Source organism: Pseudoalteromonas sp. 2CM28B (genome assembly GCF_023161935.1).
This window is the reverse complement of sequence record NZ_JALNTH010000016.1, coordinates 1-115,343: the sequence shown is the minus strand read 5'-3', so window position 1 is coordinate 115,343 and position 115,343 is coordinate 1. Positions and strand designations below refer to the sequence as shown.

The window sequence follows — 115,343 nt, the reverse complement described above, 5'->3', positions numbered from 1 at the left end:
CAAAACTTTCCTCGCGGGTTTAGCCGCAGCGGAAACTTCACCTTATTAGAAGCCAGCATATTAGAGCAACACGGCGTTGTACTAAAAGGGCTTTATAATAAAACTTTAGCACCTCAAAATACGCTACAAGAGCAATTTGTTGACGTAGTTTGTGGCAGTAAAGAACCTACAAACCCAATTGAAAAAGCCTGGGTTAAATATTTAAAACTAACAACCTGTAAAACCAAGTTTCATACACTTTTTGGCCGTTCAAAAATGTCAGGGCCGGTACCAATAAGCCAAGACGATTATAGCGAATCAGATAGCGTATAAGCCCCTAAGATATTTGCTTTTTTGCGTTTTAACAGTTACAACTTGTATAAGCAAATACTTTTGCAAAATATCAAACAAGGTTGTTACGTGACGCGAAAAATACTCATAGTTGAAGATACGCCTACTATAGCGCGTGTGCAAAAGCATATCGCGCTTAAAGCAGGTTACGAAGTAGATATAGCCGAGTCTTTAGCGGCAACAAAAGAGCTAATAAAACACAATAGCTACTTTTGCGCTGTTGTTGATTTTATCCTTCCCGATGCTCCTGCCGGTGAGGCGATTCCGTATACTATTAATGCCGACATTCCCACCATAGTAATGACAGGCAACATAGATAAACAAACTCGCGACACGGTAGAAAAATACCCAATAATTGATTACATAATCAAAGAAAACAAACAAGCTTACCAATACCTAGAAAAACAACTAAGCCGTTTACCACGTAACGAGAACGTAAAAGTGTTGGTCGTCGACGACTCAACCTCTACCCGTAGATACATTTGCAGTTTACTAAAGCGCCATAAGTATCAAATACTCGAAGCAAAGGACGGCAAAGATGCGCTAGAGGTACTTGAAAGCCAAAAAGATGTGTCTGTTATTATTACCGATAACGAAATGCCAAACATGAATGGTGATGAGCTATGCGCCGAAATTCGCCGGCTTTACAGTAATGATGAAAAAGCCATTATCGGTATTTCGGGTGCTGACTCGTCAGCATTATCGAGCCTATTTTTAAAAAATGGTGCCAACGACTACCTCCATAAACCCTTTAACAGCGAAGAGTTTTACTGCCGACTAAGTCAAAACGTCGACATGCTTGAGCAAATAGCAACAATCAAACGCCAAGCAAATACTGACTACTTAACTAACCTGCCTAATCGTCGCTACTTTTTTGAAGAGTCGAGCAAATCACTCAAGTATTTAAAAAAATCGAATCAAGATGGTGCACTCGCCATGCTTGATATAGACCATTTTAAATCGATTAACGATACATACGGTCACGATTCAGGCGATGAGGTTCTCAAAGGGTTGGCGGTGTGTTTTAAAAAGTACTTTGAAAAGCAGCTAGTCGCTCGCTTAGGCGGTGAAGAATTTGCCGTTTACTTTACTGATGCAACCACAGCGCAAGCGCTAAAACGCCTTGAAGGATTTAGGCAATTTATAGAGCTTAATAGCCAAGAGTTTAGCCAAGAAAAAATTAAATTTACAATTTCTATTGGTTTTGCAAGCGGCCCTATTTACCAAATAGATGAGTTACTTAAACAGGCCGATTTAAAGCTGTATGATGCAAAAGAAACCGGCCGTAATAAAGTAATAAGCTAAACCTTAACGCTGCTTTATAGCAACTTGTTTAAACTATTATTGCGCATAGGTATTAAACTTCGGCGGCGGTAACAGCCGCTTTTTTACGCTTACGCGATTGATGATAAGAGTCCCAAGTAAATATAGCCAGTGCACTCCAAATACAGGCAAACGTAATCACCCGCTCTGCATCAAATACTTCATCGTAAAACACCACAGCAAGCATAAACATTAAACTTGGCCCTATGTACTGAAAAAAGCCTAATGTTGTGTACTGCAAACGCTTGGCCGCTCCGGTAAAGCAAAGCAGCGGCAACGTAGTAATAATACCGGCACTAATTAACAGCGCATTGGTATGCCAATCGTTTAGGGCTAAGTCGGAAGTAGGCGTTGGTGCCATTACCCACCAGTAAATTAATGCAACCGGCAGTAAAATTAGGGCTTCGAGTAAAATGCCTGGCAGCGCTTCAACAGGTAACTTTTTACGCAGTAAGCCATAAATAGCAAAAGACGTGGCAAGCGAAAACGCCACCACCGGAAACGAGCCAAAACTGACCAATTGCAATACTACGCCCGCAAAGGCTAAAAACACTGCAAACCCTTGTAACTTTCGCAGCCGCTCGCCTAAAAATAGCATGCCCAACAGCACATTAAGTAATGGGTTTATGTAATACCCTAAACTGGCATCGAGCATATGGTTATTATTAACCGCCCAAATAAATAACCCCCAGTTAAAGCCCAATATAGAAGAGGTAAGTACTAACATTAAAATAATTTTTGGCTGGGCAACTATGCGCTTAACCTTATCCCAGTATTTAAGCACACTGACCACAAGCACTAAAAAAACCACAGACCAGACAACACGGTGAGTTAAAATTTCAAAAGCAGAAACATGCTGTATTTGTTTGAAATAAATAGGCGCTAAGCCCCACATTAAAAAAGCTAAACAGGCAAAAATACCGCCTTTACGCTGCTCGTTTGCAATCGACATACATACTACTTATTCATACTAAAAGGCCGACAGTTTATACCAATTCGCGCTATTAAGTGATTTATTTTGCGGTAACTAAAGCTCAGCGCAAGGCAAAGCTTTTTATTTTAGCCGTACGTAATTAGCAGCTTTAACCTACTAAATACGTACCTGTACCAAAGGCGATTTGGATTGCCTTTTCATTGTGTAGCTCCATTCTACATACACACACTTTATTACCAGAGCGGATCAAAGTAGCACTGGCTGTAAATGTCTCCCCTTTGCCAGGGCGCAAATAATCTGTGCGCAAATCAATAGTGCCTAAGGTAGCCAGCTTTTGCTGTACGCTAGGGATATCGAGCTCGGTTAATTTATCAATAACACTGGCTGCTGCAAGCATGCCGCCCACATTATCGAGCACCGCCGATATAATACCGCCGTGAAGAATTTTTTGCGCAGGATTGCCTATAAATACATCCTGCCAGGGAAAGGTAATTTTAGCTTGCTCAGGGCTGAGCGACTCTACCGAGATATTTAAAAACTGATTAAATGGCATGCCATTTACAAACAGTGCGCCAACTTGTTCAATTAACATTTCTTTATTCATTATTATTCTCTATGTTTAAATTAACACTGGTACGATGAGTTAAGCATACCTGAAGCAAAACCACGAGGCACTAATTAAATCATTTACCTCTAAGCTAAAGACATCCTATAAAAAAACCACTAAAATAGCCGCCGATGAATACTCTAACCCCTACACCTAGCACATTGGTCCGCAAGCCCGACACGGTTCTTAAACAAGTGTTTGGCTACAGCGAGTTTCGTGATGGCCAAAAAGCGGTGATCGACGCGGCCATTAATGGCCAAGACTCTTTGGTACTACTGCCTACAGGCGGCGGTAAATCAGTGTGTTACCAAGTACCAGCGTTAGTGCTCGAAGGGGTTACTGTGGTAATTTCACCGCTTATCTCGCTCATGCAAGACCAAGTAACGCAACTGCAAGCATTAGGTGTTAAAGCCGCTTACATTAATAATAGCCTGACTCGCGAAGAGCAACAATTAGTGTACCAACAATTGCACCTAGGGCTAATAAAATTACTGTATGTTGCCCCTGAAAAAGTGCTTCAGCACGAATTTACCGAGCGACTCAGCCACTTAAATATCAGCTTATTTGCAATTGACGAAGCACATTGTGTATCACATTGGGGGCATGACTTTAGACCTCATTACTTTAGATTAAATGAGCTTAAACAGCGCTTTTCCCATGTACCTATGATGGCACTGACCGCCACGGCCGATAAAGCGACCCGCTTTGATATAGTTGAGCAATTAAAATTACAACAGCCCTATATACATACCGGCAGCTTCGACAGACCGAATATTCGTTACACCATCGAAGAAAAGTTCAAGCCAATGGCGCAACTACTGCGCTATTTAAAAGAGCAAAAAAATCAAAGTGGCATTATTTACTGCACTAGCCGTAAGCGTGTTGATGACATTGCCGAAAAACTCGCTGATGCAGGTTTAAATGCCGCCGCGTACCATGCTGGCATGAGCAACGAGCAGCGCCAATTTGTGCAAACCGGGTTTGCCCGCGATGATATTCAAATAGTCGTTGCAACCGTTGCCTTTGGTATGGGCATAAATAAACCAAATGTGCGTTTTGTTCTGCATTATGATATTCCAAAAAGTATTGAAGCCTACTATCAAGAAACCGGCCGCGCTGGGCGTGATGGCTTAGCCGCAGAAGCCATTATGTATTTTGATCCCGCCGACATAGGCCGCGTTAGGCGCTTTTTTGAAGACATAGACGATGAACAACGCCGCCGCGTAGAAGAGCAGCGTTTTAATGCCATGGCCAGCTTTGCCGAGGCGCAAACATGCCGCCGGCAAATACTATTAAACTACTTTAGCGAGTATAAACGCGAGCAATGTGGCAACTGTGATATTTGCATTAACCCACCAAAAAGCTTTGATGGCACATTAGTAGCGCAACAAGCACTTTCGTGTGTGTATCGAGCTGGGCAGCGTTTTGGCTTAGGCTATATTGTAGAATTATTACGCGGGGCTAATACCAGCCGCATACGCGACAACAACCACCACGAACTCAGCACCTATGGCATAGGCAAAGACAAAAGCAGTGAATTTTGGCTCAGTATATTACGCCAACTTATACACCAAGGCTTGTTAAGCCAAGATATTACCCAAGGTGCCTCGCTGCGCTTAACCGAAGCAGCACGCGCTGTACTTAAAAGTGAATACGCTCTACAGCTTGCCGAGCCGCGCTTGCAAGCTAAGCACGTATACCAAGATAAACTGGCGCAGTTTAACTACGATAAAAAACTATTTGCCCGCTTACGGGCTCTGCGTAAAGAACTCGCTGATGCCGACGATGTACCGCCGTACGTTGTATTTAACGATAAAACCTTAGCCGAAATGGCTCAATTAATGCCCACCAACGACAGCGAATTTTTAAAGGTGTCGGGCGTTGGCTTTACCAAACTCAATAAATATGGCGGCGAATTTTTAACGGCCATTCGTAATTACCTTGCTAGCAATTAAGTAAACTATGACCCAAATTGAATACAATCACGCCCATAAATGCATTGTTATAAGCCCGGTAGAAGCCCCACACGATGAAGACTTTGAGCTGTGGAGCACGCTGTTTTTACACGCCGATGAAATAACAATTATTGACTACGCAGGGGGTGCTGACCGTCATCAATTGCGCTTTAGCTATCAACAGCAAACCTTTAATTTAAATTTTGAACACTACAGCGAAAGTATTTGGATTAATGGCGAAGGCCAAGAAGCCGAGCATTTATTAGCAGCCCTTGCTTTTTACTTAAGCTAAAACGCCTCGCATATGCACTAATTAACAAAGGTGCATAACGGTAACAATTAATTAGTTTCAAAATACATACCTTTTACTTACATTGTAATAACAATGATGTAAGCTTATATTACGACTCATATTTGCAGTAGTATTGAAGAGGTTGAATGGTGAATAGAAAATGGATTGCACACTGTTGTATAAGCTTAGCCCTTGTAAGCTTTAGTGCGCCTAAGGCCTTTGCACAACAACCACCCAATAAAACTAACGCCTGCCCCGCTGTGCAAACTCACTCAGACAAAAGCAATAATTTACGCCGTGAGGTTGAAGATAAAACCACACTGATTAATAGTCGCAGCGACGCCCAAATAACTTCAATTACCCTTAAACAACTTAACGTTTTTAATACCGAGCTGGAAGAGGAAAATAACGCGCTTTTTCGTTTTGCCAACCGCGCGCATATTCAAACCGAGCCAGACGTTATTAGTAATATTTTGTTATTTAAACAAGGCGATAATTACAATGCCAGAAAGCTCGCTGAGTCAGAGCGTTTATTACGCCAACAAAACTATTTATATGATGCGCAAATAAGCGCGGTTGAAAACTGCGACGGCAACGTAGATGTAACGGTGGTAACTCGCGATTTATGGACCTTACTACCCGAAATAAGCTTTAGTCGCAGCGGTGGCGAAAATAAATCGAGTATTGGTTTTCGTGAGTCCAATTTACTGGGTTGGGGCAAGCGTTTATCGTTTTCACGCACCACCGACAGCGATCGTAATGGTTATTTATTTGTTTATGACGATCCTAATATATTATCTAGCCGGTATCGCGGGCGCTTAGAGTATGCCGACAACAGTGACGGAAAACGCCACTTATTAGAGCTAACCTATCCGTTTTACGCCATAGATACACCTTATAGCTATGGTATTAAAAGCTTTTCTGAACAGCGAGAAGAGTCGTTGTATCGCCGTGGTGATGAATACAGTGAGTTTGATCAAACAACCGATTTTTTTAGCGCTTTTTTAGGCCACTCTAAAGCATTATCTGATAGCTGGACACAGCGCTTAACGCTTGGCTATGTAAACCAAGAAGACAGCTTTGCAGAAATAGAAACAACCTTTGCTCCCTTGGCCAAAAACAGACAACTAAGTTACCCCTATGTGAGTGGTCATTGGTTTGAAGACAGTTATATAAAAGTGCGTAATTTTGACAGTATTTCGCGCACCGAAGATTTAAATTTAGGGTGGAATATTAAAGCCCTATTAGGCTACTCAGATGAGTCACTAAGTAATGATGACAGCAGAGCCGTGTATTCGTTAAAAGCTAAAAAAGCACACTTTACTACCGACAGAACGCTGTGGCGTTTTAGTGCTCAAGTGGATGGTTATTGGAATAAAGAGCAAAAACAACTAGAAAACTTTTTAGCCACCAGCGAAGTGCAGTACTACTTAAATACCAGCGAAAACCAATCTTGGTTTGTTAAAGCCCGTGCCCAGTATGCTAAAAACCTAACCGCCGATAAGCAGCTAACACTCGGCGGCGAAACGGGCCTTCGTGGCTATCCTATGGATTACCAGCACGGCGACCGAAGCTTTTTAGTCAGCCTAGAAAAACGCTATTACTGGGAGTACGATTTACTGCAGCTATTTAAAGTAGGTGCAGCGGGCTTTGTTGATGTTGGCCGCGCTTGGTTTAACGATGAAGACAACGGCGAGAACGATCATGTTTTAAAAAATGTTGGGGTGGGTTTGCGTTTAGCACCTAGCAGAGCAAACTCTGGCACCATGATCCACCTTGATATTGCCGCCCCGCTTGATAGCTACGACGATGTTGATTCGGTGCAGTGGCTCGTAAGTGTTAAAAACACCTTTTAAATAGCGAGCAATAAACGAAAGAGTTACACTAGCGCTTTAATTTTCCTAAAAAAGTACGGGATCACACTTTGGAATTGTTTGCACTTTTAGAGCTAATGGGTACGCAATATAAATTGATTGTTACCCTTATGGCCATTTTACTTTTTCCTCTTTTATTAAAAGTCACTAAAAAGTTGCTCGAAAAAGCCATAAAAGGAAAAGTAGATGTTCATCGTAAATTTAGAGCTGAGCTGTTATTAAAAATAATACTCGCGTTTGTAGTACTGTGCTTAGTGCTTATATTTTGGGGTATAGAGCTGCGCGGGCTATTAGTTTTGGGCTCATCATTATTTGCTATGCTCGGGGTCGCTTTATTTGCCGCTTGGTCGCTGCTTAGTAACCTTACCGCTTTTTTACTCATGTTTATTCAAAATGGTTTTCATGTGGGGAATTGGGTGCGTATTGTTGATGGCGCAAACCATATAGAAGGGCGCATTGTCGAATTAGGTTTAATGAACGTGCTACTTGAGCATGTGGATGGGCACCGAGTTGTTTACCCTAATAACCTGTTTGTGACACGCCCGGTTATGGTATTAAATAAAGAACCTAAGCCTACAAAGGCACCGGTAATAAAACGGATTATTGGCCCTAAAAAGACATAGTTTAAAAAGTCATATCCGCAAAAAAGCCGCAGTAAGGCAAACCTCACTGCGGCTTTTTACTAGCTAACACAATGCTAATTATTTAGCTCAGCTGTTTTAAGCTCTTCATCTAAATCATTTATTTCGTCAATAAAATGCTCTAATTGCTGCTCTACTAAGCTGTTATCATTTGCAAAGTAAGCAAGGTGGAATACCGCATCCCCTTCGTTTACTAATGGCATAGTTTGCTGGCCTATCACAATACCGCCTTTAGGCGCTAAAAGCTCAAGTTCAGCATCACCTAATGGGCTACTTATGTACGCCAGCACTTGACCTTTTTCTACGTGTTCACCTAGCGATACTTGCGCACGTACAATGCCATCTACCTCAGCGCGTATCCAACTTGTAGACCCTGCAATAATAGGATCGGGCAGTTTTTTAGGACGCTTGCCGCGGATCATTTTTAAATGCCGCATCACATAATCCACACCCTGCACACCTGCTGCAATAGCAATAGGGTCAAAGCGTAAGGCTTCACCAGCTTCGTAAGTAATAACCGGTATACCTAAATTAGCGGCTTCACTACGTAATGAGCCATTACGTAGTGAAGCATTTATGACCGCTGGTGTGCCGAATGCTTTGGCCATATCAGCGGTTGCTTCATCATCTAAGTTAGCGCGTATTTGCGGTAAGTTAGTTCGGTGAATAGCCCCCGTATGTAAATCAATAATGTGGGTACAATGTACCGCCACCTGATTAAAAAACATATGTGCCATACGCCCCGCTAGCGATCCACGCTCAGAGCCCGGAAAGCTGCGGTTCATATCACGTCTATCGGGTAAATAACGTGATTTATGAATAAAGCCAAACACATTAACAATTGGCACAGCAATTATGGTTCCGCGCAGTTGGCTTGCATCTATTTTAGAGAGCAGCTGGCGTACAACTTCTACACCATTTAGCTCATCACCATGAATAGCGGCACACACCATCAGCACTGGGCCTTCCATTACACCATTAACCACCTCAATAGGAATATTGAGCGGTGAATGGGTGTAAAGTTTAGCAGCCTCTAAGGCAAGGGTTTTACGCTCGCCCACGCCAACACTTTCACCTAATAAGGTAAAAGGACGATTAATTTTAACCTTTGCCACGGGTTGCGGTTCCTTTAATAGCAGCATTTTTTTCGATGAAATCAATCACCATACCGGCAATATCTTTACCTGTTGCCACTTCAATCCCTTCAAGGCCTGGAGAAGAGTTTACTTCCATTACCAACGGCCCTCGAGATGAGCGAAGTAAATCAACGCCCGCTACATTTAAGCCCATTGCTTTTGCTGCAGCAACGGCGGTTTTACGCTCTTCTGGGGTAATGCGTACTAATGTAGCGCTACCACCACGGTGAAGGTTTGAGCGAAACTCGCCTTCTTGCGCTTGGCGCTTCATGGCCGCTATTACTTTATCACCTAATACAAAACAACGAATGTCGGCTCCGCCAGCTTCTTTAATGTATTCTTGAACCATAATATTGGCTTTTAAACCCATAAACGCTTCAATAACACTTTCAGCCGCTTTACGTGTTTCAGCAAGTACAACACCAATGCCTTGTGTGCCTTCAAGTAATTTAATAACAACCGGAGCACCGCCTACCATTTCTAGTAAGTCTTTAACGTCATCTGGTTTGCTGGCAAAACCGGTTACCGGCATGCCTACGCCTTTACGTGATAACAACTGAAGTGAGCGTAATTTATCGCGCGAACGAGAAATAGCCACCGATTCGTTAACAGGATACACCCCCATCATTTCGAACTGACGTAAAACAGAGCAACCATAAAATGTCACCGATGCACCAATACGCGGAACAATGGCGTCAAAATCTTTTAAATTTTCACCACGGTAGTGAATTTCTGGCTGTTCTGAGTTTATATTCATATAGCAACGAAGCGCATCAATCACCTTTACCTCATGACCGCGTGCCTCTGCCGCTTCAATTAAGCGACGCGTTGAATATAAATTTCTGTTGCGAGATAAAATACCAATTTTCATAGTTAAAACCTTAACTATCTAATAAATGAGATAAAGCCGGATCAACGACTATACGATTTTCCATGGCTGTACGCCCTAGTAACATTCTAAACTTCATTGTTGCTCTACTCGTTAAAGTAACTTCTATTGGCCAGCTGTGCTGCCCTGCATGCAATGTTGTTTCTATAAAGTAGCGTAACTCTTTTTGCCCACTTGAGCTGGTTACCGCCTTAATTTTTTTAACCTTTGCTTTGCAAGTAATGCGTGTTTGCTCATCGTCTTGCAAAGGCTGGGCTATAAATTTTACCCACTTTTCACCGCCCTCTTCGTACTCTTCAATGTTAATTGCATGAATACATGAAGTACGGGCGCCAGTATCAACTTTTGCTTTTATCTTTTCGATGCCAAGCTCGGGTAAACTTAACCACTCACGCCAACCAACAGTTAACTTTGCTGTCATAAATGTGCCCTTAATAAAAAAGTGACTTATACGCTACGGCGCAAAAAACACCAGCGAAATAAATTTATCTAGTCGATGAGTAAATTAAATTGATCTTTTATAGGAACTAATCACACAATGCGCGCCTTGCTGTTTAGTGCCTTATTTAGCGATTCAAGCCTGCATATAGGTTTTACCTTAACGCTAACTAATTAAAAGTTAAGGTAAGTTTGTAAAGCACTATGCAGATACACTATAGTTAACTGTATTAAAAATACACTATTATATGAGTTTAAAATATGATTAATGGTTTACTGCATGCACTGGTGCTTGATGAAAAAGGCGGCGCGCACGCCATAGAAAACACCCGCGATTTAAATAACTGGCACCCTAGCCTAGGTAAACTGTGGATACATATGGACTACAGCCAAAGCGAGGCAGTAACGTGGCTTAAAAGCCAGGCTCACCTTACCGACTTTGAGCTTGATTCGCTTATTGCTGATGAAACTCGCCCTCGCTTAACACCTAGTACCAATGGCCATATGCTGTTTTTGCGTGGTGTAAATTTAAACCCAGCGCAAAGCCCTGAGGACATGGTGTCAATTCGTTTATTTATTAGCGAATCTGTGGTTATCACAACGCGCAAACGTCGCTTACTTTCGATTCAAGATATATTAGCAGAGCTTAATGCTGGCCACGGCCCATGCTCAATATCAGAATTGGTCGGCTCTATTACGCAAAAACTGACATCACGCATGCAAAGTGTCATTGATACGCTTGATGAAACCCTGGATGAATTTGAAGAAGAAATAGACGAGCCAAGTAAAAAGTTTGATAACCAAGGTTTATCTCAACTGCGCCGTCAAACTATTGCCTTAAAGCGTTACTTAAAACCGCAAAAGGAAGCGTTAAGTTTAATGGTAAATAACCATTACCCTTGGCTTTTAGATGAAGATAAAGCAAAGCTAAACGAAACCACTAACTTACTTATTCGTTATTTAGAAGAGCTAGATAGCGCCATAGAGCGTGCGCAAATTATTCAGCAAACCATTACTAACCAGGTGTCTGAGCAATTAAATCAACGCATGTATGTAATGTCAGTTGTGGCTGCGCTTTTTTTACCACTGGGCTTTTTAACGGGCCTTTTAGGGGTAAATGTAGGTGGCATACCTGGTACCGAAAACCCTTATGCATTTAGTGCATTTGTGATTTTTTTAATTGTGCTTACTGGCGGTATTGGCGTGTACTTTAAAAATAAAAAATGGTTATAAGATAAAGTTTTTTTATTATGGCCACTCAATTGAGTGGCCATAATAAGTCACTAATTAATTAGTTTCGCGCGTATAACTCACATTGGTCATCGTCACTTTTGACTCTGTAATGCCTAAATCCTCAAAACAGTTTTTAAACGAGTTAGAGTTTCCGGCCTCACCACATTTGTCTAATGTGTATGGGTCTTGCGATTGCAGGTAGTTACCAAACTTAAAGTATGACTGCGAATCATCCTCTACTGGTATACCGAACGAGTTACCGAATGCCGTAACCTCTACATCGCCGTAGTTATTAACTACCCGCAAGTTAAATGTCTCACCGCTGGTCATTGTACCCAAAGCAAATTTTTCTTCATTACCGCTGGTATTACGTAAACGTACGTACACATCAAAAATTCCGTTGTTCGCTACGCTATCATTAAAGCCCGATTCATCAGTATCCGACACATACACTTTAGATATAGTGCCGGTATCACTAGCATGGTGCTGCGATATAATTGTTTTTCCGCCATCAGACATCTCAACTTTTACCGTAGCTTCGAACACTTCATAGGTTTGAGTCATCGCAACGCGTAAACTTTCTTTAACTTTATACTCATGACGCCAGCCATTACCATTAGGCGTAATATGTTGTGCTTCTAACGGCACAAACACTAAGGTGCTATCGTCAACGAGAGGATTTGGGTTATCACCTTCTAAATCAAAAATGCTACCACTGGTTATGCTGCTAGGAATAGTTGAACCATTTGAGTTATCGCTGCCGCCATCTGAGCCACCATCATTACTGCCGCTGCCCTCAACCAAGGCAAAATTATCAAACCTTACATTGCTGGTGTTGTTGTAATGTTTAGCAAAAACCTGAAGTGAATTGGTGTTTGCTGAGGTAAATGTTTTTGTTACTTTAGTCCACGAAGAAACATTAAAGGTTTGGTTTTTAAATAAACCATTTAAATCGTTTACACCAATTTGCCCTTTACCCAGCACATAAGCACTTAGGGTGTATTCAGTGTTAGGCTGTATATCTACCACTTGATAAACCCGTGCTGGACTGCCCTGAATTTTTAACGATTTTGAGCCACTGTAAGCATCTGAAGAAATAGCGGCTGGGTCGGTTTCGCTCCAGTTACTAAAGCCACTTTCAAAGCCTGCATTATTAATTGTTGCAGCATGAGATAGCGCTGAACTTGTCGCAATTGCGCTGTAAAAAAACAGTTTTTTATGGTTAATCATTATCTTTATTCCTTTAAACCTGAATATAAAAATAACCTAACTACCTAGTTTTGTGTCAGTCACTAAAACTTAGATCACCCTGTGTAAACAGGTTTCTATTTTTGTGTACGAATAGATTTGGCAAGAAAACCCAGGTTACAAAAATCAATCTAAAACCCTTAAATTGGCCTTACCAATATTAATGCCATATGGCGAGCTAAAGGCTATATTTTTTGTTACCAATATGTCAACAGAGGATGCAATAGCAAATAAGTATTAGTTTTATTAAATATTGCATTTACAACTTGTAAATAGTTATAACTATTCAAGAGGTTATATATTAGGGACAGGTTAGCAATAAATAAAAAAATTTTTTCAATTTAATGAATAAGTAGTACGTCGAAATAAGCCCTATTACCAATAGGAATATGAACAAGCTTAACTTTTAATGAACAAGTTAAGGAGAATTAAGTTTTTTATATGAAAGATAATAATTGGTTATAACAAAAATAAAATTGGTAACACGAAAAGTATTAAATTTTTGCCGTTAAATAAGGCAAAATAAAGGGGGGTATTAATGCGCCATTACACTAAAAATGAATTAATATCTGAAAATAGGCTGCGGTTTAAAGAGTCATGTTTACTCTGTGCACAAAAAAAGCGAGCATATATAAATGCTCGCCTTTATCAACTAGCTAACGCCTTACTCTTGAAAGTAAGTGCCCCAACCGTCGTATTCAACGTCACACTCAACAGCTAGCGCTGCAAGTTTATCAACGTCTTCCATTATAACTTCAACGTCTAGCTCAGCTTCGACTACAATATCAAAGCTCCAAATTTTGCTGCCATCTTCTAGCTCAAGCTCTGCCGGTTCTTCAACATCGTAGCCTAATTTAAAGGCAGCCAGTGCCGCTTGCTCTAATTTGCTAAAATCTTCGCATACAAAATGATGCTCAACTTCATAAAGTATTTCAGGATCAGAGCCATCTTCAAGTAGTGAACTTACGATGTCTTCACTTATTTCACGCCAGTTTTCCATTATTTATCTCTCGCTTGAGCATCTAATTCAGTTATTTTAGCAGCCATAATACTATGCACTTGGGTGGCCTGTTCACGGGCACTCACTTTTTTATCAAGTGATATAGGCGCTAACATTTCAATGTAAATTGTACCATTATCCCAGCGGTTTAGCTTAATAGTTTTATCAGTTGTGCTCATACATACCGGCACTATGGGTACATCTGCGCTTAAAGCGGTGTGAAATGCACCGGTTTTAAATGGCAGTAAACCGCGGCCATAGCTTCTTGTGCCTTCGGGAAATACCCAAATAGATAGGCCTTTTTGTTTAATTTTTTCAGCGGCTTTTGAAATTGTACCTGCCGCTTTTGAGCGATTAGCTCTATCAATCAATATGTTGCCCGACAACCAGTAAAGTTGTCCAAAAAATGGGATCCACTTTAAGCTTTTTTTGCCTAAGCTAACGCAGTTTTCAGGCACCATAGCCGATACAGTAAATAAATCGTAATTGTTTTGATGGTTTGATAGGTAAACCGCAGGGCCAATATTGAGCGCATCAGGGTGGCGTTTAAGGACAAGTTTAACCCCTAACATTTTAGCCATTGAGCCAAACCAGCCGGCTATCACATGCACATTATTAGGGTGAAACGGTCTCACAATCGACAGTAACAACCCAAACACGCAGCTGAAAAATATAAACAGCACCATAATTAAAATACGTATAACAGCTAACAAACTTCTCTCCAAAATGTGTGTGCAATGCGCTATAAGCCACGCATATTTCACTATTATAACGTGATTTTATGACGATCACGAGACAATAGCGAACAGCTGTAAGCTGAAAAATACAGGATAAACAAAAACGGCCTGCAAAAGCAGGCCGTTAGAGGTATATATTACGGGTTTATTCTTCGGCTAATGTGTCATCACTTTGCTCATCTGCCGGCGTAAACTCCACCACTGCTTCATCAACACGCTGTAAGCCTCGCGGTAACTTATTACCTCTACGCCCGCGCTCACCATGATAATGCTCCAAGTCGCTCGGTTTAAGCGTTAGCTTTCGTTTACCAGCATGAAGGGTAACGCTACTGCCTTGTGGTACCACCGCCAGCACTTTGACAAACTCTTCACGTGCTTGCACTTTAGCCCCTGGTATAGAGATAATTTTATTGCCTTTACCTTTACCTAGTTTTGGTAAGTCGCGCAGTGCGAACAACAGCATGCGTCCTTCGTTCGAAATGGCCATGCAGTAATCGGTTGCTACATCGTTTACTCTGATTGGTGAGAGTAAAATTCCGCCCTTAGGCACGCTCACTAAGGCTTTACCGTTTTTATTTTTACTTACTAGGTCTTTAAAGTCAGTAATAAAACCATAACCCGCGTCAGAGGCCATAAGTAGCACTTGATTATCTTCACCCATTACCACGTGCTCAAAATTAGCCCCTGTGGTGAGGTTAAAGCGCCCAGTCATTGGCTCGCCTTGGCTACGTGCTGATGGCAAGCTGTGCGCATCGGTTGCAAATGCACGCCCTGCTGAGTCTAAAAATACCGCAGGCTGATTACTCTTACCCTTAGCGGAGGCTTTGTATTCATCGCCAGCACGGTAATTAAGTCCTTCTACGTCAATGTCATGGCCTTTACCCACACGTGCCCAGCCTTTATCAGAAAGCACGACTGTTACCGACTCTGAAGGAATTAAATCTTTTTCACTCAGTGCTTTAGCTTCTACGCGCTCAATAACAGGTGAGCGGCGATCGTCGCCATACATGTCGGCCGCTTCTTGAATTTCTTTTTTAAGAAGCGTTGACATACGACGGTCTGAGCCAAGCGTTAGCTCTAACTTGTCACGTTCTTTGGCCAGCTCATCTTGCTCGCCACGTATTTTAAATTCTTCTAGTTTTGCTAAATGACGAAGTTTTAATTCTAAAATGGCTTCGGCTTGAGTATCGGTTAAATCAAAGCGCTCCATCAACACAGGTTTTGGTTTATCTTCTGTGCGAATAATTTCAATCACTTCATCAATATTTAAAAAGGCAGCAAGTAAACCTTCTAAAATATGCAATCGTGCCAGTACTTTATCTAAACGGTGCTGTAAGCGCCTACGTACTGTTTCGCGTCTAAACGTTAGCCACTCAGATAAAATACTGCGTAGGTCTTTTACTTGCGGGCGGCCGTCAAGGCCTAGCATGTTTAAGTTTACACGGTAGTTTTTTTCAAGGTCGGTGGTGGCAAATAAGTGCGCCATTAACGGCTCAGCTTTAATGCGGTTTGAACGCGGTACAATCACAATACGGGTTGGATTTTCGTGATCAGACTCATCTCGTAAATCAGCGACCATTGGCAGCTTTTTAGCATTCATTTGCGCTGCTATTTGCTCAAGCACTTTAGCCCCTGAACACTGATGCGGTAGCGCAGTAATAACAATATCGCCATGTTCTTCAGTATACACCGCGCGCATTTTAATTGAGCCTCGGCCGGTTTTGTATATTTTATGAATATCGGCTTTTGGGGTAATTATTTCAGCGTCGGTTGGATAATCAGGTGCGTGTACAAGCTCAAGTAACTCATCAAGCTCGGTTTTAGGCTTATCAAGTAATAAACAACAGGCACTGGCTACTTCACGCACATTATGTGGTGGAATATCGGTTGCCATACCTACTGCAATACCCGTTACGCCATTTAACAAAATATGCGGTAAGCGCGCCGGTAACACTAATGGCTCGTCCATAGTGCCGTCAAAGTTTGGCGTCCAATCAACGGTGCCTTGCCCTAGCTCTTTAAGCAATACCTCAGAGAACTTTGATAAGCGTGCTTCGGTATAACGCATTGCTGCAAACGATTTAGGGTCATCTGCTGCCCCCCAGTTACCTTGCCCATCGACTAATGGGTAACGGTAAGAAAACGGCTGCGCCATTAATACCATAGCCTCGTAACAGGCACTGTCGCCATGCGGGTGGTATTTACCTAATACATCACCTACCGTACGAGCCGATTTTTTATATTTAGCAGCGGCCGATAAACCCAGCTCGCTCATAGCATAAATAATACGACGTTGAACCGGTTTTAAACCATCACCAACATGCGGTAATGCACGGTCCATAATTACGTACATAGAGTAATTTAAGTAGGCGTCTTCGGTAAAACGCCCCATTGTTTGTTGTTCAATTCCTTGCATTAGCAAGGTATCTGTATCACTCATTAAAGCTTACCTAGTTTTTCTTATAGCTTACGCGGTAGATCACGTTTGCGTAATCGTCGCTTATTAGCAGACTGCCGTCATTTAATTGTGCAAATGCAACTGGGCGTCCAAAGGTTGTTTCGTTATGCATAAAGCCGGTAATAAATGGCGTGTATTTAGTAATACGCCCTTGCTCTACATTGGCTACAGCCACTTTATAACCTGATTTTTTAGTACGATTCCACGAGCCATGTTCAGCAACAAATAGCTGCTCTTTGTAAGAGCCCGGGAACTGTTTACCGGTATAAAAATGAATACCAAGGGGCGCAACGTGAGCACCTAGCGCAAGCGCTGGCGGGCTGTAGTCACTAATGTTTTTACCTTTACCAAACTCAGGATCTGCAATGGCACCGGCGTGAACGTAAGGAAAACCAAAGTGCTCGTTTTCTTTACTTACGCGGTTAATTTCATCAGGTGGAATATCATCACCCATCATGTCGCGGCCATTATCACTAAACCATAATGCTTGCGTGCTTGGATGAAAGTCAAACCCCACTGAGTTGCGTACCCCTTGGGCTATTGTTTTAATTTGTTTGGTTTCTACATCAAGTGCAAAAATACGCCCGTAACGCTCATCTTCGGCGCATATATTACACGGAACACCAACCGGAATAATAAGCTCTCCGGTGGGTGCAAAGCGTAAAAACTTCCACCCGTGGTGACGATCCGATGGCAACGCGTTGTAAACCACGTCAAATTTAGGGTCTTTTAACTGCGTGTCTACGTTTTTAAAGCGAATAATACGGTGTACTTCACCTACGTATAAATCGCCATCTTTAATTGCTAATCCCGAGGGCATATTTAACCCCTCAGCAATCACCATTTTTTTATCTGCTACGCCATCACTGTTATGATCGATTAACGCATACACATTTCCTGCTTTGCGCGAACCTGCGTAAACAATGCCTTTTTTTGATACTGCTATTTGGCGTGCATTTTCAACATCATCAGCAAATAAGCTTACCTCAAACCCAGGTGCTACGGTGAGTTTGTCTAGTATGTCTTTTGCCATTGCTGGGGCTGTTGTTAAGCCAAGCAATAATAAACTTCCTAGTATTTTATTCATTTGCCTCTCCAAGTGTTAAACACAAGCTTATTATACCTGTGCTTTATTACCGTGATCTTCTAGCCACTGGCGTCTGTCTGACGAGCGCTTTTTAGCAAGTAGCATATCCATCATTTCTAATGTTTGCTCCTCTTCGTCTAGCGTAAGTTGCACTAAGCGGCGAGTGTTTGGGTCCATTGTCGTTTCGCGCAGCTGCAGCGGGTTCATTTCGCCCAGCCCTTTAAATCGTTGCACGTTTACTTTACCGCGTTTTTTCTCTGCTTCTATACGGGCCAAAATACCTGTTTTTTCATCTTCATCGAGGGCGTAATGCACCTCTTTACCAATGTCGATTCTAAACAGTGGTGGCATAGCCACGTATACATGTCCTGTTTTAACCAGTTGCGGAAAATGACGCACAAACAAAGCACACAATAAGGTGGCAATGTGTAGTCCATCCGAGTCAGCATCGGCCAATATACAAATTTTATTATAACGCAGGCCGGTTAAATCAGTTGAGTCTGGGTCAATACCCAGCGCCACCGAAATATCATGCACCTCTTGCGAGGCTAATATTTGCCCTGATTCAACTTCCCACGTATTCAAAATTTTACCGCGCAGTGGCATTATTGCCTGAAACTCACGATCGCGTGCCTGCTTAGCCGAGCCACCTGCTGAGTCACCCTCTACCAAAAATAGTTCTGTACGGTCGTTATCGGCGGCACTACAGTCGGTTAGTTTACCGGGTAACGCAGGGCCTGAGGTAACGCGTTTACGCACTACTTTTTTAGCCGCTCGCAATCGGCGCTGTGCATTTGAAATACACAGTTCAGCAAGCAATTCTGCAGTATCAGTGTGCTCGTTTAACCATAAGCTAAATGAGTCTTTAACCACACCCGATACAAACGCTGCACATGAGCGAGAAGAAAGCTTTTCTTTCGTTTGACCAGCAAATTGTGGGTCTTGCATTTTTACCGATAACACATAGCTACAGCGCTCCCAAATATCATCTGGGGTAAGCTTTACGCCACGCGGTAATAAGTTTCTAAATTCACAAAATTCGCGCATTGCTTCAAGTAAGCCTTGGCGCAAACCATTTACGTGAGTACCACCTTGTGCGGTAGGAATAAGGTTTACATAGCTCTCCGCAATCGACTCGCCGCCTTCAGGTTGCCATACAACAGCCCAATCAGCCCCTTCAATCGAGCTTGAAAACTCGCCTACAAATGGGTCTTTTGGCAGTACTTCAAAGCCTTTAACAGCTTCAATTAAGTAATCCTTTAAGCCTGTTTCGTAAAACCATTCTTGAGTTTCTTTAGTTTGCTTATTAACAAACTTAATGCGCAAGCCTGGGCATAAAACCGCTTTAGCTTTTAATAGGTGGTTTAATTTAGTAATTGAAAAGTTAGCTGAGTCAAAGTAACTCGCATCGGGCCAAAATCGAACGGTTGTACCGGTGTTGCGCTTACCAACAGTGCCAATGACATTTAAGTCTTCAACTTTATCGCCGTTTTCAAAGGCCATTCTAAATTGTTGAGCGTCGCGCCTTACCGTTACTTCAACACGGTGCGATAACGCATTTACAACCGAAATACCTACCCCGTGCAAACCGCCCGAAAACTGATAGTTTTTGTTAGAGAATTTACCACCTGCATGCAGCTTGGTAAAAATCAGCTCCACCCCAGGAATACCTTCCTCAGGGTGAATATCTATAGGCATACCACGGCCATCGTCTATAACTTCAAGAGAGTTATCTTCGTGTAAGATCACATCAATTTTAGTGGCATGGCCCGCCATGGCTTCATCGACACTGTTATCGATAACCTCTTGGCCTAAATGATTTGGACGTACCGTGTCGGTATACATACCAGGGCGGCGTTTTACCGGCTCTAATCCATTGAGAACCTCAATGGCTTCGGCGTTATAATTTTGCTGACTCATAATTTTTATCTTTATATGCGCTTAGGCTAATTTGTTTTAGGTAATTTAAGAAACTCTACAATACTATCTAAGGTGCGTTCAAAACCAACAAAGCTGTGATCGCCACCAAACTCAACTAACTGTTTGCATTGTGAAAAATAATTTACTGCGTGTTGATAATTTAACACTTCATCTCCCGTTTGCTGCAACAAATAGAGCAATTCGGGGGATGTTAATTTAGGCACATACAATGCTTTTAAAGCATCCATGTGGCTGGTATTTAACTCATAATGATAATCTTGGTACGGATTATAATTGTGGCCAATAAGCGGCGCTAATAAGTTAAACGGTGCTACTGCTGGGTTTATTAATGCTGCTCGCAGGTTATAACGCTGCGACAAATAGGTGGCATAAAATCCACCTAGTGAGCTCCCAAGTAACGCGGTATCTGGCGTTAATAAATGCTCAAGCTGTAAAATAGCTTGTAAGGGCTCGTGATTTAAACGCGGTACGCAATAGTCAACGTCATAGTTTGCCATAAGCTCGCCAAAGCGCACAGCTTTATATGATTTTTCAGAACTATTAAAGCCATGAATATAAATTACGCGTTTAACCATACAACATCCGTTTTAACTGTTAAAGCATTGTCCTGTGTAGTTAAATGCAACATTCGATAAGCGGGGCCGTGGTTTTCTTGCTGCCATTGCGGGCAATTTTTTGTAAATTGCACCGAACTGGCGGGCGTTGCATAAATACTCAGCTCTCTAAAAGTTTGCGTATAGTGATTATGCACATGACCGTGCAGCAACGCCGCTACATTAGCGCTATTAACTAACACGTTTAATAACTGCGGGCCGTTTTCAAGCATGTGTTTATCAAGATAGCCATTAATAGCAAGCGGGTTGTGATGACAAAACACCACATGCTGCGATTGCGAACTTGCTAAACAATCCGCGATTTCATTTAAGTGCTCACTAGACACCCACCCTGCAGGTGTAGGGCCTTTTGAATTTATAAGTAGCAGCTCAAATCCTTGTGCGATTATGCGTTTAGCTGACACTATTTGCCCACCACTGATGCGATTAAGCATGGCAATCTCATCATGATTGCCTGGTACCCAAAATACTGGGCAGGTCAAATCAGCGTTATTAATAAGCTCAGCAAATAATAAATAAGAGTCAAAACTATGATCTTGTGTTAAATCACCACCAAATATAACCGCATCTAATGACTGCGTGGCCATGTGCGCTAATGCGTGTGCAAAATGCGCGGCGGTGTTTACGTTAAAGTACTCTGCGTTAGGGTCGGCAAATAAATGGCTATCGGTTATATGCGCAACACGCAGCGATGAGCGGTTAAAGTGATAATGCTCATCAAACCAAGCCATTGTTTATATCCCAGTTTAGTACTGCTCGGCCATGCTCTACACAGGCTACTAACCAGTCATATAAAAATGCATTAAGTTGATACTTTTCATCTTTTTGGTGCATTTTAGGATTTGGATAACCATAAGATGGCTTTATCCGTTGATGGTAATCGTGGTGAATAATTTCAGCCACTTTTGCATCTTGATAAAGCCTTACTGTTAAATACAAAGGAGAAACGCCTTTAACCATCCCTGTTAGCTGTTTGATAGAAATATCCAGTGTGTACTTAGCACTATCGTCAATGATAATGGCAAATTCACTATGACCTAATTTAACTTTACGCACACTATTAGCACTGCGCTCTTTAGGTAATAGTTTTGAAAGACGTACGTAATTATGCTCGCAAAGCGTCATGTACTTTGGGAGGCTCTGAATATATCGTTGGGTTGCTAAAAGTGCTGTCAAAGTACCGCCGTATTAAAAAGTTAAAATTATGTCCACTTACTGCTTATTTTTTCACGATTTAACGCCAACCACTGTAAACAGATTACCGTTGCCGCGTTATCTATTTCACCGTTATTGAGGCGCGAAAGCGCATCATCAAGGCTTAAAATATGAGTTTTAATGTCTTCACCTTCGCTTTCAAGGCCATATACACCACTTTGTATTTGGCTTAAATCTGCCCGTGCTAGGTATAAATGTAAGCGCTCAGTGGTACCGCCCGGACTTGAAAGGTAAGAGAGCATAAATTCAAGGTCAGTAAGCTCAAGCCCAGCCTCTTCATAGGCTTCTTTTTTTACCACCCCTTCGTAATCGGTACTGCCATCGGTCATACCGGCAATACATTCTAGCAGCCAGGGCGAGTGTTTGCTGTTAATAGCGCCAATACGTATTTGCTCTATTAATAGTACACTTTGCGTAGTTACATCATAAGGTAGAACAGCGATTGCATCGCCCCGCTCTAGTATTTCGCGCTTTATAAGTTGCGATGTACCACCATTAAACAGGCTATGCTCAAACTCATACATATCCACTTTAAAAAAGCCATTATACAGACTTTTAACTGCTTTTAAGCTCACATCTTTATGTGTAAATTGAACCAAGCTTTTATCTGCCATATTATACATCCCGCTTATTTAAACGATTAAAGTTTGTTAATATATTCTGTTACATTTGAACATACAGTTTTACTAATTTCTTTTTTAGTTATTAAGCAAAACACGTTACCATGCTTTTAGTACAAAATTTGTCTAAGGACTGAACCTAACATGAAAAAGAACATCCTTGCAGCGCTCGTTAGTTTGTCGTGCGCATTAGGCACAACCACAGCAAGTGCTGAAGATTTAATGCAAGTTTTTGAAATTGCTACTGCTAACGATCCCACTGTTTTAAAAGCAAAAGCCCAAGCAGATGCGCAATCTTACGAGAGCGATTTAGCAATGAGTGCATTACTGCCGCAAATTGGCGTAAGCATGGGCTATGAAAAAAGCGATTCTACCTCTTTTCAAAGCGTCGGTAATTTAGCTGACCAAGTTAAAATAAACAGCGATACCGACCAATTCACGCGTGGTGTTAGTTTAAGCCAAACCTTATTCGACTTAGGCGCATGGAATACACTCGATATTGCCGAAAAACAAGCGCTGCAAGCCAATGCGCAATACGATAACGCAAAACAAAACTTAATTGTGCGCGTTGCTGAAGGCTATTTTAACGTATTAAGCGCCATTGATAACCTTGAATTTGTGCAAGCCGAAAAGCGTGCCATTGAACGCCAGTTAGAGCAAACCAAACAGCGCTACGCAGTTGGCCTTACAGCAATTACAGATGTTCACGAAGCGCAAGCACAATACGATAACTCAGTAGCACAAGAAATTATTGCCAGTAATGCCGTTGAAACCGCACGCGAGCAACTGCGTGAAATAACCGGTAAGTACCACGCAAAACTTGATTTTTTAAACACCGAAACATTTTCAACAGTAAAACCGGTTAAAAAATCGACTGACTTTGTAAAAGTAGCTGAGAACAATAATATCAGCTTACAAGTGGCTAAAGTCACGGTTGATATTGCTAAAGATCAGATCACGCTTGCTAAAGCTGGCCACTACCCAAAGCTAACACTTGATGCCAGCTACGGTGATTCTTTAACTGACCAAAATATAAATGGTTTAAGCTTTAACGACCAACCACGTGCCGACTCAACATCGGTTGCCGTTAATTTAAGTGTTCCTCTGTACACAGGCGGCGCAACCGTAGCTGCAACTAAACAAGCCCGTGCGTTTTATGTTTCAGCCAGCCAAGATTACGAAACAAATTACCGCGCAGTAACGCGTACCGTTATTACCTCATACAACCAGGTTGTATCAGACATCGCGACTTACAAAGCTCTAGAGCAAGCTGTGGTATCAGCCCAAAGTGCGCTTAAAGCAACAGAAGCTGGCTTTGAAGTAGGCACGCGTACTATTGTTGATGTGCTTGTAAGCACGCAAAACTTGTATGATGCAAAACGTAACCTAGCTGATGTACGCTATCGTTACGTGTTATCTACGCTTCGCTTAAAGCAAGCTGCAGGTACACTAACAAGTGCCGATTTACTGGGTATTAACCAAGGCTTAAAAAAAGCCTAATAAGTTAAAAAGTAACGTTTAAAGCCAGCCATTGCTGGCTTTTTGTATTTTATAACACTAAGCGTTAAACTAGCGTTTTTATTTTAGAGAGTATTTTGTGGTCACCTCATCTCCTTTTAAAGCCTCGTTTTTAGGCCCTCGTTATTGGCTAACTTGGATTGGCGTTTTCTTTTTGTATTTGATTTCGTGGTTGCCACAAAAAATTCAGCTTAGCTTAGGTAAGTTATTAGGGCGCTTAGTACATAAATTTATGAAACGTCGTCGCCATATTGCCGAGGTTAATATAAAGCTGTGTTTTCCTGATATGAGCGAAGCCGAGCAACAACAGCTTGTGCTAAAAAACATGGAAAACACCGGTATTGCCATGGTTGAAACTGGCATGGCTTGGTGGTGGCCGCAGTGGCGCGTTAAAAAAGCGTATGGCTCTATTAAAGGATTAGAGCACTTTGAGCGCGTGCAGGCTCAAGGTAAAGGCGTATTGCTATTGGTGCCGCATATTTTGCATTTAGAAATGGCGAGTCGTGTTATGGGCACCAAATGCCAAGGGCTGGGATTTTACCGCCCACACAACAATGCACTCATGGAATACTTTACAACCAATGGCCGCCTTCGTTCTAACGAGTATTTAATTGGACGAAAAGACGTAAAAGGCTTGTTAAAGTCACTAAAAAATAAAAAGGTGTGTTATTACCTACCCGACCAAGACTACGGCCGTAACCGCTGTGAATTTGTGCCTTTTTACGCAGTGCCAGATACAGCCACAACCACAGGTACATTACTTTTTGCAGCAAGTAAACACTGCGAAACCATGAGCCTAATTAGTCGTCGTGATGAGCACGGTAAATACCATTTAGAAATTGTACCTGAGCTAGAAAATTTCCCAAGCGGCGATGATAAAGCAGATGTAACACGTGTAAATCAGCGCGTTGAGCAATCAATTAACGCTGCGCCTGAGCAATACATGTGGCTGCACCGCCGTTTTAAAACACGCCCTGATAAAAATACCCCTTCTTTTTATAAAAAGTAGTGGTATAAATAAATAATGATAATAAATGAGCATGAGTTATGTGGTTTTGGGTTAAGCATTTAATACTAGCAGTTGCATTAATCTTACTAGCTACCTATGTGTTAGTTGGTACGGGTCCATTGTTTGACATAAAAGAGAGTAAAAACGCAGCCGCCGAGGGGCTTTCACGCTTTTATTCGTCTATCCGTAACCAAGTTAAATCCGATAAGGAGCGCGATAAGTTTGTACTACAACTTAAAAAGCCAGAGCAAACACTTGATCGTGTTTTAGCAGAGCGCGGCAGAGCCGTTGACCCTATGCCTGCTAGCTGGACAGGAACAAGTTCACCAAGACGCTTTGAAAACGGCTCAACGTTAAAAGACGTACTTAACCAATACGCAAAAAGCGAAGGTATTCAATTATATTGGTATTTGAGTAAAGACTACGTTGTAAAAGATCATTTTAGGGTTGATAGCAGTTTTACCTCAGCGCTTTATCAAGTTGGCCGCGCAATTAATGATGACTTTGAATACGAAGTGTATACCTACCTTTGCCACAAACAGCGCGCAGCGGTGATCACTGAGCTGCCCTCTGAATTTGTGCGCAGCAATTGTTTAAAGCTTAATACTTAGCAGCGTAAATAAACCCCATACATAATAAAAACCCAAGCCTGTGCTTGGGTTTTTAGTGTTTATGTTTCTAGTTCAAATATTGCATTCCAGCATGCCGTTACACTTTCTATATCGGTTTGATACTCCTTACGCGACACCAAGCGACCTTGCTGATTTAGGCTTAAAACGTGGTAACGTGAGCGATAATCAATATACGCCTGAATTAACTGCTGCTTTTGGGTTTTAGTGATACAACCAATCGCGGCAGCGTCTGTGAGTATTCTTACATTATCGGAAAACACCGTTAGCTGGCTAAACTGATTTGCGTTTTTGAGCACTAGGTATTGAGTTATAAATTCAATGTCGGTCATGGCGCCTACATCTTGTTTTAAATCAAATTGCTCAGAGTTTCCCTTAGCTAAGTGCGTGCGCATTTTTTCGCGCATTTTAAGCACATCCTGTGTGAGTGTATCTACATCCCGTGGGGCACATAATATCTGTTTACGAATTTGTGCAAAACGCGCTCTTAGCTCATCTTGGCCTAATATAACGCGGGCGCGCACAAGCGCTTGGTGCTCCCAAGTCCATGCTTGAGTTTGCTGATAATGATTAAAGCTCTCTAAGTTAATAGCCAATAAACCAGAGGCGCCTTCAGGGCGCAGGCGTGTATCAAGCTCATACAATATGCCCGAGGCGGTACGGGTATTAAATAAATGCATTAAGCGCTGTGCAAGTTTTAAATAAAACTGTCGTGAGGTAATCGATTTATCGCCATTGGTACTGCTATTACCGTCGTGATTATGCACAAACACAAGGTCTAGGTCAGAGTCGTAGCCTACTTCAAAGCCGCCCGTTTTACCGTACGCAATAACGGCAAAGCCTTTATGCTCATCATCTGTATTTGGTGGCATGCCAAAGCGCTTAACCGTGTTATACCACGCTATATTAACGGCTTGGTCTACCACAGCCTCGGCAAGAGCCGTTAAGTGATCGCTTACTTTCATAACATCAATCACACCAGTTGCATCGGCAGCCGCAATACGTAATTGATGTGTTTGCTTAAACTGCCTAAGCGCTTCCATTTGTAGCTCTAGGTCGTCGTGTTCTATACGTAAAAAATATTGCCGTATTTCATCTTTATAGGCGCTCAACGGCGTAGGTTTGTAAAGGGCAGCAGGGTCTATTAGCTCATCAAGCAAAATAGGATAACGGGAAATATGCTCCCCTATCCATTTACTATGGCAACATAATAAAACAAGCTGCTTTAGCGCACCTTGGTTTTCGTAAAGCAATTCAAGGTAAGCAGTACGCGATACAATTTTATTTAAAATTTGGCATACCAAGGTAAATGTCTCACCACTGGCATTAAAGTCACTGAGCTGTTTGAGCAATAAAGGCATTAGTTTGTCGAGAATATCTCGCCCACGATTACCTATATTTACCTTACTCAAACGTTGTTTAAAATCATGAAGTGGCACTTGCCACTGATCTTTTATATCGTTTAAAAAGCTAACATCACCATGATCCCAAGCACTTATAAACGCACCTTCGCAGGTATCAAGGGGAACAGTTTCCTCCCCTATCACCAATAAAAATTCATCGTGAATTTTAGCCATCACCTGCTCAATCTCGCTCATGGTATGGTCAAAGCTTTCAGACTCGAGTAAGTAATTTAAGCGCTCTTGATTAAGCTCATCATCGGGCAGAGTTTGTGTTTGTTGATCGTCAAACATTTGCAAGTATTGCTCTACTTTACGCAAGTGTAAGTAGTTACGCTTTAGCTCATTCGCTTCTTGCTCATCCATCGCTTGGTTTAACGTTAACTGCTCTAAGGCGTACAGTAACGATTGGGTTTGTAAGTTAGCCTCTCGCCCACCACGGACCATTTGCAAAGCTTGTACAATAAATTCAACCTCGCGAATGCCACCAGCACCTAGTTTTATATTGTTGGTCAGGCGTTTTCGGCGAACCTCTTGGGCTATCATAAGCTTCATTTTTCTGAGCGATTCAATCACCGAAAAATCAATATATCGACGATAAACAAAGGGCTTTAAAAGCTGTATAAATTCATCCCAATATTGATTGGGTGTGCCAATTAGCCGCCCTTTTAGCATGGCGTAACGTTCCCAATCGCGCCCTTGCTCTTGGTAGTAATCTTCTATGGCGTGAAAGCTCATCACTAAAGGCCCACTTTCACCAAATGGGCGCAAGCGCATATCAACCCTAAATACTTGGCCATCACCGGTTACTTGATTAAGTGCATTAATCAGTTTTTGTGCTACTTTGGTGTAAAACACTTGGGCTTCAATACGTTTACGCCCACCTTGGGTCAGTACATTGCGCGGATAAGCAAAAATCAAATCTATATCTGATGAATAATTAAGCTCGTGGCCGCCCAATTTACCCATGCCTAAAACCATTAAAGGCAAAGAGTTACCTTGCTCATCTGATGGCTCCCCTGCTGTTTTTGCCGTTTGCGCATGGGCCCATCTATTTGCGCTATTAATTAGCATATCAGCTAATAGGCTTATGTATTTTATACTGTCACTGATTGGGTTATCGCAACACAAATCGAGGTACGCTACTTTTAACCAGTATTTTTCTCGGTACTGTCTTAAAATCTTATTGCACTGGTTTTCATCTACCTGCTGCAAGTCAAGGCCGTCGAATGGCGCGGGGACATCTCGGCTAAATTGCTCATCGGGGTTTATTAACCAGTCTTTTAATTGAGGTTGCGACTCTAAACTGCGAAAAGCAAAGTCGCTCAAAGCACATAATTTTACAACTTCTTCTTGTATAGGTTGCTGCGGATACAGCTGTGCAAAGCGTGTTGAGCCAAGTTTTTGTAATTGAATAGGAAGTTGCATTTTGTTACTCATCAATCCTCTCTTTTATATATGCGCTAACCATACTAGAATAACTAAAACCAAGAAAGGTTATCTCTACTTAGGATCAGCATGTCATATTTATCATTATCTAACACTAGTTTAGTTGCGATTGCCATTAGTTTTGCGGTTATATGCATTACTATTTTTAGTCTTAGAATTGTCGCTCAAATAAAAGCAAAACAGGCACTTAAAGACGAACTAGCGCAGCATGATAATTTTGCAATGGGGATTAGTTTCGCCTCAGAAATTACCGTGGTTATTGCCACTATGGCGTTTTTATTTGATGAAATAAGTATGAGTACGGCACAACATAATCCATTAAAAGTGGTTATTTTAATTGTTCTATTATTTACATTTATAAAAGCCGGACATTTAATTCATAGAAAGTGGATATTACATAGATTTAATGAAGAAGCTGCTATATTAAAGCAAAATGTATGCGCTGCATTGGTTGATTCTGGTATGTTATTAGCCAACTGTATTATTGCACTTGGCTTGTATACCTGGACTCATGCACAAGGGTTTAGTAACTTACTTATTGCTTTTGTTAGCTTTTTTACGCTACAAGGGATGTTTGCGCTAGATAGCAAAATCCGTGAATACCGCTTCGCTAAAGCAAACCAAGGTGCGTCACTGCAAAGTAACTTTAACCTTGAAAACACCTCTATTGGCATTAGATACGCAGGAAAATCAATAGGTTTAGCCCTAGCCGTGTATGCAGGATTATCTAGTGCGGCCTTTCAAAATGGAAAAATGGTCGAAAATATATTTACACTGGTAATGCATTGCGGTGTAATGTGGGTGTTATTATATTGTTTAAGTTTTGTAATAAAAGCAATTTCATTACCCAATATTGATGCCGCTTTAGAGGTCGACCATCAGGACAATATAGGCATAGCATGCATTGAGTTTGCTGTTTTTTGTGCTATAGGCTATTTACTTATTAGCATGTTTTCACTTTAACGCCACGCTATTAAATAAGTCGCCAAGCGTCCCGTATTTAGTTAACTGGCATAACACATTTGCATAAAGCAACGGGGCCCTATGTCATTTGAAGTAACTAACTATTTGTTAATTGATATAGATAACGAATTTAGTCGTACATTTGCCGAGTATTATTTTAAGCACGCGGCACCCAATACACCCAGCACCTTAATAGTTGCAGGCAGTAACACCCGTAAGCTGGTAAAAATGATGTTTGACGAACTCATTAAAGACTATTGCTATTGCGACCTAGAAAACGAAATTAGCGTATCTGAACTAGCCACTTACCTGCACGAGCACCACGATATTCAGGGCGTGCTATTTAATAATACCGACTATCTACTTGCCGACGACAAACAACGCTTTATATATAACTCCCTGCATGAAAAACGCTACGTAGTTAGCTTTGACGACAACGGCTATACATTTAATCGTATTACTGACGAAGGCTTTAAAAATCACTTATCGTGCGATACCGATATTGCCGAAACACCTAAAGATTTAATCGCACTTGCCAAGTCACTTAAACAAAAATAAATAATTGCGTACAACGCCCTGCTTACTTACCATAGCGCTATACACCTTTACGCTATAAAATAAGTGACCCCCATGCGAGTACCTCATATTTATCAGGCATCGAGTATTGCCTTAAACACCCCGGTTTCTTTAAACGACGATGCAGCGGGCCATATTGGCCGCGTATTGCGCATGAAAGTAGGCGAACATGTGTCTATTTTTAATGGCGAAGGCGGTGAATACTTCAGTGAAATTATTGAGGTAACTAAAAAATCAGTTGTTGTTATGCCACAACGTTTTGATGAGCATGATGTCGAATCGCCGCTTAAAATTCATTTAGGGCAATGCGTATCGCGTGGCGACAAAATGGACTTTACCATCCAAAAATCTGTTGAGCTTGGCATTAGCGAAATCACCCCTATTTTTAGTCAGCGCTGTGGCGTTAAACTCAGTGGCGACCGGTTAGAAAAAAAACACCAACAATGGCAAAAAATTGCAATTTCAGCCGCCGAACAATCGGGGCGTAACTTTGTGCCAGTTGTTCACACACCGGTTGATTTAAAGCAATGGCTTGAACAACAAACAGACGCCATTAAGCTCACTTTGCACCCTCGTGCCGAGCACAGCATTAAAACAATAACCGTTCCAAGCGCTGGTGTACGCTTTTTAGTAGGCCCTGAAGGCGGCTTTACCGATGAAGAAATGCTGCAAACTAAAGATCAGCACTTTGTTGATATTCGCTTAGGGCCGCGCGTTTTACGAACAGAAACGGCCGCTTTAACGGTCTTAAGTGCATTACAATTACAATTTGGCGATTTAGCTAATTGAAATAGCTCAATGGCACCCTCATATTAAAACTATTAACACTCTAGTAGTCATTATAATTAGATTAAGGCACAGCGCATGGCGATAAAGTTAGGTATTATTTCTGATCCTATTAGTGGATTTAACATCAAAAAAGACACCGGTTTTGCAATGATGATGCAAGCGCAAAAACGTGGCTACGAAATTTACTACATGGAGATGGATGACTTATCGCTTCGCCAAGGTAAATCGTATGCAACCGCAGCAAAAGCGCAGGTATTTAACAACACCGAAAAGTGGTACGAACTTGAAGAAAAAACCACAATCGCGCTTGCCGACCTAGACGTTATTTTAATGCGAAAAGATCCACCGTTCGATACGGAGTACATCTACGCAACTTATATCTTAGAGCGTGCAGAGCAAGAAGGTACGTTAATTATTAATAAACCACAAAGCCTGCGCGATGCTAACGAAAAGCTATTTACAGCGTGGTTTAGCGAGCATACGCCAGATACGCTAGTAACACGCAGCCAAGCTCAAATACGCGCGTTTTTAGCTGAGCATAAAGACATTATTTTAAAACCACTTGATGGCATGGGCGGCGCATCTATTTTTCGTATTAAAGAAGATGATGCAAACATTGGCGTTATTTGCGAAACCTTAACTGAGCATGGTAGTCGCTTTGCCATGGTGCAAAATTACATTCCAGAGATCAAACAAGGTGATAAACGCGTATTGGTTGTTGATGGTGAAGTTATTCCGTATTGTTTAGCGCGTATTCCACAAAATGGTGAAACCCGCGGTAACTTAGCTGCAGGTGGCCGTGGTGAAGCCCGCCCCCTTAGCGAGTCAGACCTTAAAATAGCTCAAGCAGTTGCCCCTACGCTTAAAGAAAAAGGGTTAGTGTTTGTAGGGTTAGATATTATTGGCGACAAGCTCACCGAAATTAACGTAACAGCACCAACCTGCGTACGTGAAATTGAAGCCGCTTACGATATATCTATTACCGGTATTTTGTTTGACGCAATTGAGCGTAAGCTCGCTAAATAAACACCATTTAAAAGTCCATTAATTTAAGTATTTCATACAATTAATGGACTTTTTATACGCTACGTATATATCTATGCCATACTCAAAGTTCAATAAGTATTCATAAACTAAAAGGGTGAAATCTATGCAATCATTAGAAAATCATTTTTTAATCGCTATGCCGTCGATGCAAGACCCTTTTTTTAAACGTGCCGTTACCTATATTTGTGAGCACAATGAAGATGGGGCTATGGGATTGGTGATCAACCAGCCTATTGATGTGACCGTTGGTGAGCTTTTAGATAAAATAGAAATAGACAACGACAAAACCCAACAAGCCGCGCAAGTCTCTGTGTTTGCAGGTGGTCCGGTTAAAACCGACCGAGGTTTTGTACTTCATTCACCTCAGCCAGGCTACTCTGCAAGCCAAAAGCTTAGCAGTGATATAATGATCACCACATCAAAAGACGTACTTGCCAACCTGACCACCGCCCACGCACCTGAGCAATTTATTATTACGCTTGGTTATTCGGGCTGGGAGCAAGGACAACTTGAGAAAGAGCTTTTAGATAACAGTTGGTTGATCATTAAAGCCGATCCGAAGATCATTTTTGATACGCCGGTAGAAAAACGCTGGGAAAAAGCAGTTTCAATGCTAGGCTTTGATGTTAGCCAACTTTGCAGCGAAGCTGGACACGCTTAAAGAACGATAATGACGAAAAAAAACCTTAAGCCGCAAGGCCAGCGCACCGTAATGGGCTTTGACTTTGGCACCAAAAGCATTGGTATTGCCATAGGACAAGAACTAACAGGCAGTGCGTCTAGCCTAAAAGCGGTAAAAGCCCAAGATGGTATTCCTAATTGGGATCATATTGCGGTTCAAGTTAAAGAGTGGCAACCCGACTTAATGGTTGTCGGGTTACCCCTTAATATGGATGGTACTTCGCAAGAGGTAACCTTTAAGGCTAAAAAGTTTGCTAACCGCTTGCACAATCATTACGGCATACCGGTGCAAACACAAGATGAGCGACTCACAACCGCCGATGCTAAAGCGCGTTTATTTGAGCACGGTGGCTATAAAAATTTAGGGAAAGGAAATGTCGATAATATGTCGGCAGTGATTATTTTAGAGAGTTTTTTTGAAGCCAGTTATGGTGAATAAGTAATGCAGACTCCTTTAATTACGTAATCTATTTTAAAGGTAGAAAAACACCGCAGTGGTATAAAACGTTATAAGTAATTTTATCCATAAAAAAAGCGCCCAGCGGCGCTTTTTTTATGGATAAAATACGGTGTTAATTGCTGTTTTTATCATCTAGTCCATCTATGGTTACACCTTGTAAAAATCCTGCACCTTGTTGCTCGTTATTGCGCAGCTTAATCATTAAGCGTAAATCGTTTGGCGAATCAGCATGATGTAGTGCATCGGCGTAATTAATACGCTGCTGTTTGTATAGCTCAAATAAGGCTTGGTCAAAGGTTTGCATACCCATTTCTTTAGACTTAGACATGGCTTCTTTTATGCCACCAATATCCCCATTTTTAATTAGCTCTGCCACCATGGGTGAGTTTAATAATATTTCAATCGCGGCTACACGCCCTTCCCCATCAGAAGTGGGAATAAGTTGCTGGGCAACAATGGCGCGTAAATTTAGCGCTAAGTCGTACTTAAGCTTGTCGTGTTTTTCTTTAGGCACTAAGTGCATAATACGGTCAATGGCTTGGTTGGCATTATTAGCATGCAATGTAGCCACACATAAGTGACCCGTTTCGGCAAAGCTCAGTGCGTATTCCATGGTTTCTTGCGAGCGTATTTCACCAATTAAAATAACATCGGGAGCTTGGCGTAAAGAGCTTTTAAGTGCCGACTCAAAGCTGTCAGTATCAAGCCCTACTTCGCGCTGAGTAATAATACTTTTGCGGTGCTCGTGCACAAACTCAATCGGATCTTCAATGGTGAGTATATGGCCGCGCTGGTTGCGGTTTCTGTAGCCAATTAAGGCAGCCAGTGAAGTTGATTTACCCGTGCCAGTACCACCAACAAACAGCACTAACCCGCGCTTTGACATAATTACATCGGTGAGTGTAGAGGGCAGCCCTAAATCACTTACATCAGGTATTTGCGTTACAATGCGGCGAATAACCATACCCGCTCTATCGCGCTGCCAAAAAGCCGATATACGAAAACGCCCTTCGTCTGTGGCTATCGCAAAGTTACACTCTTTAGTGGTATGAAACTCGTTTTTTTGTTTATCGCTCATCGCTGACTCTACAAGCGCAAGCGATTGCTCATCACTTAACTTATCGTCGCTAAGAGCGATAAGCTCACCATTAATTTTTGCACTGACTGGTAATTGGCTAGAGACAAATAAATCCGAGCCTTTTTTATCAATCATTATGTGTAAAAAGTGATTTAAAGATAAATTCATAATATGTCCTTAGCCACCAAACTGGGTTTTATCTTGGGCTTTTTCTTTTGCGGCTGCGGTTGTCACAATGCCGTGATTAACTAAATTATTTAAACATTGATCCATGGTTTGCATGCCGTGTGATGCACCCGTTTGAATAGATGAATACATTTGTGCAATTTTATCTTCACGAATTAAGTTACGAATCGCCGGTACACCAATCATAATTTCGTGCGCGGCCACGCGTCCACCGCCAATTTTTTTAAGCAGTGTTTGCGAAATAACGGCGCGCAGTGATTCAGAAAGCATTGAGCGCACCATATCTTTTTCTTCACCTGGGAATACATCAATAATACGGTCAATCGTTTTTGGTGCCGAGGTGGTATGTAGCGTACCAAACACTAAGTGGCCGGTTTCTGCGGCGGTCATCGCAAGGCGAATGGTTTCTAAGTCACGTAGCTCACCAACGAGTATTACATCCGGGTCTTCACGCAGCGCGCTGCGCAGTGCATTAGAGAAGCTGTGCGTATCTCGGTGTACTTCACGTTGGTTAATAAGACTGAGTTTATTATCGTGTACAAATTCGATAGGATCTTCAATGGTGAGGATATGGTGATGTTTTGTTTGATTTATATAATCGACCATAGCCGCAAGCGTTGTTGATTTACCCGAACCAGTTGGGCCGGTAACCAATACTAAACCACGCGGGTTATCTGATATTGTTTTAAAAATATCTGGCGCACCTAAATCCTCAAGCGTCAGTACATCGCTAGGGATGGTACGAAACACCGCTGCAGGGCCGCGGTTTGAGTTAAATGCGTTAACACGAAATCGAGCAAGGTTAGGCACTTCAAACGAAAAATCCACTTCTAGATTTTGTTCGTAGTCCTTGCGCTGATTATCGTTCATAATGTCGTAAACAAGGCTGTTTACATCTTTGTCTGCAAGTGCAGGTATATTAATGCGGCGAACATCACCATCTACGCGTATCATAGGTGAAACACCTGACGATAAGTGTAAATCAGATGCTTTGTGTTGCACACTAAACGCTAATAATTCGGTAATATCCATTTATGACTCCACAACTAACTGATAAATATATGGTTACAATAGCAGAACGACTCACATCCGCCTACGCTAGAATTGCCAACGCGGCTAAAAATGCTAAACGTAGTAGCGACGCTATTACGCTGCTAGCAGTATCAAAGACAAAACCAAGCGACGATATTATTGCTGCCTACGAGCATGGCCAGCGCCAATTTGGTGAGTCTTATGTTCAAGAGGCTGTAGATAAAATAGCTCAACTACACACATTTAGCGACATCATTTGGCATTTCATTGGCCCTATTCAATCAAATAAAAGCGCCCTTGTTGCTGCACATTTTGATTGGGTACAAAGCGTAGATAGAATAAAAATAGCTAAGCGTTTAAACAGTCAACGTCCAGAAAACCTAGCGCCTTTAAATGTGCTTATTCAAGTAAATATAAGCGCCGAGGAGGCTAAATCGGGCTGCAGCGTAGAGCAAATACCCGAACTAGCTGAGTTTATTGATCAATGTGAGCAACTCACTTTGCGTGGTTTAATGGCTATTCCGGCTAAAAGCGACGATCCGAGTGAGCAAAGTCAATCTTTTGAGCAATTACAAACTTGCTTTGATAAACTAAAGGCCCAATATCCTCATATAGATACGTTGTCGATGGGGATGAGCAATGATGTTGAAGCCGCCATTAGCGCAGGTTCAACCATGGTGAGGATCGGCACAGATATTTTTGGAACTCGAACTTAAAAGGTGATAACAGACATATGTCAGATAAAACAATCGCATTTATAGGCACAGGTAACATGAGCTACGCCATTATTGGTGGCATGGTAAAAAACGGTTTTAATGCAAACAACATCATTGCTACAAACCGCAACCAAGAAAAGCTTGCCAAGGTAGCAGACGATTTCAAGGTGAAAACCACCAGCGACAATAACGAAGCCTTACGCGATGCTGATGTCATTGTATTGTCTGTTAAACCACAAATGATGGGCGATTTATGTAAATCGTTCCAAGAATCGGGGATCGACTTTAGTGATAAACTGTTTATTTCGGTAGCGGCTGGCTTAACCGTTAAGCGTTTACGCGAAATGCTTGGCCAAAACGTTAAAATGGTTCGTTGTATGCCAAACACGCCATCGCTACTAGGGCGTGGTGTATCGGGTTTATTTGGCGCAGATGAAACAGCCGAAGAGCACGACTTTGTACAACAAGTATTTGAGTGCACAGGTATTGTTGTTTGGGTAGAGCAAGAGTCGCAAATTAACGATGTCATTGCTGTGACAGGTTCATCGCCCGCTTACTTTTTCTTATTTATGGAAGCCATTGAAGAAAAAGCGAAAGCACTTGGCTTTAACGATGAAGATGCGCGCCGCTTAGTGCAGCAAACTGCGCTAGGTGCAGCCGAAATGGCATTGAGCCAACCAGAGATAAGCATTTCGCAATTACGCGCTAATGTAACTTCTAAAGGCGGCACCACCCATGCTGCGGTTGAGCATTTAAAAGGCGAAGGCCTAGTGCAAACAGTTAGCGATGCAATGGATGCGTGTATTGCGCGTGCAATGCAAATGGAAAAAGAACTTTAAAATTACTTTTTATTGAAGGTTACACTATGAATGCCATGCAATTTTTGATCAGTACCCTGTTTGATTTGTTTTTAATGGTGGTACTACTGCGTTTTTGGCTACAGTGGGCAAAAGCCGACTTTTACAACCCAATGAGCCAATTTGTGGTTAAAGCAACCTCGTTTGCAGTTAACCCATTACGTAAAATTATACCTGGACTAGGTGGGCTTGATTTAGCCTCTCTATTGCTGGCATTTATTGTAGCCGTTGCCAAAATTAGTACTTTAATGCTGGTGATATACGGCGCATGGGCTGCGCAACCTGTGTTTATACAAGCACTTATTACCGTACTTAAAGAAGGCTTAAACCTTGTATTTTGGGTATTGATTATTCGCGCTATTTTAAGCTGGGTAAGTCAAGGTTATAACCCAATAGAAGCGGTTTTCCATCAGCTTACTGAGCCAATGCTCAAGCCACTTCGTAAAATTATTCCACCAATGGGTGGCTTAGATTTATCGGTGCTTGTACTAATTATTGGTATTCAGTTTTTACAAATGCTGCTAATGGACTTTTTAGCCTAAATTTTTTGTTATAAGCAAAAGAGGCCCTTTGGCCTCTTTTTTATATAGGACATCATAATGAACCGTTTAATTAAGTTTTGCTTTATTAGTTTTTTAGCCTTTGCTTTTAATGCCCACAGTGAAGACATGCAAGGCGCACAATACAAAGAGCTGGGCCCTTGGCAAGTGCATTACATTGCTTTTCCATCTACCTTTATTCAGCCGCAAATAGCTAAAACATATGGCCTTGAGCGTAGTGGTTATAAAGGCATTGTTAATATTTCAGTTCTGAAAAACAATAGCGATAAAACCGCGCAAACCGCTCAGCTCAGCGGCACCGCAAAAAACCTACTCGGCAATAAGCAAGCCCTTACTTTTAAAGAAGTAAAAGAAGGTGAATCAATTTATTACCTTGCGCAAGTAGACTACACCAACGAAGAGATTTTACGTTTTGAGATAAACATCCAGCAAGGTAGTCAGTCTCAAAAACTCACGTTTCAGCAAAAATTTTACGTAGATTAAAAACATGACCAAAACATTAGTGCTTGCCACAGGCAACCCTGGCAAAGTTAACGAGCTGGCCAATATGCTTAGCCCGCTTAATATAAATGTGCTTCCGCAAAGCGATTTTAACGTAGACGATGTGGCCGAAACCGGCACCACCTTTGTAGAGAACGCGATAATTAAAGCCCGCCATGCTGCTAAAATTACCGGCATGCCAGCCATTGCAGATGACTCAGGCTTAGAGGTAGATGGCTTAAATGGTGCACCGGGCGTGTACTCAGCTCGGTTTGCCGGTGAAAGCGCCAGCGATCAAGACAACATAGATAAACTACTTAACGAATTAGCCGATAACCCAAATCGTAAAGCCCGCTTTTGGTGTGTGCTGGTATTAATGCGCCACGCCGATGACCCTACCCCACTTATTTGCAGCGCAAGCTGGGAAGGCGAAATTACACAAACCCAAAATGGCGAAGGCGGCTTTGGTTACGACCCAGTATTTTTTGTAGCAGAGCAAAACTGTACCAGCGCCGAGCTCACCAAAGAGCAAAAAAATGCGGTGAGTCATCGCGGCCAAGCACTTAAAAAGTTATTACTAGAGCTTAAAAGCAAAGGCGGCCTGTGAACCTTCCACCACTGAGCTTATATGTGCACGTACCTTGGTGCGTGCAAAAATGCCCCTATTGCGATTTTAATAGCCATGGGCAAAAAGGCGACATTCCTGAAGCTGAGTATGTTCAGCATTTAATTGACGACTTAAAAGCCGATTTGCACTTGGTGCAAGGGCGTAAAATTCACAGTATTTTTATTGGCGGCGGTACACCAAGCTTATTAACTGGCGATGCATATACCCGCTTATTAAACGAAGTCGATAACCTAATTGGCCTAAGCGACAACTGCGAAATAACCCTTGAGGCAAATCCTGGTACCGTAGAAACCGGGCGCTTTAAAGAGTACGTCAAAGCGGGTATTAACCGTATTTCTATTGGCGTGCAAAGCATGCAAAACGACAAGTTAAAAGCACTTGGCCGTATTCATGGTGCCGATGAAGCGCACTACGCTGCAGAGCAAGCTAAGCAAGCCGGGTTAAATAGCTTTAACCTCGATTTAATGCATGGCTTACCGGGGCAAAGCCTTGACGATGCGCTGAGCGATTTAAAAAAAATAATTGCTTTAAACCCGCCACATATTTCCTGGTATCAGCTCACTATTGAGCCTAATACACAATTTGCATCCAAGCCGCCAACTTTGCCACAAGATGAAACCCTATGGGATATTCAAGAGCAAGGTCAAGCACTACTTGCTCAAGCCGGTTACATACAATACGAAATATCGGGCTATGCAAAGCCAGGCTTTCAATGCCAACATAACTTGAATTATTGGCGTTTTGGCGATTATCTCGGTATTGGCTGTGGCGCTCATGGTAAGGTGACTGATGCAAAAACCGGCATTATTACCCGTACTGAAAAAATTAAGCATCCGCGCGGTTACATGGATATGCTTAAGCCGTACTTGTATAAAAGCTGGCAAGTAGAGCAAGACGATTTAGCCTTTGAATTTTTTATGAATCGCTTTCGCTTAGTCGAGCCTTGCCCTATTGATGATTACAGTGCGCTGACTAATCAGCCATTGCAAAACCAACAAGCAGCGTTAACTAAAGCAATAAATGCAGGTTTGTTAATACAAGAAAACGGCCACTGGCAAGTTAGCCTCAAAGGGCATCGTTTTTTAAATGACCTGCTAGAATTGTTCGTGTAGTGGTTTTAACCACGCGCGATAAACATAAAATACAAGCAAATAAATATAATACCCCCTAATGGGTTTCTAACAACAAAGGGAAAACAATGCGTAAACTTACCTTTATTGCAGCAGCCGTGAGCGTTGCTATTTTAGCCGGCTGCCAGCAGGCACCACAACAAACAACCCCGGCGCCTGCAGTGCAAGCGCAACCTGTGCAAAGCGAAATCGACAAAGCGAATGCGTTTTTTGAAGATACCTTTAACCGCGATGTAATGAGCAGCCCGGTTTATCAAACTTACATGGGTATTAAAAAAGATTACGATAAATGGGATGACGGCAGCGAAGAGCAAAAACTAAAAGACCTTGCGCAAGCAAAAGAAGACTTAGTTACTTTAAATGCTATCAACCGCGACCTGCTTGATGATGCCACTAAAGTAAGTTACGACTTAAAAAAACAAGACCTAGAAAGCTCGATTGCTGATTTTAAATGGCGTTACCATAACTACCCGGTTAACCAAATGTTTGGTACTCACTCTATGGTGCCTGCGTTTTTAATTAACCAACATTCAATTAGTAATGTTAAAGAAGCTAAAGATTATATTGCGCGTTTAAACGGTGTACCTACTGTATTTGAACAGCTAATTACTGATTTAGAAACCCGTGCTGATAAAGGCATTATTGCGCCTAAATTTGTGTTCCCACATGTTATAGATTCGAGCAAAAACATCATTCATGGTGCGCCGTTTGAAAAAGGTGAAGACTCAACACTATTAGCCGACTTTAAACGTAAAGTAAGCGCTCTTGAAATTAGCCAAGATGAAAAAGATGCCTTAATTAGCGATGCAACTGATGCATTAAAATCAGCCGTTAAGCCTTCTTACTCTAAGTTAATTAATTACTTAGCACAGCTAGAAAAACGTGCAGATAACCGCGATGGCGCATGGAAACTGCCTGACGGCGAAGCGTTTTACAATAACGCACTTAAGCGCACCACAACAACTGACTTAACCGCTAAAGAAATTCATGCCATTGGCCTTGCTGAAGTAAAACGTATTCATGATGAAATGCGTGAAATTAAAGACAAAGTAGGCTTTAAAGGTGATTTAAAAGCGTTTATGCAGTTTATGAAAACGGATAAACAATTTTATTATGCCAATGACGAGCAAGGTAAACAGCGTTATTTAGATGAAGCCACTGGCCTAATCAACACCATGAAAACTCGCCTAGATGAGTTATTTATTGTTAAGCCAAAGGCTGATCTTAAAGTTAAAGCCGTTGAAGCATTCCGCGAAAAAGCAGCAGGTAAAGCATTTTACCAACAACCTGCGCCAGATGGCTCACGCCCTGGTATTTACTACGCAAACCTTTACGACATGGAAGCAATGCCAACGTACCAAATGGAAGCATTAGCGTACCATGAAGGTATTCCGGGTCACCACATGCAAATTGCTATCTCACAAGAGCTTGAAGGTGTGCCTAAGTTTCGTAAGTTTGGTGGCTACACCGCTTACATTGAAGGTTGGGGCTTATACTCAGAGTACATTCCTAAAGAAATGGGCCTTTACTCAGACCCATACTCAGACTTTGGTCGCCTTTCGATGGAATTATGGCGCGCATGTCGCCTAGTGGTTGATACCGGGATTCACGCAATGAAGTGGACTCGCCAAGAGGGTATTGATTACTACGTAAATAACACGCCTAATGCCACATCTGACGGTGTTAAAATGGTTGAGCGTCACATTGTAATGCCATCGCAAGCGACAGCTTATAAAGTGGGTATGCTTAAAATTTTAGAGCTGCGTGAAGAGGCTAAAAAGCAACTAGGCGATAAGTTTGATATTCGCCAGTTCCACGACGTTATACTTAAAAATGGCCCTGTACCACTTAACGTACTAGAGAACTTTGTAAACGAGTGGGTAGCAAGTAAAAAAGCTTAATACTTGGTTATAAATAGAAAAAGGTCGCTGATGCGGCCTTTTTTGTTTTATAGTAATAAAAACGCTCAGAGGTAAAGTTAAGAATGGATTTAAGCATACAATTACTTAATGCGCGCATTGCTAAGCATCAGCTAGACGAGCTCGATAACGACTTTAAACAGTTAAGCCCTGCTCAGCAAACATTACAGCTAAACCACCTTTACGAAAGTGCTTTGCGGATGAGTATTAAATACGACTTTATGCAAAATGTGGCAACACGTATTTTAACAACCAACACCCCACCAGCACCTTTTATAAACCAATTAACAACGACTGATGCATTAACGTTTTTTACACCTGCATTAAAAGAAAATAACGGTTTTTTAGCACAAGACAGCCAAGGAAATAATGTACTGCACAATGTATTTAAACACGCCAATGCTCAAAAGCTGGCGTTTAACTATGTGCGCTCATTAATGCTATTTGAATCTAACGATAATTTAGTAAAAGCCCTTGCACAAACAAATGCTCGCGGCCTCACCCCTGTTGCCTGTTATATCGCCTATGCTGATAAACCTAGCACACCAATAAAGCATGAATTTTCAGCATTATTAGCGCTTATGGAAATAGAGCAAAAACAAAATCCAACCGCTAAACAGCAACTGGCAAATATATTAAAAGGCGCTGATATAAACGAAACCAGCATTTTACTTAGCGCTGCTTACCTACAGCGCTCAACCGCACAAATTGCCCACTTAGTTAGAGCAATTTAGTCACTTAAGTAATATTCAACACTGGTGACCACCCTCACCTTTTTGATATGTGGCGTGTTTGAATCGCGATTGCTAATGCTAAATTGCCCTTGGCGAGCGGATTTTATTTTACCAAGCGTTGAGTTCGAATCTTTAGCAAATTTGTTGGCAACTTCACGGGCTTTTTCTGTAGCCTCTTGCACCATGGCTGGTTTTATATCGTTAAGGCCGGTAAATAAATACTCAACTTTGGTTTCGTAGCTATTTTGCACAATGGCAATGCCCTGTTTAGCTAATTGACTCACTTTACTCAGCGCATTTTGTACTTTGTCGGGCGCGTTCGAATACACAATAATATTAGCGCGTACCAAGTAACGAAACTTTTGATTATCGTTAGCGTATTCACGGGCTTGCTTATCAATAATCGACTGGCTACCCGTGCTTATTTCGTCATCATCAAAGCCATGTAGCTTTAAAAATGCAATAACAGCATCGTTTTTTTGCTCAACTCGACTAACCAGTTTTTCTAAGTCGTTGTCTGCATCACTGTATTGCAGCGGCCAAATTACCGTATCGGCGCTAACTTCACGCTCTGCTAACCCTTTAACCTGCACACTACGTTCCATGCTTTTTACATCTACTGCGGCACTTTTAATAATAAAGCCTAATAAAATTAAGCCTATACTTAGGCAAATTGCGGCTATAACTGTGTAAAAACCGGGTGTTTTATTCACAAAAAACTCCTTGATTGATATCAATAATAAGTATCTATGCGCTCGAAATAACACAGCAAACAGGGTACATTGAGACTATAAATAACGCAAAATATAATCAGCCAAGGATATGCCATGAGCTTAAAGCGCATCAGCCAATTTTTTAATCCGGCCTCGGTAGCCGTTATTGGCGCCTCGAATACCCCCACACGCGCGGGGTTTGTGGTTATGCGCAATTTATTACAAGGTGGGTTTAAAGGGCCAATCATGCCCGTAACCCCTACCCATAGTGCGGTACACGGTGTGCTTGCCTACCCTGATATTGCCGCGCTGCCCAAAGTGCCCGACTTAGCCGTTATTTGTACAAATAAAAATACCTTACTGAGTATTATCGAGCAGCTAGGTGAGCTTGGTTGTAAAAGTGCAATTGTGATTGCTGATGGGCTCTCATTGAGCCAAAAAACAGCTTTAAAGCGCGCTGCAAATGCCCATCACGTTACTTTGCTTGGGCCTAATTGTTTAGGGCTGCTCATTCCGCATATTGGCCTTAATGCCAGCTTTTCTCACACAGTTGCAGCACCAGGGAAACTGGCATTTATATCGCAATCCGCAGCGGTGTGTTCCACTATTTTAGATTGGGCTAAAAATAAAGAAATTGGCTTTTCGTATTTTGTTTCGGTCGGTGATTGCCTAGATATCGATTTTGACGAGCTGCTCGATTTTTTAGGCCGCGATGCTAAAACCAAAGCGATTTTGCTCTACATAGATAATATTGAAGATATTCGCGGATTTATCTCGGCAGCACGGGCAGCGGCCTTTAGTAAGCCGGTTATTGCCATTAAAACGGGAAAAACCGGAGCAGGCGCACTGGCTGCTGAAATTCATACCGGTGGCAAGCAAAGTTCTGATGCAGTGTACGATGCGCTTTTTCAACGCGCCGGTATGTTGCGTGTTAGTGATTTGCGCGAACTTTTTGCAGCCACGCAAACACTCGCTATCCACCCTAAATTACTAAAAGTTGAGCAGTTAACCATTTTAACCAACGGCGGCGGCCCAGGGGTTATGGCGGTAGATGAGCTTATTTTAAATTCGGGTAAACTTACCCAGCTTAGCGAGCAAACGCGCTCCGCACTCAATCAAGTTATTCCGCAATCGGATACTACATCTAACCCTGTCGATATTTTTGGCGACTCTGCTCCGGCGCGTTACAAGCAAGCATTAGAAATTTTACTTCGCGCCGAAGAAGTTAAAAACTTACTTATTATTCATACCCCTTCGGCACTGGCACCAAGTGAAGACTACGCCGATATGATAGTGCAAACCTTACAAAAAATACCAAAGATGGCGCGCCCTTATGTAATGACCAACTTTATGGGTGAAGATGCGGCTTATGCTGCGAGGCGTGTTTGCTCTAACCACACTATTCCAACCTATCGTACGCCTGAGGGTGCGGTTGGCGCATTTATGCATTTAGTTAGTTATCGTCGTAACCAAAAACATTTAACGCAAACACCCGAATCAAATACCGATGATGCAAAAATAAATAAATCAGCGGCCACTACGCTCATTAACGAATTTTTAGAAGAAGAGCAAAGCTACTTACCCACTCATCAAGCAAGCCAAATTCTTAGTCATTATGGTGTTGAGTGTATTCAAACAGAAGTAGCCTACACGCCCACAGAGGCGCGTGAGCAAGCAATTGAATTAGGCTTTCCGGTAGCGTTAAAGTTGATTAGCCCAAGTATTGCCTCAAAATCAGAAGTAGGGGGTGTGGTTCTTAACTTAAACGATGCAAACGAGGTTGAGCAAACCGCCTTTGCCATGCTGATACGAATTAAAAACACCTATCCAGATGCTGTTATTGAAGGGTTTTCATTGCAAAAAATGGCGCCGCGTGCCGGCGCTAATGAGCTGCGAATTGCCATTAAAACTGAGCCTAATTTTGGCCCTGTTATATTACTTGGTGAAGCGGGTAATGGGTTAGAGTATGCCCAAGCAGCCGTTGCTTTGCCGCCGCTTAATATGAACTTAGCTAAATACCTCATTGCAGCAGCAAACGATAAAGGCGTATTAAAAGATCGCATTTTGCCAGAAAAAGTCGATAAATATCGCTTATGCGCCCTGCTCACACGTATATCTCAACTTGTTGTCGATCAGCCCGATATAAGTGCCATGGAACTTAATCCTATTTTAGCCAGCAATGGGCAATTTTTAGTGCTTGATGCCACTATTAGTGTTAATCGCTATCAGGCACGCAGCGATCGTAAACGTTTGTGTATCCGCCCTTACCCTATTGATCTTGTAGAAGAAGTAACCCTTAAAAATAATACGCGAGCTACATTAAGGCCTATTCGTCCGGAGGATGAAAAAGCCCACCAAGAGTTTGATCAATCACTCAATAAAGAAGATCGTTACAAACGCTTTTTTGGTGAGCTGCCCCAGTTTAACCACGACCAGCTCGCAAAAATGACGCAAATAGATTACGACCGAGAAATGGCCTTTATTGTTTGTCAGCGCTTTGAAGGTAAAAGCCGCACCCTAGGTGTAGCACGCGTTATTATGGACCCTGATAATTTACATGCTGAGTTTGCAACCGTGGTTCGCTCTGACTACCAAGGTTTAGGTCTTGGCAGGCTGCTTATGAGCGCTGCAATAAATCATTGTAAGCGCCAAGGCGTAGAAGTAATTGAAGGCATAACACTGCCTGAGAACACCGGCATGATTGAGCTTGCCCGTAAGTTAGGTTTTACAATTAGCCGTGATTTTGAAGAAGGCAGTATTAATATGCTGTTAAAGCTAAACACATGAGCAGCACAGCAAGACAAACGTTAGCGCAGGTATTTGAAGGGACTGGCGATTACCGCAAAGCGGGGCATATACTCGATACCGCGCTGATTGCTTTAATTATGCTTAACGTTATTGCCATTGTGTTGGAATCAGTACCGAGTATAAGCAAAGTATATTACCCGCAGCTTTTACTATTAGAGGTTATTTCGGTGGCTATTTTTAGCCTTGAATACCTTGCAAGGCTTTGGGCCTGTGTTGATAAAAGCAAATACGCAGCTATAAAAGGTTCAAACGCAAAACGCCGGCTGCATTATTTTTTATCACCTTTGGCTCTCATCGATTTAATAGCCATTTTACCCAGCTTGCTAATGTTTGTGTTTCCTCTGGATTTGCGTTTTTTACGTGTATTAAGGCTGTTAAGAGTATTTAAACTTACTCGTTATTCACGTGCAATGCAGTTGTTATTACAAGCATTTAAAGACGAAGCGAGCTCGTTACTGGCCGCGTTTTTTATTATGTCGGTACTGCTAATACTTGCCTCCTGCGGTATTTATTTATTGGAACACGATATTCAGCCAGATAAATTTGGCTCTATTCCTGCGGCTATGTGGTGGGCTATGGCGACCCTCACTACGGTTGGGTATGGTGATGTTGTACCGCTAACGCCACTTGGTAAACTATTTGGTGGCGTAGTTACTTTGGTGAGCATGGGAATGGTGGCAATTCCTACAGGCTTGCTTGCCTCAAGTTTTTCGGAGCAAATACGTAAACGCCGGCAATTTTTTGAAGATGCCGTACATGAGCAAATTCACCAAGGCAGTTTAGATGACTCACAGCGTTTGCACTTAGAGGAGCTGCGCTACAAGTTAGGTTTAAGTAAGCTTGAGGCCAATAAAGCAATTAAAACGCAGCTTAATCAACGCAACAGCCATTTATTTTGCCGCCACTGTGGTAAACGCCAATAAGCTTATTTTTACTGGTTAAATATGTTGCCCCAATCTTGTTTGATCAGTGCGGGAACAGCTTCTTTAGGTACTGGCTTACTAAATAAATAGCCCTGAAAATGCTTACACCCTAACTGCTTTAAAAACTGCAGCTGTTGTTTGTTTTCAATGCCCTCAGCCACACACTCTTTACCTAAGCTATGAGCTAAGGTAAGCGTTGATTGAATAATGGCTTCATCATCCGAGTCCACGCCAATATCTTGCACAAAGCTTCTATCTATTTTTAGTACATCGATAGGAAAACGCTTTAAATACGTTAATGAGGCATAGCCTGTTCCAAAGTCATCCATGTAGAGCTTACAGCCAAGCTTTTTCAGCATTTCCATACTGTGCAGCGCATGTTTAGAGTCACGCATTAAAATAGACTCGGTAATTTCAAACACTATGGCTTCTGAGGGCACATTAGCGTGGCTCAACGCTTTATGTATGTCGGTTACAAGCTCTTCGTATTCAAAATCAAGTGCTGAGAGGTTTATCGACAAGTACAGCTGAGGTGAAATCTCACGCCATTGTTTAAGGGCTTGCAACGCACGGGCAAAGGTTTGCAGCATAATTTTTGTTATTAAACCTATGCTCTCAGCCGCTAAAGAAAACTCTTGCGTGGGCACTAAAGTGTTTTCTGGCCAGCGTAACAACACTTCAAAACCTTCGGTTTTTTGAGTGTGTGCATTTACTATGGGCTGGTAGTAATTACAAAACTCTTGCTCTTGATACGCTTTAGTTAGCAAAGACTCTAAATGCAGGGCTTTTTGTACATGCTGATTCATCTCCTGCTTGTAAAACTTATAACTACTTTCGAGAGACTCTTTTGCATGGTACAAAGCTATACTGGCAGCTTTTAACAGCGCAGCATGATCTGCGGCGTCATCAGGCGCTATTGCTACCCCGATACTTAAATTAACGTTTACTACCTGGCCATTAAATTCCATATTTTGGCTTACAGAGTCTATTAATTTAGAGCAAATAAGCAATACTTCTTCAATTTGCTGCACATCTTCCACCAGCACCACAAATTCATCGCCACCAAAGCGCGCAACACTTGCAGAAGGACGCAAAGAGCGCTTAATACGCTTAGCCACTTGCTTTATTAGCTCATCAGCCGCTTCACGTCCAAATGAGTCGTTAAAGTATTTAAACCGCTTAATGTTTATGTGCAGCATAGCTACTTTACATTGATGATTTTGCGCTTGCTCAATCGCATGCTCAACCCTGTCGTTAAACAGCATACGGTTAGGCAAACCGGTTAATGAGTCATAGTTGGCTAAAATATGAAGCTCATTTTCAGCCAATTTTTGCGCATGAATGTCGGTTAAAATAATAACGTAGCTGCTTAAACGGTGTTCAGTGTCGGCCACTGCACTTATTTTTACTAACACATGGCGCTGCTCACCACTGGCAAGGGTGACTAAGTCTTCACAGGAAAAATGCTCACCCACATTTAGCTTTTGCATTATCCGTAAGTAGTCAAAGCGATTACTTCGCGATATACCTAAATTAAGGGCGCGGCTAGAGCGTGGCTCACTAGGAAAGTTAAAGGCCGTTTGCAACGATTTGTTAGAGGCGCGTACCGTAAAGTTTTTATCAAGAATAAATACCCAATCACGGGTTTGCTCAAACGCAGCGGTAAATAAACGGGCATGCTCTTCAAACACCATTTCGCGGGTCATATTGGTGTAAGTACCCGCTACTTTTTTAGGAAGTTGTCCGCTCCATTCCACCACTTTGCCAAAGTCTTTATACCAACGCCAATAGCCTTTAGCGTGGCGTAAACGATAAGTGCAATTAAAGTAGCCTTTATCGGTTGATAAAAATTCTAACCATTCTAATCTGAAAAGCGCTTTATCTTGCGGGTGAATTTTAGCTAGGTAATCATCTAAGCTCACGCTTTCTTGATCATACCCCAGTTCATTACATAAGCGCGGCTGGTAAATACTACTCGATGTAGACTGCCAATCCCACATGCCAGACTCACTACCCTCTAAGGCTAGTTTTAATCGCGCTTCACTTTCTTTACTTTCTTTATTAGCGGCCAGTAATATGCGCTGAATTTTGTTGCGGCGCATTACCCAAAAAGCAATAAATGCGATAAACAAAACGCCATAAAGCACCATAAAATATGGCGCTCGCCACAGAGGATACTTAACACGAATTTTTAGCACTGCAGGCGGCGTGTACTCGCCGGTTAATGGATCTTTAGCCCATACTTTGAGCTGGTAATTACCTGGATTTAATTTAGGGAATAACACCCGATTATTATTACGGGTGTAGGTTTTTTGGCCGTTATCGAGCTGGTACTCATAAATTATGCGCTCTTGATAGCTAAAGGCCATCGCCGAAAACGCCACCTCTAAACCGATATCATCATGGTTAAGGACTATTTCATTTAATGGCTGTTTTAAATCGATAGATAAGTCGCGCGACATTAAATCAACTCGCGTTATATTTACATGATCAATTAAAGAGTGGTAATTTTGATTTTCCATCGGATGAAAATATGTAATGCCCTTTAAGCTGCCATAGGCAATGCGCCCATCGCTTAAATGCGCCATGGCACTGCTGTTAAACTCAGCAGAAAGCAGCCCCTCAGATGTAGTAAACTGCTGAAAATGAAGTGTTTCTGGGTTTAGTCGCCATATGCCTTTATGGCTACTCATCCAAATCATGCCATTATCATCAAGCACCATGTCATAAAGTAAGGTACCTAACTTATTTTTTTCTAAGTCAATCGTGTGTACCAATTTGTAACTGGCTGCATCAAGCCCAATCAGGCCAAAATTAGATAGTGAAATCCATAAGATATTGTTGTTATCGACCACGTAAGAAAGCACATTAATAGCCACGTTATCGTGCTGTTTTGGCACTTTATAAATGGTGTTTAATGCTAATGTGGATGGGTTTACCTGATATAAAATACCCGCATTAAAAAACAGGGGCATATCAGGCTTGGTTGCCAGCGCTGGCGAAAAACCATGCGCCAAAAACGGCTCTATTTTGCTAAAGGCCCCTTCTAATCGGGTGATCTGCTGAGTATCAATATTATATACAAACATACCGTGATCTGAGTGCACATAATACAAATCACCGTTAGGCATTAAGGTTACGCCGTGTACCCAGCCTTCTATGTAGGCTCTATTGTTGGGGTTTGTTATTGTTGGCTCGTTAATTTGATGCGTTATGGGGTCAAACTCAAACAGCCCACGGTTTGTATGTAACCAAAGCTTTTGCTTATAAGGAATAATTTCATACACGCTAAATTCGGTAGTCAATAAGTCTACTTTGTGGTTTTTTAAGTAAACTTGGCTGGTGTTAGTGACTAAATCAATTTCGGTTAAGCCATTATGCGTTGCCAGCCATAGGCTGTTGCCATACTCCGTAATGCCCCAAACCGAAGGATGTGAAAGGCCATCGCCACCCAGTTTACTACCATCTATATTGCTAAAGTGATAGGTATTATTAGACAGATAAAATGCACCATCGGTTTTAGTAGCGAGCCAATATCCCCCCGATTTATCTTTTACCATGTCTATCATACTGGTATCAGATAGGCTGTATTTACTTTGTGTAATACGTGTGTTTTTTACCAACTCTTTGCTATTTAAATCAAATTTAAAGAGCCCTTTATTAGTCGCCAGATCTAGCTTTTCGCCTTCGTTGATGATGCGCCATACATTTAAATCGGCAATAACGGCTTGGTTTTTAAATGCTATGTCGGGGCGTTCAAACATGCCTGGCAAGTCGCTAATATCAACTTGATACAAGCCTTTAACGGTGCCTACTAACAACTGATTATTTTCAATAACCGAAAACGATTTAACGTTGTTTTGATAAATATGCTCAGCTTTGCTTTTTAAATGCTGCAACGGCCTAATTTGCTCAGAGGCGATATCAAATACAAACGCCCCATGGCTTGTGCCTATAAAAATATACCCATTGTAATGAAAAAGCTCTCTGACTAAGGTGTTTTCGTATTCTTTAGGCAGCTCAAATAGGCTGGTTATTTTACCTGTTTCAATATCTAATTTAGCAAAGTCGCGACCACGCCCAATCCATAAGGTTTTGTCATCAACCGCTGCCATACTAAATACCGACTGGCTTAAAATTTGTTTTTCGCTGGTAGGTTGAGAAATAAATTGCTGGTAGGTGTCGGTACTTGGGTCATATTTAAATAAGCCGGCAAGTAACGAGGCTATCCAAATATTGCCTGCGGGGTCTTGGTAAATACAATCAATTATGGCTTCTTCAAGCTCGCCATTAGGGCCATTAATAGAAACAACTTGGTAGCCATCATAGCGGTTTAATCCCCCTTCGGTAGAGAGCCATAGGTAACCGTTATCATCAAGCAGCATAGTGTTCACATAGCTTTGCGACAGCCCTTCACTGGGGGATAAACGTTTAACCTGTGCGCCAACTTGGCAACTAAATATAGCGATTAAAGCTATACAGCAACTAATGATCCAATGAACGCCTTTACTCATGGCTTGATCCGTTGTTTTTGTTATAGGTATTCGAGTGCGACTATATTTCGATGCGTATAAATATCAAAAAGTGCTTTTAAACCAGGAGTATATGTTAATACTTGGTTAAAACCAAGACTCGTATATAAAGCTGTAATATTTTTATAAGCAAAGGTGTAAAGCGGCATGCTTTGCTGTTTTATAGCGGCGCATACAAGTTGCTTTGCCAGCCCTTTTGCACGGTGCTGCGGGGCAACAAATACGGTCGATAAAAATAAAAAATCGTGTTTATTTTGTATCCGACACGCCGCAACTATCTGCATTTCACTGTAAACAACCCAAACCTGATCTTGCTTATTAGCACGTCCTCTTACGCTATACAGTGCATAAAACTTATTAACTAATGGAATCTTAAGTGTGTCTAACTTTTGTACTGTGTACATATATTAGCTTAGCATTAACGCCAAATACTGCTCAAACTGTTGCTTTAAAAACGTTTGCTCTGCCACTGGGCGGCTATGAATCGTGTTATAAACTTGCTCACGTGTTTTTTTATTACGTTTAATTTGATAAGCCCAAAATGAGGCTTCGTAATCTAATTGAATCTGATATTTTTGCTCTCGGGGTAATGCACATAAATTAAAACTCACAACCACTCCTAAGTACGGTTAGTTATCCGCATTTATTATACGTATATTTGAACCCATTTACTGTTTAAAAAGCAACAAACATGGGCAAAAACCAAACTATTTTGGTATTATTCGCTGCGTTCATTTGCCCTCTCCTTATTTTAAACGGAAGTAACCTTGCAGATACAGCTCAATGCTTTGTTTTTATTAGTCGTTTTATTTTTTAGTAAAATTACACTCGCCAATCACAATAGCGTTATATTTAACCGCCCGGCCGACTCAGCTCAAGCAAGCTATGCGCTCGCTTTACTCACATTAGCCTATAAAGAACTTAATTATGAAGTACACATAATTGATTTTAATCGCCAAAATGCCTTATTAGCAGCCAATAATGGGGTGTTAGATGGCCAACTTGGCCGCGATATAAGTATAGAGGCGGACAATAAAAACCTGATCAGAATTAACTACCCACTGTTTGACTATAAGCTTTTACTGTTTAAAAACTGCCGACCCAATACACTCGATAAGCTCGATAGTATTGCGGTTTTATCAGGCTATCCAGTTCAGCACCATTACTTAAATGAGCATAAGTTTAACGGCAATATTATTGAAGTAAAAAATATTACGACCCAACTTAACCTACTAGCCCAGCATAAAGTTGATGGGGCAATTATGCTCGACTTTGTGCTTAAAGCCGATAACTTTTCCCTGCCAGAGACCTGTATGCAAACCCAGCTGCTAAGTACATTTTCGCTCTATCACTATGTACATAAAAAGCACGCAGCTTTGGTAAGTAAATTATTGAATGCTTTAAATAAACTACACGATAACGGCACTAGTCGCGCATTGCGCGCAAAATACAATTTAAAACTCTAGCATGTACAGCAAGGTTTAAAATTCAAAGCCTTGTTGTTTATCTAAAGTGGTTTGTGATTGCGCTGCTTGGCGCTTTTGTAAATACCGTTTGTAGCGTTGTTGGCATAAGCTAAGTACTTTCTTTTTTTGCGCATTGCTTAACGCATTCCAATTAAAGCGCTCATCCCGGCTTCGGTAGCAGCCTTTGCAATAACCTCGGTTGTTTACTTGGCAAATACTTTTACAGGGGCTTGGAATATCAAATATTTCAATTTGTTGCATTGCGCCCCCTAAGTAGATTAATTGCTTTGTATGAGTATAGCGTTATTTATGCACAAAAAAAAAGCAGCGTTTACGCTGCTTTATTACGCTATTTGCAAACGCAGCTGCCTAATGGCTTTGCTCACATACTTTGTTTGTGATTTCAGTTTTGCGTTGAAATGGCTTTGCATACATAGCTAAAACAAGTGGCTTTAGCTCCTCTGGCACTAAGGCTAAACGCTGCTCAAAAGTGGCGGTATCGGGCTCATCAATAACTGCTTGCTTGCACCCACCGGCAATGTAATTTCCTGGGTGTAAGTAAAAAGACTCAACAATGTGCTTATCAATTGTTTGCGCCAGCTCATCAGCATCATCGCAGCCGCTTTCAACCGGTTGTCCAAATGCTAAGTGTACATGCCCTTTAGCAGAGCTAAACCCTTCGACAATACTTGCTATGTCTTCGCCTGCTGATTTTACGTATTCACCGTGCTGCTGTTTATGATAAAGCTCTTTTGCTTTAGAAATTGCACAAGGCTCATACTGATAGGAAATAGACACCGGAACAATTTTTAACTCTTTAATGTACTCGCCAAATTCTTTCTTTTGTTTACGACCATTAAGTTGCAGCATTTTTAAAAGTGCCGGATCGGTTTGATCAAAGCCGTCTTTTGCACGCCCTTCTTTTTGCGCAATCCAAATAGAATTTCCTGCTGTTAACGAGTCATAAATATACGACGACAACTGCGTAAGCGCCTTAAGCATCTCTTTAGGTGCTTTGGCTGAGCGCTTAACGATAAAGCTTTTATTTAAGCGCATCAGCTCGGTTATATACGGTATTTGCAATAAGTTATCACCAATTGCTATACGCACCGTCTTCATTTTATGTTGATACAAACCCCAATTAACAAGTGCAGGGTCCAGCACTATGTCGCGGTGGTTTGATATAAATAAATACGCCTGCTGCGGGTCTAATTTGTCTAAACCCGAAAAGGTAACTTTTGAGGTAGTGCGTTTTATAAGTTTATCTAAATACTTTGCAACTTCGTTTTGTACATCTTCAACGTTCGTAAATTTACCCCATTTTTTTCGTAACTGGCTTCTCACCAGTGTACGAGCAATAAAAGGCATAGCGGATATAAAGCGCGGTAAGTTGTACTTTGCTATTACATCTATAAACGCATTATCGTTAATTAAACGCGCTAGCGAGGCCGCAACTTCATCGTCGTTGTAAGGTCTTATGTCTGCGTACTTATCTTCTAATTCACTCATTACTGCATCTACAATGTTAAAAAAACGGCACGCAAAACGTACCGTTTATATATAATTTTGATTATAACTCAGCCACTCTTAAATAAGAAATAGCCATTTGGTTATGCTTATTTGCGAGCCATTTCAGTCTATGACCACACAAAAAGGGGTTGGTGCATTGTTTTTTAGTTTTATCAACGTTAATAAGGCTTGTTGGCCTTTCACAGGAAAGTGAGTTCAACCTCAATTGATAAACAGGCCCCAGCGATATAGCCCGCTAAAATATCATGTTATTTATATTTGAGTGGGCAGACCAGACAATTTAAACTTTTATCAGCAACCTGACTTTTTGTACTAAGCATTTGGTAGTAATAGCATTAACAAAGGTGTGTATTCGTAGTACCTTAAACGCTCTTGCCATTTTACGGTACGCATTTAGATAGGACACACAATGAAAATCACCATTCTCGATAACGCTACTTTAGCTAAAACCTCGTTAACTTGCATTGAAGAACTAGGTGAGCTAACTACTTACGAACTTACGTCACCTGAGCAAGTTGTTGCTCACAGCCAAGGCGCGGACGTCCTTATTACCAACAAGGTTGTGCTAAATCGCGATACGATAAGCCAACTTAAAACGCTTAAGCTTATTTGCGTAAGTGCAACAGGCACTAATAATGTTGATTTAAACGCCGCTGAAGAATTTGGTATTGCCGTTACCAACGTAGCAGGCTACTCAACCCCTTCGGTTGTACAGCACACGTTTTCGTTAGTAACTAATTTATTAGGTAATACACACCGCTACCAGCGCGACTGCCAGCAAGGCGCTTGGCAAAAAAGTGAGATGTTTTGCAGATTAGATTACAGCTTTAATGATTTACAAGGTAAAACATTTGCCATTATAGGTGGTGGAACGCTAGGTAAAGGTGTGGCGACAGTAGCGCAAGCTTTTGGAGCCAATGTAGTGGTTGCAGAGCGTAAAGGCGCCTCTTGTAGAGAAGGTCGTACACCTTTTGAAGAAGTATTAGAAACCGCTGATATAATTAGCGTGCACTGCCCGCTTACTGATGAAACACGCGATTTAATTTCGTTAGATGAGCTAAAAATGATGAAACCCAGCAGTATTATTATCAATACCGCCCGTGGTGGCATTATAAATGAAGCCGACTTAGCCACAGCCCTAGAGCAAAATTTAATTGCCGGTGCGGGTGTTGATGTACTTACTAAAGAGCCGGCAGAGCCTTCTAATCCGCTGGCTAATTACACAGGCGAAAACTTGCTTCTTACACCTCACATTGCATGGGCCAGCACAGAGTCAATCGTGCGCTTAATTAATGAGGTAAGCCTAAATATTGCAGCCTTTACTAACGGTGAGTCTCGTAACCGCTTGGTATAATAACAATTTGCAATAATAATTAGCCGCATTGAGGCTAGGTTTTACCTGCCTCAAAGTCCCTCATTCTATTTAGTAAATAGCTGTAACGTGTTTTCGCTATGCTAAATAAACGCAGGCTAGCTTAATCGTTAAAAAACCTAAAAAGTGGCTGTTTTTGCTAATGATTTTTATAATTAATCACTTAAAAACAGCCATCACAATCTAACCCTATGAATTTTATAACTTTGTTATATTGGCCTATTACTTGCTCCTGATAAGTAAATAATTAAATTAAAACTCATCAAGGACTATAACAATGAAAAAATCACTTTTAGCTGCTGCACTTATTGCTCCGTTTTTAACAGGCTGTGTTATTGCCGTATCAGATGGCGAAGCAGAAACGCACTGGGCAGGTAACGACTCATCAAGCTGGCAACATCAGCATAAAAAAAACCGCGAAGCGATTGCAGATTTAACAATGGATAGCAGCTACCAATCTGTTTTAGCGCAATTAAAAACGCCAAACTTTACCGAGCTATTGAAAAAAGACGATGATGTGTATCAGGTACTGTTTTACGTGACTAACAGCATTCACTCTGATGGCAAAACAACAAAAGATGAATGCACGCCATTGGTATTTAAAAATGATAAATTGGTGGGTATTGGTGAAAGCGCACTGGGCATGATCACAAAATAATCGCTAGTAGCGTAAAGCAGCCCCACTTGGTAATAACATTAACGTGTGGGGCCGATTTAAATAACGCTTTAATATAAACACAGCCACATTATAAGTTAAGCGCAACCACCTGATCTCGCCCTGCATCTTTTGCGGCATATAGCCCTAGGTCAGCTTGTTCGAGTAAGGCTTGTTCGGCACTTGCATTGCCGTTTTCCATACTGGCAATGCCAATACTGATTGTTATGTGATCTGCATTTAACGAAGCTTTGTGCTCTATATTGAGGCTGTTTACTGCTTTTCTTAACTTTTGGGCAAATGCTAATGCCTGTTGTTTATTAACATCGGGTAATACCGCAGCAAACTCTTCCCCCCCGTAGCGGGCAATAAAGTCAGTACTACGCTCACATTGCGCTGCTAACGCCTGGGCAACCTGCTTTAAACACTCATCCCCCGCTCGGTGGCCATAGCAATCGTTGTAACGCTTAAAGTGATCTATATCCATTAATAAAACAGACAAACACGAGCCATTACGTTTACTTCTGCGCCATTCACGAGAGAGGTTTTCATCTAAATAACGCCTGTTGGGTATTTCCGTTAAACCATCAATTGAGGCAAGCATTTCTAACAAATCATTTTTTTGCTTGATCAGTAATTGGTTGCGTACCCGCACTTTGACTATAGACGCATTAAAGGGTTTAGTGATGTAATCCATTGCACCTAATTCAAGTCCTTTTGCTTCATCGGTGTGGCTATTATTAGCCGATATAAACACAATAGGAATAGACTGAGTAATAGGGTTTTCTTTAAGCTGTACAAGCACTTCATAACCATCAATGCCTGGCATCACCACATCTAAAATAATTAAATCGACCTGATTTAATTTAATAAAGGTGAGCGCTTTTTCGCCGCTTTCGACTAAAAATACGTCATGCTCCGTGCCCAGTGTTTTTTCAAGCACTAGCCGGTTAAGGGGATCATCATCCACAATCAGTATTTTAGCTTTTTTCGACATCCCGTCCCCCTAAGGTTTCAATAAATATAATCACTTGCTTTAGCTGAATGATTAGCTCTTTTAAAGTGTGCTGAAGCGGCTCGTTAGTTGTTTTAAGGTGCGTTTCACATTGTTTTGCACACAATGAAAGTCTAATAAAACCTAAGTTACCCGCCACGCCTTTAATGCTATGCACTAAGCGTACCACTTCATCTCGCTGGGTGTTTTCTTCAATTTGTTCTAACTGCGTTTCACACAACTTCGCAAACTTTCCGACCATGGTTGCCAGTAAATTTTCATCAAAATTAAACTGGGTGAGCGCAAAGCTTTGGTCATAAAACTTAGGTTTTATAAAGTCTACGTCTCTAATTGCATCTAACAGCACAGCTGCAACCACAGGTTTAGTTAAATGCTTATTCATGCCGCTACTAAGTGAGCGCTCAACATCTGCAGGTTCACAATGTGCTGTTAAAGCAAAAATAGGCAGCTGGCGCGCGTCAAACTGTTGGCGAATCAATTGCGTTGCTTGGCAACCATCAATATGCGGCATTTGCACGTCCATCAAAATTAAATCTGGTTTTAATATTTGTAGCAGCTCTATTGCATCTGGCGCATTGGTAACCGTTATTACATTTATATGGGCCTGTTTTAGCACACTACTAATAATATCTAAATTAAGCGGGTTATCATCAACCGCCATAATAAGTAGACCCGATATATCTTTTTTTACTTCTTCATTATTTTCAGCGGCTTTAGGTGGCTCTGCCCCCGCATTAGCATTTAAGCTAATCAAGCGCTGAGCTAACGCCGTAGCTTTAACATGTTGTGCGTTGATTTGCGTAGTACAAGGCAATGCTAAAGTGTGTTCGTGATTAACCACAACCACAGGGTATGAGTTGGCACTGAGCGTTTCGTGTATAGATTCAACCTTTAATAAATCGTTCAATGTGGTTTCATCAATAATCAGTTGCTGTGCATCAGCAAGCTTTATTGGGTAGCGAAGCGCCTCTTCTAAATCAATAGCTACCACTTGTGAGTAGGCATTAACCACTTCATTTAGCTGTACAGTGTCATCGCTCACAATGGCTAATGTATTAGGTATAAATACACTATTTTTAGCCGTATCTACCGCAAGCGCTAGAGTAAAGAAAAACTCACATCCACGGCCCTTGTCACTATTAATTGCAATTTCGCCGCCCATTAAGGCTACACCATGTTTAACTATAGCAAGTCCAAGCCCGACCCCTTGGTGAATACGCGTAGAAGATTCATCGCCTTGAGTAAAAGCATCAAACAGTCGTCGTTGGTCAGCTTTAGCAATACCTACACCACTGTCTATTACGTGAAAACAAATACGTTGCTGATCTAAAACGTCATTTTCTTCAAGCACCATTTTTAAGGTAATACTGCCTTTATTAGTAAACTTAACGGCATTGGTAAGTAAGTTACCTAATATTTGTTGCAAACGTATTGAATCCCCCACCAGCGCGGGGTTAATGAGTGGATCTATTTCAATATTAAAACTTAACCCTTTGTTTTGGCACAATGGCGCTGTTAAGCTCTCACAAATATCAATCAGTTCAACTAAGCAAAAAGGCACCGGTTTAATTTGCGCTTGCGCACTTTCTACACGGGCAAAATCGAGCATTCTGTTTAGCATTAATAATAAGCTTTGTGCTGCGTTTTTAGCCTGCTTAGTTTGTTGCAGCTGCTTATTTTTTAAGCCTTGCTCTACTATCATATCTAACAGCCCTAACACAGCGTTAAGAGGGGTGCGGATCTCATGGCTTAGATTAGCAATAAAGCGGCTTTTAGCTATTGTTGCGCGTTCTGCGTCATGCTTAGCTTTAGTCAGCGCACTTACATCTTGAATATGAATAACATAATAAGAGGGATCACGGTTTTCATCCCACACCAGCGACACACTCAGCTGCAGCCAACTTGTTAGTTTTCCTTGTGAGAGCGTTAAATGATAAACCCGTTTTTTATCATCTAATAAGTGACAAAGCGCATTTTTTATTTCTTGCCACTGCGCCTCATCAAACAGCATTTTTAGTGGCTCACCAGTTAAAACATCTTGCTGTGAAAATAACTTACGAGCCGCTTTGTTAACTTGCAATATGGTGTGCTCAAGCGAAAGTAACACCACACTGTTTGCTGCAAACTCTATTGCACTTCTAAATTTAGATTCTGACGCTTTTAACGCCGATAGAGTTTGCTGCTGCTCAGTAATGTCTCGCCCAATTCCCATAGTGCCTAACAAGTGCTGGTGCTCGTTATAAAATGGGGCAATCGTTAATTGATACGATTTGTCGGTGCTATCTATACGTTGCTCAATGCTACTTTTGGTTTGTAAAACTTGCTTTTCTAGTAGGCTTAACTGTAAATCGTCGCTGTCTAAATCTTCAATACGCTTACCGACTAGGATAGCTTGCTCTTTGCCTACATAGGCTTCAAATGCTTTATTACAACCTAAAAAAGAGCCATCAATATTTTTAAAGTAAATAAGATCAGGCACACTATTTAGCATGGTATTTAATAGCGCTAGGTGTCGCTCTTTTGCTTCGTAGCTGCGTTTTAGCTTTTGAGATTGCAGCTGTAACTGCTCATCAAGTTCTTTATTAGCCTCTTGGAGCGACTCAACTAACTGTGCATTTTTATCAAATACATATTTAACGCGAGAAAACCAAGGTTGCCAATTTAAAGGGATGGGATAATTAGAAAGCGCGGCTTTAGGGGCATCATTTTGTTCAAAATATTGCATTAAATGAGTCATTGGCCTAACAAAAATACGTTGGCTTAACCAAAAAAATACCGCAAACATTAAGCTTAAAAATAACGTTAAAAACGCAAACTCCAAAAGAACTTCATACCTAATTGGCGTGATCACTTTTATTTGCGGCTCATAAAAGGCGGCATGAATGGGCAGATTCCCCATAGCTTGCATAAAAAACTGCGCATTTGTGTTATTAACTAAGTTTATTTTTTCATTGTCATGGGCTAATTCAGGCCAATAATCTTTTAGGGCTGTTGCTTCATTTAACTGCTTAACAGAGCTGGCTATTACTTGATGCGACTGGTTCATAAACACATATTCGCCTTCACTTGGTGCCACCTTTTTAAGCCAGCTAGACATGGCCTCTAAATCGTATATTAAAATGATGTAGTCTGACGAGTTAGGTTGTTTTTTACGGCCAATAGCAAAATAAGCGCTATCGCGTATTTTAACAATGGCGCTTGAGGTAAGCTGGCCGGGTATAAATGTGGGCTTAAAATTACCATTTAAAATTTTATTAAGCATAGTGCTTTGGCTTTTATTACGCCTTACCACATAGGCAAACCCCGAATCATCAACATAGGCAACGGCCGATAACGATTGCATAAGCGATAACGCGGTATTAAACGTTGGGCTTAGGGTTGTAGCTTGCTGCCATTGGATCAACGCACGGTTAGAAAAAGCAAACTGCCCTTTACCGACTATTTCGCCTTGGCGCTCGCTAAAGTGGCGGTAGTAGTAATTGTCGTATTGATTAATACCTTCTAGTAAGTTGCGATTGAACTGCTCAACACTAGGCTGCTGATACGATATAAAGGCATTGTCAAAAAAGTCGTTTACCGAGCTCATTATATGGCTAACTTGAGCCGACACTTGTTCAAAATCGGCTTGACGTTTTTCTATGGCGCGCTCAACTTTTATATTATACAAGTGCAAACACAGTAAAAATGCCACAAATAAGGGAACAAATAATGCTACAAATAAAGAGCGGTAATAGTCTTTTAGAGGTAAAAATTTCAACGTTTTGCCTAAGTTTTGGCCCGATAGTCAGCCACTAGACTATCGAGCCAAATTGTTCTGCGCAAGTTATAAATTTTCTTCTGCAAAGGAGGCTAAACGGCTGCGCACTACCCCGTTTAAATTAACTGTTGCACTGCCTTCAAAGTCTTTAAAACGCTCAACAATATAAGTAAGGCCGGAGGTAACGGGGGTTAAGTAATTGCTGTCTATTTGCGCTAAATTACCGCTACAAATTAGTTTTGTTCCCTCGCCACAACGGGTAATAATAGTTTTAAGCTGAGATGCCGTTAAGTTTTGGCTCTCATCCAAAATTACCACTGCATTTTGAATACTACGCCCACGCATAAAGTTCACCGACTTAAACTGTACATTGGCTTTTTCCATTATGTAATTGCGACTCGAAATTGGGTTCTCGTCTCCTTTGTGTAGTACCTCTAAGGTGTCGGTAATTGCAGCTAGCCACGGCGCCATTTTTTCTTCTTCGGTACCGGGTAAAAAACCAATAGACTCAGCTATTTCGGGGGTATTACGCGTTACAATGACCTTGTCGTAAATACCGCGCTCAATCACCATTTCAAGCGCACTGGCCAGTGCCAGTAATGTTTTACCGCACCCAGCTGGACCGGTTAAAATAACCAGCTCAATACTAGGGTCAAGCAAAGCGTCGAGAGCCATACCTTGGTAAATATTTTTAGGTTTTACGCCCCACGCTTGCTGGTGCATTAAACGCTCAACACTAATATCTTTTAATTTAATACGCTCGTTATCGTAAGATTTGACCCGCGCAGCAAAGTGCTCGCTGCCATCAAGTATGTACTCATTGCAAAACACATCTGGAATTAAGTTTTTAGCCACATAATGAAACGTATCACGGCCGTGCTGCTGTGTTTCGCATTGCCCTACGTGCTGCCAAAAATCGCCCTCTATTTTTTTATAGCCGCTAGTTAATAAAGCAATATCATCGATTAATTGGTCGGTACGGTAATCTTCAACATATTTAAGGCCTGCACCTTTTGCTTTAAGGCGCATGTTTATATCTTTTGTCACTAATACAATTTTTGAATCGCTGTGCTGTTTTTGTAAATACACGGCGCAGTTAATAATGCGGTGGTCGTTTTCATCCCCCGGTAAACCAGAAATAGAATCTGCAAAAAGATGGTCATTAACAATAATGAGCGTACCGGTTGAATTGGCATTTGCCTTTTTATTGCTAGGCAGTGCAACACCCTGCAACATTTGCTCTGGAGTTGCATCTTTTAGTACCTCATCTAAGCCGCGAATAGCCACTCGTGCATCACGGCTTACGTCGTGTTTTCTATCTTTAATGTGGTCAAGCTCTTCTAAAACAGTCATGGGAATGACAACGTTATGTTCTTGGAAAGACAAATAAGCGAGGGGTTCGTGGAGTAATACATTGGTGTCTAGCACATACATTTTACTTTCAAGGTTCGAAGCTTTTTCCATAGCACTTTCCTTACGTTTTATGATTTTTATGCTATACCAAAATAACTAAGTAAAACGGGCCTAAATTCAAACCTGCAATACTTAATTGCTAAGGCATAATCTAAGTTTAGTCTATTTGTCATAAAAGTCCGTTTTATTACAAACACGATATAGTTTTTATTTACCTAAAAAAGAGCCATTTGTTAGCACTGTTAATGGGATTAATTCGCACTTATAAAATTAATTAAAAGTGAGTCAAATAGCGCCTTGCAGTGGTGTTATGTAACAGGTAACATAGCCGCCTTTTTCTTCATAGACGAGACATACATGAATTTTTCCTTAGGTCAGCGTTGGATCAGTGATACAGAGTCAGATTTAGGATTAGGCACCGTAGTTGCCATTGAAGGCCGCCAGGTCAGCATTTTATTTCCTGCCAGTGGTGAAAACCGTGTTTATTCTAGTGCAGAAGCACCGGTTACCCGTGTGGCATTTAATCCAGGTGATGTGATCAAAAGCGTTGAAGAATGGGAATTAGAAGTAGAGTCTATTGAAGTGCAAGGTGAACTACTTTGCTACGTAGGTACTCGCGTTGATACCGGCGAAGAAGCAAAGCTAAAAGAAACCTTTTTAGATCATTTTATTAAGTTCAATAAACCGCAAGATCGTTTATTTGCAGGCCAAGTAGATCGCTTTGATCGCTACACCTTACGTTACCAAACATGGCAACACCAATTTGAGCGCCAGCAATCGCCTATTAAAGGCTTAATTGGCCAGCGCGCTAACCTTATTCCGCATCAGCTTTATATTGCACAAGAAGTAGGTAAACGTTTTGCCCCACGGGTACTGCTTTCAGATGAAGTAGGCCTTGGTAAAACCATCGAAGCCGGCATGATTTTACACCAACAAATCATTAGTGGCCGTGCTAGCCGTGTACTCATTGTGGTGCCAGAAAACCTGCAGCACCAATGGTTAGTAGAAATGCTACGCCGCTTTAATTTACGTTTTTCTATTTTTGATGAAGAGCGCTGCGACGAAGCCTTTGCAGACTCGCCAAACGTATTTGATACCGAGCAGCTAGTGCTTACCAGCCTTGAGTTTTTAACCAAGAAAAAACGCTGGTTTGAACAAGCAACACTTGCTGATTGGGATTTATTAGTTGTTGATGAAGCGCACCACCTAAGCATTAACAATGGTAAGCCGAGCACCGAATATCAGCGCATGGCTGAGCTTAGCCAAGATATTCCGGGTCTTATTCTATTAACTGCAACGCCTGATCAACTTGGTCACCGTAGCCACTTTGCCCGCTTGCAATTGCTCGACCCAGATAGATTTTACGACTACGACGTATTCAAAGAAGAAGAAGCTAATTACAAAGACGTTGCCGAAGCGGCAAATCAGCTACTGCAAGCACAAGCCCTTGATGATACAGCCAAAGCCACACTCATTGAGCTATTAAAAGAAACCGATATTACTGATGTGCTTGAAAAAGCTCAGCAAGGTGATTTACCGGCGCGTAAAGAAATACTTAACATGCTGCTTGATCGGCACGGCACAGGTCGTATTTTGTTTAGAAACAGCCGCAGCGGAATTGATGGCTACCCTAGCCGTAAATTACATGCTTACCCAATGGCACTGCCAAAGCAATATAAAACAGCAATGTCGGTACTTGGCAGCATGAGCGGTATACAAAGTGCAGAGTTAAGCGCACAACGCGCGCTGTTTCCAGAGAAAATCTTTCAAGAGTTTGAAGGTGAAAGTACCAGCTGGGGCGCATTTGATCCGCGTGTAGATTGGTTAATCGAAACACTTAAAACCCTAAAGCACGAAAAAGTACTGCTTATTTGTGCCAAAGCCGAAACCGCTATTAGCCTTGAGCAAATTTTGCGTGAGCGTGAAGCAATAAAAGCATCTGTGTTCCACGAGGGCATGTCGATTATAGAGCGCGACCGCGCAGCAGCTTTTTTTGCCGATGAATACGACAATGCACAAATACTGCTGTGTTCAGAGATTGGCTCAGAAGGACGTAACTTCCAGTTCTCGCATCACTTAGTGTTATTTGATTTACCACTAAACCCTGACTTACTTGAACAACGTATTGGCCGATTAGACCGTATTGGGCAAACAAAGGATGTTAATATTCATGTGCCGTATTTTGAAAATACAGCGCAAGAAGTATTACTGCGTTGGTACAACGAAGGCCTTGATGCATTTGAAAGCACATCCACCACTGGCCAGCTATTGTATAAAGAATTTAGTGAAGACCTACTTGATTACATTGCTGCCCATAATTGTGATGAAGAAGAGCTCGACCCTCTACTTGAGCAAGTAGCCAAGCAAAATGCCGTGCTACGCAAGCAAATGGAAAGTGGCCGAGACCGTTTATTAGAGCTGCATTCATCAGGCCAAGGCGCTGCCGATTCATTGGTTGAAGAAATTGAAGCACTTGATAACCAATTTGAGTTACCAAGTTACATGATCAACGTATTCGACACATTTGGAGTAAGCCAAGAAGACAAAGGCGAAAACACCATTATTTTAAAGCCAACAGAGCATATGCTAAGTGCATCGTTCCCAAGCTTAAAAGAAGATGGCATGACGGTTACCTTTGACCGCGATACCGCCCTTTCGCAAGAAGACGTACATTTTATTAGCTGGGATCATCCTATGGTGCAAGGCACGATGGACATGATTTGTGATGATGACTTTGGTAGTGCTTCTGTAGCTTTGCTTAAAAACAAAAAATTACCACCAGGTACCTTTTTTGTTGAGCTGATATTTGTAGCCGAAGCTATGGCACCAAAAGCCCTGCAAGTAGGTCGCTTTTTACCGCCAACGCCTATTCGCATATTACTTGATAAAGCCAGTAATAACCTCGGCGAAAACGTGGCGTTTGATAGCTTTAACCAACAGCTTTCAGCCGTTGGTCGTCAAACTGCAAGTAAATTAGCAGGCGCTTTACAAGGTGCGGTTCACCCAATGATCAACACCGCAAAAGAGATGGCTCAGCAACAGCTTGAGGTTATTCGCAGTGCGTCACTTGAAAAAATGCAAAGCACCTTAGGGGAAGAGCAAGCTCGCCTTGAAGCGCTTAAGCAAATTAACCCTAATATTCGCCAAGAAGAAATTACCTTCTTCGATAAGCAGCGCAGCGAGCTGACAACGCATATCGAAAAAGCCCAGTTAAAACTTGATGCGATACGCTTAATCGTAGTTTCACACTAAAGGGTTTTTGAGCGTTTAGTTTATAGCTATCTGCCGTTAGTTAGATCAAGATATAACTAAACTACACTTCAAAAAGCACGGTTTACAGGCCGTGCTTTTTACATTCACCTCTACAATTACTCATCAGTATCTTGGCCACCTAATATAGCCATTATTTCAATACCTATTTCTGTAACTCTGTAAAAAATGCTGTCTGAGCCACAAACGGCACGCCGATAGCCTGTACGTATATGGTCAACTGATTGGTAGGAATAGGAGTTTGCTGGTAGTTTTTCAAACATAGAGAAGAAACTATAAAAGTAGTTGTCCGCTTGCTGTTTTGAAAATGCTTGGTAGCCATATTGATAAATGGGGCGCAAATCCTTTTTGCCATCGTTTGAAAGTTTAAATGTGCGCCTACTTAATGCTTGATTTGAATTCTGCTAGCATTTGATCGGCCGATTGATCACTAAAAGCGCTTTTTTCTGAGTTAGCAAGCTTACCACTTATTGCTTCTGCTCTTCTTGCCGGCGAATTAAATCATTCACCAATTCACTTTTATTTGTGTAATCCCCCACGTTTTCAACGTGATTACGAAGCCATAAATCATTCTGTTCAGTAAGTGAAATACTTTGCCTTGCCATAATGTGTTCCTACAACTTTAAGTTGGTGCAATTTCACACCAGCATGAAAAATACGCAATTAAACTTTTATCTTTTCCTTGAGCCTTTGCTCTCGCTCCCCTAAAATAGCGCCCTGCAAAATTACTGAGGTCGGCCGTGTTAGTTAATTACAATCCCCCATTGAGTCCGTATTTAACAATACTGCACCAAGATGACGACTTGCTCATCGTTAATAAACCCAGCGAACTTTTAACCGTCCCGGGTAAAGATCCAAAACATGCCGATAGCTTAATTAATCGCGTTAACCGTGTTTTTCCTACAGCTAAAATAGTGCACCGCCTAGATATGGCAACCTCGGGCATACTTTGCCTTGCAATGAATAAGGCAGCTCATAGGCATTTAAGTATGCAGTTTCAAGAACGTGAAACTGCAAAACGCTATATTGCACGTGTTTACGGCCAACTTGAGCAAGATACCGGATCGGTTGATTTGCCACTTATCTGTGATTGGCCTAATCGCCCTAAGCAAATGGTTGATTATGAAAACGGTAAGCCCTCGCTAACCCACTTTAAAATACTTGCACGAGAAAAGGGCGCAACACGTGTAGAGCTCACGCCAATTACGGGGCGCTCGCACCAATTACGCGTGCACATGCTAAGCCTTGGCCACCCAATACTGGGCGATAGACTTTATGCCCATAAAGAGGCCCTAGCCGCGGCGCCACGTTTACAACTACATGCGCAAATGTTGCAAGTAAAACACCCCGTGACCGAGCAAGTACTGACCTTTGAGGTAGAGCCCGACTTTTAATAGGTAAAGCCCACAAAGTTAGTACTAAACTTTTACCTTAGCGCGCCGATACTTAGTTATTACTCACCTTTTGGGCTTACTATGATATTTGCGCAGCTAATCAAAAAAACGCTACAAAGTGTATGTTGTTGCTCTGCGTTATGCTTAAGCGCATATGCCAGTGCTGCAGAGCATATAGCCCCACCTTCTTTATCAAGTATCGAAAATAGCGATATAAAACGTCTACTACCCAATGATGAAGTTAAACCCATACTTGCTGGCGATACAGAGTTTTTAAGTTTGTATAGCGAATACATGAGCCGAGATTTTAGAGGTATTGTATTACTCATCCCCGATTGGAATTCTACCCCCACTAGCAATGCTGGCATGAGTTACCTGCGAAAAGAGCTTACTAATTTAGGTTACACAACCTACGCCATGACAGTACCCGATATAGATTGGCAAGCAAGTGATATGGCTGCACCTGCACAAGCAGCTGCCCAATCAAGTACGCAAGCGCAAACTGAAGAGCCAACAAAAACGGCGCAAAGTAACAGCGACGGTGCTGTTACAACGGCTCAAGAGCCACATTTTGTTAATGCCATTGACTTGGTGAGTAATGAGGTACTAAGTCATTATAAAACTAATTTAATAATGCGTTATGAGGCGCTCTATCAAAACGCAATGAGTGAGCCAAATAATATTGTCGTCATAGCACAAGGTACCAGTGCGGGGGTACTCCTAGAATACTATGCAGATTTTCCTGACTCGCGAATAGATGCGTTTATAAGCTTAAGTAGTTATTTACCTAATACACAGCGTAATAAAGGTTTAGCGCAAACCACATCGCTGGTGACCCCCGCCTTGCTTGATATTTACTATGCAAATGACAATACCGATATACTTATGAGCCTTAAAAACCGTCAGCGCTGGGTAAATCGAAATGCTAAATTTGATTACCGCCAGCGCCAACTCTTTGGCCTGCGCGATGCGCCAGAGCAGCATGCACGGTTAACTAAAGTGATAGACGGTTTTTTACGCCGCCTTTTTTAAATACTCGTAAGCCGCTTGAATATCTTGGCTTTTTTTAACTGCTACTTCCATCATGTGTTTAGGCAGCCCTTGAGAGACTAATTTATCAGGGTGATGCTGCGCCATTAATTTACGATACGCTACTTTAATATCTCGTTGCGTCGCGTCACTACTTAACCCTAATAAAGCCAAGGCCTGTGAGCGGTTCATGCTGTTATTAGGGGGCACATGATGACCAGAGCCTTCACGGTAACTGCTACTTTGACCTTGCTGCTGTTGTCTATACTGTTGTTGCTGCTGTCTAAAACTAAATTCAGCTTGGTAACGCTTAAGAATAAAAGCAAAATGAGTTTTAGAAATACCTAATTGCTTACTTACCTCTTGTAACAGCTGTTTTTCTTGCTCTGCGAGCACGCCATCAGAAAACGCCATTTGAATTTGAATTTCTAAAAACAGTTGCAGTAAGTCGTAACGTTTTGCAAAGCGTTCTTTAAAGTCGTGTACTGTTTCTTTAATCGAAAAGTCGCTGTCTTTACCTGATTGAAATGCATGCTGAGCTTCGCGGCGCTCATCGCCCTTTAGCCCCATTTCATCCATAAACATACTTGCCGCTTTTATATGCACCTCGCTTACGCGACCGTTCGACTTTGCAATATGCCCCATAACCGCAAAGCAGCTCGAAAAAAACAACGCTTGGCGCTCGTTTACATCATCACCTTTAAACAAACCTGAAAAGCCCCCGGCTTTATCAAAATCGTTTTTTAAGCTTTTATCAAATAAATGGCCGAGGTATAAACCTAAAATGGCACCAAAAATTTTGCCAAACATAAAGCCAAAACAAAAACCGAGTATCTTTCCCCACATCTAATTAACTGCCTCTATTAAAGTGTGTTTTGTATGCGCTCGTTGAGCTGCGCGAGTCGCTGTGGTGTGCCTATATCGTCCCACTGACCAATATAAAGCTCAGTTGAGATAACCTGTTGGGCGAGTTTTTCTCGCAATATTGGCCCAAGCGGGCGTATGCCTGGCTCTAAACCTTTAAAAAAATTAGCGTGGTAACGGCTAATTCCCGAAAATGTATACTTTTGACTCTCAGCCGATAAGTGACTTAATGCAAAATCCCCTTTTTCGTTATGAGGTGGGTTTTCTACTAACACTATGTGGGCCTCGCCATCTTGCAGGTGCAATTGTGTAAGCGCACTCACATCGTAATCTGTGAATACATCGCCGTTAATTACAATAAATTGCTCACCTAGTAATGGCAGCGCCTGAATAATTCCGCCTGCGGTTTCAAGGCCGCCCTCAGCCTCTTGGCTATATTCAATACTCACACCAAACTCAGCACCATTTTTAAAATAGCTTTTTATTTTATCCCCTTGCCAAGCTAGGTTTATAACAATGTTAGTAATGCCAGCGGCTTTAAGGTTATTAATATGGTGCTCAATCAGCGGTTTACCCGCCACTTTTAGCATAGGTTTAGGCATAGCTTGTGTAAGCGGCATCATTCGCTGGCCGCGCCCGGCAGCTAAAATCATGGCTTTCATGTGCGCTCCTTAGCTAATTTTAGTGTTACCTGCGGTATTACAATGCTGCTTACCCACTCACTTAACGCTGTAAGCTCTGGATAGGTTTCAGCAACATCAACAATGTAATCCAACGTCGGTAAAATATTATCAAGGTAGCCGGTTTTACCATCGCGTAAATAGAGTCGGCAAAATATTCCCGTTGCCTTTAAATGGCGCTGAATACCCGTTAAATCAAACCACTGTTTAAACTGCTCAAAAGAAATATCTGTTATTAATTTTTGCGCTGTAAATTCTTCATAGCCGTACTCAAGCAGCTGATTAAGCTGTGCTTGTGGCAACTTAAAGTAGCAATCGCGTAGCAGCGACACTAAGTCATAACACAGCGGCCCGCGCACGGCATCTTGGTAATCTATAATTGCCCACTGCTCATTGCTATACATAATATTACGGCTATGATAATCACGATGAACCGTGACCGTAGGCTGCGCTAGCATAGCGTTCGTTAATAGCTCACAGCTTTGCTGCCAAAGCGTTTGTTGCTCAGTACTCAATGTTAAGCCAATAAAATCAGTAACCAGCCATTGGCTAAAAATATTCAGCTCAAGGTGAATAAATTCTTTATTATAATTTTGCATAGCTGCTGATTCAGGTGTTTTGGCCCAGCTTGCCGCTAAACGGATTAATTGCTTGTAATATTCATCTCTATTTGGCTCATCGAGCTTATCGGCTAAGTGTGTATTTCCTAAGTCACTTAACACAAAAAAGCCCTGTTCTTCATCGCTTGCAATTATTTCAGGCAATAAAAAGCCGTTATCGGTGAATACTTTATTAAGAGAGATATACGGAGCGTTATTTACTTTTTGTGGGTCGGAGTCCATCACAATAAACGCTTTTCCGGCACAGCTTAAACGGTAATAACGGCGAAAGCTGGCATCCCCAGTAATGGCTACTAAGGAGTGTGGTTTAGCATCAAAGTGCGTATTTATAAATAGTTGTAAATTATCAAAGCGTGTCATTATATAAGATGTCTATTTTTATAGGTCAATTACTGTATTTGCCATTGTTTTCCTTTATTATGTCTAGCTTATAATAAACCAAAGAGCATTAAGGTCGATAAATGAGCAAAACCTGGGGCATATTGATGCTAGGCGTAATTAGCGCACCATCGCTTGCCGAAACTGAACTGGCACACAATTTATGTGGCATTTCAATGCAAACCAGAGCTTGGCAACCTCTACCAAATTTAGCGGTAGGATCGGTTGATATACAAGCTGACGATGTAGAGCTCTTAGGCACACAAAGCGCTGAATTTACCGGCAATGTTGATATTAACACCCTTGATATGAGTTTGTCCGCACAAACTGCGCTTATAGATAAACAGCGCGGTTTACTTAATGCAACAGGCCCTATTACTTATCAAGACCGTGTAAGCCAAGTAAACAGCTCAGGTTTAAATGCCGATTTAAATAATTCAGAAATAAGCCTACTAGGTGCCGATTACAGCTTAACAGAGCAACAAGGTAAAGGTGGCGCCGAAAAACTCACTGTCAACGAGTCTGGCTTATTGTTAATGAATGCAAGCTTTACTACTTGCCCAAGCGATACACCCGTGTGGGAAATAGAAGCCGACGAAATTAACCTCTCTCGTGAAGAAGGCTGGGGCGAAACCTATAATGCCGTTTTACGTATTCTTGATACCCCCGTTTTATATTTACCTTATTTCACGTTTCCACTGGATGAGCGACGCAAGTCGGGCTTATTAACACCAAGCATTTCAAGCTCCGACCGTTACGGCCTTGAAACTGTTACGCCTTATTATTGGAATATTGCGCCTAATTTTGACGCCACTATTACACCACGTTATATGTCGCGCAAAGGCTTACAATTGCAAACCGAGTTTAGATACCTCACGGAGCAACATGAAGGCTTAGTCGGTATTGAATATTTAGATAGCGATGATTCGGAGCCAAGCCTTGATGAGCGCTATATGTTTCATTGGCAGCAACAAAGCTATTTAAGTGAAGACTGGCGCGCCAATATTGATGTAACTAACGTCAGTGATGACAACTACATCACCGATTTAAGCTCTAATTACGCAAATAAAACCGATACCCAACTTTATCGTACCGGCTCTGTGACTCACCTTGGTGACACATGGCGTACCGATATTAAATTTCAAAACTTTGAAGTACTGGGCGATCACTTAGAGTCGTATGCCGCGGTCCCACAAATTAGCTTTACACAAACCGCCCCATGGCGTTTTGATAACTTTGACTTTAGTTTGTCGGGTGAAGTAAGCCACTTTACCAACGACTCTTCAGAAATAGCCATAGACAGTGCTACCCGTGTACACGTAGAGCCAAAAGCGCGCTTTAACTACGCAACACATGCGTGGTCGTTTCTCTCAGAAGTGAGCTTATTGCAAACTAACTACAAGCAAAGTGGTAATTTAACGGGCACTCAATATAGCGATAGCGTTTCGCGTACCTTGCCAAAAGTACGTTTGTACTCGCAGCTTAACTTTGAACGTGACACCTCGACCTTTTTTGAAGATGGCATTCAAACTCTTGAGCCACAAATACAGTATTTATATACCCCTAATAAGGATCAATCTGAGATAGGTCTATTTGACACCACTCGCCTACAGGATGACTTTTTTGGCCTATTTAGAGATACGCGCTTTTCGGGTGTAGACCGTATAGCCGCAGCTAACCAATTTACGTTAGGTGCAACAACACGCTTATTTGATAATAAACACGAAGAAGTGTTTAACTTTAGCGCGGGTCAAATTTTTTACCTAAACGACTCGGCTAAACCTACCGAGCAAGATTTAGACTCAGAGACAAACTACAACGCCCTTTTTGCAGCGCAAACAATGCTACATTGGCACCGCCGTTGGTACCTCTCAGCGGGTATGCAATACGACACGGATGGTAAGCAAATGATCCAGTCAAATGTCACCCTCGATTACAAAGGTGACAATAATGAGCTAGTTCAATTGAACCATCGCTATGCAAATGATGTCTCAGGAAATACAATCGAGCAAACGGGTGTATTTACAAGCATCCCAATTAGTGATCAGTGGCAATTTATTGCAAGCTACCACCGGGACCTTGAAAATAATCGAAGCATCGAATTTTTAAGCGGATTACAGTATGAATCATGCTGTTGGGCAATCCAAATTACTGGTCACCGTCAGATTGAAACAGATTTAAATCAGTCTATCGGGCAGCAACAAGCCACTTTTGATTCAGGTATTAGTTTAAACTTTGTATTAAAAGGACTTGGCAGTAAGAGCCGTTACGATGCACAAAAATTATTACAACAAGGTATTTTTGGCTACCGTAGACCGTATTTTCTTAATAATTAAGGCAAACGAGCAATTAAGGTGATACTTTAAAGCCCTAAAATGCAGTACGCCCTGTTTTAAAGCAGTACTATTAGAAGAGTAGTAAAAAGAATATGAATTTAAAAAAACTATTATCAACAGCTATTTTAAGCTTAAGCTTATGCCATGGCGCATTTGCCGCCCCACAGGAAATCGACAAAGTAATTGGTGTTGTAAACCAAGGCGTAATTTTAAAAAGTGAAGTAGACACCATAATTAATCGTGTTAAAAAGCAAGCCGCAGAGCAAGGCCAACAACTTCCTAAAGACGAAACGCTTCGCGTACAAGCCGTTGAGCGTTTGGTTAACCAAACGCTTATGATGCAAATGGCTGAACGTATGGGCCTTGAAATTTCAGACAGCCAGTTAGACCAAACACTCGCGAATATGGCAAAAGATCAAGGCGGCAGCATTGCCGATCTTCGTCGTACCATTGAAGCCGCTGGCGAGAGCTTTCAAGCCTACCGCGAAGAAATTCGTAAAGAGATCACCACCCAACAGGTTACCCGTGCCAATGTAGATCGTCGAATCTATATTAGCCAACAAGAAGTAGATAACCTGTTAAAGATAATGGAAAGCCAAGGTCAAAACTCTGAAGAGTATGATATTGGCCACATCCTTATTGATATTCCTAACGATGCAACAGCAGATGAAATCACCAGTGCTAAAACCCGTGCTGACAAAGTTATTGAGCTATTAAACGATGGCCAAGAGTTTAAACGCATCGCTATTTCATCATCAGGTGGCTCAAAAGCGCTTGAAGGTGGACAACTCGGTTATATGGGTATCAACGAAATGCCTTCGTTATTTGCCGAAGCTGTAAAAGGTCAAAAGAAAGGCGCTATTGTTGGCCCGCTTCGCTCGGGTGCTGGCTTTCATATAATTAAGGTGCAAGATGTACGTGGTCGCCAATTAGTAGAAACTACAGAAGTACGCTCACGCCATATTCTTATTAAGCCTTCAATTATTTTAAGTGAAGAAAAAGCACGTAGCATGCTAGCAGGATTTGCCAAAGATTTACGCGCAGGAAAAGCAGACTTTGCTGAGCTTGCTAAAGAATATTCAGAAGATCCAGGCTCAGCCCTTAAAGGCGGTGAGTATGATTGGACTGACCCAACAACGTATGTACCGGCGTTTAAAGATACTTTGTTATCACTTGATAAAAATCAAATTAGTGAACCATTTAGAACACAATTTGGTTGGCACATAGTACAACTTTTAGATAAACGTGTAGCAGATAAAACCGAGCTAGCTAAACGTAACCGTGCGCACGGCATGTTGTTTAATCGTAAATTTAAAGAAGAAAGTTTTAACTGGCAGCAAGAAATGCGCGAACAAGCCCATGTTGAAATTTTCCCTATAGACGAGTAATTATGACATTACGAATTGCAATTACCCCGGGTGAACCCGCGGGGATTGGCCCTGACTTGCTGCTGCAATTAGCGCAGCAACCATGGCAAGCTCAACTGGTCGCTATCGCCGACAAACAGCTATTAAAAGAACGCGCTCAACACTTGGGCCTTAATATTGAGCTAATTGATTTTGATGAAAATGCCCCTGCAGCTATAGCGCCTGCAGGTAGCATGTATATTCACCAAGTAGATTTAGGCACTGACGTTAAGCTAGGTGAACTCGACGACTTAAATGGCCAATACGTGCTTGATACCTTACGTATTGCCAGCGAAAAAAATATGGACGGTACCTTTGATGCCGTTGTCACGGGCCCTGTTCACAAAGGGATTATTAATAAAGCCGGTATTTCCTTTAGTGGCCACACTGAGTACTTTGCTCAGCAGTCGGGCACCTCTGATGTAGTAATGATGCTAGCAACTGAAGGCTTGCGTGTTGCCCTAGTAACAACGCATATACCACTGGCTTATGTATCGCGTGCAATTACACAAGAGCGCTTAACTAAAGTTATTAGTATTTTAAACCACGACTTACAAACTAAGTTTGGTATTGAGCAGCCAAAAATTTTAGTGTGTGGATTAAACCCCCATGCCGGCGAAGACGGTCATTTAGGTACTGAAGAAATAGAAACAATTTCACCTACGCTTGAGCTTTTAAACAGCCAAGGCATGAATTTAATTGGTCCGCTTCCTGCCGATACCCTATTTCAGGATAAATACCTCTCTCAAGCCGATGCCGTGCTTGCTATGTATCACGATCAGGGTTTACCTGTGCTAAAATACAAGGGATTTGGTAACTCGGTAAATATAACCTTAGGTTTACCATTTATCCGCACTTCGGTTGATCACGGTACTGCGCTTGATTTAGCAGGCACCGGTGACGCTGAAGTTGGCAGTTTTGAATTAGCGATCCGCGAAGCAATTAAGCTCGCCCATGAAAAAGCACAGAATCAATGACCGATAAAGTACATTTAGGACACCGCGCCCGTAAACGTTTTGGGCAAAACTTTTTATTTGATGAATCTATCATTGATAAAATAGTGACTGCAATCGATCCTAAACCACAAGACAACCTAGTAGAGATTGGCCCAGGTTTAGGCGCAATTACCGAACCTGTTGCCGATTTAAGCGGCCAACTTACTGTTGTTGAGCTAGATAAAGACTTAGCTCAGCGTTTAATTGAGCACCCTTTTTTAGGTCCTAAATTAAACGTAAACCAAGGCGATGCAATGAAGTTTGACTTTGCAAGCCTTGTACGCGATGACAAAAAATTAAAAGTGTTTGGTAACCTGCCTTACAATATTTCTACGCCATTACTGTTTCATCTTTTTGAGTTTGCTGATCATATTGAGCACATGCACTTTATGCTGCAAAAAGAAGTAGTAAAACGTATGGTTGCAGGCCCAGGCAGCAAAACCTTTGGCCGCTTAAGTGTAATGACACAGTACTACTGCCACGCAATGCCCGTGGTTGAAGTACCGCCAGAGTGTTTTAAACCAGCACCTAAAGTAGACTCTGCGGTTATTCGTCTGATCCCTAAAAAAGCCGAGCAACGTACCGCTAAAAGCGTGAAAATTTTAAACACCGTGTGTTTAGAAGCCTTTAATCAACGCCGTAAAACATTGCGTAACAGCTTAGGCAACTTACTCACCGCAGATGAGCTTACCAGCATTGGTATTGATATTACTTTGCGTGCTGAAAGCCTAACGTTACAACAATTTATTGATATAGCTAATTGGATTTATGACAACAAGCAGTAATATTGGCTCTCCTGTAAAAGTCTCTGTAGAGACTTTTTATGTTGAAGGGCAATCTCAGCCTGAGCTAGAAAAGTACGTTTTTGCCTACTCAGTGACAATTAAAAACCACAGTCTTTGCAGCGCTACACTTTTGAGCCGTTATTGGTTGATCACCGATGCCAATGGTAAAGAAGTTGAAGTAGAAGGCGAAGGCGTTGTGGGCGAAACCCCCGTTATAGGCCCAGGCGAAACTTATAAATACACCAGTGGCGCAATATTAGACACCCCTGTTGGCACCATGCAGGGACACTACACACTGCGCAATGAGTTTGGCTCTGAGTTTGAAGCACCTATAAGCGTATTTCGTTTAGCGTGCCCTAACATTTTACATTAGTAAAAAGCGCCATGGCTGATTACGCAATTGGTGATTTACAAGGCTGCTTTAAAGAGTTTAGCCGCTTGCTCAAACGGGTTGACTTTAACCCAAGCAAAGATCACCTTTATTTAGTGGGCGATATCGTCGCACGTGGGCCGGACTCCCTAGCCTGCCTAGATTATATTTATCGCCATCAAGACAGCATGACTGTTACTTTAGGCAATCATGATTTACACATGGTTGCCTGTCACTATCTTAATAAGCCAATCAACCCCAAAGATAAACTCGGTGCTATTTTTGATAGTAAAAAGCTTCCTCACTATATCGCCTATTTGCAAACTCAGCCGCTTGCTATTTATTTAGCACAGCACCGCAGCTTTATATCGCATGCAGGGCTTAACCCTAATTGGTCTATAGAAAGCGCACTTAAACACGCACAGTTTGCTCAGCGTTGTTATCAATCGGCTAATGCTAAGCACTTTTTTGAAAAAATGTATCAGCCTCATCCCGCTATATGGCATGACGATTTAAACGAATTTGATAAGTTTAGGTACATTGTTAACTACTTTACCCGCATGCGCTTTTTAACCAGCAACAACACGTTAGAGCTTAGTGCGAAAGGCGCAATTAGCGATAATAAAACGTTAACAGCCTGGTTCACTCACCCTAATATAAAAGCATTAGAAAACAACCTTATATTTGGCCATTGGGCCGCTCTTGAAGGGGTTACTCAGCTCAATCACATACATGCGCTCGATACCGGATGCGTATGGGGCGGTGCTTTAACGATGATGAACTTGCAAACTAAGCAAAAAATAGTAGAAAAGCCGACGCTTTTATCTAAATAAACTGTAAAACCCCAGCACATATGTTAAATTTAAATTAATAGATATTAATTGCTTAACTTATTGGTTAAAAAGCCGATAAGATGTGATTGAAGTACTTTAATTGGAAATCCATATGAATCTGACAGTAAGCCAACGAATTTGGTGTGGTTTTATATTTATCACCTTATTACTCATAATCATTGGTGGTAACTCTTTAATAAAAATTGCGAGTATTGACCGCTCTACCCAGCAGGTAAACCAGTTATCACTGCCCGCGCTTAATAAAAGCTCAGAACTACAAGCTGAATTTATTTTAATGAGTAAAGCAGCCCAAGCTAGTTTTTATACCACCTCAAGCGCACAGCTCACCCCTATAAAACAAAAAGTACTTGAGCAAAAAGACAAATTCAACTCGCTGCACGCCGACCTTCAACGTGTAGTAAAAAACGATGCATCACTGAGTCAAAAAAGCCAAGCTGTAGAAAAAACCTACTTAAGCTTTTTAGGTACGGTCGAAAACCTATTAGCTGATAAAGATAAACAACTGGCACTTAATAAAACCCTCACAGCACAGCTTGAAACAATTGAGATTGCAGCTGAAGATGCTAACTCAGTCGTGCTTGATATCACAGATATTACTAACTTTGAGCAAAACCACCCACGCGCTTACCAAGCTGCCAATAACTTAGAAAACAACTTTATGTCTGTGGTAAGTAACAGTACCGATATGCTCACGGTTAAGACGACAAACACCTTAGATATTGTAAAAAATGAGCAAGCTTATTACCTTGACGAAGTAATTCGTACTTTAACGTTAATAAAGCCAGCTATAGAGCAAGATAACAACGACCTATACAGTGATTTACAAGCATACGTTGATACGCTGATAGAAAATATCAGCGGTAATAATAGCCTAGCGGCCAATAAGCAGCGCCTTATTGACGCTATCGCACTTACCGAAAAAGAACTTGCCCAATCAGAGCAAGCGACCACTATGGCACTGTCGCAAATTGATGATTTAGTAACACAAGCAAGTACTGTAGCTTACAAATTACAAGAAGGTGTTCGCGAGGATGTAGACTCAGCGACGCTCTGGACATGGGCAGGTATGATCATCGCAACGTTAATTGCAATTGCAATTGCGATTCTTACCGTTAATAGAATCACTAAGCCACTGGCTGAGGTTAATCGGATTTTAGATATTGTTGCCAGCGGTGATATGACCCAACGCTTAGATGACTCTGCAAAAGATGAATTTGGCGAGCTATCAAAAAGCTGTAACACCCTTATAGATAGCCTACGTAGCTTAATTAAGGGCATTATTTCACGCTCAACTCAATTAGCAGCGGCGTCTGAGCAAACATCGGCCATTACCGGTGAGTCAAGCCAAGCTATCCGTAACCAACAAGCACAAGTAGAGCAAGCGGCAACAGCCACAACCGAAATGAGCAGCACGTCACAAACAGTAAGTAACAGCGCACAGCAGGCACTTAACGAAATTAAAAATGCCGATAAAGAAGCTGAACGTGTAAAAGGTATTTCTCATCAAAATAAAGCCACTATTGAGCAACTTGCTCGCGAGGTGGACGATGCATCAGGTGTTATTAATAAGCTTCATCAAGACAGTGCATCTATAGGCAGTATTTTAGATGTAATACGCGGCATTGCAGAGCAAACCAACCTATTAGCACTTAACGCTGCAATTGAAGCAGCACGTGCCGGTGAATATGGCCGAGGTTTTGCGGTAGTAGCGGATGAAGTACGCTCACTGGCAAGCAAAACACAAGAGTCGACCCAAGAGATACAATCTATGATTGAATCGCTTCAAAGTGGCGCAGAAGCGGCTGTAACAGCAATGGATAAAGGTAAACAGCAAGCAGAATCATGTGTTGAACAAAGCGACTTAGCAAGCAGCGCATTAGACTCAATTACACTTGCCGTATCGCAAGCACACGATGTAAGTGAAGAAATCTCTACCGCTGCTCAAGAGCAACAACAAGTATCACAAGAAATTAGTGAACGTTTAGAATCTATTGTAGCCATAGCCGAGCAAACAGCTGAGGGTGCAAATCAAACAAATATTTCAAGCTCAGAAGTAGCCAAACTTGCTGAAGAGCTAAGAATATCGGTAGAAAACTTTAAGGTGTAATGTACACCTAACAGCAGTAAATTAACGCAATAAAAACCCGATACTGTTACTCAGTATCGGGTTTTTTTGTTTACTGGTTTTAACGCTTAGCGAGAAGCACGCTGGCGATTGCCGCCCACTTTAGGCTTAGTGTTAGCCTTTTTAAATTGGCTAAACCCAGTATGGCGCGTTAAGGCTGGGCGCCCTCCTTTACCTTTACCAGCGCCTTTATGTGCTTTTTCATCGCGGCCTTCTTCTGGCACTAAGCAATTTGGGCCTTTACCAATTAAATTGGCTTTCCCCATACTACGCAGTGCATCGCGGATCATTGGCCAACCCGATGGATCGTGATAACGCAATATGGCTTTGTGTAAGCGACGTTGGCGCGCTCCTTTTGGCACGGGTACTTGCTCTTTATTGTTTTTAATATTACGCAACGAGTTCATTTCTGTATGGTAAATGGTGGTTGCATTGGCCATAGGCGACGGGTAAAAGTTTTGTACTTGGTCTAACTTAAAGTCGTTAGATTTAAGCCACAATGCCATGTTAACCATGTCTTCGTCTTTGGTACCTGGGTGCGCTGAAATAAAGTACGGTATTAAATACTGCTTTTTACCCGCTTCTTTTGAGTACTTATCAAATAGTTCTTTAAATTGATCGTAAGCACCCATGCCCGGCTTCATCATTTTAGACAAAGGGCCATCTTCTGTGTGCTCAGGGGCAATTTTTAAATAGCCACCCACATGATGTGTCACCAACTCTTTTACATAGCGAGGGTCTTGTACGGCTAGATCGTAACGAACGCCTGAGGCGATCAAAATCTTTTTAATGCCTTTCACTTCACGGGCTTTTTTGTATAAATCGATAGTAGGTGTATGGTCTGTGTCCATGTGCTTACATATATCAGGGTAAACACATGAAAGTCGTCTACAGGTACTTTCTGCTTTTTTGCTCGTACAGCGTAATTTATACATGTTGGCCGTTGGGCCACCTAAATCAGAAATAACACCGGTAAAACCAGGTACTTTATCTCTAATTTGTTCTATTTCATCAATAATCGACTCTTGCGAGCGACTTTGAATAATACGTCCTTCATGCTCGGTAATAGAACAGAACGAACAGCCACCAAAACAGCCACGCATAATATTAACCGACGTTTTAATCATATCGTAGGCTGGTATTTTTGCATCACCATAACTCGGGTGCGGTATACGCTGATAAGGCAAACCAAATACATCATCCATCTCATGGGTTTCGAGCGGAAATGCCGGCGGGTTAACCCAAATAGAGCGATCGCCATGGCGCTGAAATAACGCACGAGCACAACCTGGATTGGTCTCTTGGTGCAAAATGCGCGAGGCATGAGCATAAAGCGGTTTATTAACGCTTACTTGCTCAAATGCAGGCAGTTTAACGTATGTTTTTTCCCACGGTTTAGGGCGCGCAGGCTGAATGGTAATGGGTTTAGCGGCCTCGGCTTTTAAATCAATACCGGCTTGCTTAAACTCTGATTTACTACACCCAACATCATCAGCCCCATAGGGGTTTGGGATAGGATCAATTTTGCCTATTTTATCAATCGCTGTTGAATCACTTCCGCGCCAGCCCGGTATTGGCTCTTTACGAATAACCGCTGTACCACGAATATCCTGAATTGTATCCATAGTTTCGCCAGCGGCTATACGGTGGGCTACTTCCACCAGCGGGCGCTCTGCATTACCATAAATAAGGATGTCGGCTTTGGCATCAAATAAAATACTACGGCGTACTTTTTCTTGCCAGTAGTCGTAATGAGCAATACGGCGCAAGCTTGCTTCAATACCACCAATAACAATAGGCACACCTTTGTAGGCTTCGCGTAAGCGCTGAGAGTAAATCATCACCGCACGGTCAGGGCGCTTGCCGCCCACATTACCTGGTGTATAGGCATCGTCATGGCGCATTCGTTTTTCAGCCGTGTAGCGGTTGATCATCGAATCCATGTTGCCGGCTGTAACACCAAAAAATAAGTTTGGTTTACCAAGCCCCATAAAGGCATCTTTTGATTGCCAATCTGGCTGAGCAATTATACCCACTCTAAAGCCTTGCGCTTCAAGTACACGGCCAATTACCGCCATACCAAAACTAGGGTGATCAACATAGGCATCGCCGCTAATAATTATAATGTCGCAGCTATCCCAGCCAAGAGCGTCCATTTCTTCGCGAGTGGTAGGTAAAAATGGGGCGGTGCCATAACATTCAGCCCAATATTTGGGGTATGAAAATAGCGCGCGTTCAGCTTTAAGGGAGCTCATAGTTTTGGCCGTAGAATAACAAAAGGCGCGAATTATATCCTAATACATTGCTTATTTATACAACATTACCTAGAGATATCGCGCCTACTGTAAAGTCTGTTGATATTAAGTTTTTTTATTTCGCTCTTTAATAAACTCTAAAAGTTCGTGCTCAGGCATCGGCTTAGCATACATAAAACCTTGTACTTCATCACACCCTAAGTTTTTCAAAAACTCTGCCTGCTGCTGTGTTTCTACACCTTCAGCAATTGTTTTTAGTCCTAGTTTAGCACCAAGCGACACCACTAAAGCAGCAATAGCACCGGTATCGTTATCAGGTAAATCTTTTACAAATGCGCGGTCTATTTTAAGCCTATCAAGCGGTAAACTTTGTAAGTAACTTAACGAAGAAAAGCCCGTTCCAAAATCATCAATCGCCACTTCTACACCTAATTCTTTTAACTCTTTTAGGGTATTGATCACGGTTTCTAATTCATCCATTACCACGCTTTCAGTCACTTCTAACTCTATATTGCAGGGTTTAACATCGTACTTTTGTAAGGTGTTTTTTACTGTTTTAGCGTAGCCTTTAACCTTAAATTGCGGCACAGATACATTTACAGCAATGCAAATTTCTTCACCGAGTGCCTCTAAGCGTTTTTGCTGTTGGCAAGCTTGTTCTAAAACCCATTGGCCAATATCAACAATTAAACCGGCATCCTCTGCTAAAGGCACAAACACCGCAGGAGATATAAACGAGCCATCTTCTGATGGCCAGCGCAGCAATGCTTCACAGCCAATCAAAGATAAATTATCGAGTGAAAGCTGAGGCTGATACCACACTTGGAGCTTTTGCCGAGCAAAGTCATGACGTAACTGCCTAATAATACCTAAGCGCCAAGCCATTTTGTCTTGCATATCAATATCGTAGTAAATACCCTCTTTGCATTTAAGCTTTTTAGCTTGGTTTAACGCAATATAGGCAACTTTGAGTGTATCTAACCCAGTACTTTGAAAGTCTTGCTGCTGACATAAACCAATTCTAAAATCGACAGGCAAAATATGCTCGCCAGCACTAAAAGGCACACTTAGCACGTCGTTAAATTGTTCGAGGTCAAACTCCGTTTGGCGAATAATAAAGCCAAATACATCTGCGCCAATACGCGACAATAACTTTGCGTCTGGGTAAGCATCTTTAAGTCGCTTTACAATCTCGATTAACAAATGATTGCCAATTTCTTGTCCTAAGCCATTGTTAATATCAGCAAAACCAATCACATCAATTAATACAAAAACGTAGTCATTAACATGTGGTTTTTGATAACGCACCACCCGCTCAATAAAATTAGTACGATTAGAAATACCGGTTAGTACATCTTTGTAGGCCGCATCTCTTAGTTTTACAAACAGCCTTACGTTATCAAGGGCTACACTCACATTAGTAAGAAAAATCTCTGCAAATTGCAGCTGCGCATCACTCGGTTTATGCTCGCACTCTAAATAAATAGCAGCCTGGCGGTGCTTACTTTTAACAATAAAAGTTACGCTCGAATCGGTTTGGCAATGCTGAGCCGACTCAAAACACTGCTCTACTTGTTCAAGCGCAACGCTATCAACATTAACAAGCTTTTCACCAAAGTAGCTCTCATAATGGCCACTGCCACCCAATACTTGAATAAAGTTATCGCCATCTAGCTTACTGCATACCAACCCAACTTGCTGACACTCTAAAATAATGCCCAAGTGTTTAATAATCTCTTTGCACAACACTTTAATATCGGTAAGCCCTAAAATAGACTTTGAAGCCGAAACAATGGTGTTCATTGCATCACTTTGATACTCAAGTTGGCATACTTGCTCGTACGAGCGAATAGCGGTAATTAAAGAAGTTACTAATTTAGAACGAGTTAACTCTGTTTTTGTTTTATAATCGTTAATGTCATATTCGCGAATTACTTTTTCTTCTGGGGTGTTGCCCGCTTGGCCGGTACGTAAAATAATTCGCACATGCTGGTTGTTAAGCTCTTCGCGTACGCGTTTTACAACTTGCAAACCCGCATCATCAGATTCCATCACTACATCTAAAAAAATAACGGATATTGTATTATTGTTTTTGAGTATTTCGATGGCTTCGCTGCCAGAGTAAGCATCGTGAAAACGCAGCCCTGCCCCCCAAAACTCTACGCCCGATAACGCAAGCTTAGTCACTGAATGTATTTCAGGATCGTCATCAACGATCAAAACATCCCAAAAATCAGATAATTCTTGGGTTATTTCTTCTTCGCTGTCTGGCGCTAAAAATAAAAAATCGCTTTGCTCTGACGACATTATCTACCCTTTATCAGTTTTAATACTTATATAAGCTCATACCTATGTGCTAAAAATATATTTTTGGTTTATAGGCTAATTCATACTATAGTCGATTAATAAAAAGTTGTTATATTTCAAACTAAAAAACTCGTAAAAGGTGTGCCTATTAAATTTTTTAAAATCCTTATAAAAACGCTCTTATTGTTAGTTTTAGTGGCTATTTTGATTGGTTTAACCCTGCCGCAAAATTACAGCGTAAATAAAAACATACAAATAAATGCCAATGTAGCGACCGTTAAATCGCTGGTGTCTGACTTTAGCCTTTGGCATACATGGTCACCTTGGGGCAAAGTAGATCCGTCTATCACTTTCACTTTAGGCGAACCTAGTCGCGGTATAGGCGCGCATCAATCGTGGCAAAGTGACTGGGGGTATGGAGAAATGACCATTACTTCGCTTTCGCAAAATAAAATGACCTTTAATGCGCTTTTAAAAAATGAGCATATTATTGAAGGTGAAATTACATTTACCGAAGTAGAAGGTGTGGTAAATGTAACGTGTAATATTAATGGCCAAACCAATACCCCGCTAATTTCGGGTTATCTATCAATTTTTAGTGAGTATGTATTAAGCAATACAGTGTCACTTGGCTTAAATAACTTGCAAACAGTAGCGCAATTACGCGACCAAAAAACACAGCTGGATAACGATGACAGTAAAATCAGCCCAAGCGAGAATTAACCTCGCCAATATAATTGAGTCTTTACTTGGCTACCCCGTAAAAAAAATAACCACAAATACTGGGCAACCAAGTACAGATCAAAGTTACGGCTCTAAAGGCGATCTAAACCCGCTTTATCACATAAATAGCGATAACCCTATTTTAGCGCGCGCCCAAAAGCGCCAAGATTTACTGCTTATAAAACAGCAGCAAAATATAGAAACCATTTTAGCTAAAGCAATGGGATTTTGCCCCGATGTGGCAAGCAATAAACAACCAGATGCTGACTGGGTAGAGCGCTTTATTGCCCTATGTGAAGACACCTCAAATGAATCGATGCAAACACTATGGGCTAAAATTTTAACTGGCGAGACGCTCAACCCCGGTACATTTTCTATAAAAAGCTTACAAACACTCAAGCATATGACCCAACGCGAAGCTGATGCATTACAAAAGTGTGTATCGCTGAGCAGCTACAACGCAAAAGACGACAGCCACTTTATTTTATTAGGGTTTTATAAAAAGCCTTCGCTTTTCGACTTACTACGAAAAGGCAATAAGGTATCGCTTAATTTAGGAAAAACGGGGATCAGCTTTCCTGATATTTTAACGCTAATGGATCTTAATTTAATCTACAGAAAAGAAATAGAATCGGCGGTATTAAAAGCAGGACAAGAACTCACCCTGTCGTTTTTATCGCAAAAAGTGACGTTAAAAGCTAAAAGCAGTGACTTAGTATTAAGCTATTACAAGTTTACCCAAACAGGCGATGAGCTTTCTAAGCTTATTAATTACCCTGTAAATAAGGTGTATAAGCAATTAATTAATAATGCATTGGAGGGAGAGTTTGATTTAACGTGGCATGTTAATAAATAACACACCACGCTGTAAGCTCACTAATTAAAAGTGAACTTGAATACCCGCAAATGGGCCTGATGCGTCAATATCGGTGTTAATATCATCAACATCATCTAACTCTAACGTCATTGAGCGGTAACCCGCTTTAATAGCTACATCTACCGCTAGGTTATCAATAAGTTCATACGCTACGCCTACTTGGTAGTCTTGTACTTTACTATCGTCGATAGCCAAAAAGCTACCTTCAAAAAACACGCTTAAACCCGTAAATGGTAAGCCTGCTTCAGCACGGCCATACGCAAGTGGCACAAAGCCCGAAAAATCTTTAGTTTCAGAGAAGTTAGTGCCACCTTGTTGAGTAGTACCAGTTACAACAATGTCACCGTCAAACTGCTTTGCGTTTAAACCTAAATCAATTGAAATTAAATCGTTATCAAAAATTTCGTAATAAAGAATGTAATCAATGTGAGTTAAATCACTTAATGTATTTGCAGTTGTACCAACCACGTAATCTGAGCCATTAAAGCTAAACGTATCAGTAAGGGTTGCCGAGCCATTAAGTTCAAGCTCAGTGTATTTAAGCTTTAGGTTAGGAACTAATGGCACTGGGTGCTCTAGTGCCGCGTAGTAGCTAATAAAGGTTTCGTCTTCAAAATTAAAATCTTGTGGTGCGTTATCTTTGTAAGAAAACTGACCGTCGTTATCTGACTGCCAGCCATCAACACCTACATATAAACCTAATAGAGTGTCTGCCTGTGCTGCAGGGGCTAAACATGCCATTGAAAGGGCAGCTGCTAAACAATACTTTTTCATTTTTTATCCTTGAGCTAGTAGTTCGCTAAGTTCGATTAAAGCCGCATTGGCTCTTGAAATATAATTTGCCATAACTAAAGAATGATTTGCCACAAAGCCAAAACCATTCCCGTTTAATATAATTGGGCTCCACACGGTTTCTTGTGTTGCCTCAAGCTCACGTATAATTTGCTGTAAGCTTACACGCGCATTTTTCTTTTCTAATACATCAGCAAAGTCATACTCAACCGCTTGTAAAAAGTGTAATAACGCCCACGTTGCACCGCGCGACTCGTAAAACACGTCGTCTATTTCCCACCACGATGTTCTTACTTGTTGCTGAAGTGGTGTGTAGGTCGCTTGCGTGTTTGAAGAATTACCGGCTAAATCGGTATTTACTTTGTCTTGGCCAACACTTGCACTTAAACGCTGACTTAAACTGCCTAAACGCTTTTCGGCTTCTTTTAACCAGCTACGTAGATTATCTGCACGTGAATAAAATTGGCTATCGCGCTCATGCTCGTTAGCAATTTGTGAGCGGTATACAAGAAGGTAGTCTATTCCCTTTTGGTACTCTCCCTCGGCACTTGGCCATGCCCATGCTTCAGAGCTAATATTAAATTGCGGCTGCGCTTTTTTAAGGGCTTCATGTTCGGTAGATTGCGACTGTGAACGGCTAAAGTCTTTACGCATTGATAGCGCTAAATCACGCACCATTTCAAGCGCGCCATATTCCCACGCAGGCATGTCATCCATTATCACACTTGGCGGCATTACATCGTTTGATAAATACCCACCTTGCTTATCAAGTAATGTGCTAGCAACGGTAATAAGCGTTGAGGTGGTTGTATAGCCTGTTACCATTTTTTCGTTGCGTGCTTGCGCGGTTTCTTTTGCATTAGTTACTACGTTAAAACGTGCCGGCTCAATGCTCCAATAAACTGCAATAGCGTAAAAAATAATAAGTAGTACCACCAAGGCACCAGCTATTTTTCCTTTATGTTGCGACATTTATCCTCCTAGTGATGAGCGTGTTGTTTTTTAGATGGCTTTGAATGCGCAGCTTGCGCTTCAAGCGAAACCACTTGAGCATTAGTAAACAAGCGGTTACCGTCACTAAAATATAGCGTGAGTTTACGTTCTTGCCCTACTTTTAGCGGTTCTTGTGGATCAAATACCATTAAATGGTAACCACCAGGCTCAAAGCTTAGGCTTTCATGGCCCTTAATGGTGACGGCTTTAACCTGTTGCATTTTCATCATGCCATTGACATGTTTGTGCTCATGTATTTCTACACGGCCTAAACCTTCGATGGTCGCTTTAGTTAATTTAGCAACACCACCACCGTGGTTAGAAATTGTTAAATAGCCAACACTCGATTTACTACCAGGCAAAAATGCCCTTACTTGTGCATGGCTTACTTCAAGCTTAGCTTCGTCTGTATCGTGGCTGTGCCCAGCATGTGCAGCAACCGATGACGAAAACACATTAATCATTAACGCCGAGGCCATAAAAAAGCACTGCTTCATCATCGCTTTATTCCTTGTGAAAGCATAAAATTTCACTTTAAATTTAACATAGTTAACTAATAATAGTCAGTTAAATTAAGGCTTAAGAGGTTACTTTTTTGTTATCGAGCACCAACCAGCACAGTACAGCTACAAATAACAATGGCCAGGCTATCATCACTGAACCAAATAACAGTGCCAAAATGGTGCCAACCAGCGCGACAATCCCTGCGCCTATTAACCCCATGGTCACTAAAGCCATTACGGCTACTACTGCAATAATAGCGACTAATACGCCAGCCAGCTCAAGCCCCACCCAGCTCATATCTGCAATCCAAAGTGGAAACTGCCATGAATCAAAATGTATTAGCGACACAGTATCAGTAAAAAGTAACACATATACGACAACACATATTGCTAAGGTTTTCATATCCCTCTCCTAATACGCACGCTCTTCAAGGCAGCAGTGAGCAATCAAATAACCAAGCGCTACTGCAAACGGAAAACTTATAAATAATAAAATTGTTACTAAGCGTGTTGACCACACTGGAAAATCAAGGCGACGCGCTAACCCACTGCATACGCCCGATATTTTTTTATTCAGTGAATCTTTGTACCAACTACGCTGTGTTTTAAAGTTATTCATACTCTACTCCTTAAGCGCTTGGCGCAGTTGTATTGGTATTACTTTGCTTAACACTGGCTTTTAAACGAGCCAGCTCTGCATCTATTTTTTCATTTTTAACTAAAGACTCAATTTGCTCAGCGGTTGATTGCGCTGTATTTGTAAGTTCATAAGCATCAACCTGTGCTTCTATGCCTTCCACTTTTTGCTCTATCATTTCAAAGCGAGACAAAGCATTTGCGACCTTGTCACTGTGTAATTGCATGTTCACTTTTTCACGTGCAGCAACAATATCGTGGCGTTTTATTAATTGAGCTTGTTTGCTTTTAGCTTGCGCCATTTTTTGCTGTAAGCGCTCACAATCTGCCGTAATTTTCTCTATCGACTCCTTTAGAGTATTTAGCTGAGTGTTTTTTGCTACAATTTGCTCATCTACTCGCTGTTTTTCTACTAACGCAGACTTGGCTAAATCGTCACGGTTTTTAGCAACTGCCAGCTCAGCTTTTGTTTGCCACAAAGTTAAGTCTTTTTGTTTTTGTGCAATTTGGCGTTTAAGCGTTTTTTCTTCGCACAGTAAGGCTGCGGCCGTGCTTCTACATTCGTTAAGCGCTTCTTGCATTTCACTTAGCATAAGGTTGAGGAGTTTTTCTGGGTCTTCTGCTTTATCCAGCATGGCAGCAATATTGGATTGGATAACATCATTTACGCGATTAAATATACTCATTGTTTTGTCCTGTTGTTTTTAATTGATAACAACAACGAGATTCCAAGAGTTATGCCAAGTAACAAAAAGTTATTTATAAACATTTAAATTCAATTAGTTAGATAACTAACAAGCCATTTTAAACTGACTAAAAACTGAATGTTAATAAGCGAAAATCACTAATTTATTTATCTTTTGACTAAATTTTAGTTATAAAAAAACCACTTTAAAAAGTGGTTTTTTTATAACTGCTCAGCGCTTTAGTATTACTCAGGCACAAAACTTAATGCTTTATCCATTACCGACAAATCAGCCTGTTTACCGTGACCATTTTCTGAAAGGTGACGTCTAAATCCGCGCGCCCCTGGCTGCCCCTGAAAAATCCCCAGCATATGGCGTGCTATATGCCAAAAGTTAGCACCTAAACGCATTTCCTCTTCTATGTAATCATACATAGCGCGCACCACATCGTGACGAGTCTGAGTATTAGCCACCTCACCGTAAATCTTTTCATCCACCTCATTAAGCATAAATGGATTACTATATGCTTCGCGACCAATCATAACGCCGTCTATATGCGCTAAATGCGCTAGGCTTTCTTCAATTGTTTTAACGCCGCCATTAATGCTTAAATCGAGCTGTGGGTAGTCTTTTTTTAGTTGGTAAACGCGTGGGTAATCAAGAGGCGGTACTTCACGATTTTCTTTAGGGCTTAAACCATTTAACCACGCTTTACGGGCATGAATAATAAAGTCATCACAGCCAACTTTATGGCTGGCTTCAATTAATGCGCATAAAAACTCATACGAGTCTTGCTCATCAATACCGATGCGTGTTTTTACCGTAACAGGTATACTAACTTCACTTTTCATTGCCGCAACACACTGTGCAACCAGCTCAGGCTCGGCCATTAGGCATGCACCAAAGCGCCCGTTTTGTACTCTATCTGAAGGGCAGCCTACATTTAAGTTAATCTCATCGTAACCGCGCTCACCCGCAAGCTTTGCACACTTTGCTAGCGCCTCGGGATCAGACCCCCCCAGCTGCAAAGCAACCGGCCCCTCGTGCTGATTAAAGTGTAGGTAATCGCCGCGACCAAATAAAATCGCCCCCGTGGTGATCATCTCAGTGTATAAAACAGCGTGCTTAGTCATCTTACGATGAAAAGTGCGACAATGACGATCAGTCCAATCGAGCATCGGTGCTACGGAAAAACGCCTATCTAATTTCTTCTTAACCATTTAGAAATATACCTCTTTAAATTCATAACCTTACAGCAACCAAATGGAGAATTAATAAAAGTCCAAAAATGGCGTTTTTCGGCATAAACACCCCTATTTCACCCCCTCAGGGGCACAAAAACACCCCCTCAGGGGCACAAAAATAGGATATAAAATAATGGCGTATTATAGCATTTCGAAGCGGCAGCGGAAGAACACAACGGTTTATTTAGCAAAAGTAAGAGCAAAAGAATCTGGTGTTGAAGTTTTCTCAAAATCTAAAACCTTTCACACCAAATCGGCTGCAAATAAATGGGCTAAGGCTTTAATCAATAAAGTCGAGAATAACATCAACAATACATATTTTGATCTAATTGATTGTACCTTTGGTGAGTTGATTGATACCTATGTATCTAAAAAGAAAAATTCAGATAGGCCGATTGGTCGGACTGCAACATTTGCGCTTCGCCAAATCCGTGAATATGCGATTGCAAATATTCTAGTTACACGCTTGTCCTCCTCCGATATTGTGGAGTTTTGCCAACAACGAAAAAACAGTGCAACACAGCCTTCTCCGCAGACAATTTCTATTGATGTCTCATGTATTCGAAAAGTTTTAAAAGTGGCAAAATCAATGTTTAACGTAAACGTAGATGAAAGACCTGTAATTGATGCTTACCCAGCTTTGCATGATCTGAGATTGATTACCCGCTCGCACAAACGAGAGCGTCGATTAGAAAAAGATGAATTTGAACAATTAATGGTTGAACTGAAAGAAAAAGAGAGTCATCACAGCTGTATCATTCCATATGCGGATATTTTCCAAATATCTCTGGTGACATGCTGTCGTATCGGCGAGGTTTGTAACATGCGCTGGGAAGACGTCGATTATCAGGCTCGGACCATTATTATTAGAGACCGTAAAAACCCTAGTGGCTCTCTGGGCAATAACTCAATCTTACCGCTACTCGGCACCGCACTAAACATTATTGAGCGACAACCCAGAGTTGATGACCGTATTTTTCCTTATAATTCGAGATCAATCACTAGTGGCTTCAGAAGAAGTTTAAAAAAATTAGGGGTTACCGATCTGAGGTATCACGATCTTCGACGAGAAGGTGCGAGCAAATTAATTGAACAAGGTTTATCTATAGAAGAAGCTGCAAGGATCACGGGACACAAAGATTTAAATATTCTTTGGCAAGTCTATGTCGTTATGAATCCGGTTCATTTCGAAAAATTCAAAGATATTAACGTTCTAAATCGCACCGACTAAAAAAACAACAGGGGTAACAAAAAAAACACTAATTTGCAGTGAGTTTTTGAAACTTGTTTAAGTTTGCTATTCTGAAAATATAATAGGCAACCTCTTAAGAACAATAGAAGAATAATACAGGTTGCCTATGGCTTTTTATAGCATAAAAGAAACTAACTCTAACGGCATAACTAAATATAAATGCCGCGTTAGAGAAAAATCCGCTTATTACCCGCACGACAGTTCAAGAACTTTTGACTCATATGATGATGCTATCGATTTTGGTGAATCAGAAAAGCTTAGGCTTGGGGAGTTAGTTCAACAATCAAAACAAAAAGGGGTTAATACCAAAGTCGTCAGCGCAGGGCACAAAATATTATTTACCAACGCAGAGCTTCCAAAACTTTCAGAACAATCAACACTTAGAGAATTTGTTGAAGAGCTTTTAAAAGAACATGAGCGTTCTCCAAAATCTTTTGCTAAATCTACTGCAAGTGCATTGAAACATATAATCGGCAACACCACTAATGATGGCTATAAGATAGCAAACATCAAGGTAATCGATATTACCTATCAAACTTTAGAGCAGTTTTGCCGTGAGCGTTTGAGTTTAGGTATAAAACCACAAACAGTGAAACTAGACCTCTCGGCTCTAGCCAAGGCAATTGGTGATGTAAGTGCTCAAAATGACCATCTTTCTGGGCTTTCAAAAACTCAAATCACTCAGCATTTTGAATTGCTTGGAAAACGAGGTTACATTGCTAAGTCTGGAACTAGGTTTCGAAGATTAAAAAAGGGCGAATATCGTAAAATTTTGCGCGCTTTTTGGAAGCGTCAACAATCTAGCCGCGTAACTGAAAATTATGTATCACTAATCGTTTTATATATTGAGCTAACCGTTCGCCGTTCAGAGTTGTTAGAGTTAACGTGGAGTGATGTAGATTTTGAGAATAATCTAATAACTATAACACCCAATAAACCTCGAAGCGGTGAACCTAACGCCGAAGATCGGCTTCGTCAAATGCCGTTATGGGGACTTGCCAAAAAAGTTTTAAAAAAACTAAAACCCATCAATGTTGAACCAAATGCCAAAATTTTTAATATTAAACCAGGAACAATTACAAGCAAATTTGGTGTGATAGTTCGTTTGCTCGCCATTGACGACTTGCGCTTGCATGATTTACGGCGTGAGGGGGTTTCCCGACTTTTAGAGCAAGGCTTTACTAAAGAACAAGTTAAAGTTTTCACTGGTCACAAAGACTCTCGTATGATTGATGAAGTTTATCAAAACATCGATGCTAGAAACGTAGTGGCGAATGTTGAGAGACTACAAAATTTTCAAGCTTTCACCTTGCAAGCTCAACTTTCAACGCTAAATAAGCAGTCAGAATAATAAAAGCATTTAGCTTATAATTCACAAACTAAAAAGCCCACCTATAGTAGATGGGCAAATGAGAACACTAACGAGGACTTGGCCGACTAAATGTCGGTCTTGTTATTTTTTAAAATAATTTTTATTAAGCTGTGTTTAATTACTAAGTAGATACTGGTAAAAAATACAATAGTGCCTACACCTGCCAACCCAGGGATAAACCAAATAGACTCATTCATAAAGAAAACCCTTTGTACGTTATCAAACCTAAAATGACTGGTAAGTGCGGTTAGAAATCGCAGTTGTTACTGATCCCAATGTCGCCATCGAACCAATCAGTCGCTCCATGTGAATCATCAAAGGTGCTCATTCCTCCAGAGTCATTTAGCATAAATCCCCAGCTTGATGAGTCATCGGTGTTAGGGCTGGTATCTTGAATTTCGATATCATTTAAAGAACTATCAATTGCGAAAGAGTCTGACTCGACAAGATCGGTTGTGTATTCCACGCACTCGCAACAAGCGCTGGATACATCGACGAAAGCATCTTCAGTAATAAGAATACTTGTACTTGCTGTAGGCTCTAATGTTGAGGAACAAATAGAGTCTTGGATAGAGTCATCATCAATGCTTGCAGGCGAATCGACAGAGCAATGATCGAATAATTTTAAACTTAATAATGTCATGTTTGTACCTGTTAACTTTCATTCGGTACACAATGACCTTAATAATCTAAAGCTCGTTTGCAAATGTTTTTTTACTCATAATTTCAGTTTATTTAAAAGCAGAAGGTGTTGAACGACGCTTTTATAATTTAGGCTGATAACGTGCAAAGCTTATCCACGAGTCCATTATCGGCGCACAAAAAAACGACTAGTGCTTTAGACCAAACCACCAATATTCAAACCATATATAAAGTCTCCTTATAAGTTTGTAGTAATTAAAAGTTATATAAAAGCAAGATGTAATCACCCACTACAATTTGAGCTTTTACATCATCGACTATCGTTCAACGACTGAAATAATAAACGATCAAGCGTTTCCAAACCGCATTAAAGTTATGCTTGTTCGAAAGGTAGGATAGACAGAAAGCGAAGCGATTATCAGCATCATTGTGATAACAATGACTGCAACAAAAACCTTTGAGAATCAAAGCAACAAATCGCGTAACAATGAAAATGCGAAGCACTTTTTGTTGTGTAGCTGAGCATGTGAGTGGAGCGAACAAACCACTAAATCAGTTTTGCCTTAGCAAAATTTTTAAGAGAGTTTGGCACAAACTGTTTAAAAACCTTGGCTGCTTTTCGCAGAAAACAGCGTCTACGACACTGCTGCAACTTGCTTGCATAAATGCGTGCGCTAGACGGCAGATTTGGTGGTTTGTGCGCAGCACGTCACATGCGATTTAGATTTACGGCTAGCTACGAAGTAGCGTAAAGACAGTGCGCTACGAATGTAGCATAGGCACTGGCGTAGCTGGAAATCGTTTAGCAATTCGAAGAATTGCGCCTTCATGATGATTCAGTTCATAGGTTGGTTTTTCAGTTGGGTTATTCGGCGTCAATTCTCAACCCAACTGACAACCAATCACCAGAGTTTAAAATCTTACAAATTTCGTCATAGGCGAACCTTTTTCAAGCTGACATTTAAAAACATTAGGAGAGAGTATGTCAGCAACAGATATTACAGATGGTAATGAAAACAGTATTACCAACCTTGAAGCTTATGGCCGATATTTTGATATTGGAATGTACTACCCCAAAAGCAACAATTTCAGATTGCGTGGGAAACAAAAATTAGAATTTGCATTACTAATTGCAGCTAGAGTTGGATTTGTATCACCTTTGGTATGTGCAGAAATTTGGCAAACTCCCCGTCATAAAACACTAGCTTTTTTAAACAAAATGATAAGTGATGGTTTGCTTTTATCAGCAAGTACCTCACGTATTACTGATGGGCGTATTTACGTTTTGACGTACGCAGGAGCTAATTACGCAAAAGATTTAATGAAGATTGATTTCCCATTTCGGTCAACAGCTGAGCCAATTCAGCAAGTAAATCAAAACTCAATAATGCACGATGCAATTTTAAGTTATGTGCTCGCCGCAGGTATTCAGAACTGTGATGCCAATGGTAATCACAAACCACTTTGGAAAGCAGTAGTTACTGAAACAGAGTTTCAAAGACTATACCCAAGCAACGAGGTAAAAAATGTTGATGCCGTTGTACTACTCAACAATGACAAAGTAGCAGCTGTCGAAATTGAACATTCATACAAGCGCAAGCAACAGCATGAGGCGAGTATTTTAAAATTTAAAAGTGCCATGTTGGACACCCCTAAACTCTACGACCAAGTATTTTTGGTGGTCGCTTCAAATAAAATCCACGCAGACACCCAGCGTTTCTATGATCAACTACTAGAAGAAATGCCAAATCGTATTAATAAAAAAACTAAGCAGCCAATGTTAACCATAGCTGAAGCTGAGTATCTGAAAGAGAACATAATATTTAGAACCAAGTTCATCAAAGACATCAACCGGATTTTCTACAAATAAAAAAGAGCACCGACCTCGGTGCTCAATAATAATCACTCTTTGTATTTTCTTTTGTAGTGTTTTTCAAAAATGTGGATTAACCACGCCAACATCCAGAAGCCAAAACAGCCATACCATGTATATACTCCGGTAAACCAGTAACTGGGGTGGTAATCAAATCCGAACACGGCTTGTAGTAACCAAACAAATACGATTATGTCGCCTAGTACGTCAAATGTCCTTACTGATGTATCTAACACAAAAAGTATGAGTTCTTGTCTTCTCGTCATTGCAGTATCTCCTCTTTATCTTATGTCCTGCACCAAATAAAAAGGAACTGAAGAGGAGAATTTCAGGCATGAAAAAAGCAGACCGGAGTCTGCTTTTCGTTTTATTGCTCTGCCATTCACCAGAGTTACCGACAGCGCATTCGTGCTAGTAACTCAACTAACATTCCCAGTGTTAGCTCTCTCTGACGATACCACATAATGTCAGTTGGATTTCCTTAGGGGCTTCCAGTCACGTTCCACAGCCTGGGAGCGGTGGTAGACGGCATTTTCTAAGTGGTGATTGAGCATCCTCTACAATTCATATTTGCTCTCGATACTATGTAAGGGCTTAAGAGGCGAAATATATTCAACACTCAAAATTATGGTTTCCAAATAGCTAATTTAGTCTTACAAACATCACTATCATCAATCACAAAGGCAACACTATATTTGGCGCGAGTAACAGCAACATAGAACCTATTGATAGCTTTATCTGTTTTCGACGATGAGAAAGCGTCTTTATCTCCGTTGATAAAAGCTAATATGTTCGCTGTAGGAACAATTAATGTTCGATCATAAGTTCTACCTTTTGATTCACCGAAGTTAACTTTGTCACAATCATTTTTGTGAAGGTAGTTTGCTGATCTTACGCTATCTCTTAGAACAACTGGCTCAAATCGTTTTATATACTCATTAATATCAGACTTTTTAACAGCAAAGAGTCCTTGGTGATCACTAAATTCATCAGGAACACCTTCAACTTCAGAAACAGTGGGCAAATAACCAAACCCTTGATGGATAGAGTCTGCATAATTACATATAGATTGAATACATCGTCTGCTTGAAGCTAGCTCTTCTTTATCGAATTTTAAATTATTGTAAAAAGCCAGTTTATCAATACTAGAACTCGGCTTTTTCGGGTTAGACGTTGTGTCATAAATGGTCTGTCGAAAGTCACCGACGCAAGTGATTGGCATCACTGACAGAAATATAGGTTTGAGTAGGTCGTAATCCCAACCTGCTAAGTCCTGAACTTCATCAATAAAAATGTGATCATAAAGTTCACAAATTCTTTCTACAGCAAGACTATTAGTTACCTTTAATATTCTTACAGCCAGCTTAGATAAAAACTCGGTATGTACCATAGAATTGTTGCTTGTTAGAAAGTGTTTAAGGTTTACACTGCAAGCTTTAGCATCAAACTCTTCTGCCGTTCCCGCAATAGTCGTGTTACCCTTTTTATGTGGGTTACTTTGATTAAAGTTAATCGATTTAATTCTATTTTTAAAAAATATCGACTGATAAGGCCGTACTATATCTTCGAGTAAAAAAGTGTACCAGCCTTTGACATCGATCTTACCTTGTTTCGCTCCACCTAAAATTACGCACCTATCTTTTATCTCTTGCTGATTACTTCGCGTGTACGTAAGTATTAGTATTCGTTTATTGTCACTTGCAGCGGCGCAAGCCGATTTAGCGAGTCTATGTGTTTTACCTGCGCCTGCACTGGCAATTAAAAGCTTATTAGTCAAACTTTAACGCCTTCACTAAATAGTCTGGGTATTCAATCGACTCATTTGAATCAAATATGCGTACAGCACTGTCAACTTTTCGTGATCCATGATTCTTACCATCGGCGGCATACCAATTTCTGAAAGCCTTTACCTTATCTTCTATTCCTTTTTTCTTTATGTATTTATTGTAAGTTGTACTCGAAAGAGCCACCTTCGCAAACTTATCTAAGTCATCTTCCGAGTTGGCGTTTATGGCTATCATTGCTGGCTCTAGTGAATTCAAATCATTATCACTAGAAGAAAATACTGAACAACTTAGACCTTTACTCCAAGCTGTTATATTTGCATCGTAATCCCCATCATTATCTTTAACAACGTGAATTTTTGTACCTATGTGTTTGCCTATTTCTATATAGTTTTTGAAACCAATACCACGTACAACAATAATGTCTATACCATCTTCTTCAGGCAATATTTGGTGCTGCTGAAAGTAGATCTTCTTTAAAATCAGCTCATCTGAAGGCCCTTCAACCAAAACTATCTTCGACGATAAAACCACTCGCAAAGTGTCATACCCTGGCAATCGTTGCAGTCTCTTGGAAACCTTCGGATCAATACTTTTTAGTTGTGTGTAGTTTTTACCAAGCAAACACAGGTTTTCAAGGTTCAACTTATTCAAAACATAAGAGCTATGTGTCGTTAAAAACAACTGAGTATTGATTTGCTGAGATATTGAGTTTATTAGCTTGCACAAGTTTATATGTGATAAATGATTTTCTGGCTCTTCCACCATAACAAAATCAATATTTTTTGACTTGTTAGCCAGAGCTAACTTTATTTGTATTTGATTCTGTTCACCTTTTCCAATCATTGGAAAAGCTACATCATCTACAGCCAATTGAAGACCTGATTCGATAGACTTACTTTGAGCCATGTCTGCAACAACATCTAGCTTTCCTTTAGTTACTGAATTATCAGCGTCGAGCTTGTCGTTTATTTCCTTAACTTGCTCTTGTTCATTAAATGCAGACTTTAGTTCTCGATAACCTAATGAAAGTAACGCTTGCTCCCGTTTTGTAAGCGTCGAGTCAATTATATTTGTAATGTACTGGTTCTTACCGTAGGTGGGATGTAGTCTTGTGGGATCTATCAGCAAAGACTTAGCTTCTCGATTTAGAAATTTAATGCTGTTCCAAGCAAAATCAAACCACTCAACTTTGTAAAACTCAGTTGGTATCGATTGAATATCTGCACCACTGCCAATTAACTCGTCATATGTGTTGGCTAAATCTTCATCAAAACAGATTCTGATACAAGCTCCACCGCTATTAATTGATTTTGAATTGTTTGTACCCTTGTATTTAGGGCAATCATCAATAAAAGCTTCAACTACAATTTCAGGAAGGTTTTCTGCTTTTTTATCACTGTCGAGATAATCAGATGTCGCTTCAGCATTAAAAAGTTCAGGCGACAATTGAGCTGAAATTGGTTTACCCCTGTAGTAACCATTAATTACCAGTTCAATGCATTCTAACAGAGTTGATTTGCCAGTATCATTGTCACCCACGATGATATTCACTCGTTCATTGAACGGGAATTCTCTATTCCTAAACTTTTTAAAGTTCTTAACCGTTAATAACGAAATTTTCATGCCACATCCTTGTTTAGTTTTTAAGAAAACTCTTGGCTAGGTTTTATTTGGCTTAATAAAAACCTGACACATTCAGAGTTGACTTGCTCTCGTCTTTCAACAATTTCAAGCAGGTGCTTATCTTGAACTTTAAGTCTACCAACCCAGAGTGCCATCAAAAACTCCAACGCTCCCTCACCTTGCAAATTATCCGAGTTATCAACGATAGAAATAATTATGTCTGTGATCTGCCTACTAAACTCTTCATCAACTGCATAGTTTAATTCAGTTGGTTTCGCTGCTCTAAGTAAACAAGCTTGAATAACACCGTCGTTGAACCTGTCAAAACACACAGGGCTTAACAATGTCGAGTGATAAGTTGTTGCCAACCCTTGATCGTTCTTTGCTCTGAGGTCATGAAGAATTGATTGAATTGTCCAATATACATCAGCTTGTGAAGCTTCCTCTGTTTTAAGACCTAAGCCAGCCCAAAAAGCAAAAGTATTCCTCAACTTCAACGACTGACCGGACGGCGAAGGAAGAAACAAATCACAGTTGATAGTATAGTTTTCTAACTCATTTAATCTTTCGTTAAATATTAGTGGTACTTCGTCAAGTTGTTCACCGAGCGGATCACCAACATCTCCATAGGGCGATAAAATATTGATTTCCATATCCCAAGGAGTGAGTGAGTTCTCTCTAAACCTTGGTAAATAGCAGGATTCTATAGAAATTAGCTCATGACCTCCTAAACACAGATCTTTGCGAAGCTGCTCATAATTATCTGGAGACGGCAATTTTGAAAAGCCAACAAAATACGTAATGGTTGCAGACTTATCTATGCCTCTTAATTTTCTAGCCGTAGCCAGTAACTTTCTACCAGAGGTGATAGCACTAGCAACGACAATAACTGAACTACTGTTTTTTAAATCATCTTCGCTGATGTCCTTGTAACACACAGATTTAACAGAAGGATTTCCTGCAATGCAACGAATGTTGTTTGCAAGGGTTTTAGAGCTTTGATCATCCAAATAAATCACAGTTTCTACATCTCTTGCGAAATGTTTATTGACCTTTTTTACTAATTTCGCCTGAAATGGTTCTCCAGCCTGTTTTAAAATAGGTTCAACTTCTATGTAAAAGTGTTCTGGTTCCCAGTTTTCACTTGGCGAGATATTAAATTGAAGTAAACTCTTTGTGGCAAACTCTTTGAAAAACTTTTGTCGAATCTGGCTAAAATCGACTTTTTTGATGACTAACAACTCATGCTTTGGTGTTTCAGGTATAAACTGCTCACCCTCAATTTTGATAAGTTTGGAGCCATCAGCGCACATTTCACAGCCTTCAGCTTTAACTGAATTAATTTCACCCACAGCCGAAGAAATATCAAAAACAGCTTGCTGCCCTGAAAGTATTTTAGAGTAAAACAAGGTAAGTATATTTGCAGGAACAAATCTATACCTGTTAGATATATCTTTTGCTAGTCCGCCGCTGGTCGTAGCAGAAATAACAACTAGACTATTTTCATCCTCATGAAAATCATAAGATTTGTTAAAGATGTTATAGGATTCAAAGCTTTCAATAAGGGGCTGTCTATCTATAAATTTATTAGAAAGCTGCACTGCAACACTTACCAAAAACGAAATCGACGATGTATCAACATAAATACGTCGTAAATTAGCCCTTAGATACGGTAACAACCCAATAGCTAAGAAGGCAACTTCAGTGCCTGATGTAAATAGATTTGATGCTCTAATAAATTTGTCACAATGATCACCCGATGGCTTCAAAAAGTGATAGCTAGGAAGGGAAGTGATAACCCCTTTTCGCCTAGTGAAAATACAATTTGCACCTTCAGATAGAAGAGCTGATGTATAACAGATTTCTTCATCAGTTCCTAAATCGGTTATCACACCATCATTTGAAACGGTTAAGAAAGTAACTTTTTCTTCAACACTGGCAGTCCACGAGTTGATCTCATCGACGAAGAAGTTTTCTCCTTTTAGCTCTTGCATATCTTGTTTAGAGAAATTGTGACCCATAAGTATTAGTCTGTATGGGACTAAATTTTCATTGATATCTTCTTTGATAGTTTTTGTTAACGATGAAACTTCATAACCAGCTTGGCAGAAAATAACTAAAGACTTCCGATGTTGTTTTGGTTCTTGAAATCTAAAAGCAAAGTAATCACTCATAACGTCACCTCCTGATCAACACCCTTGTCAAAAAGTGGTATTAAAACTGTGACTGCAACCCCTCTAGTGTTAGCTTGCTCAGTGACCTTTTCTGAGCAGCATTTTTTTGTATGCCAGTCAAAAAAGTCGTAATCGTCATTTTGGATTGAAAGAAATGGATTACTTACAAAGTCGCGATATACAGATAGATTATTTGACCTGACTTTCATAAATCCATTCAATGCCGTTAGGTTAGCCATTACCGCAGGTAGGCCATTTCCTTTTATCTCATCTGGGGTTGAAGAACTTCTGAATTTAAAACACTGTTTAAATATTGCATATTGCTCACTAACATCCATTTCTTTAATACTTCCTGTGCCATTATGATCAGCTATCCATCGACCACAAAAGCCTAAGCCTGAATCAACAATGCTAATCTCTACAAACCTTCGAGTTGAGTTTTGAGTCTGATTTAAGTTATCAATATACTGACTCAACACCTCATCATTACTGATTGATTTAGAAATAGCCTCTTCAACTAAATTAATTCCATAGCTATATATCACCCTAGTCGCAGGTTTTAGCCAAACAGAGCGGTTTTCGCTTTTGGTACCGTGCTCATGGGTATTTACAAAAAGCTCGTAGAACATTCTGCCCAAATTGTTAACCTTAGAGTCATCAGGCAAGGTTGCGCCACCTGCAACGCTGGCAGAACGTTCAACCATAGACCTTACAAGACTAGTAATTTTATCAACACTTTTTGGGGATGGGTGATAGCCAGGCATTGTGCTATAAAACTGAGGAACGAAGCCTTTGGTACTATGATCAACAAATGAATACCAGCAAAGGCGGCCTCTATTCTGCCCAAAATTATTTTCTGATTGCCGTTCTATTGCACACTTTGCTTGATGGTTTATATCTGGTCGAACATTAGGTGTTTCTTCAGAGGGCAAATCTATTTGTTTTGCCATCATCATCGCTGTGAACTTATGGGGCTGAGCAATAATATCGACAACCGCTTCGTCTTTCGTTTTTTGGCTTGGCTTAATTTCGACTTTTCGATCTTTACTTAAATTTGCCCAAGTGTTCACAGCTTGAATTGCTGCTGCATAGCCACCAAAAGCAAATTTGCTACTGCCCACTGGGATTTGTAAAACTTGGCTTTCTGGTGATTCAGATAATAGAGAAAAGAACTTCTCTATTTTATCTATCTCCAAAGTAGCGGGTAAAGATTTCATTGTTATTCCCTATTAAGTAGTCCGTTAAGATGTTACCAATTCGCCGCGAAAGGCTTTTGCTAGTATTGATTGAATGAGTTTGTCTAATCGAGCTTTAGCGGCATTGTATTGTTTTTCTACCGTGTTTGCGTGTTCAAATAACTCTTCAACTCTCAACAATATTTCATTTTGCTCTTGCAGAGGCGGAACTGCGATAACCGTTTTCTTTAAATTGGTTAGGCTAAAAAACTGTCGTACTGTATCTGTTGTTTGTGCAGAAATTTGACTCTGTGCTACCTGACTTTGTAGAAAAAGATTAAAATATTCAGATCTGACCAATACGTTATCTACAGAAATTTTATTACAGTTTTGAGATAGAAGTGCAACTGAAATATTTTGGGGTATTATCCCAGTAACGCCAGATGAACCAACAGCTACAACAACTACATCGCCAGGGTACGCCAGACTTCTAGGTATCGAGGTTGCTTTTTCTTCTGATACAAAAACGAAGCCTCCTACACCAGCAACACCATTCTTAACATTCTGGCCTCTTAAAACAGGTACTCCAGCCTCAGTATAATCTTTCCGCCCTAATGCTGAGCCAAACGGCCCGCTGCTCATAGAATATTTGGCGGACGAGGCGACATTTTCAACATAGAAGTAGCCCCAACCAGAGTTTAATGGTTGAAGCTCTTCTTGATTAGGTAGAGCTACCTCTTTGTATTTCGCTTTCCATTTATCGTTACTAGGGAATTTATTTTTTTCTCTAAATTCACTTAATTTTATTTCTTCCCACTTTTTTCTGTCTGATAGCCTTTTTAACTCATATGCTTCAAAAGCTGATTGAATACTTTCATTTTCTTCACGCCAGTCTCTGGTGAGTTCGCCGGAGGTGGCGGCGGCGAGGACAGATTGGCGGAAGCGCTTTAATAGGGTTGGGATTTTGTCGAGGCGTGCTTGTGCCGCTTCGACTTTGGCTAATACTGAATCCAGTTTATCTGCAATGCGTTTTTGGTCGTCTAACGGTGGTAACGGAAAAGAACTTTTTTTCAAAGCTGTTTTATTGAATTTTTGTTGCGCGTTGCCTCCTGTAATCGACAAAATTAAGTCTTGTCCTTGTCGTGAACGAATGAAATATTCAATAAATTTATTTGAAGTTAATTCATTGGCTCGCACCCTAATACCATTTGGAGCTATAGTCATTGGCTTGCCTAGCTCTGGTACTAAAAAGGTTCTGCCAGGAGCACCTACATTGGCTAAGAACAAATCTCCAGCCTGTAAATCACTCTTTTTTAGAAATTCGTATGAAGCCTTAGTCACATATTTAAACGGGCCTTTAAAACCATTCGAATGATCTTTTAGCCGAAGTAAAATAGCGTAGTCTTCTTCGTCGGTTTGTGTGACGTTTTCTTTTAAACTAGCAAAGCTTCCATTTGCGACATAATCAGTATATTCCCCGATCTCATCGAATGTTTTTTCTACCCAACCTTGAGGCAACTGACTCATACAACAACCTCGTCAGTATCCTCTGCTGCATCTAGTTCAACAAGAATTGACTGTAAATCAGTAATAGCACCAGCTAACTCTTCAATCGCCTCATTGATGAGTACATCCGGCTCTGGTAATTTAGCGGCATCTTCAATGCTGTCGTCTCGTATCCAAGCTAAGTCTAATGAGTCGTCTTTGGCTGTGATTTCTTCGCGAGTGAAGCAACGCAAACGACAAGTGTCTACATTACCGATTTCACTTCCGTTTTTATGGTTATCAATAAATGCTTGGCGCTTAGCTTCATCGACTTGAGTCAAATCGCTGCCAACCGCTTCGTAAAACTCGTCAAAATGCGCTTTAGTTAAAACGGTACGCTTACCAAATTGCGGCATATTGGCACGTAAGTCATATACCCATACTTTCTTGGTATTGCCCTTATCTTTGGTAATATCCGTAGGTTTATCAAAAAATAGCACATTTGTTTTCACACCTGCGGCGTAAAAGATGCCTGTTGGTAATCTTAAAATGGTGTGCAGGTTACATTTTTCCATCAGGTCGTTGCGAATTTTACGACCTGTTGAACCTTCAAATAATACGTTGTCTGGCAACACCACTGCGGCGCGACCACCTGGCTTTAACATGCTGTGGTACATTGTGTGCAAAAACGCTAACTGTTTGTTGGATGTGTAGTGAACAAGGTCATCCCTTGTCGGTACACCACCACCTTGCTTGGTGCCAAAAGGCGGGTTAGCGAGTATTAAACTCGCTTTTGGTAATGCTTTACCTTCGTTTGATAGGGTATCGCCAAATAATACGCCAGCGTTGGTGTCATCTACCGCTAAATCATGCAACATCAAGTTCATCATTGCTAGGCGGCGAGTATCAGGCACTAGCTCCATACCGAAGAACGTACCATGTTGGTATTTGTTGTAAGCCGCCTCGTCGAGCATTTTGATGTCATTATTCTTTTCGATTTCATGATGAGCAGCAATCAAGAACCCGCCTGTCCCAGCCGTTGGGTCTACTATGACATCATCAAGGTTTGGCTTCATAAGCTCCACCATGACTTCAATCAGTACACGCGGCGTAAAATACTGGCCTGCACCGGATTTCTTCTCGCTGGCGTTAATTTCCAGCAAGCCTTCGTACATGTCGCCTAACCCTTCGTGTTTGGCTGAGTACCAATCTAGATTGTCGATTTCAGTTACCAACTTGTTCAGAGTGGCGGGTTTACGAATACAGGTAGAGGCATCAGCGAAAATGGCTTTGGTAATTAATGAGCCGTGAGAGCCTAAATGAATGAGTAGCTTCTTGTATTCTTCTAATCGCGTTGCCGCGTTAAAGTTTTCAATATCAGTCCAGCGGTAGCTTTCTGGGATATGTTCGTCTTGGCCTGTTTCTTCCACCATTTTTAAGAAGATAAGGTAAGTCAGCTCATTCAGGTATTCGTGGTATGTAACACCGTCGTCGCGCAACAAGTTACATAGGTTCCAGAGTTTATTAATTAAATCTTGTGTGCTCATTTAGTTTCTCTTGTTTAAATTCTTTGCTTTTCATTTGGGGCGGTTTAAAAACTGTGATGTTAAACCGCCAAGTCATGCATCAATAATATGATCTATAGATTATATAGGATTAGGCCGATTGCTGTTGTTCACCCTGTGACCAAATAGCCCGATTAAACTGGTTGAGTATATCGGTTACGGGTTGGTCAAATAACTTGGTGGCACGCTTGATGCCGCCCATGTTTTTAAAAATACCTTCGTTAAGGTTGCTTTCATCTACCACTACGTTGGCTTTAATTTGCCCAGCGATGGTTTCAAGCCATTCTCGTTGTGGTGTTTTCCACGGTTGGCTTGAGAGTATTTTATCTAGTGCTCTATCGACTCTTTTGTCATAAGGCTCCAATGCTTCACCAATAGCGGCTTGACGAATATGACCAATAATTCGAGCGGCGATATCTTCGTTTTTAACTTCTTTCCAAGCTTCTTTTAAATCTTGCTCTCGGAATTCGTTTTTTTCTAGTTCCAAGGCTAGCTCTTTAAGGCTATCGCGTGATAGTTCCCACGGGCGCTGAATGACGGTTTGGATTGCGACCATGCGGTTGCTGTTGGCATTCACAAAACTAGAAAAGGCTGTTAAATAATCCTCTGGTTTTTGACCGCTACCGTAACCTGTAGATGTGCCAGTGACTTCATCTTCATGAGTGGAGATCACAACGGTGTTGCCACCTCCGCCTGTGCCAGATATTTTCAAATCGAGTAGTTCGCCTAAACCAGGATGATTCACAAACCAATCGGAAACATCAGTCAACTTCATGCTTTTCAACTCTTGAGCAAACTCTTTAGGTGGCTTACCAACAATGCGCTCAAAGTCTGAGCTTTGTTGTGGTGATAGATAGTTCTTTTTGCTTTGTAACTTTGCAAGAAACTGGTCTCTTGCCAGTTGTTGCAGTTTAGGATCTGAACTGCCTGCTATTTCGGTTTCAAGCTCAGTGAAGGTGATATCTACTTTGGTAACAACAGGCTTCATGCTATTGACCTTTTCTAGCTGCTTGTAGATATCTACAGCATCGTATATGCGAAAACGCTCTTTTGATATTTCATCACAACGGCGAGTTGCGCGACCAAGCATTTGTTCAAATAAAATACGACTGTTTACTCGGCGTAAAAACACAAGATTACATATTGATGGAACGTCTACCCCTGTTGTCAATAAATCTACCGTAACAGCGATATTAGGTAGTCGATCATTTTTATAACGGCGAATTTTCTCTAATGGTTTATCTGATGCGCCTGTGATTTTTTGAATAGCATCATCTTCTATTTCACCGTGATATTCTTCACATGCGTCTTTTAACGCTTCAACAACTTCATCAGCATGTTTGTCTGTTACGCAAAAAATTAGCGATTTCTCTAATGAGTATGGGTTCAGAGAATCGCTTTCGATTAACCATTTACATACTTCTTTTGTAAATTCAGGCGCAATCACCTTACGATTAAACTGAGCAACTTCAAAGCTCAGCTCATCAGGCGTATTGATTAATTCCAATTCTTGAGTTTGAGGGTCGTATACCTGCACAGGTTCATTGATAGCGTACTTGATACCTTCGGTATTTAACTTAGTGTGAATACGAGTTGGCGGTAAATGATCAACAAGATAACCATCTATTACCGCCTCGGTATAAGTATAAGTAAATACAGGGTCACCAAAGATATCTTTTGTATGTAATGCTGGGGTAGCGGTTAATCCCACCTTAAAGGCATCAAAGTATTCGATAACCGCACGGTACTTAGACATGTAATCTTTCTGATCACGGAATTTAACTTCCGTTTCACTTAGTTCGCGATCAAGTAGATAACCCCTATGACATTCATCAACAACAATGCAGTCATACTGACCAACACCTGGTTTAGCGCCATCATCTGACGGGTACATAATCCGTTTCACTAAACCTTGTACTGTAGCAACGTGAACTTTGGTATCATCTTCTGGAATTGCTTTTGGCGCTTTTTCTGGCTCGATACCTAACACTTCGAAAGTATCGGCAAAGGTATTGAGGTTTTCCATTCGAACCTCACCAAAATCTACTGTCGCTTGAACGCCAAGCGCACTTCGATCAACTAAGAACAGAATTCGACGAAAACGTTCTGCTTTTAATAAACGATAAACTAAAGCAATACAGGTTTTTGTTTTGCCTGTGCCTGTTGCCATTGCCACCATTGCTTTGTCTTTCCCACCCTTAATGGCTCCTTCGACACTTAAAATGGCCTGTTTCTGATAGTCACGAAGTTTAAGTTCGTAATCAAAGTTCATGTCATCAAGCTCGGCATTAGCTTGTTGTGGTGTTTGACGTAGGTAGGTTTTAATTTCTTTTGGAGAATACCAGCCCTTTAATGCTTTACGGCGGTTGGTGTTATCTCGAACATCTAGAAACCAAATACCACTTTCTTGCTCAAGTTGCTTTAAATATGCGCGGCCGTTAGTGGCGAAGGTAAGTGGCACGTTGAAATCACCGTGTTGCGTAACTTCAACATCATCGGATAACTGCTCTATACCACTTGCATATCTTTTAGCTTGATCAATTGCTCCGTAGACATTCTTGGCGGTCTTTTTTGCTTCAATCACTCCAACGAGTGTCATACCTATGAAAAGCGCATAGTCTGCGGGGCCTGATTTAGTAGGCCACTCGGCAATAGCTTTATTTTTATTAGGTTCTGGGCGTGTACCTTTTGCATAGCGTAAGTTTTCAGTATCAGCTTCCCAGCCTGCATCAACCAACTGTTGATCGATAACAACGCGGGTTTCTGCTTCATCCATTTCAAAAGGAGATTTTTCAATACGCTTAAGTTCAGCTGCTTGTTCTTCTTTAGGCTTAGCTTGGAAGGATTTAATAAATTCTTGGTTCGCAGCTTCTGCGGCTGATTTATATTTCGCAGCTTCTTTGTCACTTTCAATTGCTAGCTGTTCCCACAAAGCTTTGTCTGCGGCCATCTTCTCAGCACGTTCATGTTCGGCTTTCGCTTTTTCAGACTCTATGTGACTGAGTTCTTCAGCCGTTTTAATACGTTCAGAGCTTCGTTGCGATTCTGTTTTAAGTTGCTCTACTTGTTCTTCGAGTTGTCGGACATACTCAGATGGGTCTTGTGGTTTTACAAATTTTTTAATTTTAAAACCTTTAGCAGCGGAACCACCAAAAGTGATGTGAAACCACATTGCCAAAGCATGGCCAACCATTAATGACTTTAGTGCGTCTCGGTGGCTACTACTGGTAAATTCATGACTGGCGGTATTACCAAGTTTGCGAATAGTGTGGAAAGCATCTCGAACATTATCGTCGAGGCGAAGGCTATAATCTAGATCACGAAGTAGGTCTACTTGCTTGATATTACTTCCAGATTCGACACCGATGCGGGCAGCAATGGATTGGGCGATAGCTTCACCGAGTTGGCGCATGTTGAACAGCGTTGTATTAGGAAAAGGACTAAAGTTGCGCTCAGCTGACTCAGCTAAATTAAATAGCCAGTAATCGTGCTTTTTCAAGAATTCGAAATTGCTTGTGCTCTCCATAGTTTAATCCCTTTTGCTATTCTTATGCCCTATTGAGTCGATCTGAAAACTTAGTCCATTTATCAAAAAGATAATAACTGATAGTTATAAAAATGTCTTTAAAACAGAGATTAAAAAAGCGACTCATTATGAGTCGCCAATAGTTATACTTCTGTACTTTTAACAATACTATTCCAACGCCATGAAGCAGCCTCAAAGTAGTCATCTGGTGGTAACAAAAAGTATTTTTCAAATTCGTTAGCCCAAAGTTGGCAAAAGCTTTCTATTTCTTCGATGTAGAAAATTAAAATCCCAAACATTAAATCACCGTATTCGATATATTGACTGTGAACATTTAGATGGTCACCAACCATAGTTTTAGAAATTGATATTCCGGTTATCTTACCCACAGCATCTCTGTGAATATATAAATATCTGGAATAGTCTAAAATTAGTGGTTCACCATCTGCACTGATGACATTCGCAAGCCATAAGCTTGTTGAAATTGTCTCAAATGGTGCTTTTGATGCTCTGGTTAATTGCTTAACGAATTTGATTTGTTGATTTTGGCTCATTTTTATCTCCAGTTTTGAACTCGGAGATAAAAAGGCTCCAACTGAGGAAATTATTGATCTTTAGAGAAGTTAAGCTCTAATTGTTTCTGATCTTCAGTCCATAAACTTCCTTTGTGATCACAAATACTTGTTAGGATTGCTCTGACTATTGGTAACTCCTCACTTTCAACACCTGCACCTATGTATTTCACCAAAAGTACATCTATATATTGGTTTTTATCGGTCAATTTCAATTCGCAAATTTCATCATGAAAATCCATAAACTTGTGACTTAAGTCTTCAAACAGTCCGGCGACAACTGCTGCATTTATTTGCGTATTATTCATAGTAGTTATTCCTTATTAAGTTAATTTCAAACTTAAAAAGGCGTACTTAAGGAAAATTTTCATAGTGTGTAGCTAATTAGTTTTGAGTTCATAAAAACTAATATGGAGAACACTATGAATATTGAATCGAATGATAATGTTGTTGAGCTTTTTAGTAGCCCTCCACCAATTTGTCAGGATGAGGACTTTCTGACATTTTTAGAAAACGGTGAGGATTACATAATTTATGTGCGTAACTACACCGCCTCGCAAGAAGTAATTCTAATAAGCAATAGTGTGATGAATAGGTTGCCTGTTGAGCATCGTCCAATGACCAATGTGCTTTTTGCTTGCAACTTTCACGTACTCAAACAATTTGAGTCAGAGATTCGTCAATATATTCTTCTAGAGTCAAACTCGTTAAGCCTCTTTTACCATTTCTTTGGATGCGGCTTAAAAGACTTCTGGAAGACAATATAAAACTGAGCCAGCATTATTTGCTGGCTTTCTTTATATCGAAAAATATCCCACTCATGAATCTATTTAATAATAGCTATCGTTGGAACGACGAATATTTATATCCGAACTAATGAAGTAGCATACCCACCCGCCTGTATTAATCTAGCGGGTTTTCTATTATCGCTAAGAGCTGGCTCAAATTTATTCCTAAATTAGCGAATGAGAGTAAAATTCTATCTTGCTGCACATATTTTTCAAAGCGACTGATATGCACAACTCTTTGTTCAATAGACCATTTTTTAAACTTCTTAGCGTCGATATTTGCATAGAGTAGATTGATTGCTTTTTTATTGAATTGGTCAGTCAGCTCTTCTTTAACTGCTGCATAAATAGTTTCAAGATTAAAGAACTCTTCGTGCTTGATATGATTTAACATTATTAATAGAAGTTGTTTTTCACTTTTGTGTTTAGTCGTTTGATAACTGAGATTGGTGGTTGTTTCGATTGAGAAAAGCTCACATGCATCATTCCTATTCATTCTAGAATCAATTATATGGCTTTTAACTATTTCTCGACGCCGCTCAGTCGTAAATACCTCTTTGAACCACCTTTTAGATGCTTCCAGCATTTTCCTACTCGACTTAAGCTCTTTCTTCAAAGCCCGATTTTCTTGCTCCAAAGCGATAAATGATTCGATCTGCAACAGATTCATACCACCATACTTTCTTTTCCAACTGTGAAATGTCGCTTCAGGAACTTGATTAGCCCCGCAATATTGAGAAATCGAAGTATCTTTTACACAATTTAAGTGATGATGTATTTGCGTTGGTGAATAATGCTTACCCATTTACTCTATTTTATAACTTTCAATATAGGTTATATTTTCACATAAAAATAAGTTAACTCAATAAAAATAAGCTATTAAACGACACGTATTTCTATTTTTGTAAAAGCGCAACAGTTGCTGTGTTTGTTTCTGCTTATTAGACACATCATTAGAGCAGTTTTAGACATTAGAGTAATTGCAGTAATGAAAATGACATTAGTTGAAATGCTTGAGAGGCAATTTCAAAGTTCGCATATATCAACAGACACCATCGCTTCTCAGTTCTTTAATATTAAAAGAAAAACGTTAAAAAATTATATATCAAACAATAAGATAACAGGCGAATTTGCAGAGCAGTTAATCGCTGGAACAGTCTCTGTAAGCACGCTTGCTAAATATATTGAAGATTCAAGAGTTAACGAGAAGAGTATGTAATATGAATAAAGTGACCTCGATCGAAATGTCTGAAATGAGTCATTTCTCCAACCATTTGCTAACCATGTCTTTGTTCTCAATGTTTAATGCAACCTTGGTTCCATTTGCTGATGTTGCAAGAGAAATATTTGGCTGGCAACACAAAAAGACAGCTGAGTCGAAAATAGAAGAACTGATGGCCGAGGGTCTGATATTTGTGCAATTTGAGTTAACCGAAAATAAGAAGAAGCACTTTGTTTTGGTAGAGGATCTAGCCAAATTTATTATGTCTAAACGAACTGTGACTATATCATCGCTTGAAAAAATGCCACCGTGAAATAAGGTCTAAGTGTATCAAGGGGTATCTTCAGGTTTAATTGATTTCAACCAATTAAGCCTGAAGTAAGTATGTCATTAAGGGTTGCAATACTTATCGTGTAAATTTATAGCTTAATAGTGCGTATCCCGTCTACTTTTTGAGTACCAGGACCGCCATTTCCATAAGAAGAGATATCTGCATATATAATTTCTCCTGTAATTTCTTTACCAGAGTGAATAATGCTGACTGAACATTCTTTATACCCTTCAGAATAAAAATACATTGATATAAGGTTTTTTGGTGCTTCAAGCACTTTTTCCATGCTAGAGCAATTATCCGCTACCTTTACAACAGTTACATTATATTTTTGTTTTGCCGTTTGTGATGGGGTTACTAGCTCCGTTGAAACCGCTGAGAAACTCATAAAAGAGATTATTGAAGCCACCGTTATTATTTTTTTCATTCCATTAATCCATATTGTGTATATTTAGGAAATATCGAATTTTAATGAAAATCACATGAAGTACAACAGGTTATAAATATAAAACTAGAGTCCTTTATAATCGTAATAGTTATTTAGAGTTTTGTGTGAGTATTTCGCAATCGAAAACTGACCACTTGCAAAAATGGAATTTTTAAGCAAAATGAGGAATGAAACATCCCCAGTGATGGGGGGTCATATAGGGGAACTTTTTATTAACGCTTCCTGTAAGGCTGATATTTAAAGAGTTCTAGGCGAGCACAATCCCAATCAAGCATGGGTGCAACAGAAAAACGTCTGTTTAACGTTGGATTATCTAATGTGCGTTTTTGCAATGTAAAAGCCTCGGGGATTATAAGTAAATACGCCCATAAAAAGGCGCTGTATTTTACACAAAAGCCTAATTAGCATCAATGTTAGCTGTATATTTGTAAACCAAAATAATGCGCGATACCGTTGAGTATATTTGTAACTGCCACAGAGCTTAAAATTAACCCCATGATTCTACTTATAATACTTGCGCCACTGTCGCCTATTAATTTATGCACATGATTTGCGAGTAACAACAGCACAAGCACAACAACTAATACAACCAACATCATCGACGATGTAGTAACTTGCTCAACCCACGTGTATTCTTCGTTACGGGTCATCAGTACTGCGCCAAGCATGGCGCCTGGGCTTGCTATAGAGGGAATGGCTAGCGGAAAAATAGCGGTTTCTGTGCTGTCGCGCACACTTTTAATCTCAGACTCGGGCTTACTTTCACCAAAAATCATTGAAAGCGCAAAAATAAGCAGGACTATGCCCCCCGCTATTTGAAACGCCGACAGCGGTATTTCTATTGCATTTAATAGCTGCTCACCGGCAATAACAAAAAAGAGTAAAACCACAGCGGATACACCCACGGCTTTAAAAACAACTTTTCGTTTAAACTTTTCATCTTCCCCACGTGTCACAGCAATAAATACAGGCACTGTACCTATAGGGTCTATCACCGCAAAAAAGAAAATAAATATAGCTACCAGTTCATGCATTAATGGGGTTCCTAGATAAAAAGTGTTTAATAAAAACGCTGCAAGTACAACACAGTATGTTAGTATATCACGGTAGCGTAAGGATAAGAGAATGATGAATATAGAATCACTCGTAAGTAAAGCAAAACAAGTTTGTGACAACCGTGGTGCGCGTTTTACGCCTATCCGCGAAAAAGTATTTCGCCTATTAGCTAGCGCCCAAGGCGGCGTTGGGGCGTACGATTTACTTGAACAATTAAAAGTAACAGAAACAGGCGCAAAACCTGCAACAATTTACCGTGCGCTAGACTTTTTATCAGAGCTGGGCTTTATTCACAAAATAGAAAGCACCAATGCATTTATGCTTTGCCATCACTTTGATCATATTCATCCTGTGCAGCTATTAATTTGTGACAGTTGTGGCTTTGTAAAAGAGCTGCACTCTACGGTTATTTCTCACGAGCTAAACAACTTAGCAGCAGAAAGCGGCTTTGTTGTATCAGGGCAAACTATTGAAGCACACGGTAAGTGTGAGTCTTGTAGAAGCTAAACCCAAAGTTTGTTTTAAAGCTATACTCATATTTAGATAGCCACTTTAGCACCAATTTTAAGAGTACCTAACATGAATGTTGAGTTCATTAATCCATTTTTATCTTCTTTGATCAATGTGTTATCTACAATGGCACAAACCGAGTTAAAACCAGGTAAGCCGCGTATAAAAACAGACGAAGTCGCCTGTGGCGATGTATCTGGTTTAATTGGCATGGTGGGCGCGCAAACTCGTGGCTCATTTTCAATTACCTTTGATGAAAACTTAGCTCTGACCATCATGGAACGCATGCTTGGTGAGCGCCCTGACAACATAGACGATGAAGTAACTGATATGGTTGGGGAAATTACTAATATGGTTACCGGTGGAGCTAAAAACTTACTCGGCGAAAAAGGCTATGACTTTGATATGGCTACGCCAATTGTAGTTGCAGGTAAAGGCCACACCATCACACATAAAAGTAAGGGCAAAAAAATAATCATGCCATTTAGCTGTGATGCAGGCGATGCAAATATAGAAGTTAGCTTTGATAAGTTATGAGCTGGCAACAAACTCAAATAACTTTAAAACCGCGCGCTCGAGGATTTCATTTAATTGATGATGAAATACTCGCGCAGCTGAGCGAGCTGGCTAATTATAAAGTTGGCCTATTACATTTGTTTATTCAGCACACATCGGCAAGTTTAACCATAAACGAAAACGCCGATCCTACAGTGCGCATGGATATGGAAAGCCACTTTAACCATTTCGTTCCTGAGCGCCAGCCTTACTATCGTCACGATTACGAAGGTGATGATGATATGCCAGCCCATATAAAAACCAATACGTTAGGGTGTGAATTAAGTATTCCTATAAGCAATGGGCGCTTAGCGCTAGGTACATGGCAAGGTATTTACTTAGGTGAGCATCGCGACGCTGGCGGTGCAAGACGTATTATAGCGACCTTGCAAGGCGAAACCTTTTAACCTTGTATTGACCTCCCCTCCCTAGCTTTTACCCACGCCACTTCGCATTATTTAAAACCCTTTATATCGCGCGGCGGCATGCGGCCACTCGTGCGTTTAATATTTATAAATAATTTTCGTAGGTATTAATCAGATCAAAATATTGTTTTAAAGAAGTGTTTATTTTAGTGAGATATTTAGAGAGATTGGAGCGGCACACGAGGCTCGAACTCGTGACCTCGACCTTGGCAAGGTCGCGCTCTACCAACTGAGCTAGTGCCG

At 41.0% G+C, this 115,343-nt stretch carries 106 protein-coding genes and 1 pseudogene (1 of these 107 running past the window's edge); 51 read left to right on the top strand and 56 right to left on the bottom strand.

Annotated elements, in window-relative coordinates; translation table 11 throughout:
* Positions 1–312: the 3' portion of a DUF413 domain-containing protein gene (locus tag MTN96_RS19925; RefSeq protein WP_004587983.1), read on the top strand. The gene continues 63 nt to the left of window position 1, outside the view; the window shows 312 of its 375 coding nt (coding positions 64–375); its start codon lies off the left edge, out of view; its stop codon occupies positions 310–312.
* An 87-nt stretch (positions 313–399) separates the two neighbouring features.
* Positions 400–1,635: a response regulator gene (locus tag MTN96_RS19920; protein WP_039972264.1), complete on the top strand. Its 1,236-nt coding sequence runs from the start codon at positions 400–402 to the stop codon at positions 1,633–1,635.
* A 52-nt stretch (positions 1,636–1,687) separates the two neighbouring features.
* Here the strand turns inward: MTN96_RS19920 and rarD are convergent, their stop codons facing one another.
* Together rarD and MTN96_RS19910 are read right to left on the bottom strand one after the other, a co-directional pair.
* Entirely contained in the window at positions 1,688–2,605 is a 918-nt protein-coding gene (rarD, locus tag MTN96_RS19915) for an EamA family transporter RarD (protein WP_004587981.1), read from the bottom strand.
* A gap of 130 nt (positions 2,606–2,735) precedes the next feature.
* The gene (locus MTN96_RS19910; protein ID WP_004587980.1) at positions 2,736–3,191 is read right to left on the bottom strand and encodes a thioesterase family protein; all 456 of its coding nucleotides are present in this window, start codon (positions 3,189–3,191) and stop codon (positions 2,736–2,738) included.
* A 134-nt stretch (positions 3,192–3,325) separates the two neighbouring features.
* Here MTN96_RS19910 and recQ point away from each other — a divergent pair, with 134 nt between their 5' ends.
* From recQ to MTN96_RS19890, 4 genes are all read left to right on the top strand, one after another.
* Entirely contained in the window at positions 3,326–5,149 is a 1,824-nt protein-coding gene (gene recQ / locus MTN96_RS19905) for a DNA helicase RecQ (RefSeq protein ID WP_248532592.1), read from the top strand.
* A gap of 7 nt (positions 5,150–5,156) precedes the next feature.
* The gene (locus MTN96_RS19900) at positions 5,157–5,441 is read left to right on the top strand and encodes a DUF3630 family protein (RefSeq protein ID WP_029772370.1); all 285 of its coding nucleotides are present in this window, start codon (positions 5,157–5,159) and stop codon (positions 5,439–5,441) included.
* 146 nt (positions 5,442–5,587) lie between these two features.
* The gene (locus MTN96_RS19895; RefSeq protein ID WP_248532591.1) at positions 5,588–7,297 is read left to right on the top strand and encodes a ShlB/FhaC/HecB family hemolysin secretion/activation protein; all 1,710 of its coding nucleotides are present in this window, start codon (positions 5,588–5,590) and stop codon (positions 7,295–7,297) included.
* A 68-nt stretch (positions 7,298–7,365) separates the two neighbouring features.
* On the top strand, positions 7,366–7,938 hold the full coding sequence (locus MTN96_RS19890) for a mechanosensitive ion channel domain-containing protein (RefSeq protein ID WP_029772372.1): 573 nt from the start codon (positions 7,366–7,368) through the stop codon (positions 7,936–7,938).
* Positions 7,939–8,012: 74 nt separating this feature from the next.
* Here MTN96_RS19890 and MTN96_RS19885 read toward each other — a convergent pair whose 3' ends face one another.
* Genes MTN96_RS19885 through MTN96_RS19875 form a run of 3 tightly spaced genes read right to left on the bottom strand, consistent with a single transcriptional unit; the run spans position 8,013 to position 10,402 of the window.
* Positions 8,013–9,071, bottom strand: a complete 1,059-nt coding sequence (locus MTN96_RS19885) for a succinylglutamate desuccinylase/aspartoacylase family protein (protein ID WP_024031557.1) — start codon at positions 9,069–9,071, stop codon at positions 8,013–8,015.
* Positions 9,058–9,963, bottom strand: a complete 906-nt coding sequence (gene rimK, locus MTN96_RS19880) for a 30S ribosomal protein S6--L-glutamate ligase (RefSeq protein ID WP_004587974.1) — start codon at positions 9,961–9,963, stop codon at positions 9,058–9,060. Before rimK ends, MTN96_RS19885 begins: the two co-directional genes overlap by 14 nt.
* 10 nt (positions 9,964–9,973) lie before the next feature.
* Positions 9,974–10,402 (bottom strand): ATP-dependent zinc protease, encoded by a 429-nt coding sequence (locus MTN96_RS19875; protein ID WP_248532590.1) that lies wholly within the window; start codon positions 10,400–10,402, stop codon positions 9,974–9,976.
* A 278-nt stretch (positions 10,403–10,680) separates the two neighbouring features.
* Between MTN96_RS19875 and MTN96_RS19870 the strand changes: the two genes are divergently transcribed.
* Positions 10,681–11,652, top strand: coding sequence for a zinc transporter ZntB (locus MTN96_RS19870; RefSeq protein WP_248532589.1), 972 nt, complete (start codon positions 10,681–10,683; stop codon positions 11,650–11,652).
* Between the two features lie 54 nt (positions 11,653–11,706).
* Here the strand turns inward: MTN96_RS19870 and MTN96_RS19865 are convergent, their stop codons facing one another.
* The 10 genes from MTN96_RS19865 to MTN96_RS19820 form a co-directional block, all read right to left on the bottom strand.
* Entirely contained in the window at positions 11,707–12,882 is a 1,176-nt protein-coding gene (locus MTN96_RS19865) for a polysaccharide lyase family 7 protein (protein ID WP_248532588.1), read from the bottom strand.
* A gap of 682 nt (positions 12,883–13,564) precedes the next feature.
* Positions 13,565–13,900: a ribonuclease E inhibitor RraB gene (rraB, locus tag MTN96_RS19860; protein WP_004587970.1), complete on the bottom strand. Its 336-nt coding sequence runs from the start codon at positions 13,898–13,900 to the stop codon at positions 13,565–13,567.
* Complete coding sequence (locus MTN96_RS19855; protein ID WP_024031555.1) at positions 13,900–14,613, bottom strand: 1-acylglycerol-3-phosphate O-acyltransferase; 714 nt, start codon at positions 14,611–14,613, stop codon at positions 13,900–13,902. Before MTN96_RS19855 ends, rraB begins: the two co-directional genes overlap by 1 nt.
* Positions 14,614–14,782: 169 nt before the next feature.
* Positions 14,783–17,077 carry a DNA topoisomerase IV subunit A gene (gene parC, locus MTN96_RS19850; protein WP_248532587.1) on the bottom strand — a complete coding sequence of 765 codons (2,295 nt, stop codon included), beginning with the start codon at positions 17,075–17,077 and terminating at the stop codon, positions 14,783–14,785.
* Between the two features lie 10 nt (positions 17,078–17,087).
* On the bottom strand, positions 17,088–18,182 hold the full coding sequence (locus MTN96_RS19845) for a sorbosone dehydrogenase family protein (RefSeq protein ID WP_024031553.1): 1,095 nt from the start codon (positions 18,180–18,182) through the stop codon (positions 17,088–17,090).
* A gap of 30 nt (positions 18,183–18,212) precedes the next feature.
* Positions 18,213–20,102 carry a DNA topoisomerase IV subunit B gene (gene parE, locus MTN96_RS19840; protein ID WP_248532586.1) on the bottom strand — a complete coding sequence of 630 codons (1,890 nt, stop codon included), beginning with the start codon at positions 20,100–20,102 and terminating at the stop codon, positions 18,213–18,215.
* Between the two features lie 26 nt (positions 20,103–20,128).
* A complete protein-coding gene (locus tag MTN96_RS19835; RefSeq protein ID WP_004587965.1) occupies positions 20,129–20,698 on the bottom strand; it encodes a YqiA/YcfP family alpha/beta fold hydrolase in 570 nt (189 codons plus the stop codon).
* Complete coding sequence (locus MTN96_RS19830; protein WP_248463094.1) at positions 20,683–21,468, bottom strand: metallophosphoesterase; 786 nt, start codon at positions 21,466–21,468, stop codon at positions 20,683–20,685. Before MTN96_RS19830 ends, MTN96_RS19835 begins: the two co-directional genes overlap by 16 nt.
* Positions 21,455–21,913, bottom strand: a complete 459-nt coding sequence (locus MTN96_RS19825) for a DUF1249 domain-containing protein (RefSeq protein ID WP_024031550.1) — start codon at positions 21,911–21,913, stop codon at positions 21,455–21,457. The genes MTN96_RS19830 and MTN96_RS19825 overlap by 14 nt, the downstream gene beginning before the upstream one ends.
* Before the next feature lie 26 nt (positions 21,914–21,939).
* On the bottom strand, positions 21,940–22,566 hold the full coding sequence (locus MTN96_RS19820) for an NUDIX domain-containing protein (protein ID WP_248532585.1): 627 nt from the start codon (positions 22,564–22,566) through the stop codon (positions 21,940–21,942).
* Between the two features lie 150 nt (positions 22,567–22,716).
* Here MTN96_RS19820 and tolC point away from each other — a divergent pair, with 150 nt between their 5' ends.
* The 3 genes from tolC (at position 22,717) to MTN96_RS19805 (ending at position 25,710) form a co-directional block, all read left to right on the top strand.
* Positions 22,717–24,072, top strand: a complete 1,356-nt coding sequence (gene tolC / locus MTN96_RS19815) for an outer membrane channel protein TolC (protein WP_248532584.1) — start codon at positions 22,717–22,719, stop codon at positions 24,070–24,072.
* Between the two features lie 97 nt (positions 24,073–24,169).
* Positions 24,170–25,099 (top strand): LpxL/LpxP family Kdo(2)-lipid IV(A) lauroyl/palmitoleoyl acyltransferase, encoded by a 930-nt coding sequence (lpxL, locus tag MTN96_RS19810; protein WP_054983765.1) that lies wholly within the window; start codon positions 24,170–24,172, stop codon positions 25,097–25,099.
* Between the two features lie 38 nt (positions 25,100–25,137).
* Positions 25,138–25,710, top strand: a complete 573-nt coding sequence (locus tag MTN96_RS19805) for a toxin co-regulated pilus biosynthesis Q family protein (RefSeq protein WP_248532583.1) — start codon at positions 25,138–25,140, stop codon at positions 25,708–25,710.
* Between the two features lie 59 nt (positions 25,711–25,769).
* Here MTN96_RS19805 and glnE read toward each other — a convergent pair whose 3' ends face one another.
* Positions 25,770–28,568, bottom strand: coding sequence for a bifunctional [glutamate--ammonia ligase]-adenylyl-L-tyrosine phosphorylase/[glutamate--ammonia-ligase] adenylyltransferase (glnE, locus tag MTN96_RS19800; RefSeq protein WP_248532582.1), 2,799 nt, complete (start codon positions 28,566–28,568; stop codon positions 25,770–25,772).
* A gap of 78 nt (positions 28,569–28,646) precedes the next feature.
* Between glnE and MTN96_RS19795 the strand changes: the two genes are divergently transcribed.
* The 6 genes from MTN96_RS19795 to ruvX all read left to right on the top strand — a co-directional run bounded on the left by MTN96_RS19795 (position 28,647) and on the right by ruvX (position 33,072).
* Entirely contained in the window at positions 28,647–29,540 is an 894-nt protein-coding gene (locus MTN96_RS19795; protein WP_024031545.1) for a hypothetical protein, read from the top strand.
* Between the two features lie 81 nt (positions 29,541–29,621).
* Positions 29,622–30,098: a hypothetical protein gene (locus tag MTN96_RS19790; RefSeq protein WP_004586846.1), complete on the top strand. Its 477-nt coding sequence runs from the start codon at positions 29,622–29,624 to the stop codon at positions 30,096–30,098.
* 72 nt (positions 30,099–30,170) lie between these two features.
* Positions 30,171–30,905, top strand: a complete 735-nt coding sequence (gene rsmE / locus MTN96_RS19785) for a 16S rRNA (uracil(1498)-N(3))-methyltransferase (RefSeq protein ID WP_024031543.1) — start codon at positions 30,171–30,173, stop codon at positions 30,903–30,905.
* Positions 30,906–30,980: 75 nt separating this feature from the next.
* Complete coding sequence (gshB, locus tag MTN96_RS19780; RefSeq protein ID WP_029772385.1) at positions 30,981–31,931, top strand: glutathione synthase; 951 nt, start codon at positions 30,981–30,983, stop codon at positions 31,929–31,931.
* Between the two features lie 124 nt (positions 31,932–32,055).
* On the top strand, positions 32,056–32,613 hold the full coding sequence (locus tag MTN96_RS19775; protein ID WP_004586843.1) for a YqgE/AlgH family protein: 558 nt from the start codon (positions 32,056–32,058) through the stop codon (positions 32,611–32,613).
* Positions 32,614–32,622: 9 nt separating this feature from the next.
* A complete protein-coding gene (gene ruvX, locus MTN96_RS19770) occupies positions 32,623–33,072 on the top strand; it encodes a Holliday junction resolvase RuvX (RefSeq protein WP_004586842.1) in 450 nt (149 codons plus the stop codon).
* A 133-nt stretch (positions 33,073–33,205) separates the two neighbouring features.
* On the opposite strand, the gene MTN96_RS19765 is transcribed toward ruvX, so the two are convergent.
* A complete protein-coding gene (locus MTN96_RS19765) occupies positions 33,206–34,339 on the bottom strand; it encodes a PilT/PilU family type 4a pilus ATPase (protein WP_064385708.1) in 1,134 nt (377 codons plus the stop codon).
* A gap of 9 nt (positions 34,340–34,348) precedes the next feature.
* Entirely contained in the window at positions 34,349–35,389 is a 1,041-nt protein-coding gene (locus MTN96_RS19760; protein WP_004586840.1) for a type IV pilus twitching motility protein PilT, read from the bottom strand.
* A gap of 2 nt (positions 35,390–35,391) precedes the next feature.
* Between MTN96_RS19760 and MTN96_RS19755 the strand changes: the two genes are divergently transcribed.
* The 8 genes from MTN96_RS19755 to MTN96_RS19720 all read left to right on the top strand — a co-directional run bounded on the left by MTN96_RS19755 (position 35,392) and on the right by MTN96_RS19720 (position 42,413).
* Positions 35,392–36,105: a YggS family pyridoxal phosphate-dependent enzyme gene (locus MTN96_RS19755; protein WP_273588905.1), complete on the top strand. Its 714-nt coding sequence runs from the start codon at positions 35,392–35,394 to the stop codon at positions 36,103–36,105.
* Between the two features lie 17 nt (positions 36,106–36,122).
* A complete protein-coding gene (gene proC, locus MTN96_RS19750) occupies positions 36,123–36,944 on the top strand; it encodes a pyrroline-5-carboxylate reductase (RefSeq protein WP_004586838.1) in 822 nt (273 codons plus the stop codon).
* 26 nt (positions 36,945–36,970) lie between these two features.
* Entirely contained in the window at positions 36,971–37,504 is a 534-nt protein-coding gene (locus tag MTN96_RS19745; RefSeq protein ID WP_004586837.1) for a YggT family protein, read from the top strand.
* Positions 37,505–37,561: 57 nt separating this feature from the next.
* Entirely contained in the window at positions 37,562–38,005 is a 444-nt protein-coding gene (locus MTN96_RS19740) for a DUF4426 domain-containing protein (protein WP_004586836.1), read from the top strand.
* 4 nt (positions 38,006–38,009) lie between these two features.
* Complete coding sequence (locus tag MTN96_RS19735) at positions 38,010–38,609, top strand: XTP/dITP diphosphatase (protein ID WP_248532581.1); 600 nt, start codon at positions 38,010–38,012, stop codon at positions 38,607–38,609.
* Positions 38,606–39,742: a radical SAM family heme chaperone HemW gene (gene hemW / locus MTN96_RS19730; protein WP_248532580.1), complete on the top strand. Its 1,137-nt coding sequence runs from the start codon at positions 38,606–38,608 to the stop codon at positions 39,740–39,742. Before MTN96_RS19735 ends, hemW begins: the two co-directional genes overlap by 4 nt.
* A gap of 86 nt (positions 39,743–39,828) precedes the next feature.
* Positions 39,829–41,661 carry a DUF885 family protein gene (locus MTN96_RS19725; RefSeq protein WP_248532579.1) on the top strand — a complete coding sequence of 611 codons (1,833 nt, stop codon included), beginning with the start codon at positions 39,829–39,831 and terminating at the stop codon, positions 41,659–41,661.
* Between the two features lie 83 nt (positions 41,662–41,744).
* Positions 41,745–42,413, top strand: a complete 669-nt coding sequence (locus tag MTN96_RS19720; RefSeq protein WP_004586832.1) for a hypothetical protein — start codon at positions 41,745–41,747, stop codon at positions 42,411–42,413.
* On the opposite strand, the gene MTN96_RS19715 is transcribed toward MTN96_RS19720, so the two are convergent.
* Positions 42,410–43,126: an SIMPL domain-containing protein gene (locus MTN96_RS19715; protein WP_004586831.1), complete on the bottom strand. Its 717-nt coding sequence runs from the start codon at positions 43,124–43,126 to the stop codon at positions 42,410–42,412. The two genes, MTN96_RS19720 and MTN96_RS19715, sit on opposite strands and share 4 nt — an antisense overlap.
* Before the next feature lie 114 nt (positions 43,127–43,240).
* Here MTN96_RS19715 and MTN96_RS19710 point away from each other — a divergent pair, with 114 nt between their 5' ends.
* Together MTN96_RS19710 and MTN96_RS19705 are read left to right on the top strand one after the other, a co-directional pair.
* The gene (locus MTN96_RS19710) at positions 43,241–45,913 is read left to right on the top strand and encodes a bifunctional acetate--CoA ligase family protein/GNAT family N-acetyltransferase (protein WP_096041183.1); all 2,673 of its coding nucleotides are present in this window, start codon (positions 43,241–43,243) and stop codon (positions 45,911–45,913) included.
* On the top strand, positions 45,910–46,857 hold the full coding sequence (locus tag MTN96_RS19705) for an ion transporter (protein ID WP_248532578.1): 948 nt from the start codon (positions 45,910–45,912) through the stop codon (positions 46,855–46,857). Before MTN96_RS19710 ends, MTN96_RS19705 begins: the two co-directional genes overlap by 4 nt.
* Positions 46,858–46,865: 8 nt before the next feature.
* Here the strand turns inward: MTN96_RS19705 and MTN96_RS19700 are convergent, their stop codons facing one another.
* From MTN96_RS19700 to MTN96_RS19690, 3 genes are read right to left on the bottom strand one after another with little or no spacing between them, the layout of a single operon-like run.
* Positions 46,866–51,371, bottom strand: a complete 4,506-nt coding sequence (locus tag MTN96_RS19700; protein WP_121636987.1) for an EAL domain-containing protein — start codon at positions 51,369–51,371, stop codon at positions 46,866–46,868.
* A gap of 20 nt (positions 51,372–51,391) precedes the next feature.
* Complete coding sequence (locus tag MTN96_RS19695) at positions 51,392–51,793, bottom strand: GNAT family N-acetyltransferase (protein ID WP_004586827.1); 402 nt, start codon at positions 51,791–51,793, stop codon at positions 51,392–51,394.
* A 3-nt stretch (positions 51,794–51,796) separates the two neighbouring features.
* A complete protein-coding gene (locus tag MTN96_RS19690) occupies positions 51,797–52,000 on the bottom strand; it encodes a DUF3283 family protein (RefSeq protein WP_004586826.1) in 204 nt (67 codons plus the stop codon).
* Positions 52,001–52,156: 156 nt separating this feature from the next.
* Between MTN96_RS19690 and MTN96_RS19685 the strand changes: the two genes are divergently transcribed.
* Positions 52,157–52,855 carry an ABC transporter substrate-binding protein gene (locus tag MTN96_RS19685; RefSeq protein WP_248532577.1) on the top strand — a complete coding sequence of 233 codons (699 nt, stop codon included), beginning with the start codon at positions 52,157–52,159 and terminating at the stop codon, positions 52,853–52,855.
* Between the two features lie 15 nt (positions 52,856–52,870).
* Here the strand turns inward: MTN96_RS19685 and MTN96_RS19680 are convergent, their stop codons facing one another.
* Both MTN96_RS19680 and MTN96_RS19675 read right to left on the bottom strand, forming a co-directional pair.
* Positions 52,871–53,116 (bottom strand): DUF1289 domain-containing protein, encoded by a 246-nt coding sequence (locus MTN96_RS19680; protein WP_029774393.1) that lies wholly within the window; start codon positions 53,114–53,116, stop codon positions 52,871–52,873.
* A gap of 108 nt (positions 53,117–53,224) precedes the next feature.
* Positions 53,225–54,364: a 1-acyl-sn-glycerol-3-phosphate acyltransferase gene (locus MTN96_RS19675; RefSeq protein ID WP_121638197.1), complete on the bottom strand. Its 1,140-nt coding sequence runs from the start codon at positions 54,362–54,364 to the stop codon at positions 53,225–53,227.
* 430 nt (positions 54,365–54,794) lie between these two features.
* On the opposite strand from MTN96_RS19675, the gene MTN96_RS19670 reads away from it, so the two are divergent.
* Together MTN96_RS19670 and MTN96_RS19665 are read left to right on the top strand one after the other, a co-directional pair.
* Positions 54,795–55,739 carry a D-2-hydroxyacid dehydrogenase gene (locus MTN96_RS19670; RefSeq protein WP_024031528.1) on the top strand — a complete coding sequence of 315 codons (945 nt, stop codon included), beginning with the start codon at positions 54,795–54,797 and terminating at the stop codon, positions 55,737–55,739.
* Positions 55,740–56,034: 295 nt separating this feature from the next.
* Positions 56,035–56,415: a DUF3192 domain-containing protein gene (locus MTN96_RS19665; RefSeq protein WP_004585870.1), complete on the top strand. Its 381-nt coding sequence runs from the start codon at positions 56,035–56,037 to the stop codon at positions 56,413–56,415.
* An 88-nt stretch (positions 56,416–56,503) separates the two neighbouring features.
* Here MTN96_RS19665 and MTN96_RS19660 read toward each other — a convergent pair whose 3' ends face one another.
* The 3 genes from MTN96_RS19660 to MTN96_RS19650 all read right to left on the bottom strand — a co-directional run bounded on the left by MTN96_RS19660 (position 56,504) and on the right by MTN96_RS19650 (position 62,648).
* A complete protein-coding gene (locus tag MTN96_RS19660) occupies positions 56,504–57,409 on the bottom strand; it encodes a diguanylate cyclase (protein ID WP_248442668.1) in 906 nt (301 codons plus the stop codon).
* A complete protein-coding gene (locus MTN96_RS19655; RefSeq protein WP_248532576.1) occupies positions 57,393–61,184 on the bottom strand; it encodes a PAS domain-containing hybrid sensor histidine kinase/response regulator in 3,792 nt (1,263 codons plus the stop codon). Before MTN96_RS19655 ends, MTN96_RS19660 begins: the two co-directional genes overlap by 17 nt.
* A gap of 66 nt (positions 61,185–61,250) precedes the next feature.
* A complete protein-coding gene (locus tag MTN96_RS19650) occupies positions 61,251–62,648 on the bottom strand; it encodes a PhoH family protein (protein ID WP_004585867.1) in 1,398 nt (465 codons plus the stop codon).
* Positions 62,649–62,954: 306 nt separating this feature from the next.
* On the opposite strand from MTN96_RS19650, the gene rapA reads away from it, so the two are divergent.
* Positions 62,955–65,849 carry an RNA polymerase-associated protein RapA gene (gene rapA, locus MTN96_RS19645; protein ID WP_248532575.1) on the top strand — a complete coding sequence of 965 codons (2,895 nt, stop codon included), beginning with the start codon at positions 62,955–62,957 and terminating at the stop codon, positions 65,847–65,849.
* Positions 65,850–65,965: 116 nt separating this feature from the next.
* Here the strand turns inward: rapA and MTN96_RS19640 are convergent.
* Positions 65,966–66,223, bottom strand: a pseudogene (locus MTN96_RS19640) (type II toxin-antitoxin system RelE/ParE family toxin); the annotation flags it as partial.
* A gap of 111 nt (positions 66,224–66,334) precedes the next feature.
* Positions 66,335–66,472, bottom strand: a complete 138-nt coding sequence (locus MTN96_RS19635) for a hypothetical protein (protein ID WP_248532574.1) — start codon at positions 66,470–66,472, stop codon at positions 66,335–66,337.
* 135 nt (positions 66,473–66,607) lie between these two features.
* On the opposite strand from MTN96_RS19635, the gene rluA reads away from it, so the two are divergent.
* Entirely contained in the window at positions 66,608–67,261 is a 654-nt protein-coding gene (gene rluA / locus MTN96_RS19630) for a bifunctional tRNA pseudouridine(32) synthase/23S rRNA pseudouridine(746) synthase RluA (RefSeq protein WP_248532573.1), read from the top strand.
* 81 nt (positions 67,262–67,342) lie between these two features.
* Positions 67,343–68,293 carry a DUF3530 family protein gene (locus MTN96_RS19625; RefSeq protein WP_248532572.1) on the top strand — a complete coding sequence of 317 codons (951 nt, stop codon included), beginning with the start codon at positions 67,343–67,345 and terminating at the stop codon, positions 68,291–68,293.
* Here MTN96_RS19625 and djlA read toward each other — a convergent pair.
* The 3 genes from djlA to MTN96_RS19610 are packed head-to-tail and all read right to left on the bottom strand — an operon-like array spanning position 68,276 to position 70,814.
* The gene (djlA, locus tag MTN96_RS19620; protein ID WP_029773301.1) at positions 68,276–69,136 is read right to left on the bottom strand and encodes a co-chaperone DjlA; all 861 of its coding nucleotides are present in this window, start codon (positions 69,134–69,136) and stop codon (positions 68,276–68,278) included. The genes MTN96_RS19625 and djlA overlap by 18 nt on opposite strands.
* A 17-nt stretch (positions 69,137–69,153) precedes the next feature.
* On the bottom strand, positions 69,154–69,816 hold the full coding sequence (gene murU / locus MTN96_RS19615) for an N-acetylmuramate alpha-1-phosphate uridylyltransferase MurU (RefSeq protein WP_024031520.1): 663 nt from the start codon (positions 69,814–69,816) through the stop codon (positions 69,154–69,156).
* Complete coding sequence (locus MTN96_RS19610) at positions 69,813–70,814, bottom strand: aminoglycoside phosphotransferase family protein (RefSeq protein WP_248532571.1); 1,002 nt, start codon at positions 70,812–70,814, stop codon at positions 69,813–69,815. The genes murU and MTN96_RS19610 overlap by 4 nt, the downstream gene beginning before the upstream one ends.
* 101 nt (positions 70,815–70,915) lie before the next feature.
* Between MTN96_RS19610 and lptD the strand changes: the two genes are divergently transcribed.
* From lptD to MTN96_RS19575, 7 genes are all read left to right on the top strand, one after another.
* Positions 70,916–73,168 carry an LPS assembly protein LptD gene (lptD, locus tag MTN96_RS19605; protein ID WP_024031518.1) on the top strand — a complete coding sequence of 751 codons (2,253 nt, stop codon included), beginning with the start codon at positions 70,916–70,918 and terminating at the stop codon, positions 73,166–73,168.
* A 92-nt stretch (positions 73,169–73,260) separates the two neighbouring features.
* Positions 73,261–74,556 (top strand): peptidylprolyl isomerase SurA, encoded by a 1,296-nt coding sequence (surA, locus tag MTN96_RS19600; protein WP_004585858.1) that lies wholly within the window; start codon positions 73,261–73,263, stop codon positions 74,554–74,556.
* Positions 74,557–74,558: 2 nt separating this feature from the next.
* On the top strand, positions 74,559–75,551 hold the full coding sequence (gene pdxA / locus MTN96_RS19595; RefSeq protein ID WP_054983555.1) for a 4-hydroxythreonine-4-phosphate dehydrogenase PdxA: 993 nt from the start codon (positions 74,559–74,561) through the stop codon (positions 75,549–75,551).
* Positions 75,548–76,354 (top strand): 16S rRNA (adenine(1518)-N(6)/adenine(1519)-N(6))-dimethyltransferase RsmA, encoded by an 807-nt coding sequence (rsmA, locus tag MTN96_RS19590; RefSeq protein ID WP_004585856.1) that lies wholly within the window; start codon positions 75,548–75,550, stop codon positions 76,352–76,354. Before pdxA ends, rsmA begins: the two co-directional genes overlap by 4 nt.
* Complete coding sequence (gene apaG / locus MTN96_RS19585; protein ID WP_004585855.1) at positions 76,338–76,727, top strand: Co2+/Mg2+ efflux protein ApaG; 390 nt, start codon at positions 76,338–76,340, stop codon at positions 76,725–76,727. Before rsmA ends, apaG begins: the two co-directional genes overlap by 17 nt.
* A gap of 11 nt (positions 76,728–76,738) precedes the next feature.
* A complete protein-coding gene (locus tag MTN96_RS19580) occupies positions 76,739–77,557 on the top strand; it encodes a symmetrical bis(5'-nucleosyl)-tetraphosphatase (RefSeq protein ID WP_248532570.1) in 819 nt (272 codons plus the stop codon).
* A 112-nt stretch (positions 77,558–77,669) separates the two neighbouring features.
* Positions 77,670–79,685: a methyl-accepting chemotaxis protein gene (locus MTN96_RS19575; protein ID WP_004585853.1), complete on the top strand. Its 2,016-nt coding sequence runs from the start codon at positions 77,670–77,672 to the stop codon at positions 79,683–79,685.
* Between the two features lie 86 nt (positions 79,686–79,771).
* Here MTN96_RS19575 and MTN96_RS19570 read toward each other — a convergent pair whose 3' ends face one another.
* Complete coding sequence (locus tag MTN96_RS19570; protein ID WP_024031514.1) at positions 79,772–81,958, bottom strand: YgiQ family radical SAM protein; 2,187 nt, start codon at positions 81,956–81,958, stop codon at positions 79,772–79,774.
* A gap of 105 nt (positions 81,959–82,063) precedes the next feature.
* A complete protein-coding gene (locus tag MTN96_RS19565) occupies positions 82,064–84,265 on the bottom strand; it encodes an EAL domain-containing protein (RefSeq protein WP_029773292.1) in 2,202 nt (733 codons plus the stop codon).
* A gap of 141 nt (positions 84,266–84,406) precedes the next feature.
* On the opposite strand from MTN96_RS19565, the gene MTN96_RS19560 reads away from it, so the two are divergent.
* Complete coding sequence (locus tag MTN96_RS19560) at positions 84,407–84,988, top strand: SRPBCC family protein (protein WP_004585850.1); 582 nt, start codon at positions 84,407–84,409, stop codon at positions 84,986–84,988.
* Positions 84,957–85,844: a TIGR03899 family protein gene (locus tag MTN96_RS19555; protein ID WP_248532569.1), complete on the top strand. Its 888-nt coding sequence runs from the start codon at positions 84,957–84,959 to the stop codon at positions 85,842–85,844. The genes MTN96_RS19560 and MTN96_RS19555 overlap by 32 nt, the downstream gene beginning before the upstream one ends.
* Before the next feature lie 24 nt (positions 85,845–85,868).
* Here the strand turns inward: MTN96_RS19555 and MTN96_RS19550 are convergent, their stop codons facing one another.
* The 7 genes from MTN96_RS19550 to dusA form a co-directional block, all read right to left on the bottom strand.
* Complete coding sequence (locus tag MTN96_RS19550) at positions 85,869–86,639, bottom strand: TIGR04219 family outer membrane beta-barrel protein (RefSeq protein ID WP_004585848.1); 771 nt, start codon at positions 86,637–86,639, stop codon at positions 85,869–85,871.
* A 3-nt stretch (positions 86,640–86,642) separates the two neighbouring features.
* On the bottom strand, positions 86,643–87,629 hold the full coding sequence (locus MTN96_RS19545) for a DUF2333 family protein (RefSeq protein WP_004585847.1): 987 nt from the start codon (positions 87,627–87,629) through the stop codon (positions 86,643–86,645).
* 8 nt (positions 87,630–87,637) lie between these two features.
* Complete coding sequence (locus MTN96_RS19540) at positions 87,638–88,150, bottom strand: copper chaperone PCu(A)C (protein WP_029773289.1); 513 nt, start codon at positions 88,148–88,150, stop codon at positions 87,638–87,640.
* A 79-nt stretch (positions 88,151–88,229) separates the two neighbouring features.
* Entirely contained in the window at positions 88,230–88,556 is a 327-nt protein-coding gene (locus MTN96_RS19535) for a hypothetical protein (RefSeq protein ID WP_024031509.1), read from the bottom strand.
* Positions 88,557–88,565: 9 nt separating this feature from the next.
* Positions 88,566–88,772, bottom strand: coding sequence for a PspC domain-containing protein (locus tag MTN96_RS19530; RefSeq protein WP_054983547.1), 207 nt, complete (start codon positions 88,770–88,772; stop codon positions 88,566–88,568).
* 10 nt (positions 88,773–88,782) lie between these two features.
* Positions 88,783–89,475, bottom strand: coding sequence for a PspA/IM30 family protein (locus MTN96_RS19525; RefSeq protein ID WP_248532568.1), 693 nt, complete (start codon positions 89,473–89,475; stop codon positions 88,783–88,785).
* A 245-nt stretch (positions 89,476–89,720) separates the two neighbouring features.
* A complete protein-coding gene (gene dusA / locus MTN96_RS19520; RefSeq protein WP_248532567.1) occupies positions 89,721–90,695 on the bottom strand; it encodes a tRNA dihydrouridine(20/20a) synthase DusA in 975 nt (324 codons plus the stop codon).
* Between the two features lie 157 nt (positions 90,696–90,852).
* Here dusA and MTN96_RS19515 point away from each other — a divergent pair, with 157 nt between their 5' ends.
* Together MTN96_RS19515 and MTN96_RS19510 are read left to right on the top strand one after the other, a co-directional pair.
* Positions 90,853–91,950, top strand: a complete 1,098-nt coding sequence (locus MTN96_RS19515) for a site-specific integrase (protein WP_248532566.1) — start codon at positions 90,853–90,855, stop codon at positions 91,948–91,950.
* Positions 91,951–92,077: 127 nt separating this feature from the next.
* The gene (locus MTN96_RS19510; RefSeq protein WP_248532565.1) at positions 92,078–93,322 is read left to right on the top strand and encodes a tyrosine-type recombinase/integrase; all 1,245 of its coding nucleotides are present in this window, start codon (positions 92,078–92,080) and stop codon (positions 93,320–93,322) included.
* Positions 93,323–93,408: 86 nt separating this feature from the next.
* Here MTN96_RS19510 and MTN96_RS37060 read toward each other — a convergent pair whose 3' ends face one another.
* Together MTN96_RS37060 and MTN96_RS19505 are read right to left on the bottom strand one after the other, a co-directional pair.
* Complete coding sequence (locus tag MTN96_RS37060) at positions 93,409–93,540, bottom strand: hypothetical protein (RefSeq protein WP_262975465.1); 132 nt, start codon at positions 93,538–93,540, stop codon at positions 93,409–93,411.
* A 50-nt stretch (positions 93,541–93,590) separates the two neighbouring features.
* On the bottom strand, positions 93,591–93,809 hold the full coding sequence (locus tag MTN96_RS19505) for a hypothetical protein (RefSeq protein ID WP_188161641.1): 219 nt from the start codon (positions 93,807–93,809) through the stop codon (positions 93,591–93,593).
* Here MTN96_RS19505 and MTN96_RS19500 point away from each other — a divergent pair.
* Together MTN96_RS19500 and MTN96_RS19495 are read left to right on the top strand one after the other, a co-directional pair.
* Positions 93,799–93,957 (top strand): hypothetical protein, encoded by a 159-nt coding sequence (locus tag MTN96_RS19500; protein ID WP_188161642.1) that lies wholly within the window; start codon positions 93,799–93,801, stop codon positions 93,955–93,957. The genes MTN96_RS19505 and MTN96_RS19500 overlap by 11 nt on opposite strands.
* Before the next feature lie 1,010 nt (positions 93,958–94,967).
* Positions 94,968–95,855, top strand: a complete 888-nt coding sequence (locus tag MTN96_RS19495) for a hypothetical protein (protein ID WP_223231645.1) — start codon at positions 94,968–94,970, stop codon at positions 95,853–95,855.
* Between the two features lie 32 nt (positions 95,856–95,887).
* On the opposite strand, the gene MTN96_RS19490 is transcribed toward MTN96_RS19495, so the two are convergent.
* The 10 genes from MTN96_RS19490 to MTN96_RS19445 form a co-directional block, all read right to left on the bottom strand.
* Positions 95,888–96,124, bottom strand: coding sequence for a hypothetical protein (locus MTN96_RS19490; RefSeq protein ID WP_188161643.1), 237 nt, complete (start codon positions 96,122–96,124; stop codon positions 95,888–95,890).
* A 359-nt stretch (positions 96,125–96,483) separates the two neighbouring features.
* Positions 96,484–97,635 (bottom strand): UvrD-helicase domain-containing protein, encoded by a 1,152-nt coding sequence (locus MTN96_RS19485; RefSeq protein ID WP_188161644.1) that lies wholly within the window; start codon positions 97,633–97,635, stop codon positions 96,484–96,486.
* Entirely contained in the window at positions 97,628–99,268 is a 1,641-nt protein-coding gene (locus MTN96_RS19480) for an ATP-dependent endonuclease (RefSeq protein WP_188161645.1), read from the bottom strand. Before MTN96_RS19480 ends, MTN96_RS19485 begins: the two co-directional genes overlap by 8 nt.
* A gap of 20 nt (positions 99,269–99,288) precedes the next feature.
* A complete protein-coding gene (locus MTN96_RS19475; protein ID WP_188161646.1) occupies positions 99,289–101,442 on the bottom strand; it encodes a hypothetical protein in 2,154 nt (717 codons plus the stop codon).
* The gene (locus tag MTN96_RS19470; protein WP_248532564.1) at positions 101,439–102,659 is read right to left on the bottom strand and encodes a hypothetical protein; all 1,221 of its coding nucleotides are present in this window, start codon (positions 102,657–102,659) and stop codon (positions 101,439–101,441) included. Before MTN96_RS19470 ends, MTN96_RS19475 begins: the two co-directional genes overlap by 4 nt.
* A gap of 24 nt (positions 102,660–102,683) precedes the next feature.
* Positions 102,684–104,144 (bottom strand): restriction endonuclease subunit S, encoded by a 1,461-nt coding sequence (locus tag MTN96_RS19465; RefSeq protein ID WP_248532563.1) that lies wholly within the window; start codon positions 104,142–104,144, stop codon positions 102,684–102,686.
* Complete coding sequence (locus MTN96_RS19460; protein WP_248532562.1) at positions 104,141–105,649, bottom strand: N-6 DNA methylase; 1,509 nt, start codon at positions 105,647–105,649, stop codon at positions 104,141–104,143. Before MTN96_RS19460 ends, MTN96_RS19465 begins: the two co-directional genes overlap by 4 nt.
* Positions 105,650–105,758: 109 nt before the next feature.
* Positions 105,759–109,193 carry a type I restriction-modification system endonuclease gene (gene hsdR, locus MTN96_RS19455; RefSeq protein WP_248532561.1) on the bottom strand — a complete coding sequence of 1,145 codons (3,435 nt, stop codon included), beginning with the start codon at positions 109,191–109,193 and terminating at the stop codon, positions 105,759–105,761.
* Positions 109,194–109,336: 143 nt separating this feature from the next.
* Complete coding sequence (locus MTN96_RS19450; RefSeq protein WP_248532560.1) at positions 109,337–109,747, bottom strand: hypothetical protein; 411 nt, start codon at positions 109,745–109,747, stop codon at positions 109,337–109,339.
* Positions 109,748–109,797: 50 nt separating this feature from the next.
* Positions 109,798–110,073, bottom strand: a complete 276-nt coding sequence (locus tag MTN96_RS19445) for a hypothetical protein (protein ID WP_248532559.1) — start codon at positions 110,071–110,073, stop codon at positions 109,798–109,800.
* Positions 110,074–110,187: 114 nt separating this feature from the next.
* Between MTN96_RS19445 and MTN96_RS19440 the strand changes: the two genes are divergently transcribed.
* Positions 110,188–110,532, top strand: a complete 345-nt coding sequence (locus MTN96_RS19440) for a hypothetical protein (protein ID WP_188161653.1) — start codon at positions 110,188–110,190, stop codon at positions 110,530–110,532.
* A 136-nt stretch (positions 110,533–110,668) separates the two neighbouring features.
* Here MTN96_RS19440 and MTN96_RS19435 read toward each other — a convergent pair whose 3' ends face one another.
* The gene (locus tag MTN96_RS19435) at positions 110,669–111,358 is read right to left on the bottom strand and encodes a transposase (RefSeq protein WP_188161654.1); all 690 of its coding nucleotides are present in this window, start codon (positions 111,356–111,358) and stop codon (positions 110,669–110,671) included.
* Between the two features lie 183 nt (positions 111,359–111,541).
* Here MTN96_RS19435 and MTN96_RS19430 point away from each other — a divergent pair, with 183 nt between their 5' ends.
* Positions 111,542–111,772 (top strand): hypothetical protein, encoded by a 231-nt coding sequence (locus tag MTN96_RS19430; protein WP_188161655.1) that lies wholly within the window; start codon positions 111,542–111,544, stop codon positions 111,770–111,772.
* Between the two features lies 1 nt (position 111,773).
* Positions 111,774–112,088, top strand: a complete 315-nt coding sequence (locus tag MTN96_RS19425) for a hypothetical protein (RefSeq protein WP_188161656.1) — start codon at positions 111,774–111,776, stop codon at positions 112,086–112,088.
* A gap of 106 nt (positions 112,089–112,194) precedes the next feature.
* Here MTN96_RS19425 and MTN96_RS19420 read toward each other — a convergent pair whose 3' ends face one another.
* Positions 112,195–112,533, bottom strand: coding sequence for a hypothetical protein (locus MTN96_RS19420; RefSeq protein ID WP_188161657.1), 339 nt, complete (start codon positions 112,531–112,533; stop codon positions 112,195–112,197).
* A gap of 434 nt (positions 112,534–112,967) precedes the next feature.
* Positions 112,968–113,588 (bottom strand): MarC family protein, encoded by a 621-nt coding sequence (locus MTN96_RS19415; protein ID WP_004589061.1) that lies wholly within the window; start codon positions 113,586–113,588, stop codon positions 112,968–112,970.
* A 94-nt stretch (positions 113,589–113,682) separates the two neighbouring features.
* Here MTN96_RS19415 and MTN96_RS19410 point away from each other — a divergent pair, with 94 nt between their 5' ends.
* The 3 genes from MTN96_RS19410 (at position 113,683) to MTN96_RS19400 (ending at position 115,082) form a co-directional block, all read left to right on the top strand.
* Entirely contained in the window at positions 113,683–114,117 is a 435-nt protein-coding gene (locus MTN96_RS19410) for a transcriptional repressor (protein ID WP_029773280.1), read from the top strand.
* 72 nt (positions 114,118–114,189) lie between these two features.
* Positions 114,190–114,657, top strand: coding sequence for a chemotaxis protein CheX (locus MTN96_RS19405; RefSeq protein ID WP_029773279.1), 468 nt, complete (start codon positions 114,190–114,192; stop codon positions 114,655–114,657).
* Positions 114,654–115,082 (top strand): secondary thiamine-phosphate synthase enzyme YjbQ, encoded by a 429-nt coding sequence (locus MTN96_RS19400; protein WP_248532558.1) that lies wholly within the window; start codon positions 114,654–114,656, stop codon positions 115,080–115,082. Before MTN96_RS19405 ends, MTN96_RS19400 begins: the two co-directional genes overlap by 4 nt.
* Positions 115,083–115,343 lie beyond the last annotated feature (261 nt).

Bases quoted from the DNA above. Each gene is read 5' to 3' on its own strand.
- rarD (WP_004587981.1), bottom strand. From the start codon at position 2,605: ATGTCGATTGCAAACGAGCAGCGTAAAGGCGGTATTTTTGCCTGTTTA.
- MTN96_RS19910 (WP_004587980.1), bottom strand. From the start codon at position 3,191: ATGAATAAAGAAATGTTAATTGAACAAGTTGGCGCACTGTTTGTAAAT.
- recQ (WP_248532592.1), top strand. From the start codon at position 3,326: ATGAATACTCTAACCCCTACACCTAGCACATTGGTCCGCAAGCCCGAC.
- MTN96_RS19900 (WP_029772370.1), top strand. From the start codon at position 5,157: ATGACCCAAATTGAATACAATCACGCCCATAAATGCATTGTTATAAGC.
- MTN96_RS19895 (WP_248532591.1), top strand. From the start codon at position 5,588: ATGGTGAATAGAAAATGGATTGCACACTGTTGTATAAGCTTAGCCCTT.
- rimK (WP_004587974.1), bottom strand. From the start codon at position 9,963: ATGAAAATTGGTATTTTATCTCGCAACAGAAATTTATATTCAACGCGT.
- MTN96_RS19875 (WP_248532590.1), bottom strand. From the start codon at position 10,402: ATGACAGCAAAGTTAACTGTTGGTTGGCGTGAGTGGTTAAGTTTACCC.
- MTN96_RS19870 (WP_248532589.1), top strand. From the start codon at position 10,681: ATGATTAATGGTTTACTGCATGCACTGGTGCTTGATGAAAAAGGCGGC.
- MTN96_RS19865 (WP_248532588.1), bottom strand. From the start codon at position 12,882: ATGATTAACCATAAAAAACTGTTTTTTTACAGCGCAATTGCGACAAGT.
- rraB (WP_004587970.1), bottom strand. From the start codon at position 13,900: ATGGAAAACTGGCGTGAAATAAGTGAAGACATCGTAAGTTCACTACTT.
- parC (WP_248532587.1), bottom strand. From the start codon at position 17,077: ATGAGTGATACAGATACCTTGCTAATGCAAGGAATTGAACAACAAACA.
- MTN96_RS19845 (WP_024031553.1), bottom strand. From the start codon at position 18,182: ATGAATAAAATACTAGGAAGTTTATTATTGCTTGGCTTAACAACAGCC.
- parE (WP_248532586.1), bottom strand. From the start codon at position 20,102: ATGAGTCAGCAAAATTATAACGCCGAAGCCATTGAGGTTCTCAATGGA.
- MTN96_RS19835 (WP_004587965.1), bottom strand. From the start codon at position 20,698: ATGGTTAAACGCGTAATTTATATTCATGGCTTTAATAGTTCTGAAAAA.
- MTN96_RS19830 (WP_248463094.1), bottom strand. From the start codon at position 21,468: ATGGCTTGGTTTGATGAGCATTATCACTTTAACCGCTCATCGCTGCGT.
- MTN96_RS19820 (WP_248532585.1), bottom strand. From the start codon at position 22,566: ATGGCAGATAAAAGCTTGGTTCAATTTACACATAAAGATGTGAGCTTA.
- tolC (WP_248532584.1), top strand. From the start codon at position 22,717: ATGAAAAAGAACATCCTTGCAGCGCTCGTTAGTTTGTCGTGCGCATTA.
- MTN96_RS19805 (WP_248532583.1), top strand. From the start codon at position 25,138: ATGTGGTTTTGGGTTAAGCATTTAATACTAGCAGTTGCATTAATCTTA.
- glnE (WP_248532582.1), bottom strand. From the start codon at position 28,568: ATGAGTAACAAAATGCAACTTCCTATTCAATTACAAAAACTTGGCTCA.
- MTN96_RS19795 (WP_024031545.1), top strand. From the start codon at position 28,647: ATGTCATATTTATCATTATCTAACACTAGTTTAGTTGCGATTGCCATT.
- MTN96_RS19790 (WP_004586846.1), top strand. From the start codon at position 29,622: ATGTCATTTGAAGTAACTAACTATTTGTTAATTGATATAGATAACGAA.
- rsmE (WP_024031543.1), top strand. From the start codon at position 30,171: ATGCGAGTACCTCATATTTATCAGGCATCGAGTATTGCCTTAAACACC.
- gshB (WP_029772385.1), top strand. From the start codon at position 30,981: ATGGCGATAAAGTTAGGTATTATTTCTGATCCTATTAGTGGATTTAAC.
- MTN96_RS19775 (WP_004586843.1), top strand. From the start codon at position 32,056: ATGCAATCATTAGAAAATCATTTTTTAATCGCTATGCCGTCGATGCAA.
- ruvX (WP_004586842.1), top strand. From the start codon at position 32,623: ATGACGAAAAAAAACCTTAAGCCGCAAGGCCAGCGCACCGTAATGGGC.
- MTN96_RS19765 (WP_064385708.1), bottom strand. From the start codon at position 34,339: ATGAATTTATCTTTAAATCACTTTTTACACATAATGATTGATAAAAAA.
- MTN96_RS19760 (WP_004586840.1), bottom strand. From the start codon at position 35,389: ATGGATATTACCGAATTATTAGCGTTTAGTGTGCAACACAAAGCATCT.
- MTN96_RS19755 (WP_273588905.1), top strand. From the start codon at position 35,392: ATGACTCCACAACTAACTGATAAATATATGGTTACAATAGCAGAACGA.
- proC (WP_004586838.1), top strand. From the start codon at position 36,123: ATGTCAGATAAAACAATCGCATTTATAGGCACAGGTAACATGAGCTAC.
- MTN96_RS19745 (WP_004586837.1), top strand. From the start codon at position 36,971: ATGAATGCCATGCAATTTTTGATCAGTACCCTGTTTGATTTGTTTTTA.
- MTN96_RS19740 (WP_004586836.1), top strand. From the start codon at position 37,562: ATGAACCGTTTAATTAAGTTTTGCTTTATTAGTTTTTTAGCCTTTGCT.
- MTN96_RS19735 (WP_248532581.1), top strand. From the start codon at position 38,010: ATGACCAAAACATTAGTGCTTGCCACAGGCAACCCTGGCAAAGTTAAC.
- MTN96_RS19725 (WP_248532579.1), top strand. From the start codon at position 39,829: ATGCGTAAACTTACCTTTATTGCAGCAGCCGTGAGCGTTGCTATTTTA.
- MTN96_RS19720 (WP_004586832.1), top strand. From the start codon at position 41,745: ATGGATTTAAGCATACAATTACTTAATGCGCGCATTGCTAAGCATCAG.
- MTN96_RS19710 (WP_096041183.1), top strand. From the start codon at position 43,241: ATGAGCTTAAAGCGCATCAGCCAATTTTTTAATCCGGCCTCGGTAGCC.
- MTN96_RS19705 (WP_248532578.1), top strand. From the start codon at position 45,910: ATGAGCAGCACAGCAAGACAAACGTTAGCGCAGGTATTTGAAGGGACT.
- MTN96_RS19700 (WP_121636987.1), bottom strand. From the start codon at position 51,371: ATGAGTAAAGGCGTTCATTGGATCATTAGTTGCTGTATAGCTTTAATC.
- MTN96_RS19695 (WP_004586827.1), bottom strand. From the start codon at position 51,793: ATGTACACAGTACAAAAGTTAGACACACTTAAGATTCCATTAGTTAAT.
- MTN96_RS19680 (WP_029774393.1), bottom strand. From the start codon at position 53,116: ATGCAACAAATTGAAATATTTGATATTCCAAGCCCCTGTAAAAGTATT.
- MTN96_RS19675 (WP_121638197.1), bottom strand. From the start codon at position 54,364: ATGAGTGAATTAGAAGATAAGTACGCAGACATAAGACCTTACAACGAC.
- MTN96_RS19670 (WP_024031528.1), top strand. From the start codon at position 54,795: ATGAAAATCACCATTCTCGATAACGCTACTTTAGCTAAAACCTCGTTA.
- MTN96_RS19665 (WP_004585870.1), top strand. From the start codon at position 56,035: ATGAAAAAATCACTTTTAGCTGCTGCACTTATTGCTCCGTTTTTAACA.
- MTN96_RS19660 (WP_248442668.1), bottom strand. From the start codon at position 57,409: ATGTCGAAAAAAGCTAAAATACTGATTGTGGATGATGATCCCCTTAAC.
- MTN96_RS19650 (WP_004585867.1), bottom strand. From the start codon at position 62,648: ATGGAAAAAGCTTCGAACCTTGAAAGTAAAATGTATGTGCTAGACACC.
- rapA (WP_248532575.1), top strand. From the start codon at position 62,955: ATGAATTTTTCCTTAGGTCAGCGTTGGATCAGTGATACAGAGTCAGAT.
- MTN96_RS19635 (WP_248532574.1), bottom strand. From the start codon at position 66,472: ATGGCAAGGCAAAGTATTTCACTTACTGAACAGAATGATTTATGGCTT.
- MTN96_RS19625 (WP_248532572.1), top strand. From the start codon at position 67,343: ATGATATTTGCGCAGCTAATCAAAAAAACGCTACAAAGTGTATGTTGT.
- djlA (WP_029773301.1), bottom strand. From the start codon at position 69,136: ATGTGGGGAAAGATACTCGGTTTTTGTTTTGGCTTTATGTTTGGCAAA.
- murU (WP_024031520.1), bottom strand. From the start codon at position 69,816: ATGAAAGCCATGATTTTAGCTGCCGGGCGCGGCCAGCGAATGATGCCG.
- MTN96_RS19610 (WP_248532571.1), bottom strand. From the start codon at position 70,814: ATGACACGCTTTGATAATTTACAACTATTTATAAATACGCACTTTGAT.
- lptD (WP_024031518.1), top strand. From the start codon at position 70,916: ATGAGCAAAACCTGGGGCATATTGATGCTAGGCGTAATTAGCGCACCA.
- surA (WP_004585858.1), top strand. From the start codon at position 73,261: ATGAATTTAAAAAAACTATTATCAACAGCTATTTTAAGCTTAAGCTTA.
- pdxA (WP_054983555.1), top strand. From the start codon at position 74,559: ATGACATTACGAATTGCAATTACCCCGGGTGAACCCGCGGGGATTGGC.
- rsmA (WP_004585856.1), top strand. From the start codon at position 75,548: ATGACCGATAAAGTACATTTAGGACACCGCGCCCGTAAACGTTTTGGG.
- apaG (WP_004585855.1), top strand. From the start codon at position 76,338: ATGACAACAAGCAGTAATATTGGCTCTCCTGTAAAAGTCTCTGTAGAG.
- MTN96_RS19580 (WP_248532570.1), top strand. From the start codon at position 76,739: ATGGCTGATTACGCAATTGGTGATTTACAAGGCTGCTTTAAAGAGTTT.
- MTN96_RS19575 (WP_004585853.1), top strand. From the start codon at position 77,670: ATGAATCTGACAGTAAGCCAACGAATTTGGTGTGGTTTTATATTTATC.
- MTN96_RS19570 (WP_024031514.1), bottom strand. From the start codon at position 81,958: ATGAGCTCCCTTAAAGCTGAACGCGCGCTATTTTCATACCCCAAATAT.
- MTN96_RS19565 (WP_029773292.1), bottom strand. From the start codon at position 84,265: ATGTCGTCAGAGCAAAGCGATTTTTTATTTTTAGCGCCAGACAGCGAA.
- MTN96_RS19555 (WP_248532569.1), top strand. From the start codon at position 84,957: ATGACAGTAAAATCAGCCCAAGCGAGAATTAACCTCGCCAATATAATT.
- MTN96_RS19550 (WP_004585848.1), bottom strand. From the start codon at position 86,639: ATGAAAAAGTATTGTTTAGCAGCTGCCCTTTCAATGGCATGTTTAGCC.
- MTN96_RS19545 (WP_004585847.1), bottom strand. From the start codon at position 87,629: ATGTCGCAACATAAAGGAAAAATAGCTGGTGCCTTGGTGGTACTACTT.
- MTN96_RS19540 (WP_029773289.1), bottom strand. From the start codon at position 88,150: ATGATGAAGCAGTGCTTTTTTATGGCCTCGGCGTTAATGATTAATGTG.
- MTN96_RS19535 (WP_024031509.1), bottom strand. From the start codon at position 88,556: ATGAAAACCTTAGCAATATGTGTTGTCGTATATGTGTTACTTTTTACT.
- MTN96_RS19530 (WP_054983547.1), bottom strand. From the start codon at position 88,772: ATGAATAACTTTAAAACACAGCGTAGTTGGTACAAAGATTCACTGAAT.
- MTN96_RS19525 (WP_248532568.1), bottom strand. From the start codon at position 89,475: ATGAGTATATTTAATCGCGTAAATGATGTTATCCAATCCAATATTGCT.
- dusA (WP_248532567.1), bottom strand. From the start codon at position 90,695: ATGGTTAAGAAGAAATTAGATAGGCGTTTTTCCGTAGCACCGATGCTC.
- MTN96_RS19515 (WP_248532566.1), top strand. From the start codon at position 90,853: ATGGCGTATTATAGCATTTCGAAGCGGCAGCGGAAGAACACAACGGTT.
- MTN96_RS19510 (WP_248532565.1), top strand. From the start codon at position 92,078: ATGGCTTTTTATAGCATAAAAGAAACTAACTCTAACGGCATAACTAAA.
- MTN96_RS37060 (WP_262975465.1), bottom strand. From the start codon at position 93,540: ATGAATGAGTCTATTTGGTTTATCCCTGGGTTGGCAGGTGTAGGCACT.
- MTN96_RS19495 (WP_223231645.1), top strand. From the start codon at position 94,968: ATGTCAGCAACAGATATTACAGATGGTAATGAAAACAGTATTACCAAC.
- MTN96_RS19490 (WP_188161643.1), bottom strand. From the start codon at position 96,124: ATGACGAGAAGACAAGAACTCATACTTTTTGTGTTAGATACATCAGTA.
- MTN96_RS19480 (WP_188161645.1), bottom strand. From the start codon at position 99,268: ATGAAAATTTCGTTATTAACGGTTAAGAACTTTAAAAAGTTTAGGAAT.
- MTN96_RS19475 (WP_188161646.1), bottom strand. From the start codon at position 101,442: ATGAGTGATTACTTTGCTTTTAGATTTCAAGAACCAAAACAACATCGG.
- MTN96_RS19470 (WP_248532564.1), bottom strand. From the start codon at position 102,659: ATGAAATCTTTACCCGCTACTTTGGAGATAGATAAAATAGAGAAGTTC.
- MTN96_RS19465 (WP_248532563.1), bottom strand. From the start codon at position 104,144: ATGAGTCAGTTGCCTCAAGGTTGGGTAGAAAAAACATTCGATGAGATC.
- MTN96_RS19460 (WP_248532562.1), bottom strand. From the start codon at position 105,649: ATGAGCACACAAGATTTAATTAATAAACTCTGGAACCTATGTAACTTG.
- hsdR (WP_248532561.1), bottom strand. From the start codon at position 109,193: ATGGAGAGCACAAGCAATTTCGAATTCTTGAAAAAGCACGATTACTGG.
- MTN96_RS19450 (WP_248532560.1), bottom strand. From the start codon at position 109,747: ATGAGCCAAAATCAACAAATCAAATTCGTTAAGCAATTAACCAGAGCA.
- MTN96_RS19445 (WP_248532559.1), bottom strand. From the start codon at position 110,073: ATGAATAATACGCAAATAAATGCAGCAGTTGTCGCCGGACTGTTTGAA.
- MTN96_RS19440 (WP_188161653.1), top strand. From the start codon at position 110,188: ATGAATATTGAATCGAATGATAATGTTGTTGAGCTTTTTAGTAGCCCT.
- MTN96_RS19435 (WP_188161654.1), bottom strand. From the start codon at position 111,358: ATGGGTAAGCATTATTCACCAACGCAAATACATCATCACTTAAATTGT.
- MTN96_RS19430 (WP_188161655.1), top strand. From the start codon at position 111,542: ATGAAAATGACATTAGTTGAAATGCTTGAGAGGCAATTTCAAAGTTCG.
- MTN96_RS19425 (WP_188161656.1), top strand. From the start codon at position 111,774: ATGAATAAAGTGACCTCGATCGAAATGTCTGAAATGAGTCATTTCTCC.
- MTN96_RS19420 (WP_188161657.1), bottom strand. From the start codon at position 112,533: ATGAAAAAAATAATAACGGTGGCTTCAATAATCTCTTTTATGAGTTTC.
- MTN96_RS19415 (WP_004589061.1), bottom strand. From the start codon at position 113,588: ATGCATGAACTGGTAGCTATATTTATTTTCTTTTTTGCGGTGATAGAC.
- MTN96_RS19410 (WP_029773280.1), top strand. From the start codon at position 113,683: ATGAATATAGAATCACTCGTAAGTAAAGCAAAACAAGTTTGTGACAAC.
- MTN96_RS19405 (WP_029773279.1), top strand. From the start codon at position 114,190: ATGAATGTTGAGTTCATTAATCCATTTTTATCTTCTTTGATCAATGTG.
- MTN96_RS19400 (WP_248532558.1), top strand. From the start codon at position 114,654: ATGAGCTGGCAACAAACTCAAATAACTTTAAAACCGCGCGCTCGAGGA.